The 115,343-nt window shown below is 39.3% G+C and carries 96 protein-coding genes, 17 tRNA genes, 3 rRNA genes and 1 riboswitch (2 of these 117 running past the window's edge); of the genes, 91 read left to right on the forward strand and 25 right to left on the reverse strand.

All coding sequences use genetic code 11. The annotated features are described in order from the left end of the window. The 17 genes from L1999_RS05035 to L1999_RS05115 form a co-directional block, all read left to right on the forward strand. Positions 1–311 carry the end of an ABC transporter ATP-binding protein gene (locus L1999_RS05035; protein WP_235742572.1) on the forward strand. The gene continues 697 nt to the left of window position 1, outside the view, so only the last 311 of its 1,008 coding nucleotides appear in the window; the start codon falls outside the window, past its left edge; it ends in the stop codon at positions 309–311. After that, positions 292–1,260: an ABC transporter ATP-binding protein gene (locus L1999_RS05040; RefSeq protein WP_235742573.1), complete on the forward strand. Its 969-nt coding sequence runs from the start codon at positions 292–294 to the stop codon at positions 1,258–1,260. Before L1999_RS05035 ends, L1999_RS05040 begins: the two co-directional genes overlap by 20 nt. A gap of 49 nt (positions 1,261–1,309) precedes the next feature. After that, on the forward strand, positions 1,310–2,926 hold the full coding sequence (locus L1999_RS05045; protein WP_235742574.1) for an ABC transporter substrate-binding protein: 1,617 nt from the start codon (positions 1,310–1,312) through the stop codon (positions 2,924–2,926). Positions 2,927–2,999: 73 nt separating this feature from the next. Continuing rightward, positions 3,000–4,007: an ABC transporter permease gene (locus tag L1999_RS05050; RefSeq protein WP_235742575.1), complete on the forward strand. Its 1,008-nt coding sequence runs from the start codon at positions 3,000–3,002 to the stop codon at positions 4,005–4,007. 46 nt (positions 4,008–4,053) lie between these two features. Beyond that, a complete protein-coding gene (locus L1999_RS05055) occupies positions 4,054–4,923 on the forward strand; it encodes an ABC transporter permease (RefSeq protein ID WP_235744257.1) in 870 nt (289 codons plus the stop codon). 373 nt (positions 4,924–5,296) lie between these two features. Next, entirely contained in the window at positions 5,297–5,791 is a 495-nt protein-coding gene (locus L1999_RS05060) for a shikimate kinase (protein WP_235744258.1), read from the forward strand. Then, positions 5,788–6,564 carry a type I 3-dehydroquinate dehydratase gene (aroD, locus tag L1999_RS05065; protein ID WP_430540006.1) on the forward strand — a complete coding sequence of 259 codons (777 nt, stop codon included), beginning with the start codon at positions 5,788–5,790 and terminating at the stop codon, positions 6,562–6,564. Before L1999_RS05060 ends, aroD begins: the two co-directional genes overlap by 4 nt. 220 nt (positions 6,565–6,784) lie before the next feature. Then, complete coding sequence (gene argC / locus L1999_RS05070; protein WP_235742576.1) at positions 6,785–7,822, forward strand: N-acetyl-gamma-glutamyl-phosphate reductase; 1,038 nt, start codon at positions 6,785–6,787, stop codon at positions 7,820–7,822. Between the two features lie 69 nt (positions 7,823–7,891). Further along, complete coding sequence (argJ, locus tag L1999_RS05075; protein ID WP_235742577.1) at positions 7,892–9,121, forward strand: bifunctional glutamate N-acetyltransferase/amino-acid acetyltransferase ArgJ; 1,230 nt, start codon at positions 7,892–7,894, stop codon at positions 9,119–9,121. 12 nt (positions 9,122–9,133) lie between these two features. Further along, a complete protein-coding gene (gene argB / locus L1999_RS05080; RefSeq protein ID WP_235742578.1) occupies positions 9,134–9,931 on the forward strand; it encodes an acetylglutamate kinase in 798 nt (265 codons plus the stop codon). Continuing rightward, a complete protein-coding gene (locus L1999_RS05085; protein ID WP_235742579.1) occupies positions 9,931–11,130 on the forward strand; it encodes an acetylornithine transaminase in 1,200 nt (399 codons plus the stop codon). Before argB ends, L1999_RS05085 begins: the two co-directional genes overlap by 1 nt. Positions 11,131–11,135: 5 nt before the next feature. Next, complete coding sequence (locus L1999_RS05090) at positions 11,136–12,212, forward strand: carbamoyl phosphate synthase small subunit (RefSeq protein WP_235742580.1); 1,077 nt, start codon at positions 11,136–11,138, stop codon at positions 12,210–12,212. Beyond that, positions 12,199–15,435 carry a carbamoyl-phosphate synthase (glutamine-hydrolyzing) large subunit gene (gene carB, locus L1999_RS05095; protein ID WP_235742581.1) on the forward strand — a complete coding sequence of 1,079 codons (3,237 nt, stop codon included), beginning with the start codon at positions 12,199–12,201 and terminating at the stop codon, positions 15,433–15,435. Before L1999_RS05090 ends, carB begins: the two co-directional genes overlap by 14 nt. Next, a complete protein-coding gene (argF, locus tag L1999_RS05100; RefSeq protein ID WP_235742582.1) occupies positions 15,419–16,399 on the forward strand; it encodes an ornithine carbamoyltransferase in 981 nt (326 codons plus the stop codon). Before carB ends, argF begins: the two co-directional genes overlap by 17 nt. An 80-nt stretch (positions 16,400–16,479) precedes the next feature. Beyond that, a complete protein-coding gene (locus L1999_RS05105; RefSeq protein ID WP_235742583.1) occupies positions 16,480–17,691 on the forward strand; it encodes an argininosuccinate synthase in 1,212 nt (403 codons plus the stop codon). Positions 17,692–17,751: 60 nt separating this feature from the next. Further along, on the forward strand, positions 17,752–19,128 hold the full coding sequence (gene argH / locus L1999_RS05110; RefSeq protein WP_235742584.1) for an argininosuccinate lyase: 1,377 nt from the start codon (positions 17,752–17,754) through the stop codon (positions 19,126–19,128). Between the two features lie 441 nt (positions 19,129–19,569). Then, positions 19,570–19,681: riboswitch (SAM riboswitch) on the forward strand. Between the two features lie 98 nt (positions 19,682–19,779). Further along, positions 19,780–21,000, forward strand: coding sequence for a homoserine dehydrogenase (locus tag L1999_RS05115; RefSeq protein ID WP_235742585.1), 1,221 nt, complete (start codon positions 19,780–19,782; stop codon positions 20,998–21,000). Between the two features lie 57 nt (positions 21,001–21,057). Here the strand turns inward: L1999_RS05115 and L1999_RS05120 are convergent, their stop codons facing one another. Continuing rightward, entirely contained in the window at positions 21,058–21,234 is a 177-nt protein-coding gene (locus L1999_RS05120; protein WP_235742586.1) for a YfhD family protein, read from the reverse strand. A 122-nt stretch (positions 21,235–21,356) separates the two neighbouring features. Beyond that, the gene (locus L1999_RS05125) at positions 21,357–21,494 is read right to left on the reverse strand and encodes a YfhE family protein (protein ID WP_098527985.1); all 138 of its coding nucleotides are present in this window, start codon (positions 21,492–21,494) and stop codon (positions 21,357–21,359) included. 175 nt (positions 21,495–21,669) lie between these two features. Between L1999_RS05125 and recX the strand changes: the two genes are divergently transcribed. Together recX and L1999_RS05135 are read left to right on the forward strand one after the other, a co-directional pair. Next, a complete protein-coding gene (recX, locus tag L1999_RS05130; protein WP_235742587.1) occupies positions 21,670–22,488 on the forward strand; it encodes a recombination regulator RecX in 819 nt (272 codons plus the stop codon). Positions 22,489–22,516: 28 nt separating this feature from the next. Next, on the forward strand, positions 22,517–22,843 hold the full coding sequence (locus tag L1999_RS05135) for a YfhH family protein (RefSeq protein WP_235742588.1): 327 nt from the start codon (positions 22,517–22,519) through the stop codon (positions 22,841–22,843). Between the two features lie 49 nt (positions 22,844–22,892). Here L1999_RS05135 and L1999_RS05140 read toward each other — a convergent pair whose 3' ends face one another. Continuing rightward, entirely contained in the window at positions 22,893–23,072 is a 180-nt protein-coding gene (locus L1999_RS05140; RefSeq protein ID WP_235742589.1) for a small, acid-soluble spore protein K, read from the reverse strand. 128 nt (positions 23,073–23,200) lie between these two features. Here L1999_RS05140 and L1999_RS05145 point away from each other — a divergent pair, with 128 nt between their 5' ends. Beyond that, on the forward strand, positions 23,201–23,452 hold the full coding sequence (locus L1999_RS05145; RefSeq protein ID WP_235742590.1) for a YfhJ family protein: 252 nt from the start codon (positions 23,201–23,203) through the stop codon (positions 23,450–23,452). Between the two features lie 26 nt (positions 23,453–23,478). Here L1999_RS05145 and L1999_RS05150 read toward each other — a convergent pair whose 3' ends face one another. Further along, positions 23,479–24,459: a metal-dependent hydrolase gene (locus tag L1999_RS05150; RefSeq protein ID WP_235742591.1), complete on the reverse strand. Its 981-nt coding sequence runs from the start codon at positions 24,457–24,459 to the stop codon at positions 23,479–23,481. Positions 24,460–24,708: 249 nt separating this feature from the next. Between L1999_RS05150 and mutY the strand changes: the two genes are divergently transcribed. Then, a complete protein-coding gene (mutY, locus tag L1999_RS05155; protein ID WP_235742592.1) occupies positions 24,709–25,809 on the forward strand; it encodes an A/G-specific adenine glycosylase in 1,101 nt (366 codons plus the stop codon). 37 nt (positions 25,810–25,846) lie between these two features. Here the strand turns inward: mutY and L1999_RS05160 are convergent, their stop codons facing one another. Further along, positions 25,847–26,071: a hypothetical protein gene (locus tag L1999_RS05160; protein WP_215047403.1), complete on the reverse strand. Its 225-nt coding sequence runs from the start codon at positions 26,069–26,071 to the stop codon at positions 25,847–25,849. 140 nt (positions 26,072–26,211) lie between these two features. On the opposite strand from L1999_RS05160, the gene fabL reads away from it, so the two are divergent. The 5 genes from fabL (at position 26,212) to L1999_RS05185 (ending at position 30,379) form a co-directional block, all read left to right on the forward strand. Next, positions 26,212–26,961 carry an enoyl-[acyl-carrier-protein] reductase FabL gene (gene fabL / locus L1999_RS05165; protein ID WP_215047404.1) on the forward strand — a complete coding sequence of 250 codons (750 nt, stop codon included), beginning with the start codon at positions 26,212–26,214 and terminating at the stop codon, positions 26,959–26,961. A gap of 83 nt (positions 26,962–27,044) precedes the next feature. Continuing rightward, positions 27,045–27,344, forward strand: a complete 300-nt coding sequence (locus L1999_RS05170; RefSeq protein WP_235742593.1) for a gamma-type small acid-soluble spore protein — start codon at positions 27,045–27,047, stop codon at positions 27,342–27,344. A gap of 177 nt (positions 27,345–27,521) precedes the next feature. Continuing rightward, positions 27,522–27,779 carry a YgaB family protein gene (locus L1999_RS05175; protein ID WP_235742594.1) on the forward strand — a complete coding sequence of 86 codons (258 nt, stop codon included), beginning with the start codon at positions 27,522–27,524 and terminating at the stop codon, positions 27,777–27,779. A gap of 191 nt (positions 27,780–27,970) precedes the next feature. Beyond that, positions 27,971–28,501, forward strand: a complete 531-nt coding sequence (ntdP, locus tag L1999_RS05180) for a nucleoside tri-diphosphate phosphatase (protein ID WP_101647593.1) — start codon at positions 27,971–27,973, stop codon at positions 28,499–28,501. An 87-nt stretch (positions 28,502–28,588) separates the two neighbouring features. Next, on the forward strand, positions 28,589–30,379 hold the full coding sequence (locus L1999_RS05185; RefSeq protein ID WP_235742595.1) for an ABC transporter ATP-binding protein: 1,791 nt from the start codon (positions 28,589–28,591) through the stop codon (positions 30,377–30,379). Positions 30,380–30,416: 37 nt separating this feature from the next. Here L1999_RS05185 and L1999_RS05190 read toward each other — a convergent pair whose 3' ends face one another. From L1999_RS05190 to L1999_RS05200, 3 genes are all read right to left on the reverse strand, one after another. After that, the gene (locus tag L1999_RS05190; protein ID WP_235742596.1) at positions 30,417–31,490 is read right to left on the reverse strand and encodes an FUSC family protein; all 1,074 of its coding nucleotides are present in this window, start codon (positions 31,488–31,490) and stop codon (positions 30,417–30,419) included. 331 nt (positions 31,491–31,821) lie between these two features. Then, positions 31,822–36,291, reverse strand: a complete 4,470-nt coding sequence (locus L1999_RS05195; protein ID WP_235742597.1) for a glutamate synthase-related protein — start codon at positions 36,289–36,291, stop codon at positions 31,822–31,824. 314 nt (positions 36,292–36,605) lie between these two features. After that, a complete protein-coding gene (locus L1999_RS05200; RefSeq protein ID WP_235742598.1) occupies positions 36,606–37,901 on the reverse strand; it encodes a glutamate-1-semialdehyde 2,1-aminomutase in 1,296 nt (431 codons plus the stop codon). A 162-nt stretch (positions 37,902–38,063) separates the two neighbouring features. Here L1999_RS05200 and L1999_RS05205 point away from each other — a divergent pair, with 162 nt between their 5' ends. The 6 genes from L1999_RS05205 (at position 38,064) to L1999_RS05230 (ending at position 42,795) form a co-directional block, all read left to right on the forward strand. Further along, a complete protein-coding gene (locus L1999_RS05205) occupies positions 38,064–39,080 on the forward strand; it encodes an ABC transporter ATP-binding protein (protein ID WP_235742599.1) in 1,017 nt (338 codons plus the stop codon). Continuing rightward, positions 39,073–39,864, forward strand: a complete 792-nt coding sequence (locus tag L1999_RS05210) for an ABC transporter permease (RefSeq protein ID WP_235742600.1) — start codon at positions 39,073–39,075, stop codon at positions 39,862–39,864. Before L1999_RS05205 ends, L1999_RS05210 begins: the two co-directional genes overlap by 8 nt. A 3-nt stretch (positions 39,865–39,867) precedes the next feature. Beyond that, a complete protein-coding gene (locus tag L1999_RS05215) occupies positions 39,868–40,653 on the forward strand; it encodes an ABC transporter permease (protein ID WP_235742601.1) in 786 nt (261 codons plus the stop codon). Between the two features lie 179 nt (positions 40,654–40,832). Continuing rightward, positions 40,833–41,222 (forward strand): ion channel, encoded by a 390-nt coding sequence (locus L1999_RS05220; protein WP_235742602.1) that lies wholly within the window; start codon positions 40,833–40,835, stop codon positions 41,220–41,222. Positions 41,223–41,336: 114 nt separating this feature from the next. Beyond that, positions 41,337–41,807 carry a thioredoxin-dependent thiol peroxidase gene (gene bcp, locus L1999_RS05225; RefSeq protein WP_235742603.1) on the forward strand — a complete coding sequence of 157 codons (471 nt, stop codon included), beginning with the start codon at positions 41,337–41,339 and terminating at the stop codon, positions 41,805–41,807. Between the two features lie 133 nt (positions 41,808–41,940). Further along, positions 41,941–42,795, forward strand: a complete 855-nt coding sequence (locus L1999_RS05230) for a manganese catalase family protein (protein WP_235742604.1) — start codon at positions 41,941–41,943, stop codon at positions 42,793–42,795. A 48-nt stretch (positions 42,796–42,843) separates the two neighbouring features. Here L1999_RS05230 and L1999_RS05235 read toward each other — a convergent pair whose 3' ends face one another. Further along, positions 42,844–44,517, reverse strand: coding sequence for a ribonuclease J (locus L1999_RS05235; RefSeq protein ID WP_235742605.1), 1,674 nt, complete (start codon positions 44,515–44,517; stop codon positions 42,844–42,846). Between the two features lie 162 nt (positions 44,518–44,679). On the opposite strand from L1999_RS05235, the gene L1999_RS05240 reads away from it, so the two are divergent. The 3 genes from L1999_RS05240 to perR all read left to right on the forward strand — a co-directional run bounded on the left by L1999_RS05240 (position 44,680) and on the right by perR (position 46,676). Further along, positions 44,680–45,312, forward strand: a complete 633-nt coding sequence (locus L1999_RS05240; protein ID WP_235742606.1) for a LysE family transporter — start codon at positions 44,680–44,682, stop codon at positions 45,310–45,312. Between the two features lie 265 nt (positions 45,313–45,577). Next, a complete protein-coding gene (locus L1999_RS05245; protein ID WP_235742607.1) occupies positions 45,578–46,132 on the forward strand; it encodes a cob(I)yrinic acid a,c-diamide adenosyltransferase in 555 nt (184 codons plus the stop codon). A 106-nt stretch (positions 46,133–46,238) separates the two neighbouring features. Beyond that, on the forward strand, positions 46,239–46,676 hold the full coding sequence (gene perR, locus L1999_RS05250; protein ID WP_235742608.1) for a peroxide-responsive transcriptional repressor PerR: 438 nt from the start codon (positions 46,239–46,241) through the stop codon (positions 46,674–46,676). Between the two features lie 86 nt (positions 46,677–46,762). Here the strand turns inward: perR and L1999_RS05255 are convergent, their stop codons facing one another. Then, positions 46,763–47,119 carry a YgzB family protein gene (locus L1999_RS05255; RefSeq protein ID WP_235744260.1) on the reverse strand — a complete coding sequence of 119 codons (357 nt, stop codon included), beginning with the start codon at positions 47,117–47,119 and terminating at the stop codon, positions 46,763–46,765. A 142-nt stretch (positions 47,120–47,261) separates the two neighbouring features. Between L1999_RS05255 and L1999_RS05260 the strand changes: the two genes are divergently transcribed. The 21 genes from L1999_RS05260 to L1999_RS05360 all read left to right on the forward strand — a co-directional run bounded on the left by L1999_RS05260 (position 47,262) and on the right by L1999_RS05360 (position 55,873). Continuing rightward, on the forward strand, positions 47,262–48,125 hold the full coding sequence (locus L1999_RS05260) for a nucleotidyltransferase-like protein (protein ID WP_235742609.1): 864 nt from the start codon (positions 47,262–47,264) through the stop codon (positions 48,123–48,125). Positions 48,126–48,402: 277 nt separating this feature from the next. Beyond that, positions 48,403–49,952, forward strand: a 16S ribosomal RNA gene (locus L1999_RS05265). A 198-nt stretch (positions 49,953–50,150) separates the two neighbouring features. Then, positions 50,151–53,085 (forward strand): 23S ribosomal RNA (locus L1999_RS05270). A gap of 129 nt (positions 53,086–53,214) precedes the next feature. Further along, positions 53,215–53,330, forward strand: a 5S ribosomal RNA gene (rrf, locus tag L1999_RS05275). The 16S, 23S and 5S rRNA genes sit together here with 16 tRNA genes alongside, the layout of an rRNA operon. Before the next feature lie 14 nt (positions 53,331–53,344). After that, positions 53,345–53,419: transfer RNA gene (locus tag L1999_RS05280), tRNA-Asn, on the forward strand. Positions 53,420–53,427: 8 nt separating this feature from the next. Then, positions 53,428–53,519, forward strand: a tRNA-Ser gene (locus L1999_RS05285). A gap of 10 nt (positions 53,520–53,529) precedes the next feature. Beyond that, positions 53,530–53,604 (forward strand) — tRNA-Glu (locus L1999_RS05290). Positions 53,605–53,613: 9 nt separating this feature from the next. Continuing rightward, positions 53,614–53,689: transfer RNA gene (locus L1999_RS05295), tRNA-Val, on the forward strand. 160 nt (positions 53,690–53,849) lie between these two features. After that, positions 53,850–53,923, forward strand: a tRNA-Met gene (locus L1999_RS05300). Between the two features lie 2 nt (positions 53,924–53,925). After that, positions 53,926–54,002, forward strand: a tRNA-Asp gene (locus tag L1999_RS05305). A 6-nt stretch (positions 54,003–54,008) separates the two neighbouring features. Next, positions 54,009–54,081 (forward strand) — tRNA-Phe (locus tag L1999_RS05310). 170 nt (positions 54,082–54,251) lie between these two features. Continuing rightward, a tRNA-Thr gene (locus tag L1999_RS05315) sits at positions 54,252–54,327 on the forward strand. Between the two features lie 28 nt (positions 54,328–54,355). Beyond that, positions 54,356–54,440, forward strand: a tRNA-Tyr gene (locus L1999_RS05320). Positions 54,441–54,445: 5 nt separating this feature from the next. Beyond that, positions 54,446–54,519: transfer RNA gene (locus L1999_RS05325), tRNA-Trp, on the forward strand. An 11-nt stretch (positions 54,520–54,530) separates the two neighbouring features. Then, positions 54,531–54,606, forward strand: a tRNA-His gene (locus L1999_RS05330). A gap of 21 nt (positions 54,607–54,627) precedes the next feature. Further along, positions 54,628–54,702 (forward strand) — tRNA-Gln (locus tag L1999_RS05335). A 4-nt stretch (positions 54,703–54,706) separates the two neighbouring features. After that, positions 54,707–54,781 (forward strand) — tRNA-Gly (locus tag L1999_RS05340). Positions 54,782–54,789: 8 nt separating this feature from the next. Then, positions 54,790–54,863 (forward strand) — tRNA-Cys (locus L1999_RS05345). A 33-nt stretch (positions 54,864–54,896) separates the two neighbouring features. Continuing rightward, positions 54,897–54,982 (forward strand) — tRNA-Leu (locus tag L1999_RS05350). 21 nt (positions 54,983–55,003) lie between these two features. After that, positions 55,004–55,084: transfer RNA gene (locus L1999_RS05355), tRNA-Leu, on the forward strand. Between the two features lie 715 nt (positions 55,085–55,799). Continuing rightward, positions 55,800–55,873, forward strand: a tRNA-Gly gene (locus L1999_RS05360). A 431-nt stretch (positions 55,874–56,304) separates the two neighbouring features. On the opposite strand, the gene L1999_RS05365 is transcribed toward L1999_RS05360, so the two are convergent. Then, on the reverse strand, positions 56,305–56,970 hold the full coding sequence (locus L1999_RS05365) for a B3/B4 domain-containing protein (protein ID WP_235742610.1): 666 nt from the start codon (positions 56,968–56,970) through the stop codon (positions 56,305–56,307). Positions 56,971–57,079: 109 nt separating this feature from the next. On the opposite strand from L1999_RS05365, the gene queG reads away from it, so the two are divergent. The 7 genes from queG (at position 57,080) to L1999_RS05400 (ending at position 65,302) form a co-directional block, all read left to right on the forward strand. Further along, on the forward strand, positions 57,080–58,213 hold the full coding sequence (gene queG / locus L1999_RS05370) for a tRNA epoxyqueuosine(34) reductase QueG (RefSeq protein ID WP_235742611.1): 1,134 nt from the start codon (positions 57,080–57,082) through the stop codon (positions 58,211–58,213). A gap of 83 nt (positions 58,214–58,296) precedes the next feature. Continuing rightward, positions 58,297–59,178, forward strand: coding sequence for an amidase domain-containing protein (locus tag L1999_RS05375; protein ID WP_235742612.1), 882 nt, complete (start codon positions 58,297–58,299; stop codon positions 59,176–59,178). Between the two features lie 63 nt (positions 59,179–59,241). Further along, entirely contained in the window at positions 59,242–59,715 is a 474-nt protein-coding gene (trmL, locus tag L1999_RS05380) for a tRNA (uridine(34)/cytosine(34)/5-carboxymethylaminomethyluridine(34)-2'-O)-methyltransferase TrmL (RefSeq protein WP_235742613.1), read from the forward strand. Between the two features lie 54 nt (positions 59,716–59,769). Continuing rightward, a complete protein-coding gene (gene nfsA / locus L1999_RS05385) occupies positions 59,770–60,519 on the forward strand; it encodes an oxygen-insensitive NADPH nitroreductase (RefSeq protein ID WP_235742614.1) in 750 nt (249 codons plus the stop codon). A gap of 364 nt (positions 60,520–60,883) precedes the next feature. Continuing rightward, on the forward strand, positions 60,884–62,779 hold the full coding sequence (locus L1999_RS05390; protein ID WP_235742615.1) for a PrkA family serine protein kinase: 1,896 nt from the start codon (positions 60,884–60,886) through the stop codon (positions 62,777–62,779). A gap of 261 nt (positions 62,780–63,040) precedes the next feature. Then, positions 63,041–64,210 carry a sporulation protein YhbH gene (gene yhbH, locus L1999_RS05395; protein ID WP_235744261.1) on the forward strand — a complete coding sequence of 390 codons (1,170 nt, stop codon included), beginning with the start codon at positions 63,041–63,043 and terminating at the stop codon, positions 64,208–64,210. Positions 64,211–64,333: 123 nt separating this feature from the next. Further along, positions 64,334–65,302 (forward strand): CAP domain-containing protein, encoded by a 969-nt coding sequence (locus L1999_RS05400; RefSeq protein WP_235742616.1) that lies wholly within the window; start codon positions 64,334–64,336, stop codon positions 65,300–65,302. A gap of 67 nt (positions 65,303–65,369) precedes the next feature. On the opposite strand, the gene L1999_RS05405 is transcribed toward L1999_RS05400, so the two are convergent. The 3 genes from L1999_RS05405 to L1999_RS05415 all read right to left on the reverse strand — a co-directional run bounded on the left by L1999_RS05405 (position 65,370) and on the right by L1999_RS05415 (position 69,107). Then, entirely contained in the window at positions 65,370–66,623 is a 1,254-nt protein-coding gene (locus tag L1999_RS05405) for a sensor histidine kinase (RefSeq protein WP_235742617.1), read from the reverse strand. 126 nt (positions 66,624–66,749) lie between these two features. Continuing rightward, positions 66,750–68,279 (reverse strand): diguanylate cyclase domain-containing protein, encoded by a 1,530-nt coding sequence (locus tag L1999_RS05410; protein WP_235742618.1) that lies wholly within the window; start codon positions 68,277–68,279, stop codon positions 66,750–66,752. A gap of 168 nt (positions 68,280–68,447) precedes the next feature. Continuing rightward, a complete protein-coding gene (locus L1999_RS05415; protein ID WP_235742619.1) occupies positions 68,448–69,107 on the reverse strand; it encodes an FMN-dependent NADH-azoreductase in 660 nt (219 codons plus the stop codon). A gap of 349 nt (positions 69,108–69,456) precedes the next feature. On the opposite strand from L1999_RS05415, the gene L1999_RS05420 reads away from it, so the two are divergent. Beyond that, positions 69,457–70,860 (forward strand): MFS transporter, encoded by a 1,404-nt coding sequence (locus L1999_RS05420; protein WP_235742620.1) that lies wholly within the window; start codon positions 69,457–69,459, stop codon positions 70,858–70,860. A gap of 311 nt (positions 70,861–71,171) precedes the next feature. Beyond that, a complete protein-coding gene (locus L1999_RS05425; RefSeq protein ID WP_235742621.1) occupies positions 71,172–72,548 on the forward strand; it encodes a glycoside-pentoside-hexuronide (GPH):cation symporter in 1,377 nt (458 codons plus the stop codon). Between the two features lie 812 nt (positions 72,549–73,360). Here L1999_RS05425 and L1999_RS05430 read toward each other — a convergent pair. Further along, positions 73,361–74,554 carry an ROK family transcriptional regulator gene (locus L1999_RS05430; protein WP_235742622.1) on the reverse strand — a complete coding sequence of 398 codons (1,194 nt, stop codon included), beginning with the start codon at positions 74,552–74,554 and terminating at the stop codon, positions 73,361–73,363. 274 nt (positions 74,555–74,828) lie between these two features. On the opposite strand from L1999_RS05430, the gene uxaC reads away from it, so the two are divergent. The 7 genes from uxaC to L1999_RS05465 all read left to right on the forward strand — a co-directional run bounded on the left by uxaC (position 74,829) and on the right by L1999_RS05465 (position 82,944). Continuing rightward, on the forward strand, positions 74,829–76,232 hold the full coding sequence (gene uxaC / locus L1999_RS05435; RefSeq protein WP_235742623.1) for a glucuronate isomerase: 1,404 nt from the start codon (positions 74,829–74,831) through the stop codon (positions 76,230–76,232). Positions 76,233–76,375: 143 nt separating this feature from the next. Continuing rightward, on the forward strand, positions 76,376–77,788 hold the full coding sequence (gene gndA / locus L1999_RS05440; RefSeq protein ID WP_235742624.1) for an NADP-dependent phosphogluconate dehydrogenase: 1,413 nt from the start codon (positions 76,376–76,378) through the stop codon (positions 77,786–77,788). A 235-nt stretch (positions 77,789–78,023) separates the two neighbouring features. Further along, positions 78,024–78,923, forward strand: coding sequence for an AraC family transcriptional regulator (locus L1999_RS05445; protein ID WP_235742625.1), 900 nt, complete (start codon positions 78,024–78,026; stop codon positions 78,921–78,923). 30 nt (positions 78,924–78,953) lie between these two features. Further along, positions 78,954–79,841, forward strand: a complete 888-nt coding sequence (locus L1999_RS05450) for a sugar phosphate isomerase/epimerase family protein (protein WP_235742626.1) — start codon at positions 78,954–78,956, stop codon at positions 79,839–79,841. Position 79,842: 1 nt separating this feature from the next. Further along, positions 79,843–81,000, forward strand: coding sequence for a Gfo/Idh/MocA family protein (locus L1999_RS05455; protein WP_235742627.1), 1,158 nt, complete (start codon positions 79,843–79,845; stop codon positions 80,998–81,000). Between the two features lie 80 nt (positions 81,001–81,080). Continuing rightward, complete coding sequence (locus L1999_RS05460) at positions 81,081–82,085, forward strand: Gfo/Idh/MocA family protein (protein WP_235742628.1); 1,005 nt, start codon at positions 81,081–81,083, stop codon at positions 82,083–82,085. 1 nt (position 82,086) lies between these two features. Next, positions 82,087–82,944, forward strand: coding sequence for a sugar phosphate isomerase/epimerase family protein (locus tag L1999_RS05465; RefSeq protein WP_235742629.1), 858 nt, complete (start codon positions 82,087–82,089; stop codon positions 82,942–82,944). Between the two features lie 112 nt (positions 82,945–83,056). Here L1999_RS05465 and L1999_RS05470 read toward each other — a convergent pair whose 3' ends face one another. Then, positions 83,057–84,214, reverse strand: coding sequence for an ROK family transcriptional regulator (locus L1999_RS05470; protein WP_235742630.1), 1,158 nt, complete (start codon positions 84,212–84,214; stop codon positions 83,057–83,059). Positions 84,215–84,535: 321 nt separating this feature from the next. Here L1999_RS05470 and L1999_RS05475 point away from each other — a divergent pair, with 321 nt between their 5' ends. The 6 genes from L1999_RS05475 (at position 84,536) to L1999_RS05500 (ending at position 90,810) form a co-directional block, all read left to right on the forward strand. Further along, entirely contained in the window at positions 84,536–85,804 is a 1,269-nt protein-coding gene (locus L1999_RS05475; protein WP_235742631.1) for a nickel pincer cofactor-dependent isomerase, group 22, read from the forward strand. Between the two features lie 18 nt (positions 85,805–85,822). Next, positions 85,823–86,593 (forward strand): SDR family oxidoreductase, encoded by a 771-nt coding sequence (locus tag L1999_RS05480; RefSeq protein ID WP_235742632.1) that lies wholly within the window; start codon positions 85,823–85,825, stop codon positions 86,591–86,593. Between the two features lie 82 nt (positions 86,594–86,675). Further along, the gene (gene larE, locus L1999_RS05485) at positions 86,676–87,479 is read left to right on the forward strand and encodes an ATP-dependent sacrificial sulfur transferase LarE (protein WP_235742633.1); all 804 of its coding nucleotides are present in this window, start codon (positions 86,676–86,678) and stop codon (positions 87,477–87,479) included. A gap of 95 nt (positions 87,480–87,574) precedes the next feature. Beyond that, positions 87,575–89,050, forward strand: coding sequence for a gluconokinase (locus tag L1999_RS05490; protein ID WP_235742634.1), 1,476 nt, complete (start codon positions 87,575–87,577; stop codon positions 89,048–89,050). Positions 89,051–89,069: 19 nt separating this feature from the next. Then, positions 89,070–89,846 (forward strand): nickel pincer cofactor biosynthesis protein LarB, encoded by a 777-nt coding sequence (gene larB / locus L1999_RS05495; protein ID WP_235742635.1) that lies wholly within the window; start codon positions 89,070–89,072, stop codon positions 89,844–89,846. Further along, entirely contained in the window at positions 89,827–90,810 is a 984-nt protein-coding gene (locus tag L1999_RS05500) for a nickel pincer cofactor biosynthesis protein LarC (RefSeq protein ID WP_235742636.1), read from the forward strand. The genes larB and L1999_RS05500 overlap by 20 nt, the downstream gene beginning before the upstream one ends. 304 nt (positions 90,811–91,114) lie before the next feature. On the opposite strand, the gene L1999_RS05505 is transcribed toward L1999_RS05500, so the two are convergent. The 4 genes from L1999_RS05505 to L1999_RS05520 form a co-directional block, all read right to left on the reverse strand. Next, a complete protein-coding gene (locus L1999_RS05505) occupies positions 91,115–91,393 on the reverse strand; it encodes a hypothetical protein (protein WP_235742637.1) in 279 nt (92 codons plus the stop codon). Between the two features lie 11 nt (positions 91,394–91,404). Then, entirely contained in the window at positions 91,405–92,685 is a 1,281-nt protein-coding gene (locus L1999_RS05510) for an ArsB/NhaD family transporter (RefSeq protein WP_235742638.1), read from the reverse strand. Positions 92,686–92,877: 192 nt separating this feature from the next. Next, positions 92,878–93,981, reverse strand: a complete 1,104-nt coding sequence (locus tag L1999_RS05515; protein ID WP_235742639.1) for a metallophosphoesterase — start codon at positions 93,979–93,981, stop codon at positions 92,878–92,880. Positions 93,982–94,116: 135 nt separating this feature from the next. Beyond that, positions 94,117–96,291, reverse strand: a complete 2,175-nt coding sequence (locus tag L1999_RS05520) for an MMPL family transporter (protein ID WP_235742640.1) — start codon at positions 96,289–96,291, stop codon at positions 94,117–94,119. A 221-nt stretch (positions 96,292–96,512) separates the two neighbouring features. On the opposite strand from L1999_RS05520, the gene L1999_RS05525 reads away from it, so the two are divergent. The 8 genes from L1999_RS05525 to L1999_RS05560 all read left to right on the forward strand — a co-directional run bounded on the left by L1999_RS05525 (position 96,513) and on the right by L1999_RS05560 (position 106,873). Then, positions 96,513–97,451, forward strand: a complete 939-nt coding sequence (locus L1999_RS05525; RefSeq protein WP_235742641.1) for a DNA-binding transcriptional repressor DeoR — start codon at positions 96,513–96,515, stop codon at positions 97,449–97,451. Positions 97,452–97,572: 121 nt separating this feature from the next. Beyond that, positions 97,573–98,247 carry a deoxyribose-phosphate aldolase gene (gene deoC, locus L1999_RS05530; protein ID WP_235742642.1) on the forward strand — a complete coding sequence of 225 codons (675 nt, stop codon included), beginning with the start codon at positions 97,573–97,575 and terminating at the stop codon, positions 98,245–98,247. Positions 98,248–98,262: 15 nt separating this feature from the next. Further along, entirely contained in the window at positions 98,263–98,433 is a 171-nt protein-coding gene (locus tag L1999_RS05535) for a XapX domain-containing protein (RefSeq protein WP_235742643.1), read from the forward strand. A 119-nt stretch (positions 98,434–98,552) separates the two neighbouring features. After that, positions 98,553–99,356 carry a pyrroline-5-carboxylate reductase gene (gene proC / locus L1999_RS05540; protein ID WP_235742644.1) on the forward strand — a complete coding sequence of 268 codons (804 nt, stop codon included), beginning with the start codon at positions 98,553–98,555 and terminating at the stop codon, positions 99,354–99,356. A gap of 211 nt (positions 99,357–99,567) precedes the next feature. Further along, complete coding sequence (locus tag L1999_RS05545; protein ID WP_235742645.1) at positions 99,568–101,187, forward strand: response regulator; 1,620 nt, start codon at positions 99,568–99,570, stop codon at positions 101,185–101,187. Between the two features lies 1 nt (position 101,188). Then, entirely contained in the window at positions 101,189–102,229 is a 1,041-nt protein-coding gene (locus L1999_RS05550) for a HEAT repeat domain-containing protein (protein ID WP_235742646.1), read from the forward strand. A gap of 61 nt (positions 102,230–102,290) precedes the next feature. After that, positions 102,291–103,643 carry a glycosyltransferase family 2 protein gene (locus tag L1999_RS05555; RefSeq protein WP_235744262.1) on the forward strand — a complete coding sequence of 451 codons (1,353 nt, stop codon included), beginning with the start codon at positions 102,291–102,293 and terminating at the stop codon, positions 103,641–103,643. Continuing rightward, positions 103,640–106,873, forward strand: coding sequence for a hypothetical protein (locus tag L1999_RS05560; RefSeq protein WP_235742647.1), 3,234 nt, complete (start codon positions 103,640–103,642; stop codon positions 106,871–106,873). The genes L1999_RS05555 and L1999_RS05560 overlap by 4 nt, the downstream gene beginning before the upstream one ends. Positions 106,874–106,926: 53 nt before the next feature. Here the strand turns inward: L1999_RS05560 and L1999_RS05565 are convergent, their stop codons facing one another. The 3 genes from L1999_RS05565 to L1999_RS05575 all read right to left on the reverse strand — a co-directional run bounded on the left by L1999_RS05565 (position 106,927) and on the right by L1999_RS05575 (position 109,243). Beyond that, positions 106,927–107,502, reverse strand: coding sequence for a YitT family protein (locus tag L1999_RS05565; protein ID WP_235742648.1), 576 nt, complete (start codon positions 107,500–107,502; stop codon positions 106,927–106,929). Between the two features lie 113 nt (positions 107,503–107,615). Beyond that, the gene (locus L1999_RS05570) at positions 107,616–108,617 is read right to left on the reverse strand and encodes an inorganic phosphate transporter (RefSeq protein ID WP_235742649.1); all 1,002 of its coding nucleotides are present in this window, start codon (positions 108,615–108,617) and stop codon (positions 107,616–107,618) included. Between the two features lie 11 nt (positions 108,618–108,628). After that, positions 108,629–109,243: a DUF47 domain-containing protein gene (locus L1999_RS05575; protein WP_235742650.1), complete on the reverse strand. Its 615-nt coding sequence runs from the start codon at positions 109,241–109,243 to the stop codon at positions 108,629–108,631. 356 nt (positions 109,244–109,599) lie between these two features. Between L1999_RS05575 and L1999_RS05580 the strand changes: the two genes are divergently transcribed. Next, positions 109,600–109,854, forward strand: coding sequence for a GlsB/YeaQ/YmgE family stress response membrane protein (locus tag L1999_RS05580; RefSeq protein WP_215039985.1), 255 nt, complete (start codon positions 109,600–109,602; stop codon positions 109,852–109,854). Between the two features lie 48 nt (positions 109,855–109,902). On the opposite strand, the gene L1999_RS05585 is transcribed toward L1999_RS05580, so the two are convergent. Next, positions 109,903–110,826, reverse strand: a complete 924-nt coding sequence (locus L1999_RS05585) for an RluA family pseudouridine synthase (protein ID WP_235742651.1) — start codon at positions 110,824–110,826, stop codon at positions 109,903–109,905. A gap of 326 nt (positions 110,827–111,152) precedes the next feature. Here L1999_RS05585 and L1999_RS05590 point away from each other — a divergent pair, with 326 nt between their 5' ends. Then, entirely contained in the window at positions 111,153–111,539 is a 387-nt protein-coding gene (locus L1999_RS05590) for a YhcU family protein (RefSeq protein WP_235742652.1), read from the forward strand. Between the two features lie 200 nt (positions 111,540–111,739). Then, the gene (locus tag L1999_RS05595) at positions 111,740–113,482 is read left to right on the forward strand and encodes a phospho-sugar mutase (RefSeq protein ID WP_235742653.1); all 1,743 of its coding nucleotides are present in this window, start codon (positions 111,740–111,742) and stop codon (positions 113,480–113,482) included. A gap of 124 nt (positions 113,483–113,606) precedes the next feature. Here the strand turns inward: L1999_RS05595 and L1999_RS05600 are convergent, their stop codons facing one another. Then, positions 113,607–113,861 (reverse strand): YhdB family protein, encoded by a 255-nt coding sequence (locus tag L1999_RS05600; RefSeq protein ID WP_215039991.1) that lies wholly within the window; start codon positions 113,859–113,861, stop codon positions 113,607–113,609. Positions 113,862–114,011: 150 nt separating this feature from the next. On the opposite strand from L1999_RS05600, the gene L1999_RS05605 reads away from it, so the two are divergent. Then, positions 114,012–114,995 carry a M14 family metallopeptidase gene (locus L1999_RS05605; protein ID WP_235742654.1) on the forward strand — a complete coding sequence of 328 codons (984 nt, stop codon included), beginning with the start codon at positions 114,012–114,014 and terminating at the stop codon, positions 114,993–114,995. Positions 114,996–115,124: 129 nt separating this feature from the next. Further along, positions 115,125–115,343, forward strand: partial view of a SpoVR family protein gene (locus L1999_RS05610; protein WP_235742655.1) — the beginning only. The gene runs 1,197 nt beyond the window's last position; the window shows 219 of its 1,416 coding nt (coding positions 1–219); it begins with the start codon at positions 115,125–115,127; its stop codon lies beyond the right edge, outside the window.

The following is a 115,343-nucleotide window of genomic DNA, read 5'->3' on the forward strand; positions in this document are numbered from 1 at the left end:
AAATCGTGGAACAAGGTGATGTGAGAACCATCCTTAAAAATCCACGGCATCCGTATACAAAAGGACTATTAAAATCGGTCCCTGAATTAAGCGGGAAAAAGGAGCGCCTCTATAGCATACCAGGAACCGTCCCTATGCCGGGAACCATACAGCATGGGTGCCGATTCGCACCACGCTGTTCAGAAGCTTTTAGCAGGTGCCAAGAGGAGGAACCAAAACTACGGAAAATGGAAAATGACAAACATGAAGTTCGCTGTTTTCTATATACAGTAAAGGAGGGGAGCGACAAGCATGTCGGAGTTACTTCTTGAGGTAAATGGGTTGAAAAAGTACTTTCCGATTACCGGAGGACTTTTTGGAAGGAAACAAGGTGAAGTGAAAGCAGTAGACGATATTTCTTTTTATGTTAGAAAAGGAGAAACATTAGGAATTGTAGGGGAAAGCGGATGCGGGAAATCGACTACCGGCCGCCTGTTAATGCGTTTGATGGAAGCAAGTGAAGGAAAGATTATATTTGAAGATAAAGAGATTACGAGTATGTCAAAATCTGAATTAAGAAAAACCCGCCGTGATATACAGATGGTATTTCAAGACCCCTATGCATCCTTAAACCCCAGACATTCGATTGAACAAATTCTTGAAGAACCGCTGATTGTCCACGGAATTGGAACCAAAGCGGAGCGCAAAAAGCAAGTGAGAGAAATGCTGGAGGTAGTCGGTTTAAGCAGCAATTATGCCAAGCGATATCCGCACCAATTCAGCGGCGGTCAGCGTCAACGAATTGGAATAGCTAAAGCATTGATGACAAAGCCGAAGCTGATTATAGCGGATGAACCAGTGTCAGCATTGGACGTTTCAATCCAAGCCCAGGTACTTAACTTAATGAAGGATATTCAAAAAGAATTTCAGCTTACCTACATATTTATCGCACATGATTTAGGTGTGGTTCGTCATATTAGTGATCGTGTTGGCGTGATGTATTTAGGAAGATTAATAGAGTTAGCTGAAAGTGAAAATCTATATCAAAGTCCCTTCCATCCATACACCAAGGCACTCCTCTCAGCGGTACCCATCCCAGACCCAGACAGTAAGAAGGAAACTATTTTAATAGAGGGAGAAATTCCAAGTCCCGCCAATCCTCCATCTGGCTGTGCATTCCATACCAGGTGTTCACAAGTGCTCGATATTTGCAAAACAACAAGACCTCGAGAACAAGAGTTGAACGGTCATTTTGTTGCGTGTCATTTATTTAAAAAGTGATGTGCTGCATTGATGATATAAAAAAATGTACAGGGGGTAACAAACTTTTATGAAGAAAAAACCTTTTATACTGTTGTTGATTTCTCTACTAGCCATCAGCATGTTCTTGGCTGGCTGCAACAGTAAAACAAATGAAACTACTGGAGGCAAGGAAGATTCAGCCTCTGGAAGCACCTCGAAAAAGGACACACTAGTCTATGGCCGTGGAGGAGATTCTACTTCACTAGACCCGATCACCTCAACTGAAGGAGAAACATTTAAAGTAACTGAAAACATATTTGAAACATTACTTGAATATGGCGACCAAGATACAACCATACATCCTGGACTTGCTGAATCGTGGGAAGTTACACCTGATGGTTTAACGTATACCTTTAAACTTCGACAAGGAGTTAAATTCCATGATGGGACCGATTTTAATGCAAAAGCAGTTGTATTTAACTTTGACCGCTGGATGAATGGCAATGCCGACAGTTTCCCTTATTATACAATGTTTGGCGGTTATAAGGGGGAAAAAGGGCACGTCATTAAAGAGGTTAAAGCGATTGATGACCATACAGTCCAATTTGTTTTAACAAGACCACAAGCACCATTCCTGAAAAACTTAGCGATGTCTCCATTTGGAATTGCCAGCCCTGAAGCCGTTAAGAAATACGGTGATAAATTTAGACAACATCCTGTTGGTACCGGTCCATTTAAATTCGTCGAGTGGAAAGAAAACGATACGATTACGATTGAGAAAAACCCTGACTATTGGAAAAAGGGCTACCCTAAGTTAAACAAAGTTATTTTCCGTGTCATTCCTGAGAATACAGCACGTCTTAATGCTTTGGCCAATGGTGAGATTGATGTCATGGATGGCCTAAACAATTCAGATGAAGCTGCTGTTAAAGCAAATGCTAATCTCCAAGTCATTGAACGGCCATCAATGAATGTTGGCTATATTGGTTTAACAACCACTCGCAAACCATTTGATAACAAACTCGTTCGTCAAGCCATCAATTATGCCATTGATAAAAAGTCAATCATCGATGCGTTTTATGGCGGAAAGGCACTTGAGGCTGTCAATCCAATGCCGCCTTCCATTGAAGGCTACAACAAGTCGATTGAGCCATACCCATATGATTTAGACAAAGCGAAACAATTACTAAAAGAAGCCGGTTACGAAAAAGGATTTACGATTGACCTATGGGCAATGCCTGTAGCAAGACCATATATGCCGGAAGCACAAAAGGTGGCAGAAGTGATCCAAGAAAGTTTAAGTAAAATTGGAGTTAAAGCCAAGATCCAGTCTGTTGACTGGGCAACTTATTTAGACAAAGCGGGCAAAGGCGAGTTTGATATGTTCATGCTTGGCTGGACAGGCGACAATGGAGACCCTGATAACTTCTTATACACTCTGCTTGATAAAGACAGTATTGGAAGCAATAACTATTCCTATTATAGCAATGACCAATTACACGATATCCTAATTAAGGCTCAAACAGAAACAGATCAAGCTAAGCGTAATGCGCTGTATGAGGAAGCACAGGTTATCATCCATGATGATGCTCCATGGGTTCCACTTGTACATTCCACACCATTATTAGCAGCAGGGAAAGACGTGGTTAACTATTTGCCGCACCCAACAGGCTCAGAGGCTTTGACAAAAGTAGAATTTAAATAATAGCTGTACAAGGGGGAGGGACTTTTCCTCCCTTTTGGTAACTTAAAGTTCATTCTCAAAAGAGGTGAAAAATTTGTTTACTTACACAGTCCGCCGCGTGTTCTCTCTCATACCGGTTTTAATTGGGATGACAATGGTGGTTTTTGCTATTATCCATGCTATTCCTGGTAATCCAGCTCAAGTCATTCTTGGACAAAGAGCAACCGCAGAATCCATTGCGACCTTAACTAAGGAATTAGGATTGGACCGCCCCTGGTACATACAATATATAGAGTATATTAAAGCATTGCTTCATGGAGATTTAGGGATCTCACTAAGGACAAGAGGTCCCATTAATGAAGAAATTTGGTCGTACTTGGCGGCAACAGCGGAATTAACCCTTGTGGCGATGTTTATCGCAGTTATTATTGGTGTAAATGCAGGGATAGTGAGTGCCTGGTTCTCGAGATCATGGTTTGATTATGCCGCGATGGTCCTTGCCTTAATTGGGGTATCACTGCCAATATTTTGGCTTGGTTTAATGGAACAATGGGTGTTTTCCATTCATTTAGGCTGGCTTCCGACCACAGGAAGAGAGAATGTTAGAGATCCCGTTTCCGCCATTACCAATCTATATTTAATCGATACGCTTTTACAAGGAAGATTTGATCAATTTATTGTGGTCCTGAAGCATTTGATATTACCAAGTGTGGCACTTGCTACCATACCTATGGCCATAATCGCCAGAATGACTCGCGCCACCATGCTTGAGGTAATGAAATCAGATTACATCCGTACCGCAAGGGCAAAAGGTCTGAGCATGTTTTGGGTCGTGTATAAGCATTCTTTAAAAAATGCGATTATTCCAGTACTGACCATTATCGGGCTGCAAACAGGCCTTCTTTTGGGTGGAGCTATTTTAACAGAAACCATTTTTGGCTGGCCGGGAATTGGCCGATATTTATATGATGCAATCGGTTATCGGGATTATCCAGTGATTCAATCAGGTATTTTATTAATTGCTGCCATCTTTGTTTTTATTAATTTAATTGTGGATGTATTGTATGTCTTTGTTGATCCAAGAATTAAATATACGAAATAAAGGAGGGGGAATTTAGGTGGCGGAACTTGTAAAAAAAACAGCTAATATTGAGCATGTACCTGTTGAAGATAAGCTGACTCCTCCTTGGAAGGAAGCCTGGATATCCTTTTATAAAAACCGATTAGCCCTAGCTGGCCTGGGGATTGTAGCTTTTTTTATCATCATTGCGATTTTAGCACCGGTTATTTCACCCTATAGTTATAAAGAGCAAGTGCTAACAGATCGAATGCTTCCGCCTTCAGGCGATCATTGGTTTGGAACGGATGATTTTGGCCGTGACATTTTCTCGCGGATTGTTTATGGGGCGAGGATATCCTTGTGGGTCGGATTTTTCTCTGTTCTAGGTTCGGTGGTATTTGGCACCATTTTAGGAATTGTTGCAGGATATTATGGCCGCTGGATTGATTCTGTTATCTCGCGAATTTTTGATATCATGCTTGCCTTCCCTAGTATTCTTTTAGCGATAGCGGTAGTAGCCATCCTTGGACCCTCTTTACAAAACGCTTTAATAGCCATTGCAGTCATTAATATTCCGAACTTTGGCCGGCTTATCCGTTCAAAGGTGCTAAGTGTTAAACAGGAAGAATATATTATGGCAGCCCGCGCGGTGGGGATGAAGGATACCCGAATTCTCTTCCATCATATCTTACCTAACAGTGTTTCACCCGTCATTGTCCAAGCAACATTAGCGATTGCCACATCTATTATTGAAGCCGCGGCCCTCGGCTTTCTTGGAATGGGTGCACAGGCGCCGACACCGGAGTGGGGAAAAATGTTGGCAGATTCGAAGAATTATATTACTCAGGCACCTTGGACACTGTTTTTTCCAGGGGTTGCCATCATGTTGACGGTGTTGGGCTTCAATTTAATGGGTGATGGACTTAGGGATGTCCTTGACCCAAAGATGAAGAATTAGAAACGAAGGTAGCGGAAAAGTAGTTCTATGGATAAGAATGGTTCATAACCCCTAAAGGCAAGGGCGAAAGAGAACTACGACCGATAAGAGTGGTTCATAACCCCTGAAGGCTAAGGCGAAAGAGAACTACGACCGATAAAAGGGGCTCATAACCCCCTAAGCTCAAGGTGAAAGAGAGATTCGACAGATATAAAGGGTTCATAATCCCTTAATGCTAGTTAGACTCCAATAGGGGTCTTTTTCTATTCATTCATAACCCAAGGTTTCTTAATTTTCAATTAAGCATTATAATGATGTAAATAATAGCTCATAGCCTTTAGGGGGATGAAAGGTTTTGAATAATAGTGAAAAAAGTATAATTTTTATTGGTTTTATGGGAGTAGGAAAGACGACAATTGGAAAGCTTGTTGCACAAAAACTTCTTCGTCCATTTGTTGACATTGACGAAGAAATTGAAAAAGAGTATGGAATGCCTGTCTCGCAAATTTTTAAAGAGATTGGTGAAAAAGCATTTAGAGATCGGGAGAAACAGCTGATTGCCGAATTAGCCGAACAAGAGCGAAAAGTAATTTCTCTCGGCGGTGGTGCTTTTTTGCAGGAAGAAATAAGAAAGATCTGTCTATCCTCCTGCATTGTCATTCATCTAGACTTATCCCTGGAAAGCTGGAAAGAACGGCTCAGTTTAATTTTTGACAGCAGGCCGGTGTTACATGGAAAGTCAATTGGTGAAATGGAGGAGCTTTACAATAATCGGCAAGAAATCTATGCACTGCATCATTTGAAAATCAGTACGGACAACCAGAGCGCTGATAACATTGCAGAACAAATCATCAACACATTATCAATGGAATTTGGTGTAAGGCAATGATTAAAAAGAATATAAAAACGATTACAGTCAAAAACGTTATCATCGGTGAAGGTACTCCAAAAATTTGTGTTCCAATGGTAGGGTCTAGTTTTGCACATTTAATAGAGGAAGCAAACTATTTAAAAACACTTGATTTGGATTTAGTAGAGTGGCGTGTTGATTTCTATGAACATGTCGAAGAAATTGAAAAGGTAAAAGAGGTTTTAAGAGGGATTAGAGCGATCCTTCCCCAGACTCCACTTGTTTTCACATTTCGAAGTGCTAAGGAAGGCGGGGAAAAAGAGGTTAGTACCTCTTTCTACTTTGAGTTAAATAAAGCTATTGCTGAAACCGGTCTGGTTGATATCGTCGATGTGGAGTTATTTAATGAGGAAAACGATGTTAAAGCATTAATAGAAGCTGCTCATTCTCAAAATGTTTATGTCATTATTTCTAACCATGATTTTCATGCGACTCCTTCAAAAGATGAAATTATCTCCCGGCTATGTAGAGCCCAGGAATTAGGTGGAGATCTCCCGAAGATTGCTGTAATGCCTGCAAGTACAGCTGATGTCCTAACATTACTGGATGCCACAACAACCATGAATGAACAATACGCTGACAGACCGATTATTACTATGTCCATGGCCGGAAAGGGAGTTATAAGCCGTTTAGCTGGAGAATTATTTGGCTCGGCCATTACTTTTGGAGCTGCTAAGAAGGCCTCCGCTCCGGGACAGGTATCAGTTAAGGAACTGCGAAACGTACTGAATTTGCTCCATACCAGTCTATAAAAAATTCTCGTTGTGTGAACTATTTTGAAGTTCCAGCATCCGCTGGAACTTATTTTTTTGCATATAAAATGTATAATCTTACAAACTAAAATGAAAGCGTTTACAAATAAAAGTGCGGTAATTTTCAGTAAAAATAAAAAATAATGCTATTTACTTGTTGAATAATTATATATATAAATGTATAATAATTCATTATGAAAGTGACTTGGGAGTTGAAGAAATGAAAGCTGCGATTATCGGCGGAACTGGTTATGGTTCAATTGAATTAGTCAGGTTAATTAATAAGCACCCATACTTGGAGATTGGTTCAGTGGTATCTAACTCCCAAGCTGGGGTTAATTTTAGCGATGTGTATCCACATCTTTCCGATGTGGTTGTTCAACCTCTAGAAACATTTAATACAAAGCGATTAAGTGAAGAAAATGACATTGTTTTCCTCGCTACCCCTTCAGGTGTAAGCAGCAAACTTGTACCACAGCTGCTGGATGAGGGAATAAAGTGTATTGACCTTTCCGGAGATTTCCGGCTTCGGTCTGCTGAAGATTATGAAACCTGGTATCAGCACTCCTCACCAGAGGAGGAGTACTTAAAACAGGCAGTCTACGGTTTAAGTGAGATCTATAAAGAGGAAATCAAGGAGGCAACCTTAATTGCTAATCCGGGGTGCTATCCCACTGCAACCAATCTTGGACTTTTACCAATCATGAAGTCCAAATTAGCTGATGAAAATTCAATTATTATAGATGCAAAATCTGGAGTTTCTGGTGCCGGAAGAGGACTCTCGTTAACTTCCCATTACTCAGAGATTAATGAAAACACTAAAGCTTATAAACTAGGAAAACATCAACATATCCCTGAAATAGAACAAGTTCTTACGGATGAAAGTGGCAATCCAATTACAGTTACCTTCACAACACATCTTGTTCCAATGACAAGGGGAATAATGTCCACGATGTACGTGAATCTAAAAGAAAAAATTTCAACCCAAAAAGTTATTGATTTATATAAACAATTTTATCAAGAATGTCATTTTATAAGAGTACGGCCGGAAGGGAATATACCTGCAACAAAAGAAGTAATGGGATCAAATTTTTGTGATATTGGTTTGCATGTGGATGAACGGACCAATCGGTTAACAATCATCTCAGTCATTGACAATCTAGTAAAAGGGGCAGCTGGTCAAGCGATTCAGAACGCCAATCTTATGAATGGCTGGGATGAACAAACTGGGCTCACCGATATACCAATATATCCATAATTTAAAACTAATAATTTACTAGTTAAATAGCCCTGTTAAATGCAAGGGATTACTAAGGGGGAAAACAAATTGACACAAGCCACATCAACCAACAAAATTGTTGTAATTGAAGATGCAAGTATAACCTTACCAGAGGGATATAAAGCAGGCGGTATGCATTGCGGGATTAAGAAGAAGCGGTTGGATTTGGGATATATCGTCTCGGATGTGCCAGCGGCTGTAGCGGGTGTATATACGACCAATGTTTTCCAAGCCGCACCGCTAATTCTAACGCAAGAAAGTATCGCAAAAGAAAATAAAATTCAAGCAATCCTTGTTAACTCCGGAAATGCCAATGCCTGTACAGGCGAGCAGGGTTTACTTGATGCAGCGGAGATGCAAAAAAGATTCGCAGACGAGTTAGGGATCCAACCACATCTTGTTGCCGTTACCTCAACTGGAGTAATAGGCGAACTGCTGCCAATGGAATGTATTAATGCAGGAATTGAACAAATCCTGCAATCCGAATTTGAACAAGAGGAAAATTTTAAACATTCCATTTTAACAACTGATACATGTATCAAACAAATCGGTGTTCAAATAAAAATAGATGAGCATACCATTTCAATCGGCGGTGCTGCGAAAGGTTCAGGGATGATCCATCCGAATATGGCAACCATGCTCGGCTTTGTGACAACCGATGCAAATATAGCCCAAGAGGACCTGTTAGCAGCTCTTAAGGATGTAACAAACCAAACCTTTAACATGATCACGGTTGATGGGGATACAAGTACCAATGACATGGTGCTGGTAATGGCAAATGGATTAGCGGGCAATGAACAGCTTACAAAAGAACATCCTGACTGGGGAAGTTTTGTCACCGCATTAGGGATTGTTTGTAAAGAACTTGCCAAAAAAATTGCTAGAGACGGTGAAGGAGCAACCAAGCTTGTTGAAGTCCAAGTAAGTGGAGCCTTCAGCACAAATGATGCTAAAGCGGTCGGTAAATCCATCATTTCTTCAAATCTTGTCAAAACGGCTATATATGGAACCGATCCTAACTGGGGGCGTATTGTCACTGCAGCGGGATACAGCGGGGTACCGATTGAACCCCAATTATTAGAGGTCTCCATCGGTCAATATAAAGTGTTTGAAAAAGGTTTACCGTGTCCATTTGTTGAAGAGGAAGTAAAAAGCTACTTAGAACAAGAGAATGTTGTGATTTATGTCGATTTAAATCAAGGTGAAAACAGTGCAACGGCCTGGGGATGCGATCTTACTTACGACTATGTAAAAATCAATGCATCTTACCGCACTTAAGGGAGGACAACAATGAAATATTTAGTCATTAAGTGTGGCGGAAGTGTGTTAGAAAATCTGCCAAGATCCTTTTATGAAGACATCGTAAAAATGCATGCCTCCGGTGAGTGGACACCGATTATCGTTCATGGCGGAGGCCCGCTGATTACTTCATTATTAAAAAGCTTAAATGTAGAAACCAAATTCGTAAATGGACTTAGAGTAACCGACCATCAAGTGTTAGACGTAGTGGAAATGGTTTTAAGCGGATCAGTTAATAAACAAGTAGTTAGGAATCTTGTCGAAGTTGGAGGAAATGCGGTCGGTATTAGCGGTGTTGATGGCGGCCTGCTAAAGGCAGCCCCGACAACTAATGCGAAAACTTTAGGTTTTGTTGGAGAAGTAGTCGAAGTTAATAACAGTATCATCGAGAGTATCATCGACCAAGGGTTTATCCCGGTTATTTCTCCGGTTGGTATTGATGCAAGTGGGCAGCGTTATAACATAAATGGTGATATTGCTGCCTCTGCCATTGCAAAATCATTAGAAGCCAACCTGTGTTTCATCAGTGATATTCCTGGTATCTTGGTAAATCATGATGGAGTAAAAACTAAGCTTGATAAGGTCTCAAAGGCCATTATTGAACAGATGATCGAAGACGAAACCATTTATGGAGGAATGATTCCAAAGGTTCAAGCTGCAATTGACGGCCTTGTTCATAACATACCAGAGGTTGGAATCATTAACGGTTTTGAAAAAAATAGTCTGCTGGATTATTCAAACGGCAAATGCGTTGGGACAAAAATAGTCCTAGAAGAGGAGATTGCGTAATGGTAAACGATACTTCCATCTCCCTGACCACACCAGTAATGGCAACATACAGCCGATTCCCTGTCACATTAGTTAAGGGGAAAGGAAGTTACGTGTGGGACGATCAAGGGAACCAATTTTTAGATTTCACTTCAGGTATTGCTACTTGTAACTTAGGGCATGTTCCTGACCCAGTTAAAGAAAAGCTGGAGGAACAATTACAAAACTTGTGGCATTGCTCCAATTTATATAACATTCCGAATCAGCAGCAGCTTGCTGCAGCGCTAACCGCTAATAGCTGCGGTGATCAGGTTTTTTTCTGCAATAGTGGCGCTGAAGCGAATGAAGCCGCTATTAAACTGGCAAGAAGATATGCAAATAAAGTAAAAGGAAGCAGTTCTTCTGAGGTTGTCACCTTTGGACAGTCCTTCCACGGGAGAACCTTAGCTACCTTGACAGCAACAGGACAAGAGAAAATCCAGCAGGGCTTTGCGCCGCTTATGCCAGGATTCAGTTACCTTCCATACAATGACGAGACAGCATTAGAACAGCTTGTTGCCATTAAGCCTGCAGCTGTATTACTCGAGCTTGTCCAAGGTGAAGGCGGGGTTATTCCAGCCAATCAGCAATGGGTAACAAAATTAGCACAAATTTGTAAGGAAAACGATATCCTGCTGATGGTGGATGAAATTCAAACAGGTATCGGCCGAACAGGAACATTTTTTGCCTATGAGCAATATTCGATCGAACCAGATGTCATAAGTATTGCCAAAGGATTGGGATCAGGATTTCCAATCGGAGCGATCATTGCCAAAGAAGAGGCAGCAAAAGGGTTTGAACCGGGCAGCCATGGCAGTACCTTTGGCGGAAACCCACTGGCAACAGCAGCTGGGCTTGCGACTGTGACCCATATTATTGAAAGTAATTTGCTTGAACAGACAAAGGAAGCGATAGATTATTTAGATCAGCAGCTGACCCTTTTAAAGCAGAAATACTCTTTTATAAAAGAAATTCGCGGTAAAGGGCTGTTAAAAGGATTAGTCGTCGAAACGAATGCATTAGAAATTGTTCAAGAAGCAATTTCCAATCAACTCCTTATTTTAACTGCCGGACCTAATGTCGTCCGTATTTTACCTCCATTAACCGTAACGAAAGAAGAAATAAATGAATTTACAGAAGCATTGGAAAAAACATTCCAAAGTATCGAGAAAGGCGAGTGACTATTTTGGAAAAGGGTTATCTTACTTTGGAAACAGGAGAAATATTTGAAGGCGTCCTAATTGGGGCAGATAAGGACTCTCTTGGCGAAGTCGTTTTTAATACAAGTATGACTGGGTATCAGGAAATTATCACCGACCCATCTTACGCCGGGCAAATTATTACCTTCTGCTATCCGATTATTGGAAACTATGGAATCAATGCATTGGATGATGAAAGCATTTCTCCAGCATTAGCAGGTGTTGTTATTAGTGATTTATGTGAAGAGCCAAGTCATTATCAATCTATTAATAAATTTTCAGAAAAGTTAAAGTCTGCAGGAGTTTCCGGGCTTGCCGGAGTGGATACAAGACGACTTGTCAAAACCATTCGAAGCCGTGGTACGGTAAAAGGGTATTTAGGAAAAGAAAAGAAAAATATTGTTCCGAACGATCCAAAAACGACTATGTGGGTGGATAAAGTATCTACCAAGAAAATTCAATATTTCAAAAATAATGGTCCACACGTAGTCCTAATGGATTTCGGCTATAAAAAGTCGATTCTTCATGCTCTTTTAGAAGAGAACTGTTCGGTAACAATTGTTCCTTATACCACCACATTTGAAAAAATAAAATCTTTAAATCCAGATGGGATTTTATTGAGTAATGGCCCTGGAGATCCAATGCAGTTAAAAGCATGGTTTCCAGAAATAAAAAAAATAACACAGGCCTATCCAACGCTCGGAATTTGCCTGGGTCATCAGTTAATTGCCCTGTCATATGGAGCAAAAACGACTAAACTTGCCTACGGACATAGAGGCGGAAACCATCCAGTTAAAGAATTGACGACTGGAAAGGTAAAAATAACTGCACAAAATCATAGCTATGTTGTGTTAGATGAGAGTATTGATCAAAAGGTATTTAATGTTACCTACCGAAATATAAATGACAAATCAATTGAAGGGCTGCAACATAAATTGTACCCAATTCAAACCGTTCAATTTCATCCGGAAGCACATCCCGGACCAAGCGACACGGAATATATTTTTAAAGATTTTGTGAGTCAGATTGCATCATTGGGAGAGAACATTTATGCCGTTAAATAAAAATCTAAAAAAAGTACTTGTTATTGGTTCAGGACCAATTGTGATCGGGCAGGCAGCAGAATTTGATTATGCCGGCACACAGGCGTGTATCGCCTTAAAAGAAGAGGGAATTGAAGTTGTTCTCATTAATAACAACCCTGCCACGATTATGACTGATGAAGCGGTGGCGGATAAGGTATATATTGAACCATTAAATGTAGAAACGATAGAGAAGATTATCCAGAAGGAGAGACCTGATGGGGTAATTGGTACCCTTGGCGGTCAAACTGGATTAAATTTAACCGTTCAGCTATTTGAGCAGAAAATTCTAGAGAAATACAATGTTGAACTTTTAGGGACTTCGGTAGCGTCCATTAAAAATGGAGAGGACCGCGAGAAGTTCCGTAATTTAATGATAGAAATTGGTGAACCAATCCCTGAATCTGAAATCATTCATAGTTACGAAGAAGGAGTTCAGTTTGTTCAAAAAATCGGGTTCCCTGTCATCATCCGCCCTGCCTATACATTAGGAGGAGAGGGTGGAGGTTTCGCCTATAATGATGAGGAACTTGAAATTGTGCTAAAAAAAGGGTTAGCAGCGAGCCCTATTCATCAAGTCTTAGTGGAAAAGAGCATTAAAGGCTGGAAGGAAATTGAATATGAAGTAATGAGAGATGCAAATGATACGTGCATCATTGTTTGTAATATGGAAAATATGGACCCAGTAGGTGTTCATACAGGCGATTCCATTGTTGTGGCTCCATCACAAACATTAACAGATGTTCAATATCAAATGCTTCGTGACGTTTCAATAAAAGTAATAAGAGAATTAGAGATTATTGGTGGATGTAATATTCAGTTAGCTTTGCATCCTGAATCAAATCAATACTATATTATCGAAGTAAATCCAAGGGTAAGCCGTTCATCGGCACTTGCTTCAAAAGCAACCGGATATCCGATCGCAAGGATGGCGGCAAAGTGTGCGATTGGTTACCATCTTGATGAGATTGTGAACCCGATAACAGGTAATACCTTTGCTTCTTTTGAGCCAGCGATTGATTATATTGTGGTGAAACTGCCTCGTTTTCCATTTGACAAATTCCCTGAAGCAGACAGAACCTTAGGGACACAAATGAAAGCAACCGGGGAAGTTATGGCAATTGACCGAACGTTTGAAGGAGCTTTAAACAAAGCGATTCGTTCCATGGAAATGAATGTTTACGGTCTCTGCCAAACAGCTTATGAGTCATTAGAAGAGTCTACCTTGTTTGATTTGCTTAAAGTAGCAAATGACAAGCGCCTATTTGTGATTGCCGAAGGATTTAGAAGAGGCCTCACTCTTCAGAAAGTACAACAACTTACTGAAATTGACCCGTGGTTTTTACACAAAATTAGTTCAATCGTTGCGTTAGAAAAGGAATTAGCTTCCTTCCAATGGGATACTGTTCCAATCGACTTGCTTAAAAGGGCCAAACGAAACAATGTCTCTGACAAGTTATTAGCGCAAATGTATCAAATCCCGGAAAAACAAGTAAGACTCAAGTGGAAAGAGCAACAAATGCTTCCAGGCTACAAAATGGTAGATACGTGTTCTGCTGAATTCGATGCCGTTACCCCTTACTACTATTCCACTTGGCATGGCAGTGATGAAGTTGAAATCACCGACAAGAAAAAGATTCTAGTAATCGGTTCAGGTCCGATTCGAATTGGGCAAGGAATAGAATTTGATTATTGCTCGGTCCACGCTGCTAAAGCAATCAAGAAAAAAGGCTATGAAGCAGTAGTAATCAATAATAATCCGGAAACAGTGAGTACAGACTATTCGGTTGCTGACCGCTTGTATTTTGAACCACTCGCTGCTGAAGATGTGATCCATGTCATTGAGAAAGAAAAAGTGGATGGCGTGTTAATCCAGTTTGGAGGGCAAACAGCCATTAATCTTGCCCATGAGTTAGAAGAAGAAGGAATTAAAATTTTAGGGACAACAGTTCAAAATGTTGACCGCCTAGAGGACCGAAAGGAATTTTATCAACTCCTGGATGATTTAGCTATTCCGCATATTGAAGGAAAAACAGCTTCACAGCCAGAAGAATTAATGGAAGCAGCTGCATCTTTGGGTTATCCGGTACTTGTTCGTCCGTCCTATGTAATCGGCGGGCAATCCATGTTTACGATTTTTTCCGAGTACGAGCTAGCTCAGTACATTACCCAGCTTGAAGAAAATTCAAATGCCGAGATGTGGCCATTATTAGTAGATAAGTTTTTACCAGGCCAGGAATGTGAAATTGATGTCATTTGTGATGGAGAAAATATTGTCGTACCTGGAATCTTTGAACATATTGAAAAAGCTGGTGTTCACTCCGGAGACAGCATCACAGTGTTTCCGCCAATCTCTTTATCAAACAAAATAAAAGAAACATTAATTGATTATGCGGGCAGGATTGCTAAGTCAGCACCTGTTGTTGGCATTATGAATATCCAATTTGTTTGTTATGATGATACGGTTTATGTGTTAGAAGTTAATCCGCGCTCTTCACGAACCGTGCCGATTATTAGTAAGGTCACCGGCGTTCCAATGATTGAATGGGCAACAAATGTTCAATTAGGGAATTCTTTAACAGAATTGAGCCAAGATTTAGGGTTGCTATCTGAACCTAGTTACTATTCAGTAAAAACACCTGTTTTCTCGTCCAGTAAGCTTAAGGGAGTCGATCATGTACTTGGGCCGGAAATGAAGTCAACCGGGGAAGTACTTGGGATTGGAACTAACTTTCAGCAAGCCCTTCAAAAATCCATTCCTTTAATTAATGGAAACAAGGAAGAAAATTATATTCTTTGTTCGATTTCTGACAGAGAAAAAACAGAAAGTCTTGCCATTTTACAGGAAATAGTAAAAGAAAATTACAAACTGGCTGCAACAGAAGGAACCGCTTTGTTCTTAACATCCAATGGCTTTACCGTAGACCTAGTCGTAAAGGATGAAAACGACTTAAATAATATCTTTCGTAATAAGCCGATTCAGGCTGTTATAAATATACCAAACCAAGGCCGGAACAAAAACAAGTTTGGTTTCCAGATGCGCGAGTATGCAGTCCGCTATAAGGTACCGGTATTCACACATCTTGATACAATTGAAACCACATTAAGCGTCGAAAAGAAGCTCGGAGCTAATTCTGAGGTAAGGACGGTTAGCGAGTATTACAAACTTGAGAAAGAAGGGGCTACTCATGTTAGAAGCAATTAATACGGACGATAAAAGCATCGGGGAGAACCTGCAATTTAAGGGACTGGATTTTTTACAGCTGGCTGATTTTAGTTCTGACCAAATCTTATATTTACTTAATGAAGCCGTCGAATTAAAAAAACAGCAAAAAGAAGGTAAACCGTATCCTTACTTAAACGGAAAGGTATTAGGAATGATCTTTGAAAAATCTTCGACCCGTACAAGGGTTTCCTTTGAAGTGGGAATGCTGCAGTTAGGGGGACATGCAATCTTTTTAAGCTCAAGGGATATTCAGCTAGGACGTGGCGAGAGCATTTCGGACACCGCGAAGGTTTTGTCGCGCTATGTTGATGGAATGATGATACGCACATTTTCACATGAATCGGTTGAGGAGTTAGCCGCACATGCAACAGTACCGGTCATTAATGGGTTAACAGACCTGCAGCACCCGACCCAGGTACTGGCTGATCTATTAACCATCCTAGAACATAAAGGAAAGCTGGCCGGATTAAAGCTTTGCTATATTGGTGATGGTTACAATAATATGGCCCATTCCTTAATGGAAGGTGCCGTGAAGGTCGGTATGAATATCAGTATTGCCAGCCCTCCGGGATATCTGCCCGATGGGGAAATTACCGAAAGGGCTATCCAAGCAGGAAAACAAACAGGGGCTTCCGTTATGATTACGAATAATCCTTATGAAGCCATAAAAGATGCTGATGTAGTGGTTACGGATGTATGGACCAGTATGGGGCAGGAAGAAGAAACTGCGATTCGCTTAAAGGCATTTCAAGCTTTCCAAGTTAATAAGGAATTATGCAGTCATGCGAATAAAGACTTTATTTTCTTACACTGTTTACCAGCTCACCGCGGCGAAGAAGTAACAGGTGAGATTATTGACGGTCCTCATTCAGTTGTATTTGATGAAGCGGAGAACCGTCTGCATGCGCAAAAAGCAATTTTGAAACTTTTACTATCAAAATAGTTTCATTTTCTATGAGACATGTTGTATAATAATTCTATCAGATGAATAAAAATCCACAATGAAGTACAAGGAGAATAAAAATGACAAAGGAAAAAATTGTTTTAGCATACTCAGGTGGTTTAGATACATCGGTATCAGTGAAATGGATCCAAGAAAAGTACGGTTATGATGTAATTGCCTTGGGGTTGGATGTTGGAGAAGGGAAAGACCTAGAGGCTATTAAAAATAAAGCATTAAAAGTTGGCGCCATCAAGGCCTATATGATAGATGCAAAAGAAATGTTGGCAAAAGAATATATTTTACCAGCTTTAAAGGCTAATTGTTTATATGAAGGTAAGTATCCATTATCCTCAGCCCTATCAAGACCGCTTATTTCTAAATTATTGGTGGAGGTTGCGGAAAAAGAGGGAGCAAGCGCTGTTGCTCATGGCTGTACAGGTAAAGGAAACGACCAAGTTCGCTTTGAAGTATCAATCCAAGCATTGAATCCTAGTTTAAAGGTTGTTGCACCTGTTCGTGAGTGGGGAATGACTCGCGATGAAGAAATTAAATATGCGGAAGAAAACGGGATTCCTATACCGGTTGATTTAGATAATCCATTTTCAATTGATGCTAATATCTGGGGACGTGCTTGTGAGGCAGGAGTTCTTGAGGATCCATGGGCAGAGGCGCCAGAGGCAGCGTTTGACTGGACGAATCCGATTGAATTGACACCGGATGTTCCTGAATATCTTGAAATCGAATTCGAACAAGGGGTTCCTGTTGCCCTTAATGGTGAACAACTGCCACTTGTTCAATTGATTGAGACACTTAATACACTTGGCGGCAAGCATGGGGTTGGCCGCATCGACCATATTGAAAATAGATTAGTAGGGATCAAATCAAGAGAAGTGTATGAAAACCCTGCTGCGTTAATTTTGATTAATGCTCATAGAGAACTAGAGTTTTTAACGCTAACCCGTGAGGTTACCCAATTTAAGACACAGGTTGAACAGCAAATGGCGAAGATTATTTATGAAGGTCTTTGGTATTCTCCAATTAAACCTGCTCTTGATGCATTTATCAATGAGACCCAAAAGGTAGTTTCTGGAACAATTCGTGTTAAGCTTTTTAAAGGAAATCACACGGTTGTAGGCCGAAAATCACCACACAGCCTTTACAATGAAGAACTAGCTACCTATGCAAAAGGTGATGCCTTTGATCATAACGCAGCGGTTGGCTTTATTAAACTTTGGGGACTTCCAACAAAGGTTTATTCTGAAGTTAATAACAAAGAGACGATTTTAAAATAAATCCGGATTGCCCTCGAATCCAATTCGGGGGCTGTCTTCTTTATCTAGGGAGGAACAGCAATGTCGAAGTTATGGGGCGGTCGTTTTACAAAGGAAACCAACAAGCTGGTAGAGGAGTTTACAGCATCGATTTCTTTTGATCAAAAGTTAGCAAAAGAGGATATTGCCGGAAGTATGGCCCATGTCCAAATGTTGGGAGAATGCGGCATTATTCCGATCGAGGATGCCATTAAAATTAAGGACGGTCTTTTAGCAATTAGGAAATTGGTGGATGCCGGCGAGGTTGAGTTTTTAGTTGAAGATGAAGATATTCATATGAATATTGAAAAGCTCTTGATTGAAAAAATCGGACCAGTTGGCGGCAAACTTCATACTGGCCGAAGCCGCAATGACCAAGTGGCTACCGATATGCATTTATATTTACGAACTAAAACAACTGAGCTGATTAAGTTAATTGAAGATGTCCAGCAGGCATTAATTGAGCAGGCAAAAGCGAACATTCATACTTTGATTCCCGGATACACTCATTTGCAGCGAGCCCAGCCCGTTTCTTTTGCCCATCACCTTATGGCCTATTTTTGGATGTTTGAACGTGATAAAGAGAGACTAATGGATTCACTCAAACGGATCAATTGGCTTCCACTTGGTTCCGGTGCATTAGCAGGGACAACATTTCCCATCAATCGTGAACGAGTCGCGGAATTATTAGGATTTGAAACGATTTACCCTAATAGTATGGATGCGGTGAGTGATCGCGATTTTATAGTAGAATTCTTATCAATCGGGTCGATTATTATGACACATATCTCTAGATTTTCTGAGGAGTTGGTCATTTGGTCAAGTCAGGAGTTTCAGTTTGTAGAACTTGACGATTCTTTCTGTACCGGTTCAAGTATTATGCCACAAAAGAAAAACCCGGATGTCCCTGAAGTGCTGAGAGGTAAGACTGGACGGACATATGGTAACCTGATGGGCTTGTTAACCGTACTAAAGGGTCTGCCGCTTGCTTATAATAAAGATCTACAAGAAGACAAAGAAGGCATGTTTGATACAGTAGAGACGCTTGAAGGCTCATTAAAGCTGTTAGCCCCAATGGTTGAAACCATGACAATCAATAAAGATGTGATGCGAAAGGCAATTAATAATGATTTTTCTAATGCAACAGATATTGCTGATTACTTGGTTAGAAAAGGTTTGCCATTCCGTGAGGCCCATGAAGTGATCGGAAAAATCGTTCTATATGCCATTCAATCAAATAAGTTTTTATTGGATTTAAGTTTTGAAGAATATCAGGGCTTCAGTCCTCTATTTGAAGAGGATATATACGGGGTATTAGCTCCTGAACAAGTAGTCGCGGTCAGAAACAGCTTTGGAGGTACCGCTCCAGCACAGGTAGAGCATCAAATCGTGCTTGCAGAGGGGAAACTTCATCGATAATAGTAATCTCATGGCTCGCTTAACGGCGGGTCTTGTTTAAGATTAAGAAAGTATAAAAATAAGACTTTGAAAATTGTCCAGCGCAAGCGCCCTAGCGGCTAGTGTCCTTCGCGCTCCGCCCTACGATAAGTCAACATCGAATCGCTGCCGCTCTTCGTGTTGTCTAGCTCCAGCGTCTAGGGGCTCGGGGTCATAAGCCAATCCGTCAAGAAGGCTAAAGAGCAGCCTTCTCGCCGGCTCGTCTTATGCCAGTCGCCCCTGATCAAGACGCTTCCGCTTTCGCCTTTCCTTTATCTCAGTTGGAGCACTCCAGGCCTTACGCCGCTGACCAGGGCGCTTGCGTTTTTTGTATGAATTGAAAGAAAATATTGACATTTATAAATAATTAAACTAGAATACTTTTTATAACTTAACTCAGCAATTAATAAAAATAAAATATGACTCTTATCCAGAGAGGCGGAGGGACTAGGCCCGATGAAGCCCGGCAACCTTCAAGGTATTCCTTGAAAAGGTGCTAATTCCTGCAGGTTATATATAACCTGACAGATAAGAGGAGGAATTCGCCCTCTTCTTATTAAGAGGGCTTTTCTTTATTTATTTAGAAAAAACTGACAAGAATCATGCAATAAAAGTAGAAGGGTGGATATCAACATGTCTGTAATTAAAGTGGCAATCCTTGGATTTGGCACGGTTGGTGAAGGATTCTATCGGACGATTCAATCTCATGCAGAAGAACTGACAGCCGTTTTAGGTAAGAAGGTAGAGGTGGCTGCCATTCTAATTAAAAACCAGAAGAAGAAAAGGGAGATTAGTAAGGATGTCCTTGTTACAACAGATTTTGCAGATATCCTAAATCTTCCGCAGCTTGATGTTGTTGTCGAGGCCATTGTTGATAAGGATCCAACCTACATATATTTAAAGAAGGCCATTGAGCGGGGATGTCATATTATTACAGCCAATAAGGAGATGTTTGCTCACTATGGAACAGAGCTGCTTGAACTTGCCCAAGCGCATCATGTCTCGGTTGGATATGAAGCAACTGTAGCTGGAGGAATACCAGTGATTCAAACCTTAAGACAATTATTAAATGTAAATCGTGTTCAGCAAGTTCAGGGGATTTTAAATGGAACATCGAATTTCATTTTAACGGAGATGAGGGAGAAAAAGCTCTCCTTTGCCCAAGCTTTACGTACAGCACAGGAAAACGGCTTCGCTGAGGCCGACCCGACAAATGATGTGGAAGGCTTTGATGCCTTTTACAAAGCCATGATACTAAGCAGGCTGGCTTTCGGTGAAGAACCAAATTGGCATGCTGTTGAACGGACAGGGATAACTTCCATTACAAGTGAATTAATCGACACTGCTGATAGGCTGGGATTAAGGTTTAAACATATTGCCAGTATAAAGAAATCAGTTAATCAACTTAAGGTATCTGTTGGACCAGTTCTTGTTGGAAATGAACATCCGCTATATCATGTAGAAGGGGTCCAGAATGCTGTAAATATTTTTTCGGATATTGTGGGTCAAATAACCCTTCAAGGACCAGGGGCTGGGATGCTGCCAACTGCAAGTGCAGTCATCGAAGATTTAGTCTACGTTTGTCAGAACCGACCTGAAAGACAAGGATTCACAACAACAAGTGAAATTAATTCTGGACGACAGGAACAAGGGGAGATAGAAGAAACTTGGCTAATAGCCGGGTATTATAATGTAACGAATCATTCTGTTCAACTGATTGATCAGGTTACAGATGGAATATGGATTGCCAAGGCAAAAAGGGAAGAAATAGACGCGCTCTCAAAACTAAATGAAGAACTAGTGTATTTCCCTGTAATAGGGGAATATGAAAGGGAGCATGTCTTGGCACGATAGCAAAAAATTTTTTAGTAAGAAGCAGGGTAAGAGCTGCCCTGCTTCATTATTAAGTTATTAACTGTTTCTATTTTTCACACGTTGGTTAGCAGCATTAGCACGTGCCTGTGCTTCTAGATCAGCATGATCTGCAAACTCTGAAGAATACTCAACATCTTTTCCATCTGTTTTTAGATTTTTAGGCACTTGTGGAAGTGATCCTTTATTGTGCTTTTGTCCTTGTGCGCGGCCCATGAAAAAACCCCTTTCAAATTTAAACTAAAGTGAGTAGCAATCATTGCTCTCAAGGATAGTTTTTACTGTCTGAAAGGAGTCCATTAATGGAAAAATTTATTTTTCACTCTCTGTATGTTTTTCTAAATACGAGTCTTTTTATCCGTGAAGCCAGCAGCACGGTCGGCCATCTTAAAATCACGCTGATAGCGTACCTCTTGCATGCTTGTTAAAGAATATTTTCCTCCGCCTCTGCTGTCCTTCTTTTTCTTTTCACCCATTTTGCTCATTCCTTTCGACATTTCGTGAAATTTTTAAAGCCTAAGTGCAAATGCATATTACTAAATATGTACTTATTTCCATTTTTACCTGTTCGAAAAAAAAGATACGGTTTTTTGAAAGATATTTTTAAAAAAAGGTCCTTCCGTATGGTAAAGTAATTTTGAGGTGAAGGATATGCCCATTATTACAAAAATCACCACACAACAGAAAAACCAAGATCGCTTTAATGTGTTTATGGATTATGGAAAAGGCAAAGGTGAGGAATTTGCCTTTAGTGTCGACAGTGACGTATTAATTAAATTTCAACTTAAAAAGGGAATGGAGCTTGATGATTTTTCCTTTTTAGAAATTCAATACCAAGATGATATCCGCAAGGCTTATAATCGGGCTATAAATTATTTGGCTAGAAGAATGAGATCGGAAAAAGAAATTGTGGAATACCTGGGTCAAAAAGAAGTGGACGAGCCGGTGATTAATGAGGTTATTCATAGATTAACTGCACAACATTATATTAATGATCAGGAATATGCTGTAGCCTTCGTAAGGACCCAAGCAAATACCACCGATAAAGGTCCTAATGTGATTAAAATGGATTTGAAGGAGAAAGGAATAGCAGAGGCTTTCCTCTTAAAGGCGCTTGAAGAATTTCCTTTGGAGCAGCAGGTTGAAAAGGCAATAAAAATTTCGGTGAAGTTTTATCAAAAAAATACTAAGGAATCTCTTAAAGTCCAAAAGCAAAAGCTTGAGCAGTTACTGCTGAGAAAAGGTTATTCTTATGAAGTTATAAATATTGCTGTTAATGAAGCAGAGGTACCAAAAGAAATGGATGAGGAAATGGAAGCTGTTCGATTTCAAGGCGAGAAGCTTCACAGAAAGTATTCTCATCTTAGAGGATTTGAGTATCAGCAAAAGATAAAGCAAGCACTGTATCGTAAAGGTTTCACGATGGAGTTAATTGAGCGTTTCTTAGCAGAAAAAGACGAACATGAATGAATATGAACCGACCAAGGGAGTGAAGTAAATGCACCAGCAGGAGCAACGCTACAGTGAAATGAATGAGCATGAACTAAGACAAGAAATTGCCGATCTCAAGGAAAAGGCGAGAAAAGCGGAGCAAATGGGTATGGTTAATGAATTTGCTGTTCTTGAAAGAAAAGTACAAATGGCGCGAGCTTATATGATGGACCCCACAGCGTTTTTACCTGGAGAAATTTATCAAATTGAAGGGGACCCTGGACAGTACTTTAAAATTGACTATATGAACGGTGTTTTTGCCTGGGGCTACCGTTTAAAGGGGGATGGTAAAGAAGAAGCTTTGCCCATCTCGGTGCTAACGCCTTTAAAGTAAAACAACAAACCAGAGTAACTTCTGGTTTGTTTGTTTTACATTGGTTTAGCTATTTCCAGACTGCTTGCGGTGATTCGTCATCGCGCTCCCCGGAAGCACGCATACGTTCTTGCGGGTGAGTATTAATGCTGCCGTCAGCTCTTGTGGAAGCAAATTCCGCTTTAGCGCGCGGTTCTCCCTCAAGTTTGTTATTACTTTGATTTGGGAAATTCGTTGCCTTATTTCTCATGATTTACCTCCAATTAGGGAATGAGAAAAACGTGAAAAGCATCATATTCAAAATGCTAACCACGTAACGTTAGTATGGCTTATTGCTTGAAGGATATGTTATAAGAAAATGGTAATGAGGTGTTGTTGATGAATGAATACCATGGAAGACTTATTAAGTTGTTAATGGATAAAAACGGACAGTTAAGTTATGACCAGGCCCGAACATGGGTAGAGTTATTATGGGATGATTTTGAAACCACTTACGCGAAGGCTGGCCGGGAATACAAGGGCAGTGAAATGGCGGACCGGATTGTTACCCAATGGATTCAAAATTATGGTGACAAACTACATGAGTTTGTCGCAACAAATCCTAAGTATAAAAAATTTCTTACACAATAAAAAGAAGGGCATAAAGTCAGCCCTTCTTAACTGGGAATGATACTCAACTTCTTTCGTAATTTCTTCTCACTAAACACCCAGCCCGTATAAGAGCTAATTGGTTTTAAATCAAAGTCTAATTGAACAACCGCTACAAACGGGTAGTGACCATTGCTTCGATAACGCAAATCAATAAACCGGACTTCATAAAAATCGCTATACTCATCAACCTCCCAGCGATAGACAGGGGAGAACGATAAGAAGGCTGACAGGTTTTTATCTTTCTTCGCTGCTTCAATTACAGGGGTATTAGGAACAGGGACTCGGATAAACCGGTCAAGGATCTCGACATGTTGATTAACAGATCTCCCTACAAAAAATTCTTTCTCATTCATTGCTGCAATTCTCCATTGATGAAATCTCATCGTTGGTGCAATAATCACTTCTGTCGCGTCTGGAATTATCCGTTTTACTTCCTGCAAGACTTTCAGCTTCGCTAAATATCTCCGAACATAATATGCAATGATGACCCCATACATAATTAAAAAGGTAACTCCTGGATTTGCTCCTACTATCCAGATAAATATACCGATCACATGAATAGCAAAAATAATCGGATCAAATGTATTAATGACCCCGAGCGCTACCCATTTAGAAGAGAAGGGTCTAAGGGCCTGGGTCCCATAGGCATTAAATATATCAACAAAAACATGGATAAACACTGCTGCAAAAGTCCAAGCCCATAAATGCAATAAATTTGCACTTGTGAAAAATGGATAGATAACCGCTGTAATAAGGAGCGGCCATAAAATAACTGCGGGAATGGAGTGGGTAACTCCGCGATGATTTCGGATATAGATTGCATTGTTTCTAAGTTTTAATACAGTGTCAATATCTGGTATTTGCGAGCCTGCTATTGTCCCAATTAATACACTTACTGCCGTAGCATGACTGCCGGCAACCACTGGGTCAAGCGTTGCAAGACCACCTAAAGCAATACCCATGACTACATGAGTTCCAGTATCCAACAGGAAATTCCCCCTTTAAAATAATCTTGTCAAAAAAGGTAATTTAGCTTATCGTTAATAATTGTACGTTAGAAATGTCCAGCTGCAGCGCCTAGGGGATCTTAGGTCTAAGCCGATCCGTCAAGAAGGTTAAAGAACAACCTTCTCGCCGGCCCGTCTTATGCCTGTCGCCCCTGGTCAAGGCGCTTCCGCTTTTCTTTTTATTTTCCCTTTTTTCGAGGTGTTTAACAATCTGGAGGAACAAAAGTTATGATTATTGAACATGAAAATTCTGAAAAAATCAATATAAATGCATTTCAAAATGATTTAATTACCTGGTTTAAAAGGGAACAACGCGATCTGCCGTGGCGAAAGGATCAGGATCCTTATAAAGTTTGGGTTTCAGAAATAATGCTTCAGCAGACAAGAGTTGATACGGTAATCCCTTATTTCAATCGATTTATCGAATGGTTTCCGACAATTGATGCATTGGCAGATGCGGATGAAGACAAAGTGCTTAAAGCATGGGAAGGTCTTGGCTATTATTCTCGAGTGCGAAATCTTCAATCTGCGGTAAAAGAAGTAAGAGAAAGATATAATGGCGAAGTGCCAAGTAGTCCAAAGGAAATTGCTGAACTAAAGGGAGTAGGACCTTACACGGCTGGTGCAATTTTAAGTATTGCTTATGGTATCCCTGAGCCTGCTGTCGATGGAAATGTGATGAGGGTACTGTCTCGAATCCTTTCAATTTGGGATGATATTGCAAAACCATCTTCGAGGAAAATTTTTGAACAGGCAGTCCGTACATTAATTTCACATGATGATCCATCAGCATTTAACCAAGCCTTGATGGAGCTTGGTGCATTAATTTGCACCCCTACATCGCCTTCATGTCTTTTATGCCCTGTCCGAGAACATTGCCAGGCTTTTTCCGAAGGAGTACATGAAGAGCTTCCTGTTAAAACCAAAAAAACAAAATCACGGAATGTTCAACTTGCTTCTGCAGTTCTAGCCAACACCCAAGGAAAAATCCTTATCCATAAGCGTCCAACTAGCGGATTGCTTGCAAATTTGTGGGAATTTCCAAGTGTTGAGCTGCATCATAGCCTGCAAAATGAACGTGATCAGATCGTTCAGCTTTTTAACTCAGAGCTGCAGTTAGAGCCATATCTCGAAAAGATTATTGGTCAAATCGATCATGTTTTTTCCCATTTGGTATGGAACATCATGGTTTATACAGGGACACTTTCTGCAGATTTTCAGGAAAGTGAGGATTGGAGGCTTGTCTCCATTAAACAAATGGAGGAATATGCCTTTCCAGTGTCCTATCAAAAAATCTTCCAAATGTATCTAAATTCCTTAGAGGAATAAACGCTGTTGCTATGCGTTTATTCCTCTTTTAAGTATATTAATCGTATACTGTTTTTGTTCCATGGGTATAATCAGCTTCTTGCCGTTTCATCCCCCCGCGATTTTCAATTTCTTCAATAATTTCTCGATGAATCGTCTGCCCCTCACTATTAAGATATGGTGCAATTTGTTGAAATGAATGATGATAAAAGGCTAATTCGCTATCCTTCCAATCCGTTTTTGCCATCATTGAAAGTTCTGTCATATCCCGTCCTACATACATATCCTTAAAATTCCCCCTAACTTGTCTTTCATTTTAGTGTTTTATATTAATTGTCTTCTATTCATGGAAAAGATAAAATGAATAGAAAAGTGAAGCGTTTCAAGCTTTCTAAAAAAATTACATAGAAGGGATTTTTTAATATGACACAAAAAGTTGCACTTATTACAGGAAGCAGTAGAGGGATTGGAAAGGCCACGGCCCTTCGCTTAGCAGAAGCGGGTTACGATATTGTAATTAACTATGCACGTAGTAAAAAGTCTGCCTTAGAGGTTGCGGAAAAGATTGAAGCATTGGGCAGGAAGGTATTGGTGGTTAAGGCCAATGTAGGTGACGTGGCTAAAATAAAAGATATGTTTGCTCAAATCGACCAAGAATTTGGCCGTTTAGATATCTTTGTAAATAATGCAGCTTCGGGTGTTCAGCGTCCAGTAATGGAATTGGAAGAATCTCACTGGGATTGGACGTTAAATATCAATAGTAAAGCTCTCTTATTTTGTGCCCAGGAAGCAGCAAAATTAATGGAAAGAAACGGCGGCGGGAAAATTGTCAGCATTAGCTCACTTGGATCCATTCGTTATTTAGAAAATTATACAGTCGTAGGTGTGTCTAAGGCAGCCCTCGAAGCGTTAACCCGCTATTTAGCAGTAGAATTAGCGCAAAAAAATATCATTGTTAATGCCGTATCCGGCGGTGCAGTGGATACCGAAGCATTAAAACACTTTCCTAATCGCGAGGAGCTTCTTCAAGAGGCTAGGGAAAAGACGCCCGCAGGAAAAATGGTGGAAATTGATGACATCGTTAACAGTGTAATGTTTCTTTTATCAGATGATGCCAGCATGATCAGGGGGCAAACAATTATTGTGGATGGTGGAATTTCCTTACTCGTTTAAAAAGTAACAAAATTATTTTTCAATAATTTTTTTGGATATTCTCCACGGAGCCGGGACATATTAATTTCGTGGAGGTGATATCAATGGCAAACTTCAATCAACAGCCAAACAAAACATCTGCTGGAACTAACATCCAGGAAGTAAGACAACAAAACGCTCAATCAGCTGGTGCTGGTTCAGCAGGTACTTTTGGAACTGAATTTGCAAGCGAAACTAATGCTGCAGAAGTAAGAAAGCAAAACCAACAGTCTGCACAAGGCGGTTCTCAAGGTTCTTTCGGAACTGAATTTGCAAGCGAAACTAATGCTCAAGAAGTAAGACAACAAAATCAACAAGCTGAATCTCGTAAGAACCAAAATAGCGGTCAATTCGGCCAAAGCTAATAGGCATACTTAATAAGAAGGCACTCTTCATTCGTAAGAGTGTCTTCTTTCCTGTTCAAGGCGCTTCCGCTTTTCTTTTTTCGACAAAACTTCCTGTATGTTTACAGAAGTAGTCAAAGGGAAAAAGGAGTTTTTCCAGAATACATATAATAGCTAAAAAATAAGGCGGTGAGGGAAATGGATCATTTTAACCGATTAGTTTCCGAACAAATGGCGACCATGGAAAAATTGTTATATCTGCAAGCAGAACTTGAGCGATGCCAGGAAATAGAGGAAGAGCTGCAGACATTACAAAATGCAACCAATCTGGAGAGCGTTCAGAACGATATTCAGGCCATGAAAAAAGAGCTGAGAGAGATACAAATTATTTTTGAAAAGCAAACAGAAGAAGTTATCAATTCCTATCGGGAAATGAATTTAACTCCATCCCTGTAGTTTTTGAACCAAAAACAAGGAAAAATTACACATTTTTTACAAAGAGCCAGTGAATTCTGGCTCTTTTGTTTTAAATTCTTGTCTTAACCGTTATAATAATAGAAAATAGGAATTTTACTTTGTAACCTTTTGTCGAGTGTAAATGGTAAGAGTAGGTTTCAAAGCGTTCAGAAATGAAGGTAGGGGAGAAAATGGTCGTACCCATCGAAGGTGAACCAATGCAAATACATAGCTATAAACACAATGGGCACATCCATCGCGTCTGGGAAGAAACAACCGTTTTAAAAGGGTCACAAAATTTGGTTATTGGTGGAAATGACCGGACACTTGTAACAGAGTCGGACGGGAGAACATGGATTACGAGAGAGCCAGCAATCTGTTATTTCCATTCACAATACTGGTTTAACGTAATTGGAATGATCCGTGAAGACGGTATTTACTATTATTGTAATATTAGTTCACCTTTTATTTTTGATGGTGAAGCACTAAAGTATATTGATTATGACCTCGATATCAAAGTGTATCCTGATATGACCTTTAACTTACTAGACGAAGATGAGTATGAACGGCATCGTCGTGAAATGAACTATCCTGATGTCATTGATAAAATTCTAAAAAGAAATGTCGATAAACTAATACAATGGATTCGGCAGCGTAATGGCCCTTTTGCACCGGATTTTATTGATATTTGGTATGAACGTTATTTAACTTACAGACGGTAAATGACACAACTGTAAAAGAGCCTGTTGTTCCGAGAGCAACAGGTTCTTATCTGTTTAAATATTTTAGCTGAAATGGAGGGGAATTGTTTGAGCAGTATACGCAGATACCTGCAATTTGTTAAGCCGTATCGTTTACAAATTTTATGGACGATCATTATCGGTCTTGTGAAATTTTCCATTCCGCTGATTATTCCTATGCTAATCAAATACGTGGTCGATGATATTATTGGGAATCACAGGCTGTCCCATGACGAAAAGCTTAATAAACTAATGCTCATTTTGGGCGTTATGGTTGTGGTTTTTGTCATACTAAGACCACCGATTGAATATTACCGTCAGTACTTTGCTCAATGGACCTCAAGTAAAATTTTATATGATATTCGTGATCAGATGTACACCCATATTCAAAAGCTTAGTTTTCGGTATTTTTCAAATAACCGTGCTGGAGAAATCATTTCCCGTGTGATTAATGATGTTGAGCAGACGAAGACTTTCGTTATTTCAGGATTAATGAATCTTTGGCTTGATATTGCCACGATTGTTATTGCCATTATTTTTATGTTTTATATGAACGTTAAATTAACCGTGGCATCCATTCTGTTATTTCCGTTTTATGCCTTTTCAGTAAGGTATTTTTTTGGAAACCTTCGGAAATTAACAAGGAATCGCTCGCAAGCCTTAGCCGAAGTACAGAGTTATTTACATGAAAGAGTTCAGGGAATGCCAGTGATTAAGAGCTTTGCAATCGAAAAGTTTGAACAAACTCAATTTGATAAGCGGAATAAAAACTTTTTAGAAAAAGCCTTACAGCACACAAGCTGGAACGCCAAGTCATTTGCAGTAGTTAATACGATTACTGATATCGCACCATTACTTGTAATTGGATACTCGGCCTATCTAGTAATTGAACATCAATTGTCACTTGGAACAATGGTTGCTTTTTTTGCCTATATTGATAAATTATATAGTCCCTTAAGAAGACTTGTGAATTCATCGACTACGATCACTCAATCATTTGCCTCAATGGACCGGGTATTTGAATTTCTGGACGAGAAATATGACATAGTCGATAAGCCTGGAGCACGAGACTGCGCTAACGTAAAAGGTGATATATCTTTCGAACATGTTTTCTTTTCTTACGATAAAGAGGATGAGATGGTATTAAAGGACATTCACTTAAATGTTAAAAAAGGGGAGACCATTGCCCTAGTAGGGATGAGCGGGGGAGGAAAGTCAACGCTCGTTAGTCTCATTCCTCGTTTCTATGATGTAACAAAAGGGAGAATCACTCTAGATGGAGTGGATATCGGCGAATTTAAGGTTCAAACTCTTAGAGACAACATAGGCGTTGTTTTTCAAGATAATATCTTATTTAGTGAATCCGTTAAAGATAATATTTTATTAGGGAAGCCTGGTGCTTCCGATGAAGAAGTATATCAAGCAGCTATCGCCGCAAACGCTCATGAGTTTATCTTAAACCTATCAGAAGGGTACAACACTAAAGTTGGGGAACGGGGAGTAAAGCTTTCAGGCGGTCAAAAACAGCGGGTTGCAATAGCCAGGGTTTTCTTAAAAAATCCTCCTATCTTAATTTTAGATGAAGCTACGTCAGCCTTAGACCTAGAAAGTGAACATCTCATTCAGGGAGCCTTAGAGGAGCTTGCAAAAGATAGGACCACCTTTATTGTCGCCCACCGCTTATCGACTATAACCCATGCTAATCGGATCGTCCTAATCGAGCATGGTCAAATTGTCGAGATTGGTACTCATGAAGAATTAATGACTAAACAAGGAAATTATTATAAGTTATTTCAGGTCCAACAGCTTGAAAATAAAGAAAACTCGCTAAGTGAAGAACTTCAAGGACAAACTAATTAAAAAAGAACCCAAGCAGAAAATGCTTGGGTTCTTCGATTTAATCGTGTGTCTCTTCAACTGACACTTCGTTTTTATGGTAGGAATGAAAGCTGGTTATTAAGGTGTCCAGATGCTCAACCTGTTCTCCGTAATCGATTATGGTGGCGATTATTTGCATGGAATGATATAAGTGCGGACTTTCATAATCATCATTTTCTCTTACATGACGTAAATAGAAATCGAATAACTCTTTTTTATCGATGCAATTTGTTTCTTTGTCACATGAGGAAGGTATAGGGACTTTACCAATAAAGCGAAGTATAACTTGTTCATGATGATAGATTAAACTGTCTAACTGATCCTGAATGCTCTGTTTAAAGTTCTCAGGAAGCTGTAAAAGTTCATTTTCAAAGCGATGCAGTCTTTTTAAAGTATCCAAGGCTTTTTTGGCTGTCAAATTTAATTGTCGGTAAATAACCAGCTTTCGAGACCTTTCAAGCTTCACTTTTTTAAAATAACTGCGCTCCTCTTTATACATCGTATACAGCTGCTCCATGGACTGGATGCTGTCTTTAAAAGTCTTAATATCTGCTTTAAGTAATTGGTGATCATAGTCATGTCTGGTGCTTAATCGGATCCATTTAATAATTTCCTCAGTGGTATTGACAATTTTAGAGTAAAGTTTATTTTCATACTTGGGCGGCATAAAGATTAAGTTGACCAAAAATGATGAAAATACCCCTATCATAATCGTAGAGAAACGGATACCGGCAAACTGAATAAAATTACCGCTTTGCAATTCCATGATGGAAATTAAGGTAACCAGTGACAAGCCAATCGTATTCTCTAATTTAAGTTTAAGAATTAATAGGATGACGATAATAGCGGCTAATCCAACCACAATAAAGTGATTCCCTAAAAGTAGAACAAAAATGACAGCACACAAAGCACCGATAATATTTCCTTGAATTTGTTCAATAATGGTTAAATAGGAACGATATATGGTCGGCTGAATCGCAAAGATTGCAGAAATCCCGGCTAAGACAGGGGATGGTGAATGCAGCAGCTGGCCGATGAATAGGGATAATGCAATGGCTATTCCCGTTTTTAAGATGCGGGCACCTAACTTCATTTAATTAGTTCCTTTCAAATGTTCGTTTGTCTGCTCAATTGATAACAAATATGTACTATACAATGTTTACCCTATATTTTCAAGAGATATTATATCAATTTATATATTCAGTTTATATTAAAAAAATGTAAAAAAACGTCCACTGGGAATCAGCGGACGTTTTTTCTTAATAGACAGATTGTCTAGCTCCAGCACCCAGCGGCTAGTGTCCTTCGTGCTTCTCCCTACGATAAGTCAACATCGAATCGACTCGAGCTCCGTGTTTCCTTTATCTCAGTCGAAGCACTCCAGGCCATACGCCGCTAAACGGGTGCTTACGCTTTTCTAATCATCATTCTGTAGAAACAGATGGATCTGCCTGCTCTTTTACAGGAAGAATTTGTACAAAGTGATTTTCTGGATTTACTAGTAGGTTTCTAAGCTGTTCTGCCTCTTCAGTTTGACCATTTTGAGCCAGTAGAGCAGTATATTGACCTAATAGTTCATTAATATCTTTTTTGCCATTTTCGTCTAAATTAACTACAGAAACTTTAGCACCTTTTGCAACACGGCGTTGAATAGCCTCTTTGGTTAGACCCATTTCAGGCTGCTGACGGACATATACAACTCCACCAGTCATACCTGCGCAAATCCATGGTCCTGGATCACCGAGAACAAGGCCGCGGCCATTTGTCATATATTCAAAGGCAAAACCTTTGATATTTGCATTTGCTCCAATATTTCCAGCTTCTTTCTCTGGGAGAGGCTTGTTTAGAGCACCACCAATAATTAAATCAGCCCCAGAAAGACGGATTCCTGCACGAGCATCAGCATTTCCTTGAGCAACAAGAAGACCTTTTTGAGCACCGTAACCGAACCCTTTACCAACTGAACCATTGAGATAACGGCCATTTTTACCTTTAGACTTAAGGACATGAATATTACCGCCGAAGGAAGTTTTTCCTACGCCATCTTGACCTCCGCCATTAACAGTAATTTCAATTCCTTCACTGTTATAAGCACCTAGTCCATTACCAGGGATAGAGCCTTCCTTATATTTGAGCTGAACAGGTGCCAGCTGCTTATAGGAACCATCTAATCTGCCGCGGACGCGGTGGCAGGATACCCGGCTGCCTAATACTCTTTGTTCAGATGTTACACTTAGGAACTCACGTGATGAATGAAGTTGATCTACACTTGCATCAAGATATTCCGCACCTGCAGCCACCTGCATTTGAACTTCTTCCATTGATTTTGAAGCTTCAACTTTTGCAAATTGACCAATTTCAAGCGATTTTAACAGGTAAGAAAGGTCTAGTTGATTATCTCCCTTAATCTGTTCTAGTAGTTCAGAATGGCCAACTGCATCTTGTAAATTTTTAATCCCCAATGAAGCAGCAAGGGCTTTTAATTCGGAACCAAATGCAGTAAAGAGATTCATAATTCCTTGAACAGCTAAATCGAATTGTCTAGGAACAAAACGACGTAGTCCATGGTCTTTTGCCTGAGCTTCTGTTTCGATCTGGGTAGCAATACCAACATGGCAAGTATCCAAATGACAGCCGCGGCAAGTTGTACAACCAATTGAAAGCATCGCTAATGTACCGAATCCAACACGGTTAGCGCCTAAAAGCATAATTTTGATAACATCATTTGCACTCTTCATACCGCCATCTGCCCAAATTTCTACTTTTTGGCGAAGTCCGCTTTCTAGTAGGGCATTGTGAGCTGCTTTAACCCCGATTTCAACAGGTAAACCAACATATTGAAGGGCATGGATTCTAGCCGCACCTGTACCGCCATCAAAGCCGCTTAGTGTGATGATATCTGCACCAGCTTTAGCAATACCGACTGCAATAGTACCGATATTAGGTACGACAGGTACTTTAACCGCAATTTTAGCTTGGTCATTGGCTGTTTTTAATTCTAAAATCATTTGTGCCAAATCTTCAATTGAATAGATATCATGGTTATTAGATGGTGAGATTAAATCAGATCCGAGTGTTGCGTTACGTGCGGCTGCAACCTTCGCTGTAACCTTAGATCCAGGTAAGTGTCCGCCTTCACCAGGTTTTGCACCCTGACCAATTTTAATTTCTAATAGGTTTGAAGAATTTAACAGTTCCGCATTTACTCCAAAACGGCCGGAAGCAATTTGCTGTCCTCTTGTTTTAGGATATTTGCCTAGCATATCCTTAATTTCTCCGCCTTCACCATTCAAACTCACCATATTCAACCGATCAGCACCCTCGGCATATGCTCTAAAGGCAATTTCGTTTTGCGAGCCAAATGACATGGAAGAAATTAAGAATGGTAAATCATGTTCTCCGACACGAAGATCCACTTCTTCTGGTGATACTTGTTTGCTACTCTTTTTAAGTGATACCAGATGACGAATTGTAGTCGGATTTTGCTCTTCCTGCTCAGTAATTTTATCCCGATATGCATTGTAGTCACCGGTAGAAGCAACTTCACCAATGGCTTTCCAAATACGAGGGAAGAGGTGGAACGTTTTGCCGACTCTTTCTTTATCATTCTGGTAATCTGCTGCTCTTTTGATAGAATCCTGCTTCATTGCTTCGAAATCCATTTTGATTTCATTTGAACCAAAGAAGTTTACGATGTTTAATACTTTGGCAACTTCATCATGTAACCCAATACTTGAATACAGTCTGCCGTATCCGCGCAGCTCGTGAATTCCAATCGTAGATATGACCTTTTCTAACCCTTTTGTTAAAGCGCCATATAGGTTTATTAACGGCTTAGTTGTTTCATCTTGAACCGTTAAGAACATGTAATATGGGCTAATCAAATCTGCTCCTAAACCGAATACTGTAATAACGTCATGAAGCGAACGAATCGATGCTGAACGTAATAGTAAAGAACATTCTCTTCTTAACTCAGCTTTTACTAATGCTTGATCAATCGCAGAAGTTGCTAAATGTGAATCAATCCAGTAGGAATCTTCTTGATGTGCTTTCGCATCATCAAGGATCAGCAGTGTTTTACCAGCTTGAACCGCTTGAACTGCTTCATTTGCCAGTCTTTCTAATGCCTCATTTAATTTTTCGTTTGCAGCAAAAGTAGTAGAAATAAAGGCAGCTAATTTCTGCTCTTGGAAATATTGGACTAACTGATCAAAGCTAGGCTGTCCGATGTCTTCTGCACAGTTGAAACCAGCTTTTCCTTCTAATAATAGCGGAGTTGTAAGCTCAATAACCGCATTTGCCTTCTCATCAGAAAACAAAACTGGCCGTTTCCCAATGATAACACGGGTAGAGAAGTGCTCTGTTTCACGGTCACGGTCAATAGCAGGATTCGTTACCACGGCAACACTTTCTTTAATATAGTCAGCGATATTAACACGTTCAGGGTTTAGTGCTGCAAGCGGTGCGTCATGACCTAGTGAACGAATAGGCTCTATACCTTTTTCGGCCATCTGTTCAATTAGTTGAATATGATCACGTTCCCAGCCGAATGCTTTATATTGTCCATTGTGAATTTTATCTGGATAACTCATTGTAACGGTTTTATTTAAGGTTGGAGGCTGAAGTCTTACTCTTGATCCACTTAAGCTTAAGCGGTTATTGAAACGATTGTATACTTCATTTTGGTAACGATTTTGCTCATAAACGTCCAATGTATCACCATTCCATTTAAACCCAACCTTCTCACCAGGGGCTAATGGTTTTGGATCATTGACATATTCACTTGAAGGAATAATTCCAGGTTCAGAGGAGAAAAGATAAGAGCTTTCGGTTTCAAGCATCCATAGTGGACGTAAACCTAATGCATCCACACTAAATACTGCCTCATCACCATAGCGGGAGATAATTCCTGCTGGTCCTTGAGCAAAATGTCCCCATGCCTCACGAAGATACGTATATAAATCCTGAAGATGTTCAGGGTATGCCTTGATTTCATTTATGATTGGCGGGAACAAAAGATCCATTGTTTCAAATAAAGAATATCCGTGACGAGAGATTAGTGTCTCCATTGTACGGCTTAAATCTTGGGAATCACTTCCGTCTTTCACTAAAGGTACTCCGATCATCCGTGCTTCGTCACGAAGTTTTGCAATTGTATTAATCTCGCCATTGTGACCTAGTACACTAAATGGCTGTACGCGGAAAAAGCTTGATAGAGTATTAGTTGAATAACGATTATGTCCTAGTGTCATAGTTGAAGCGACAAGTGGATTCGCTAAGTCATGATAGTAACGAGGCAAAATATCTCCTGCACCCATTACTTTATAAACGACATGATTTTGACTAAGTGATGCGACATGAACCTGCTCGTTTGTCTCAAAGTCAATAAGAGCTTCAAATAGGTTCTTGGTCAGTTCCTGGCCTTCTTTTGTCGAAACACAGGCGAATTGCCAGAACACTGGGTTTTCTTGGATGGCAATTGGACCTAGTGCTGAAGAATCTGTAACTTTATCTGTTTCAAAAACTAAGGTAAGCTCGTATTTTTCAAGCTTTTTTTGTAGTTCTAGTTTGGTAGACTCCCAGTTAACTTGTTGGCTGATGAAAACATGACCAACAGCAAAATTCTTTTGGTCTACAAGGTTTGCCTCAATGTCTGCTGCGGAGAGTTTTTGTTTCCAAAGTTTCGTTGGAATATCCATATGGATCCCAACACCATCACCTTCACCGTTAATAAAACCAGCACGATGGTTCATTGTAACAAGGGCTTCTATACAGTCAAAAATATTTTTTCTTGTTGGGATTTTGCTTTTTTCAAGACAAGCAACAATTCCACAGGCATCATGTTCTTGCTTATGGAAATCTTTAAATAGGGAAGGGGTCCAGTTTTGTGACATTATATTTGGCTTCATCGGGTCACCGTTAAAGCCGTTTCACCTCCTAGAAACTTTTGGATTATGAGTCTACTTGCAGAATGAATTTATTAACTTTTTATTTAGGTGAAAGTTAAAGATTCAAGAAAAGAAATAATAAGCTTATATTATCACAAGAATTTTCAGAAATCAAATAAATATACATTATTTTGGATAAAAAAGTGCACTAAAAATTATGCAAATTCAGGAAGAAACATGTTGATGTAAACGTTTTCATCAGTATTCAAAAAATAAAAGGGAGTGTTTACCACTCCCTTTGGTGCATAAAAAATGCATAATTATTCGGATTTTAGTGAAGAAAATGCATTTCTAACCGCGTGTAGTGTAGCTTCAATGTCTTCTTTTGTATGAGCAATGGTTAAAAACCAAGCTTCATATTTTGATGGAGCAAGATTAATACCTTGATGAAGCATAAGCTTAAAAAATTTCCCAAACATTTCTCCATCCGTTTTTTCAGCCTGTTCATAGTTTTCAATTACTTCATTTGTAAAATAAACAGTTAGAGCTCCTTTCAAACGGTTAATGGTTATCTCAATTCCATTCTCCCTAGCAGCATCGATGATTCCTTCTTCGAGCATAGCTCCTAACTGGTCCAAATACTCATAAACTCCGTCTTGCTTTAATACTTCAAGGCAGGCAATTCCAGAAAGCATAGAAGCAGGGTTCCCAGCCATCGTCCCAGCCTGGTAGGCTGTTCCTAATGGTGCAACCTTTTCCATAATTTCTTTGCGGCCTCCATATGCCCCGATTGGCAGTCCGCCGCCAATAATTTTACCTAACGCGGTTAAATCCGGCTGAACCCCTAATAAATCCTGAGCACCACCATACATAAAACGAAAGGCTGTTATGACTTCATCATAGATAACCAATGCACCGGCTTCATGGGTGAGGTCATTCACCTGCTGTAAGAAGCCTGGTTTCGGTTCCACAATCCCGAAGTTTCCAACGATTGGTTCTACTAATACAGCGGCAACCTGATCGCCCCATTTTTCTAATGCTTGTTTAAATGGTTCGATATCATTGAATGGAACAGTGATAACTTCTTGGGCAATGCTCTTTGGCACACCTGCTGAATCAGGGGTCCCAAGCGTTGATGGGCCTGAACCTGCGGCAACTAGAACAAGGTCCGAATGTCCGTGATAACAACCGGCAAATTTAATGATTTTATCACGACCGGTATGGGCACGGGCAACACGAATGGTGGACATTACCGCTTCTGTCCCAGAGTTAACAAATCGAACTTTATCTAAGGATGGAATGGCTTCCTTTAGCATTTTAGCGAATTTTACTTCATGAGGGGTTGGAGTGCCGTAGAGGACTCCGGTCTCAGCGGCACGTTTAATCGCTTCGGTAATATGTGGATGGGCATGTCCTGTAATAATTGGACCATAAGCAGCGAGAAAATCGATATATTGGTTTCCGTCGACGTCCCAAAAATAAGCTCCCTGTCCACGTTCCATAACCACAGGGGAACCGCCGCCAACTGCCTTGAAAGACCTTGAGGGGCTGTTAACTCCGCCTACAATGTGTTCTAATGCTTCATTATGTAATCTTTCTGAATTAATAAATCGCACAATCTTTCCTCCTTATTTACTTATCTCTTTATTTTAACACTTTTTAAGGGGACTTCTATCTGTTTTATATTTTCGGAAATTTGTTGTAATTAAGGATAGTTGTTTAAATGAATTTATTTGGCTAAACTTATTATTTAGGGCAATGTGTCAGGAGGAAAAATAATGGAAAATGTAATCCAAGTTAAAAATTTACGAAAAGAGTTTAAAGCCTATTCCAGCCGTTCTGGTTTGAAAGGTGCGTTCCGGGATTTATTTACTCGTAATTATAAAGTGGTCCCCGCTGTAAATGATATTAATTTTTCAGTTAAAAAAGGAGAGATGGTGGGATACATTGGCGAAAATGGTGCGGGGAAATCGACCACAATTAAAATGCTGACCGGAATTCTAACGCCAACATCCGGAGAGATCGTAGTGAACGGGATGAATCCTCATAAGGAGCGGGAACGATTTGTACAAACGATTGGCGTTGTTTTTGGGCAGCGCTCGCAATTATGGTGGGATATTGCTGTGCAAGAGTCGTTCCGCTTGTTGAAAAAAGTTTATAAAGTATCTGACGAACAATATGATCAGCATATGAATCATGTCATTAAAACATTGGATATTGAACCACTTTTGGACAAGCCGGTTCGAAAGTTGTCATTGGGGCAAAGAATGCGCTGTGAGCTTGCAGCTGCTTTAATTCATAATCCGCCTTTGCTATTTCTAGATGAACCGACCATCGGGTTAGATGTGCTGGTAAAGTTAAAAATCAGAGAATTCTTAAAGGAAATCAATGAAAAGTATAATACTACAATTCTACTGACAACTCATGATCTATCTGATATCGAGGCATTGTGCGAGCGCGTTGTCATGCTTGATGAAGGAAAAGTAATATATGATGGCGCTTTGAGGGAACTGAAGGAAAAATGGGGCGATCAGAAAGAATTGCAATTCCAATTTCTTGAGGCGGTCGACATGCCTGCTGTACAAAAAATCACAAGGGGCCTGCCGGTGGTATGGGAGTTCAATCAAAAAGACCAAATCTTTACTGCTGCAGTAGAGGATCGAGAAGAATTAATTTCACAGGTAATCGCCCAAGTCGTTGCTTCATTTCAAATTAAAGATGTAAAAATAAACGAAACTTCAACAGAAGAAATCATTCGGAAAATCTATGAAAAGGGTGCTGTAGAAGTTGGATAAATACTTAGAAATGATTAGAATCAGGTTTTTAATGATGCTGGCATACCGGTCAGATTATTACACGGGGATTTTGATTTATAGTATTAATATTGGGGTTTATTATTTTCTATGGTCGGCAATTTATGGCGGGAAAGAACAGATCCAAGGACTTTCGGTTGTCCAAATGACTACGTATGTAGCTGTTTCTTGGATGGCTAGGGCCTTTTATTTTAATAATCTTGATCGCGAAATGGCTCAGGAAATCATGGAAGGGAAAGTCGCGATTGAACTAATCAGACCCTACAACTATTTAGGGATGAAAACGATGCAGGGCTTGGGAGAAGGAATTTTTAGGCTGTTCTTCTTTTCAGCTCCGGGACTTATTATCGTTTATTTTATTTTCCCGATTCATTTCACTTGGGATTTAAGTGTTTGGGGATTATTCGCGATTTCTATTATATTGAGCTTTTTTATAAATACGGAACTTAATTTATTAACGGGAATAACCACTTTCTTCTTATATAATAACTCCGGACTAATTCGCGCAAAACGAGTTGTGATTGATTTATTTTCAGGACTACTTCTGCCGATTAGTTTTTTTCCAGGATGGGCACAAACAATAATGGGCTTTTTGCCATTTCAGGGAATTAGTTATACGCCGAGTATGATTTTTACTAAAGGTTTTTCTCATGATCAGGCGATATCCGCTATCGGCCAGCAATTTATTTGGGTAATCATCTTACTGCTGCCAATTTATTTACTTTGGCATCTAGCGAAAAAACAGTTGATTATTCAAGGGGGTTAATCTGTGTTTTATCTATCCATGTTTTTTCAATACCTATCACAATATCTAAAAACAAGGTTCCAATACCGCGCAGATGTGTTGGTAGAATTTTTCTCCGATTTACTTTCGCAAGCCATTAATCTTGTTTTCATCTTAGTTGTCTTTGGTCATACTCAATTACTGCATGGATGGACAAGGGATGAAATTATTTTTATCTATGGCTTTTTCTTAGTCCCATATGCGGTTTTTTCAGCCTTTTTTAATATTTGGGACTTTAACGAGCGCTACATTGTAAAGGGAGAATTGGACCGAATTTTAACAAGGCCTATCCACAGCCTCTTTCAAATTATTCTGGAACGACTTGAACTTGAATCGCTGTTAGGGGCAATAACAGGACTTGTCATCATGTTTTATGCCGGCAGCAGGCTTCATTTAGATATAGATTGGTATGACCCAATCTTGTTTATCATTTTTGTCATAGGTGGTGCACTTGTATATGGGGGCATCTTTATCTTGCTTGCCTGTATTAGCTTTTGGGCTGATGCAAGGACGTCCTTGATGCCTATGATGTATAATATCAGCAGTTACGGCAGATATCCGGTCAATATTTATAATCAATTAATTCGCTTTGTTTTAACGTGGATATTACCGTTTGCGTTTGTGGGTGTGTACCCTGCGGCTTTTTTTCTTGGAAAACAAGAATGGTACTGGTATTCATTTTTCACCCCAGTCATTGGAGTTATTTTCTTTATTCTTTCCATTATCCTTTGGAATCAAGGGGTAAAAAAATATCGAGGTGCGGGAAATTAGAATAAGCATCCAACACTGATAATTGTCCAGCTCCAGCTTCTAGGGGCTAGGGGTCATAAGCCCCTGGTCAAGGCGCTTCCGCTTTTCTATTAACCGGGCCTATGCCCGGTTTTTGATATTTTATTGTCCAAGCCTGCATAGGAATAGAATAACGCGTATTTCTATTAGGGGTGGTTTCTGTGTTCTATTTCTTGCTCCCGATTGTCATATTTTGCATTTTCATGAGTCTGCGTACCCTATTTATTCCGAACACGCTTAGAGGAAAATTTGCTTCGGTTGAGAATTTTTTATATTTAGGAGCTGTCTATTTAACAATCATCCTAGGTTTTGGTATGATCTACATCCTGTTTAATTTAATCGGTATTACTCTGCTTCGTGAGGTCAATCATCCTGATCATAATATTTTTGAAACAAGTTTTTATTTTAGTGCGATGACGCTTTTTTCAGTTGGAAACGGTGATGTGCTTCCGCAAGGTTTAGGAAGAATGATTGCTGTTATTGAGGCGTTAATTGGCTATACCTTACCCGCGGCATTTGTTGCTAGAGTTGTGCTAAATAGTGAAAAGTAACCGCTCTGTTAGCCATATAATTGTGTTATTGGTTGAGTTTGGTTACGCTATGGATAAGCAATAGTACTAAACGGTAAACGAACAATCGATAACTAAGCAAAGGAAGAGATAAAAATGACGATTGAAATGGACAAACTAGCACCAGATTTTGAATTAAAAGATCCAAATGGAGAAAAAGTGAGCTTAGCAGATTTTAGAGGGAAAAACATAGTCTTGTATTTCTATCCGAAAGATATGACACCGGGTTGCACCACACAAGCATGCGACTTTCGCGATTACCATCAAAGCTTTTCTGAGTTAAATTGCGTGATTATTGGAATTAGCCCAGACCCTCAAGAGAAGCATGAGAAATTTATTGAAAAATATAATCTGCCGTTTCTGCTTTTAGTGGATGAAGAACATAAAGCAGCAGAAATGTATGAAGTTTGGAAACTAAAGAAAAACTTTGGAAAAGAATATATGGGAATTGAACGGTCGACATTTGTTATTGATAAGGAAGGTAAGCTAGTTAAAGAGTGGCGCAAGGTAAAGGTAAAGGGACATGTAGAAGAAGCCTTGCAGTATGTAAAAGAAAATTTAATTTAATTCATTTAATTTTCCCCCTAAAAGTTTGATTCGTTTCAGCATTTTTCGCAAAATCACCTTAATGTTTGGTTAAGCGGTAATGGTTTGGAAATGCTAAACAGGTATTTAAATCAAGTTATTAGGGGGTATTATTTTGTACTTTTATAAAGAGGATTTAATTAACATGATCGTCCCAGATAAACCAGATCCATCCGCAGCAAAGGTACTTCAAGAAACTTTGGGCGGAAGATTTGGAGAGATGCGGACGATGATGCAATTCTTTTTTCAAAGTTCCAATTTCCGTGGAAACCAAAAACAATATCGTGATTTAATTAGAGGTATTTTCCTAGAGGAAATCAGCCACGTCGAGCTTGTTCAAACAACCATCAACCAACTCTTAAATGGTTCTGGAGAAGAAGCTGTAGGGGCGGGAGGAAGTACTGGCGCTCCACTTGAGGAAGCTATTAAGCATGCGAACCCACATCACTTTATAATGGGGGCACAAAGCTCCTTGCCAGTAGATGCTGCTGGTATTCCTTGGAGTGGAAGTTATGTCTACAGTCATGGAAACCTTGTGAGTGATTTATTGGACAATCTAGTGTTAGAGTCGACAGGGGTCTTGCAAAAATCACGTATATATGAGATGAGTTCTAATAAGACATTTAGAGAAACTTTAGCTTTCTTGATTGTCAGAGATAACGCACACCAAAATGCATTTGCGAAAGCATTAGAAACACTAGGGGTCGATTGGGCGAAAATCTTCCCTGTGCCAAATTATGATATTAATAAGTATCCTGAATGTCGTAAATATGTTGAAATGGGCTTCCATAATGCTCAATTCAATTTTAGATTAGATGACACTCTCATAGGCCAAATCTTCCAAGGGCAGTCTCCAAGTCGAGATGATGGCACACTACAAGTTGTCCCGCCGCCAAATGGGTATCCGGTTCCAGTCATGCCAGAAATGCCAAATGAACATAGCCCAGGTTTAAAGGATTTAAATAATTAAATGAAAAAAGGATGCGTCACAGCTGTGACCATCCTTTTTTGCGCCTCACTAAATTTCAATAATAATCGGAAGAATCATTGGCTTTCGTTTGGTTTGGGCAAATAAATACTGTCCAACCGACTTTTTAATGTTTTGTTTCATTACATTCCATTGGCGAATATTCTCGGCTTGCATATCATTCACTGTCTTTTTAACAAGACGGTTGACTTCTTTAAGGAGCTCATCCGAGTCTCTTGCATAAACAAACCCTCGAGTAATCGTATCCGGTCCAGAAATAATTTTCCGGTCTCCCTTGCTAATCGAAATGACAATAACGAGCATCCCATCTTCAGACAACTGTTTTCTATCCCGTAACACAATGTCGCCAACATCGCCAACACCAATGCCATCCACGTATGTATCCCCAGCTGGAACAGATTGGGTCTGCCGGGCAGCACCATTTTTGAACTCGACAACCTCTCCATTTTTAATAATAAAGGTATTGGCTTTTTCCACTCCAACTGATTCAGCTAACATACGGTGATGATGCAGCATACGATATTCACCATGAATAGGAATGAAATAGGTCGGTTTCATTAAAGTGAGCATCAGCTTGAGGTCTTCTTGATATCCATGTCCCGAAACATGCATTCCGGTCGTGCTGCCAGAACCGTAGATGACCTTAGCTCCAAGCAGAAATAAATTATCGATAATTTTTGAAACATCCTTTTCGTTTCCTGGAATTGGGGAAGCTGCTAAAACCACCGTATCTCCGGGGTAAATCGCGACATCACGGAAGTTCCCACTTGCTAATCGGGATAAGGCTGCCATTGGTTCCCCTTGACTGCCTGTACAAAGAATAGCTACCTTTTCAGCCGGAAGTTTATCTACTTCACTAGCGTCTATTAACATCCCTTCTGGCACATTTAAATAACCGCGTTCAATGGCAACATCCACAACGTTCACCATACTGCGGCCTAGCAATGCCAGTTTACGATTGGTCCTCAACGCTGACTCAACCACTTGCTGAACCCGATTGACATTCGATGCAAATGTCGAGATAAAGATTTTCCCTTTAGCCTTTATGAAGGCTTCGTCCATGTGGGAACCAACCATCTGCTCAGAAGGTGTTAGCCCTTTTCGTTCTGCATTAGTACTCTCCGATATTAAAACTAAGACCCCTTGCTGGCCTATTTCAGCCATTTTATGTATATCGGCATATTGGTTGTTGGCCGGTGTTAAATCAAATTTGAAATCACCTGTGTGAACCACATTCCCTTCAGGTGTATGAAAGACAATTCCGAGGCAGTCGGGTATGCTATGGCTTACTTTAAAAAAGGAAATCTCAATCTTGTCGAATTCCAATCTGGAATTGGAGTCGATCGTAATAAGTTTGGAATCCCCTCTTAGTCTATGTTCATCAATTTTTAATTCAATTAATCCAAGTGTAAAGCGGGTTGCATAAATAGGTACATTTAACTTTCTTAAGAAATAGGGAATCCCGCCAATATGGTCTTCGTGTCCATGAGTTACAATTAAGGCTCTAATTTTGTCCTGATTCTCCTCTAAATAGGTCATATCAGGAATAATTAAATCAATCCCCAGTAAGCTTTCATCAGGGAATTTACCACCACAATCAATAATAAAAATATCGTCTCCATACTGAACAACATACATGTTTTTTCCGATTTCATTAATACCGCCAAGAGCAAAAATGGATAATGCGTTTTCGGTGGATACCATCTTTTTTCCTCCAATCCTAACTAAATATTTTTATTATTCCTTTCTCTGTTATTTTGATGCAGGCTCAGAAGTCCATCTATCTTTATTTTTTGCAAACTATTTGGACATGACTTAGCGATTTTTTTCATAGGGTTTATAAAACAAGAGGGTGGTGTTGTTTTATTGAGCATTAGCATACTAATCAGTTATATCATTCTAGGCTTTACCTTAGCGGCTCCAATCGGCCCGGTTAATTCAGCACGCCTAGATAAAGGGATAAAAAATGGATTTTGGCATGCTTGGATTGTTGGGGTTGGCTCGATGATGGCAGATGGAATTTTCATGCTTTTGGTATACCTAGGGATGGTTCAGTTTCTCGGCATCTCTATCGTGCAAATTTTCCTATGGCTGTTTGGTGGTTTTGTTCTTATTTACTCTGGATTTGAAAGTATAAAAAACGCCAATACGATTACACTGTCATATAGCCGGAATAAAGAGCCTTTATACAAATGTTTCTTGACTGGGTTTATGTTATCGATTACAAGTCCCTTATCGATCCTATTTTGGCTTGGGATTTATGGATCTGTTCTTGCAAAAACAGCCCAAACAAACGGTACGGAGTCACTTTTAATCTATAGCAGTATGATCTTTCTTGGTTTAACTTTTTGGGATCTATTTGTGGCGGCTCTAACAACAGGGTTCCGAAAAATTCTCAATTCTAAAAGCTTAATAGCCATATCCATTATATCTGGTGCATCGCTAGTTGTTTTTGGAATTTATTTCGGATATCAAGGAATTGATGCTCTTTGGGGATAGTCATTTACATACTTGAAAGATAGCCTATTTTCTCAAGAAAAGGCATTTGTCCAATGCAAGATAAGTGTAATTGAATATCATTCTATTAGGGCATACCTCCTCAGATAAAATTATTTGGGTCCATAGTGACCCTTTTTTTATGCCAATGAATATCATTATTATTATTTTTCTAAATATAAGTATAGGTGTTAAGATGAAGAAAATGGCACCACATCTAATTTACATAAGGAAATAGTAATTAACTATTGATAATGGAGGTAAGCAAATGAAAATCTATACCAAAACAGGTGATAAAGGCACGACTTCCTTGATTTATGGGCAAAGGGTAGCAAAAAATGATATACGGGTCGAAGCATATGGAACATGTGATGAAACAAACTCTATGATTGGTCTAGCCTTAAGTTACTTAAAAAATGAAAATTTTCAAGGGAAAGAAATAATTGAAAATGTATATCATAAAATACAAACAAACCTTTTCCATGTCGGGGCTGAATTGGCTACACCTCAAGGTAAGGAAGTAAAATGGAAGCTTGCACCTTCCGATCTTGCACAATTAGAAAAACAAATTGATGATTGGGATATAACACTGCCAGGACTGACTAATTTTATTCTTCCTGGAGGACATCCCGCAGGTGCTGCCTTCCATGTAGCGCGAACAATCGGACGGAGAGCTGAACGGTGTGCAGTTTCGTTAGGTGAAGAAGTAAATCCGTTGGTCTTAGCTTATTTAAACCGGCTTTCAGACCTCTTGTTTGTAACAGCTAGATATGTTAATTATCAATTAGGCCAGAATGAACAAACTTTACATGGTGATAGTTAGTAACAAGTAGTGTTTATTAGATTACAATATTGACAAACGTACAAAAGACCTAGTAAAATTAATTATAACAATTATAATCTAATAATATCTTTTAGAAAGAAGGTGCATGGCGATGAATCAGTTAAAAGAAGCGTTGGATACCCTGAAGGATACAGGTGTGCGAATTACTCCGCAACGTCATGCGATACTTGAATATTTAATAAACTCAATGTCACATCCTACAGCAGATGAAATTTATAAAGCCCTTGAAGGGAAATTCCCTAATATGAGCGTGGCAACAGTTTACAATAATTTACGGGTATTTCGTGAAGTAGGACTTGTTAAAGAATTAACCTATGGGGATGCATCGGCTCGTTTTGATTTTGTTACTTCCCATCATTACCACGTAATTTGTCAAAACTGTGGTAAAATCGTTGATTTTCATTATCCAGGTCTCGACGAGGTCGAGCATCTAGCCTCGCATGTAACAGGCTTTAAAGTGGATACTCATCGTATGGAGATTTACGGGTCTTGTCCTGAATGTGCTAGTAAAGAAGTGCATTGATAATTAATGAAATGGTTACATTATCTAAAAAAGAGGATGACTTAAACCTTTTGGTTAAAAACCAATAGGCTTTAGTCATCCTCTTTTTATTCATTTTCTTTTTTATGGTTATAGGATTCATCAAATTGTTTACCTTCGAGACTTTGATCTAATGTTAATGGTTCACGGCAGTGCATACACATATCTACCCGGCCAAGCATTTTGGTAGGCTTGCCGCAGCTCGGGCACTTAACTTGAATGGTTTTTGTTGAAAGCATCCCGATCCAAAAATAAACGACCGTACTTGCGATAATAAAAAGCAGCCCTAAAAGCATAAAGATGGTCATAATAACAGGTGAAGTCCGAAAATAAATTCCAATATACATCACAATGAACCCAATAAAGATTAAAGATAATGCAAAAGTACGTATTTTATTTATTTTACTCGAATATTTTGCCATGATTCTCCCTCCTAGACAAACTATACCATAATTATTTTCGAAGAAAAAATACAAAGAATGTCGAAAATTGTCTTTTAAGAAAGAAGGAAATTAGATTCCACTGTCGAACATATAATGCTACCTGAATAAAATGGAGGAATGATGAATGGAAGACATCCTTCGGCCTATTTATCAAGAAAGGGCGAGTCAATCCAATACACTAGGAGTTTTGGTGGTCGAAAAAAAGCATAAATCAAGTCATATTACGGATACGTTTGATGTTATTTTGTTGATAATCGTAAAAGAGGCAGACCAGTCATTATTTATTAAACATTATACCTATGATGACAAAAAGGCTGCTATGCATATCGTGTCAGAATCACAGCTTCAGGAATGGCTTCTTTTGGGGACGAATCGAAAGGTATTTGAATGGATCCATGAAGCAAAAATTTTGTTTGATCGAAATGAGTATGTATTGAATTTAAAAACAGAGCTCCGAGACTTTCCTTTTAACGGAAGAAAAATAAAAATGGGCTTAGAATTTGCTAAATTAATTCGCCGTTATGTAGATGGTAAAGCGTTGTTTGAAAGCGGCCAATTTCTTGATGCGTATAACTATGTTGTACATTCCTTGCATCATTTAGCTCGATTAGCTGTAATAGAGAATGGTCTTCATCCGGAACTTACGGTTTGGCACCAGGTAAAACAAATAGAGCCAGAAATTTATAAATTGTATGTAGAACTAGTCAATAGCGAGGAGACATTAGAAAAAAGACTGGAGCTATTATTCTTGGCTAGTGAGTTTCTGATTCACTCCAGAACAAATATTGGAACTGCTCACTTATTGGATGTATTACGGGGGAAAGAATACTGGCTGTTTAATGAAATTATGAACGAGAAAGAATTAATTCCTTATTCAGTAGATTTAGCTGTACTGATCGAATATTTAATCGAAAAACATTTAATTGAAGTAGTCAATATAGAGACCAAAGGTCATGGCATCTTTCATAGATGCTATCGCATCTCATAATTATTTTAAAAAAACAATAAAAGGTATTGACCTAAATAAAAATACTTGGTATATTAATAACCGTCGCTGCGAAACATTCCTGAAAAGCTTTCGTAAGTGATGGTTATTATTTTTTTAAAAAACGTTGACATCATAAGTGCAGATGTGTTAAATTAATAAAGTCGCTTGTGAGTGACAATGATTGTTCTTTGAAAACTAAACAAACAAAAACGTCAACAAACAATAATATTCATTTCTTATGAAATGAAGCCAACGTAACAAAATGAGCTAATCAACTTTCATGGAGAGTTTGATCCTGGCTCAGGACGAACGCTGGCGGCGTGCCTAATACATGCAAGTCGAGCGAACCAACAGGAGCTTGCTCCTGTTGGTTAGCGGCGGACGGGTGAGTAACACGTGGGCAACCTGCCTGTAAGACTGGGATAACACCGGGAAACCGGTGCTAATACCGGATAATCCTTTTCCTTTCATGAGGAAAAGCTGAAAGTCGGTTTCGGCTGACACTTACAGATGGGCCCGCGGCGCATTAGCTAGTTGGTGAGGTAACGGCTCACCAAGGCGACGATGCGTAGCCGACCTGAGAGGGTGATCGGCCACACTGGGACTGAGACACGGCCCAGACTCCTACGGGAGGCAGCAGTAGGGAATCTTCCACAATGGACGAAAGTCTGATGGAGCAACGCCGCGTGAGCGATGAAGGCCTTCGGGTCGTAAAGCTCTGTTGTTAGGGAAGAACAAGTACCGGAGTAACTGCCGGTACCTTGACGGTACCTAACCAGAAAGCCACGGCTAACTACGTGCCAGCAGCCGCGGTAATACGTAGGTGGCAAGCGTTGTCCGGAATTATTGGGCGTAAAGCGCGCGCAGGCGGTCCTTTAAGTCTGATGTGAAAGCCCACGGCTCAACCGTGGAGGGTCATTGGAAACTGGGGGACTTGAGTGCAGAAGAGGAAAGCGGAATTCCACGTGTAGCGGTGAAATGCGTAGAGATGTGGAGGAACACCAGTGGCGAAGGCGGCTTTCTGGTCTGTAACTGACGCTGAGGCGCGAAAGCGTGGGGAGCAAACAGGATTAGATACCCTGGTAGTCCACGCCGTAAACGATGAGTGCTAAGTGTTAGGGGGTTTCCGCCCCTTAGTGCTGCAGCTAACGCATTAAGCACTCCGCCTGGGGAGTACGGCCGCAAGGCTGAAACTCAAAGGAATTGACGGGGGCCCGCACAAGCGGTGGAGCATGTGGTTTAATTCGAAGCAACGCGAAGAACCTTACCAGGTCTTGACATCCTCTGACACTCCTAGAGATAGGACTTTCCCCTTCGGGGGACAGAGTGACAGGTGGTGCATGGTTGTCGTCAGCTCGTGTCGTGAGATGTTGGGTTAAGTCCCGCAACGAGCGCAACCCTTGTTCTTAGTTGCCAGCATTCAGTTGGGCACTCTAAGGAGACTGCCGGTGACAAACCGGAGGAAGGTGGGGATGACGTCAAATCATCATGCCCCTTATGACCTGGGCTACACACGTGCTACAATGGATGGTACAAAGGGCAGCAAAGCCGCGAGGCCTAGCCAATCCCATAAAACCATTCTCAGTTCGGATTGTAGGCTGCAACTCGCCTACATGAAGCCGGAATCGCTAGTAATCGCGGATCAGCATGCCGCGGTGAATACGTTCCCGGGCCTTGTACACACCGCCCGTCACACCACGAGAGTTTGTAACACCCGAAGTCGGTGGGGTAACCGTAAGGAGCCAGCCGCCTAAGGTGGGACAGATGATTGGGGTGAAGTCGTAACAAGGTAGCCGTATCGGAAGGTGCGGCTGGATCACCTCCTTTCTAAGGATATAAGCTGGACATATGAGCCAGACAAAAACGTTTGTTTGATGGTTTTCTGTTTGTTTAGTTTTGAGAGTACAATCTCTCAAGAAATTTCGTTCTTTGAAAACTAGATAATCGTATAGAAGAAACCAAGTAAAAACCGAGTAAAATCGCCATTTTAGTTTTTCTCTCTATTAAATAGAGTAAAACCTTTTAGGTTAAGTTAGAAAGGGCGCACGGTGAATGCCTTGGCACTAGGAGCCGATGAAGGACGGGACTAACACCGATATGCTTCGGGGAGCTGTAAGTAAGCTTTGATCCGGAGATTTCCGAATGGGGGAACCCACTGTTCGTAATGGAACAGTATCTTTACCTGAATACATAGGGTATTGATGGCAGACCCGGGGAACTGAAACATCTAAGTACCCGGAGGAAGAGAAAGCAAACGCGATTCCCTAAGTAGCGGCGAGCGAAACGGGATTAGCCCAAACCAAGAGGCTTGCCTCTTGGGGTTGTAGGACACTCAACATGGAGTTACAAAGGAACGGGGTAGATGAAGCGGTCTGGAAAGACCCGTCATAGAAGGTAAAAGCCCTGTAGTCGAAACTCCGTTCCCTCCTGAGTGGATCCTGAGTACGGCCGGACACGTGAAATCCGGTCGGAAGCAGGGAGGACCATCTCCCAAGGCTAAATACTCCCTAGTGACCGATAGTGAACCAGTACCGTGAGGGAAAGGTGAAAAGCACCCCGGAAGGGGAGTGAAATAGTTCCTGAAACCGTGTGCCTACAAGTAGTTAGAGCCCGTTAATGGGTGATAGCGTGCCTTTTGTAGAATGAACCGGCGAGTTACGATTACATGCAAGGTTAAGTTGAAGAGACGGAGCCGCAGCGAAAGCGAGTCTGAATAGGGCGTATTAGTATGTGGTCGTAGACCCGAAACCAGGTGATCTACCCATGTCCAGGGTGAAGTCCAGGTAACACTGGATGGAGGCCCGAACCCACGCACGTTGAAAAGTGCGGGGATGAGGTGTGGGTAGCGGAGAAATTCCAATCGAACTTGGAGATAGCTGGTTCTCTCCGAAATAGCTTTAGGGCTAGCCTCACGTAGTTAGAGTCTTGGAGGTAGAGCACTGTTTGGACTAGGGGCCCTCATCGGGTTACCGAATTCAGACAAACTCCGAATGCCAAAGACTTATCCGTGGGAGTCAGACTGCGAGTGATAAGATCCGTAGTCAAAAGGGAAACAGCCCAGACCACCAGCTAAGGTCCCAAAGTATACGTTAAGTGGAAAAGGATGTGGAGTTGCTTAGACAACCAGGATGTTGGCTTAGAAGCAGCCACCATTTAAAGAGTGCGTAATAGCTCACTGGTCGAGTGACTCTGCGCCGAAAATGTACCGGGGCTAAACGTATCACCGAAGCTGTGGATTGACATCTTTGATGTCAGTGGTAGGAGAGCGTTCTAAGGGCGTTGAAGCTAGACCGTAAGGACTGGTGGAGCGCTTAGAAGTGAGAATGCCGGTATGAGTAGCGAAAGATGAGTGAGAATCTCATCCACCGAATGCCTAAGGTTTCCTGAGGAAGGCTCGTCCGCTCAGGGTTAGTCGGGACCTAAGCCGAGGCCGAAAGGCGTAGGCGATGGACAACAGGTTGATATTCCTGTACCACCAAAGAATCGTTTGAGTGATGGGGGGACGCAGGAGGATAGGGTAAGCGCGCTGTTGGATATGCGCGTCTAAGCAGTTAGGCTGAGAAGCAGGAAAATCCGCTTCTCGTGAAGGCTGAGCTGTGACAGCGAGGGAAATTTAGTACCGAAGTTCCTGATTCCACACTGCCAAGAAAAGCCTCTAGCGAGATTCAAGGTGCCCGTACCGCAAACCGACACAGGTAGGCGAGGAGAGAATCCTAAGGTGAGCGAGAGAACTCTCGTTAAGGAACTCGGCAAAATGACCCCGTAACTTCGGGAGAAGGGGTGCTCTTTGGGGTTCATAGCCTCGAAGAGCCGCAGTGAATAGGCCCAGGCGACTGTTTAGCAAAAACACAGGTCTCTGCGAAGCCGCAAGGCGAAGTATAGGGGCTGACGCCTGCCCGGTGCTGGAAGGTTAAGAGGAGGGGTTAGCGCAAGCGAAGCTCTGAATCGAAGCCCCAGTAAACGGCGGCCGTAACTATAACGGTCCTAAGGTAGCGAAATTCCTTGTCGGGTAAGTTCCGACCCGCACGAAAGGCGTAACGATCTGGGCACTGTCTCAACGAGAGACTCGGTGAAATTATAGTACCTGTGAAGATGCAGGTTACCCGCGACAGGACGGAAAGACCCCGTGGAGCTTTACTGTAGCCTGATATTGAATTTTGGTACAGCTTGTACAGGATAGGTAGGAGCCTGAGAAGCCGGAGCGCCAGCTTCGGTGGAGGCGTCGGTGGGATACTACCCTGGCTGTATTGAAATTCTAACCCGCACCCCTGATCGGGGTGGGAGACAGTGTCAGGTGGGCAGTTTGACTGGGGCGGTCGCCTCCTAAAGAGTAACGGAGGCGCCCAAAGGTTCCCTCAGAATGGTTGGAAATCATTCGTAGAGTGTAAAGGCACAAGGGAGCTTGACTGCGAGACCTACAAGTCGAGCAGGGACGAAAGTCGGGCTTAGTGATCCGGTGGTTCCGCATGGAAGGGCCATCGCTCAACGGATAAAAGCTACCCCGGGGATAACAGGCTTATCTCCCCCAAGAGTCCACATCGACGGGGAGGTTTGGCACCTCGATGTCGGCTCATCGCATCCTGGGGCTGTAGTCGGTCCCAAGGGTTGGGCTGTTCGCCCATTAAAGCGGTACGCGAGCTGGGTTCAGAACGTCGTGAGACAGTTCGGTCCCTATCCGTCGTGGGCGCAGGAAATTTGAGAGGAGCTGTCCTTAGTACGAGAGGACCGGGATGGACGCACCGCTGGTGTACCAGTTGTCTTGCCAAAGGCATCGCTGGGTAGCTATGTGCGGACGGGATAAGTGCTGAAAGCATCTAAGCATGAAGCCCCCCTCAAGATGAGATTTCCCATAGCGTCAAGCTAGTAAGATCCCTGAAAGATGATCAGGTTGATAGGTCAGAGGTGGAAGCGTGGCGACATGTGGAGCTGACTGATACTAATCGATCGAGGACTTAACCATAGTTATTAGCGAACTCGTTTTTACAAAATTTCTTCTACATTATCTAGTTTTGAGAGAATGAAAAAAGTTTAAAATTTCTCTTGCAAAAATAAAAAAAGATACTATAATAAAATAGTGTCAAATAAATAGTCTGGTAATTAAGGCGAGAAGGTCACACCCGTTCCCATACCGAACACGGAAGTTAAGCTTCTCAGCGCCGATGGTAGTTGGGACTTTGTCCCTGTGAGAGTAGGACGTTGCCAGGCTGTAATACTATTATTCCGCAGTAGCTCAGTGGTAGAGCTATCGGCTGTTAACCGATCGGTCGTAGGTTCGAGTCCTACCTGCGGAGCCATTTTTTATGGAGAGCTGTCCGAGTGGCCGAAGGAGCACGATTGGAAATCGTGTAGGCGGGTAACCCTGTCTCAAGGGTTCAAATCCCTTGCTCTCCGCCATAAAATATATGGCCCCTTGGTCAAGCGGTTAAGACACCTCCCTTTCACGGAGGTAACACGGGTTCGAGTCCCGTAGGGGTCACCATCTTAATATGGAGGATTAGCTCAGCTGGGAGAGCATCTGCCTTACAAGCAGAGGGTCGGCGGTTCGATCCCGTCATCCTCCACCATAACAATATATTTTCTATTATCGCGGGGTGGAGCAACGAGCGTTGCTTCGATGAATAATCTGCGAGTTGTATCAATCGAGTTGCTGCTTGAATAAGCTTTCTGAGATTGATACAGTCCATGTAAACTATGAGCATGGATGAACAATATACTTTCTATTATCGCGGGGTGGAGCAGTCCGGTAGCTCGTCGGGCTCATAACCCGAAGGTCGCAGGTTCAAATCCTGTCCCCGCAATTGGTCTGGTAGTTCAGTTGGTTAGAATGCCTGCCTGTCACGCAGGAGGTCGCGGGTTCGAGTCCCGTCCAGACCGCCATTTAGTGGCTCAGTAGCTCAGTCGGTAGAGCAAAGGACTGAAAATCCTTGTGTCGGCGGTTCGATTCCGTCCTGAGCCACCTTTTATTTTGATTTTACCGGTGTAGCTCAACTGGTAGAGCACGAACGAATATGCTTCCTTGAGTGAACATCAGCATACCGATTGAATTGCTGCTTGAATAAGCTTACTGAGATCGGGATGACGTTAACCTAACGTTGAGTATGATACTATTATAGATTTATGAATTATGCCGGTGTAGCTCAACTGGTAGAGCAACTGAATCGTAATCAGTAGGTTGGGGGTTCAAGTCCTCTCGCCGGCACCAGAAGCTGGCAATATTAATTCTTATATGTGGAGGGGTAGCGAAGTGGCTAAACGCGGCGGACTGTAAATCCGCTCCCTCCGGGTTCGGCGGTTCGAATCCGTCCCCCTCCACCATTTATAGGGGTATAGTTTAAAGGTAGAACGAAGGTCTCCAAAACCTTTGGTGTGGGTTCGATTCCTACTACCCCTGCCAATTATATTGTGGCGATTGTGGCGAAGTGGTTAACGCACCTGATTGTGGTTCAGGCATTCGTGGGTTCGATTCCCATCAGTCGCCCCATAATATTATTTATGAAAGCATTGGGCTATAGCCAAGCGGTAAGGCATCGCACTTTGACTGCGACATGCGTTGGTTCAAATCCAGCTAGCCCAGCCATTTCGCGGAAGTAGTTCAGTGGTAGAACACCACCTTGCCAAGGTGGGGGTCGCGGGTTCGAATCCCGTCTTCCGCTCCAATTATATCGGCGGCATAGCCAAGTGGTAAGGCAGAGGTCTGCAAAACCTTTACCACCGGTTCGAATCCGGTTGCCGCCTCCAAAGATTTTTAATAAGCAAATGCTATTATATTATGCCGGGGTGGCGGAACTGGCAGACGCACAGGACTTAAAATCCTGCGGTAGGTGACTACCGTACCGGTTCGATTCCGGTCCTCGGCATTGCTTAAAACAACTTAATACGCCGGTGTGGCGGAATTGGCAGACGCGCACGACTCAAAATCGTGTTCCTCTGGAGTGTCGGTTCGACCCCGACCACCGGTATCTGAAACGTTGAAAAGAAGCGATTTCCCTTCATTGGGAAATCGCTTCTTTTATTTTTTACCGTGATTTTTATCGTGCGAACTACAAAAAGAGTGAAGGAAGTCGGCTATTTTTCGGATCTCAATCAGTTAGCGAAGAAGCGATAATAGAAATTGTCATTCTTTTAAGATGAAAAAAGTAATCGCATGTATTCAGATTAACTAGCAAAAGTAAAATAAGCGGAGAATTTTCGGTTAAATATAGAATGGAGCATGTTTCGGGGTAAATAAGGGGAGCTTTTCCGCTTATGCACAGCAAAATCCCTCATTTTGAATTTTTTGAGTAAATAGTCGGTATCTCTCCGTCTATTTCGGCCTTTTTTAATAATAATTACTAATTAAGCGGAATTTTTCCGTCTATTTATCAGCTCGCAGCTTGTGTGCTTAACCTATCCCCCAACCGATAAGTGCGGACCCTCTTGATCCTGGGTACGGAATCAGCATCTTTTTATCGACCAGCATTTAAAAATCAATAAAATTGGTACTTTGACTACAACTAGTAATATTAATTTGATATATAGAATAGACTAGCAAATAAGTAAAGAGATAAATTATGTATATCCTCCTAGATAACAAATTAAGAAAAAAATCGACAAAATTTGCGGAATTGACTTGACTCCTTTAAAGAATATGTGTAGTATTTATTAAGTCAGATTGTTCAGTCCTTTTTCATAAATGCGGGTGTAGTTTACTGGTAAAACCTCAGCCTTCCAAGCTGATGTAGTGGGTTCGATTCCCATCACCCGCTCCATACATATTAACTAACGCAGTGTATCGTTACATTAGGAGAACGATGCATTGCGTTTTTTTATTTTGACTAATAACTATTGTCTTAATAAATTTTCCATTAGGACCTATCTAGCAAAAAATACTTTGCTAAAGGACAATTTTCTAAAATGCACAGGGAGATTGTCCGATAGAAAGATTCCAATGGACAATTTTATTAATGAAACACATACTTTTGTCTATTAGAGATGTTCTATTAGACAGTTTTCTAAGTTACCCGACGATTTTGTCTAATAGGTGGCTGCTAATGGACATTTTTTTAAATACTTAATACTTTTGTCCATTAGAACCACTTCAATTTTATAATCGTAGACTTTTGAAAAAAATTCAAAAAGGATGAAGGACATCTTGCTATAATTTGATCGGGTAGCTGCCCATCATTACTGTATAAAGCAGTCATTCAACAATGAAATATGATGCTTCGCCTCCATGTATCTGGGTAAACATGTTCATTAATGATTTAGTAAGCTTATGCGCAGCCTCTACCTCTGTAGATGGACGGAGATAAATGATTTGCAAAGCATTTTTTGTATGAATGGTCACTGGGGCCTTATCTGAATCAACAAAAGGGCTTCCAAATGGTCCATTTTCATCGGAAGAAAGAATTAAATGCTCCAAGGAATTGCTCCTTCCATTCAATCCGTTGTATGTCTCGTTCTCCCTTCCAAACCTAATCACTACAGGAGCTTTTAACAGATCTTGGTCATAAACACCGATGGGAACTTGATATTGTAGGGAGAAAAAATTATTAATATCGATCGCACTATGGACTGAAGATAGATAATTTTGTTTCTGTATTCTTCTAAATAATGCTTCAGCTGAATGTCGATATCGATTCGGATCCTTTCCTGTCTTCTTAAAAATATTTCTCCATTCCTTTATACCAGGAAAGTCCGAAATCTGTTTGTTTTCCAGTTCAAAAAAGATCGACTCTTGGAAAAGCTGTAGTCTGCCTTTCACCATTTGTGGTGAATCCCCAACCGTTATATTTTTATATTCAATAACCCCAATTTTAAAATCGGGAATTAGTTCGCAAATTTCTGCTGAAACTTTAATTTCCAACCATTCCACCTCCAAAATTTGTTGAAAATAGTTTATCATAAATAGATATGTAACTAATAACTTTAACAACTTATATAAATTTAAGTCGTCGTTGAGAGGAGGAGAATCTATGGATGTTCAAGTATTACAAAAAGAATTGATTGCTTATAGTAAAGAAATCGGTATAGATAAAATTGGATTTACTACCGCGGACCCGTTTACAGAATTAAAAACACGTTTGCTGAGACAACAGGAACTGGGCTATCAATCCGGTTTCGAAGAACCTGATATAAATAAACGGGTTACTCCGTCATTACTGCTCGAAGGCGCACAGTCGATTATTTCCATTGCACTTGCGTATCCTGCGAAAATGACAACCCGTGTCGAGAGTAAAATGGGAGAAAGAAGAGGGATCTTTAGCAGGGCTTCATGGGGGCTGGATTATCATCATATACTTCGCGACCGTCTCAACAAACTTGAAGAATTTATCTTACGTAAACTTCCTGATGCTAAGGTAAAATCAATGGTTGATACAGGAGAACTTTCGGACCGGGCTGTAGCAGAGCGTGCGGGTATCGGCTGGAGCGGGAAGAATTGCTCCATTATAACCCCTGAATTTGGCTCATACGTATATTTGGGCGAAATGCTTACCAATATCCCTTTTGAACCGGATACACCGATAGAAGACCAGTGTGGCTCTTGTAGTAAATGCATAGATGCCTGTCCAACAGGGGCATTAATCCAAGGCGGTCAGATTAATGCCAATCGCTGTATTTCCTTTTTAACACAAACAAAGGAGCTTATCCCTGATGAGTTTAGAGATAAAATAGGGAATCGTGTTTATGGGTGTGACTCTTGTCAAACCGCCTGTCCGATTAACAAAGGAGTTAATTTTCACTTCCATGAAGAAATGACACCTGATCCAGAAGTGGCAAAACCTTTATTAAAACCGATTCTAAAATTAAGCAATCGTGAATTTAAAAAAAGGTTTGGCTCTGTATCTGGGGCTTGGAGAGGAAAAAAACCAATTCAACGGAATGCTATTATTGCCTTAGCTCATTTTAAGGATGAAAGTGCGGTTCCTGAATTGATTGAAGTATTAGAGACTGAAGCAAGTTCAGTCTCAAGAGGAACTGCTGCTTGGGCGCTTGGGAAAATTGGCGGTGAATCAGCTTTTGCAGCATTAAGAAGAGCCCAGGAACTCGAGACAGACATGGAGGTCCAAGCAGAAATAGAAAAAGGCTTAAATTTTTATAACAACTAGCGGGCAAACCAAATGGTTTGCTCTTTTTTTATAGTTAAATGCCACCTGCTATCATATGTATGAAGGGAAAGGGGTGGATAGGTTTGCGACAACTACTTCAAGACTTATTTGATAAAAGGGTAAATCAATTTGTTTCTGATAAACGTAGCAAAAAGTTATTTTTTCCAAAGGCAGAGACTAAACAAGCTTGTTTAGCCAATCGCTCAGCAGAGATAGTAAAAGTAAAAGCGGCAGGAAAGATTATAGAAGAGTCCGTGGAGGATGAGTTTCAAACAATCAAATACCAAGCCCATTATCAATATTTAATCAAACAAAATGGAATTCTTTATATGGAAGAGGAAATGGAAGATAGGTTAGCCAAGTTTTACAAAAATGCGTTAGTAATGGATGAGGAAATTAGACCAATTCTTGAATCGGAAAATGACCCGGAAACGGAACTTAATCATTTGGACTTAGAGGATCATACTGAAAGGCTAAGCTATGCATACGATCGATTAAAAGCAGTTCAATACGCAGAACGCTGGTGGAATAGCTATAATCCTGCTTATAAAAAGTTTCAGAATGATTGTACCAACTTTATCTCTCAATGTCTTAAAGCCGGGGGAGCACCCATGAGAGGTTATCCAAAGCGGGATGCGGGCTGGTGGCTGCAATCTAATAATTGGAGTTATAGCTGGGCTGTAGCTCATTCATTGAGGCTATATTTATCCAATTCTAAAATCGGTCTTCGGGCAAAAGAAGTCAGCAGCCCGGATCTGTTAAAATTGGGAGATGTCATTTGTTATGATTTTGAAGGGGATGGAAGATTCAATCACAACACTCTTGTTACAGGAAAGGACGCTAACGGAATGCCTTTAGTGAATGCCCATACTTATAATAGCCGGATGCGTTACTGGGCCTATGAGGATTCATCTGCCTATACGCCAAATATCAAATATAAGTTTTATTCGATCATTGATGAATGATTCTTGAAAGCATAGGTCAGAATGGTATAATTGCCCTTATAGTTTTGATATGAGGTGAATTTTTTGGCTATACACGTTGTTCTTTATCAACCACAAATACCTTCTAATACAGGAAATATCGCTAGGACTTGTGCAGGTACGGGTACTCATTTACATTTAATCCGCCCTTTAGGATTTTCCACAGATGATAAAATGTTAAAAAGGGCAGGTTTAGATTATTGGGAACATGTAAATATCACTTATTATGAGTCGCTGGATGATTTTTACGAAAAGAATGCTGGTGGTGCCTTTTTTTATTTAACGGAATTGGGAAAAAAGGATTTTACTGGTTTTGATTATAGTGATCTGTCTAAAGATTATTATTTTATTTTTGGCCGAGAAACAACAGGACTTCCTACGGATGTTATTCAACAAAATCTCGATACAGCTTTAAGGATTCCAATGAATGAAAAGATTCGTTCCTTAAATTTATCCAATACAGCAGCAATTCTGATTTATGAAGCTTTACGCCAGCAGGATTATCCAAAACTAAAATAAGCATGGGGCCAACATAAGGCCTCCTGCTTGTTAAAACGGGAGGAAGAATTTGTTATGAATGATGTCATCGCAACCATCCTAAATCATCGCTCGATCCGTCAGTTTGAGGACAGGCCATTATCCGACGAGCAAATTAACACGATCGTTTCCTGTGCACAAGCCGCAGCTACATCGAGTTTCATTCAGGCATACTCCATTATTGGTGTGAAGGATAAAGAAAAAAAACGGAAACTAGCCGAACTGACAGGAAACCAAGAATATGTGGAGAAAAATGGCCACTTTTTTGTTTTTTGTTCCGATCTTTTCCGTCATACGGTAGTTGGTAAGAGGGAACAAAAGCAGGTAACAGCCACTCTAGAAAGTACAGAAAAATTCATGGTAGCATTGATTGATACATCCTTGGCTGCACAAAATGCTGCCGTAGCTGCAGAATCTCTTGGATTAGGAATTTGTTACATAGGTGGAATTCGTAATCACTTAGAGGAAGTAAAAAGGCTTTTAAACATACCAGATCGAGTTATTCCATTGTTTGGCCTTGCCGTGGGCTACCCGGCACATCTTACCGATAAAAAGCCAAGACTGCCTTTTGCACATGTTTATCATGAGGATGAATATGAGCAGGATATGGAGAGATTTAATCATCAGCTCGATGATTATGACCAGTTAATTTCAAATTACTATCAGACTAGAACAAATGGGCAAAGAAAGGATAGATGGACTGAACAAATTGCCAATATGCTCTCCAAACCAACCAGAATGTATATGAAAGAGTTTATTCAAAAAAATAAACTTGATTTACACTAAAAAAGACTGCCGGCATGGCAGTCTTTTTTAGTCGTTAAACATTACTTATTAGTCCCCGGCTTGTCGTTATACCCCGCTGTGAAGATGGCTGCCAAAAACGCAACCATAACTAAAATAACAATGAAAGTATGCATGTTATGTACTGCCCCCTTTGTCCCGTTTTTAATTAGGTAGAATCCGCTAAACGGACGCATTTCTGACACATACAATTTTATTATAGCCTAAGATTTTAAAATGAAAAAGCAATATTCCTTTTATTGAAATAAAAAAGATAGACAATATCTCGAAATGGTTACGCATGTTCAAGTCTTTTAGTGCATAGAGTATATTAATCGTCTCTGATAACCTACAGGGGGAGGGCCATATGGATATTTTAAAAAAAATCGAGAGCTTTCGTGAAGAAGAGGAAAAACTGCGCTGGGAAGGTTCATTCGCTGACTATTTATTGTTGTTGAAGGAAAAGCCGTGGGTAGCACAATCTGCACATTCTCGAGTTTACAATATGATTAGGGATGCAGGAATTGAAGAAGTTAAAGGGACGAAGCAGTACAATTTCTTTAGTAATCAATTATTTGGCTTAGAAGAGTCACTTGAAAGACTTGTTGAAGAATACTTCCATCCGGCTGCCAAAAGGCTGGACGTTAGGAAGAGGATTTTACTTTTAATGGGCCCGGTGAGCGGTGGTAAATCAACCCTAGTTACCATGTTAAAAAGAGGGTTAGAAAATTACTCACGTGCAGACAGAGGCTCCGTTTTTGCCATCAAAGGCTGCCCGATGCATGAAGATCCATTGCACCTTATTCCACATCATTTACGAGCTGACTTCTTTGAGGAGTACGGCATCCGGATTGAAGGTAACTTGTCACCATTGAATATGATGCGCCTAGAACAGGAATATGGCGGTAGAATTGAAGATGTTTTAGTCGAAAGAATATTCTTCTCTGAAGATAAGCGGACTGGGATAGGAACCTTTAGCCCATCTGATCCAAAATCTCAGGATATAGCTGATTTAACAGGAAGTATTGATTTCTCAACCATTGCAGAATATGGCTCTGAATCAGATCCGAGAGCGTATCGCTTTGACGGGGAATTAAACAAGGCAAACCGTGGGATGATGGAGTTCCAAGAGATGTTAAAATGTGACGAAAAGTTCCTCTGGCATTTATTATCACTAACCCAAGAGGGGAATTTTAAAGCAGGAAGGTTTGCGCTCATTAGTGCAGATGAACTGATAGTTGCTCACACCAATGAAACTGAATACCGCTCCTTTATTTCCAATAAGAAAAATGAAGCTCTTCATTCGAGGATTATTGTAATGCCGATTCCTTACAATTTAAAGGTTTCGCAAGAAGAAAGAATTTATGAAAAAATGATTAATGAGAGTGATGTTTCGGACGTTCACATTGCACCGCATACATTAAAGGTTGCAGCAATGTTCACGATTTTAACCCGCTTGAAGGAGCCTAAAAAAGGGGATATCGATCTTCTGAAAAAAATGCGTCTCTACGACGGGGAGAATGTAGAAGGATTCAATTTGGCCGATGTTGAAGAACTGAAACGCGAGTATCCAGATGAAGGCATGAGCGGCATAGACCCTCGTTATGTCATCAATCGCATATCCTCAACGATTATACGTAAAGAGGTACCAGCCATTAATGCCTTGGATGTATTAAGATCGTTAAAAGACGGACTCGACCAGCATCCATCTATTACAGCTGAACTTCGTGATCGTTATATGAATTATATTTCATTAGCGCGAAAAGAGTATGATAATATTGCGAAAAATGAAGTGCAGAAGGCATTTGTGTACTCTTACGAAGAATCAGCTAAAACATTAATGGATAATTACCTTGATAATGTGGAGGCCTATTGCAATAAAGCAAAACTGCGTGATCCATTAACAGGGGAAGAGATTAATCCAGATGAAAAGCTTATGCGTTCGATTGAAGAGCAGATTGGCATCTCCGAAAATGCTAAAAAGGCCTTTAGGGAGGAAATATTAATCCGGATTTCAGCCTTTGCCCGAAAAGGGAAGCGATTTGATTACAATTCTCATGACAGGCTCAGAGAAGCAATCCAAAAGAAATTATTTGCGGATCTTAAGGACGTTGTTAAGATTACAACTTCCTCCAAGACCCCAGATGAGCAGCAATTGAAGAAGATTAATGATGTTGTCGCTCGTTTAATTGACGAACATGGTTATAATTCGACATCAGCAAATGAATTACTACGTTATGTTGGAAGCTTGTTAAACAGATAATCTGGGTTAAAATAGCACGGACTGGCAGAGAAAAAACTGTCAGTCTCTTTTTTTCCAATAAATAGATTACCCATGTGATAATCTTGTCCAATTAGTAGGCTATCAACCAATTGTCAAAATTATTTGTAAATTATTCGCTGCTTCTGCATAGGATAAAGTAATCCATCATTTAATTGAATTTTTTCATTCGCGTTATTCTATGTATTAGCTAAAAAAATTGTGCAGTATGGAGTAAATTTTTAATTTAATAAGGAGGGGTTTATAGTGACTGTCGATAACCATCAATTTGTGATTTCTAGAGAAGATTGGTCCCTCCACCGTAAAGGCCACGATGACCAGCAGCGCCATCAAGAAAAAGTCCAGGAGGCAATTCGCAACAATCTTCCCGAATTAATTACAGAAGAGAGTATTATAATGTCTAATGGTCGCGATGTGGTAAAAATTCCAATTCGTTCATTAGACGAATACAAAATTCGTTATAATTATGACAAAAACAAACACGTGGGCCAAGGTGACGGTGAGAGTCAAGTCGGTGACGTTGTAGCGCGGGACGGTTCCAGCGGGCAAAAGGCACCAGGCAAGGGTCAAGGTGCAGGGGATCAAGCAGGTGAAGACTATTTTGAAGCAGAAGTATCTTTAATGGAGCTAGAAGAAGCACTATTTAAGCAATTAGAACTGCCAAACCTAAAGAAGAAAGAAGAACAAGAACATCTCGTTGAAAATATTGAGTTCAATGATATCCGGAAAACAGGATTAATGGGGAACATCGATAAAAAACGGACGATGATGTCTGCTTTTAAACGAAATGCGATGAGTGGGAAACCTGCCTTCCATCCAATTTATAAGGATGATTTAAAGTTTAAGACTTGGAATGAAGTCGTAAAACCTGATTCTAAAGCTGTTGTCATTGCAATGATGGATACAAGCGGTTCTATGGGAATATGGGAAAAATATATGGCACGAAGCTTTTTCTTCTGGATGACACGTTTCTTGCGAACAAAATATGAAACGGTTGAAATTGAATTTATTGCACATCATACTGAGGCAAAAGTGGTCACAGAAGAAGACTTCTTCTCGAAAGGTGAAAGCGGTGGGACCATTTGTTCATCCGCCTATCGAAAAGCCTTAGAAATTATTGACGCTAAGTATAATCCACGGAAGTTCAACATCTATCCATTCCACTTTTCTGACGGTGATAATTTAACATCCGATAATGCCCGGTGCGTGAAGTTAGTTGAAGAGTTAATGAAAGTATCGAACATGTTCGGTTACGGAGAAGTAAATCAATATAACCGCCATTCCACATTAATGTCAGCCTATAAAAACATCAAAGACGAACAGTTCCGCTATTATATACTCAAACAAAAAGCAGATGTTTTCCATGCGATGAAAAGCTTTTTCCAAAAAGAAGAATCAAAATTATATGCTTGAAAAAATTGACAGGAGGAAACTCCTGTCAATTTTTTTGTTTCTTTTCAGACTTTACCAAATATAATTTTCCTGAAAAAATCAACACTAAAAAAGCAAGAACATCTTAAAAAGGGGGTATTACCAGTGATAAAAAAACCGGTTGGATTACTGTTAACGGCTATTCTTACAATGGGACTGGCCGCTTGTACTAATAATGACCGAAATGATATAAATGATCGGACCACGAATCGAGTAGGAATGGATACAAATGATCGGGATTATCGAAATTTAAATGTTCGTAATGGCCGGGACAATGGAATTGATCATAACGGGCCACTAACAGAGGATTATTCAAACCGTAACAATAATGAGCCTGATTTAGATACAAATCTGTTCAATGATAAGCGAAAAGTTAAACGAAATAACGATGACATGATTTCCGCATATCAAACAAACTTAAATAGCAGTCAATATCCACATACACAAGCGGTTTTAATTAGGGATGCCAAATATCAGTATATTACCATCGATCCTAGACAAAGAAACTGGTTTCAATTTGGATTTATTCAACCAGGACAAACGAATACAGTACCAGCACCTGCGCAGCAGCAAACCACACGGCAGGCACCAAACCAAGCACCTGCCCAGCAGGCAACGCCTGTACCTAGACAGCAGCAGACACAGGCACCAAGTGGTGCTGCACAAAATCAAAATAATACGGCAACCTCGGGTACCGTTAGTCAGTATGTTCAACAAGTCATTTCTCTTACCAATCAACAAAGAACTAAGAATGGTCTGCCAGCGTTAAAAGCAGATACGCAGCTTAGTGGTGTAGCTCAGAAGAAGGCAGTGGATATGCAGCAAAACCATTACTTTTCACATACCAGTCCGACTTACGGTTCTCCATTTGACATGATGAGAGATTTTGGTGTTACCTATAAGTCTGCAGGTGAAAACATTGCCCAAGGACAACGAACACCACAAGAAGTTGTAACTGCTTGGATGAACAGTGAAGGTCACCGTAAAAATATTTTAAGTGCCAATTTCACCCATATTGGCGTAGGATTTGAGCAAACAGGAAAAAACTGGTCGCAAATGTTTATTGGAAAGTAAGAAAAGCGCAAGTACCTGTTTAGCGTAGAAAGAATAAACCGACAGATTCTAAATTCTGTCGGTTTGTTCATTTTCCGTTGATTGGCAGGGTTGGGAATTCAAAGTGAAAAATAGTTCCTTTGCCAACTTCACTTTCCACCCATATCGATCCATCCATGGCTCTGACAATGCTATAAACCACCATCATGCCTAAGCCAGTGCCATTTTTTCCTTTGGTGGAATAAAACGGTTCCCCGAGCCGGTCTAGCTGCTGGGAATTCATCCCTACTCCTGTATCCTGTACTTTGATGGTTACCTCATCTTGGCTATATTCAGTTGAAACATATAAATATCCACCATGCGGCATTGATTCAATGGCATTTTTCAATACGTTTACAAAGCATTGTCTAAATTTTTGCCCGTCTCCTTTGATATATCCAATGATGGAAAAATCAGTTACGATTTCGACTGAATTTTGGTTGGCTAACGGCTGTAGAATACTGATAATTTGCCGAAGTTCGCTTTTTACATTTAATTCTTCAAGAGATTCAAGTGAGGGTTTTGCGAACGTCAAGTAATCCTGAATGACCTTTTCAGCTGAAAATAACTCTTCCTTAACAATTGCCAGATATTCTTTTCTTTTTTGCCTAGATAAATAATCGTCTTGCAGCAACTGAACAAATCCGCTCGCAGCTGTTAATGGATTTCTAATTTCATGGGAAATGGCAGCTCCCATTTGCTCTACAGCCTTTAATTTTTCCGTTCTAATAAGCTCCTGCTGCATCTCGTTCGTTTTTCGTATAAATTCAACCCCATATGAAATAATCGCAATACCTAAGGAAGGAATGACAAGATATGCAAACCAGGCATCCACAAGATTAAGCGGTTCATCATCAAAGCTCATTCCTAACACTGTCAGGATCCCAAGGATCATTCCCAAACATACGGTACATACTATTCTCCGGGCAGGTGCTTGTTTATAAAACCAAGGGTGTAGCCGCCATAGGATCAATCCAACTGGAATATAAAGCGCCAGCGTTTGCCAAAAGCCAATATTAATCCCATAAAAGCTGCGGATAATAATCATGGCTGCCATTAGAATGGGACCAATACCGACATATAAACCGCCAACAACAAGCGGGATCATTCGTAAATCAAATCTTGCGTATGAAATGGGTGTATAGGAAAATTGGATACATAACCAAATCGTTACTATAAATAAAATTATAAAAGAAGGCTTCGATAGCGAGAATTTTTTGCTTTTTTCAAGATATATTAAACCGAAAAATAGTAAAATTATCATAAGAGAAAGATTGAAGAAAAGGTGTTTCGTGATTTCCATTTTCTCACCATCCATAATGAGCTCATAGGAAAATTTTACATTTTATTTTGGCAAGTTACAACAAAATTCGCAAAATATTTTGATAAAACAAATATTAAAGTTGTTTATATTAAAAAAACTGAAAGGTCAGCTAAAATCCTTCCAGGAAAGTTCGTTGATTGAGATGGTATTTCTGCCTCTTGTTTTAGAAAGATATAGGGATGAATCAGCTGCTTTAATTAATGAATCGGGATGATTTATTTTAGTAGGATACATCGATGCAATCCCAATGCTTAAAGTGACAATATCCGCTATTTCTGAACTTTTATGCGGGACTTTCAGGGACTGAACCGTTTCTTTAATTTGCTGTGCTATTTCTAAACCGTTCTCACCATTACTATATGGCAGAATTAAGGCAAATTCTTCGCCGCCGTACCGGCAAAATGTGCAGTTTGAAGGTTCTGGAAACAAATCGTTAATGGCTTGGGCAATCTTTTGTAAACAAAAATCTCCTTTTAAATGACCATATGTATCATTGTATTTTTTAAAATAATCAATATCAAACATAACCAAAGTAATGGGTGTTTGAAGGTTAAGCGCTTTGGCCCATTCCCTAAGAAGGGTTTCATCAAAATATCGACGATTCGCTATCCCTGTTAACCCATCCATATAAGATAATCGGTTAAGAAGCTCATTTGCTTCTTGGAGTTTTTGCTCAGTCAGTTTTCGGTTCGTAATATTTCTTGAAACAATAATGACCTTCTTCTCACCTTCTTCTTGATAAGGCACACTTTTTAAAGTGGATTCTATCCAAATATAATCACCAAATTTTGAACGGTAACGGTGAGTAGATTCAGCAGAACCTTCTTGTAGAGCCCTTTGAAACATACTATTTGTTCGTTCGACATCGTCTGGATGAATAAAGGTCTCCAATGTTTTTCCTAAAAGCTCAGGATATTCGAAATGAATGACCTCTCTTACAGCAGGGGAGATGTATATATACTCTGCTTGATCATTATGCATGGTAATCATGTCACTTGAATACTCTGCCAGTAAGCGGAACCGTTCTTCGGTTTCTTTTACCTTGAAAAGGCTATGTTTTAATTGGTGTTGAGTCTCATTCGAATCGACGACAAACACAAAAAAATGATAGCCAAACAACCCTCCTGCTAATGAGATGAGATAATGCAGGGATAACACATTTTTCAGGACCGCTGCATCTTCAATGCGTATGATAAAAACAATCGATATAATTAGTAACCCGCATAGATTCATGGTAAAAGCTTTTAATGTACGATGAATGTTTAATTTTGAGATCACACCGCAAACAACTCCAGTCACTAATGCTCCAACAGCAGGTAGGAGAGCGGAATTGTTAAAGCCAAATAAACAAATTCTTCCTATAGAGATTAATGCTGCGGCAATAAGTGCCGGTATGTACCCGCCAAAAGCACCGGCAATAACGATTGCTAAGTGGCGCAAATCTGCATAAATGTCAGGACCTACTTGGAATGAAAACGACATTAAAACATTACCAAGAATGCCAAAACAGATCCCCCAGGAGAGTTTTGTGGAGAATGGTGATGTGGGATATAATGGCTTATCTTTAAATAAAACACCCATAAGAGAAAAAGAAGCAATTAAGAGTGCTGCATTTGAGATGAATTCTTTAAGCATATGGAATCTCCTAAAATGAAATAAACTTGAATGCTTTTGCCACTATAGTTAGATAAATGACAAAGCATTCCAATTATACTATAAAGTTGATATCTATAACTAAACAGTTAGGAAAACAATCTGTGAATAAAAAAAGCCCCCTCAAAAAGGAAGCTATCTTGGTCGTAATTATGCTTGAACCAATTCTTTCACAAATTCTCTGGCTGCCATTCGGGCATGAACTTTGCCTTGTTCAAGAAGTTCAGGTACTTTTTGTGGATTTAAATCAAAACCTTCTGCGACAACTGACCCACTTACCTCAATTCCTAAAAAGCGAAGAGCGATTTTTAAATATCGATCACCCGACTCCAATTCCTCCATTGGTGTCCCGGTATACTGGCCGCCTCTTGTTTGAATATGAATCGCTTTCTTGTTAGATAAAAGACCTTTAGGACCATTGGCAGTATGGGCAAAAGTTTTTCCCGAAATAAATAAATTGTCAATATAAGCTTTGAGAACAGCAGGGGAATTTAAATTCCACATAGGGGAAACAAACACATAATAATCATACGTAATAAACTCATCTGCAAGAGCGTGCATCTTCATTATTTTTTCTCTTTCTGGAGCTGAAAGCTGATCGAGGGTATAACCATAACCGGCCAACTTTCCTCGTGCTGACACCAAATCAGCATCCATTTGCGGAAAATCATAGGCAAACAAATCGATTCTGTTGATTTCTATATCTGGACGTTCCTCAAGAACTGCTTCTAGAAACGCTTCTCCAATTTTAAGCCCTTTTGATTTCTCTAAACCTTTCGGGTTGGCTGTTACATATAGTAATTCTTTCATGCAAGATCACGACCTTTGTAGTTAATATTACTTATCACTTCAATTATAGTAAAAATATCTTTCGGCAAGATTGAACAATTGGTGACGTTCATGAACATTAAGTGAAATGGAGAAGCCAGTGAACTAATGAGCCATTGTAAAATTGGAAAAAAGTAATCAATCAAACGCTTACAAAAATGTGTTGACGCGCATAATTGAGGATGATAAGATAAGGGTACATTAATTAGTTAGTTCATTAAACTAATTAATGGAATCTCGAGATGCAATTATATTTTTTTCGGTTGTTTTGGAAAGGGTTACAAGTCAAAAAATTCAATATTAAAGAATAGTTATTTTGGAGGGGAAAAAAATGGGTCAAGCGATGCGAAAAGTAGAGACAAATCAAACTACTTCATTTAGAAAGTTTGGTATGAAGGATAAAATTGGTTATATGTTTGGTGACTGGGGAAATGATTTCTTCTTTATTCTAGTAGCGTCTTTCTTAATGGTTTTCTATACGGATATTTATCATTTGAATCCGGCTACAGTCGGTGGACTATTCCTAGTCGCACGTTTGTGGGATGCAGTAGCAGACGTTTCTTGGGGACGATTCATTGATACAAGAAAAGCTGGGATAAATGGAAAATTTAAACCATGGATTTTAAGAATGTCATTTCCACTCGTTATTGTCGGTGTGTTAATGTTTGTACACATCCCTGGTATGTCTAATGGATTTTATCTGGCTTACGCCTATGTAACGTATATTTTATGGGGAACTTTGTATAGTACTGTTAATATTCCTTATGGATCAATGGCATCTGTTATCACAGGTGATCCGGTTGAACGGACAACCCTATCAAGCTGGAGAGCAATGGGTGGGAACTTAGCAGGTTTAATCATTAACGTAGTTGGTCCTATGATTTTGTTTGTTAACAATAAAGCAGATGCTAATCACTTCTTACTAGGCGCAATTATTTTTGCTGTACTTGCACTTGCTTGTTATATTGCTTGTTATAAATTATCAATTGAGCGCATTATGATGGATGAAACAACAAAACCAAAGATGAACTTTGGAGTAACAATGAAAGGCCTTGTCAAAAACAGACCGTTAATTTGGTTCCTTATTGCTTCCTTATTGTTTATGGTTTGTTTCATGTTGATTGGTACTGTAAACGTTTACCTATTTAAAGATTACTTTGGTGAAGCGAAAGCATTAAGTATGGTTGGACTTATTCAATCGGTTGCTGTATTTATTGGTATGCCAATGGTAAAACCATTAGTTGCAAAATTCGGTAAAAAAGAAGTGGCTTCAGGTGGTTTATTACTTGCAACTTTAGTATATGCTCTCTTATATTTACTTCCAAATTTAACAGCAACACAATTTATCGGAGTATTATCAATTGCCATGTTTGGTTATGGTATCTTCAACCTTGTTATTTGGGCTTTCGTTACAGACGTAATTGATTATCATGAGTATTTAACTGGTCTCCGTGAAGATGGAACCGTTTACTCCATCTACTCAATGGCACGTAAAATTGGACAAGCTGTTGCTGGAGGCTTAGGTGGTGCTGTGATTGCAGCAGTAGGATATAATGCCACTCTTCAACACCAAACATCTGGAACTCTTCAAGGAATTCACACACTAGCAACTTTAGTACCTGCCATCACATTGGCTATTGTGTTCTTAATTATAGTGTTCTGTTATCCTTTAAACAAAAAACGTACAGCACAGCTTACAGTTGATTTAGCTGAGAAAAGAAAAGGTAGACATTAAGTTTTAGATAAATAATCAGAGAGAAGATAGCTAAGATCCTTTAGCTATCTTTTTTTTGTTTATAAAAAACAATAAATAGGTTTAATAGTAAACGACAACATTCAAATTTTGATAATCTATTAAAAAACGCTTACAAATTTTTATTGACGAAATGTGTCGACAGGTGTATTCTAACAATGTAATTAATTAGTTTAGTAAACTAACTAATAGAAATGTTGATATTCACAAAAAATTTATGGTTTATTTTTGCTGGTTTTGAAAAGGGTTACAGGTTAGACAATTATTTAACTTCTAGAGGGAGAGTGGACACGATGGGGAATAATAGCTCAAAAAAATTGACCTTAAAAGAGAAAGTTTCATATGGATTAGGCGATGTCGGAAATGGATTTATGTTTGACATGGGCCAAATTTATTTGCTTAAGTTTTATACCGATGTGTTAGGGATTTCGGCTTACTGGGGAGGATTAGTATTTTTAATTTCGAAAATTTTTGATGCGTTTGCAGATTCCACTGTTGGAGCCTTTGTAGATAAACGAAAGGTTGGGAAACGAGGTAAGTTCCGGCCGTTCATCTTATTTGGATCAATTCCGCTTGCCGTTATGACGGTCATTTCCTTCATGGCACCGGATTTCTCAGGCACCGGAAAAATTGTTTATGCGTTTATCACCTATATGGCATTTGGGTTATCTTATTCTATTGTTAATATTCCTTATGGTTCACTCGCGGCCTCTATGACACAAGATTCTGTGGACCGTGCATCTCTTGGATCTTTTAGAGCTATTGGCAGCCAGTTTGCAATGCTTATATCTGGAATGGTTGTAATCCCAATTGTTCTCTATTTTCCAAACCAAAAATTAGGATACACTGTGGGAATCGCATCTATGGCATTAGTTGGGGTCATCTTCCACTATATTTGCTACCGCAATACCAATGAGAATGTAATAAGGGAACCTAAAATTGAAAAAGAAAAAGTTCCGATGTCAAAACTATTCAAATTATTGCTTAGTAACAGACCATTAATTGCTCTTTGTTTCGTTTGCTTGTTTATGGTAGCCGCAAGTAACCTGCGTACGGCTGTTCAGTTATATTACTTGCAGTATAATTTAAAGAACACAGGTCTTATGTCATTGCTTTCTTTTACTAGTATTGGAATCGCCGTCATCGGTTCGTTTTTTATTCCAGCACTTGTTAAAAGGTTAGGAAAGAAGAATACATTCATCATGGGTCTTTTAATTGGAATTGTCGCAGATGCCTTGAACTTTCTATTACCAGCAAGTGTACCGGCTTTCCTTGCATTACTTTCAATTGGAAGTTTAGGTCTAAGCTTCGCTATGGGATTACCATGGGTAATGGTTGCAGATGCCGTTGATTATCATGAATGGAAAACAGGACAACGGACGGAAGGGATCGTCTATTCAAGTTACAGCTTTTTCCGTAAATTAGCACAAGCTCTAGCTGGTTTTATTCCTGGTGTTGCCCTTGGCTTAATCGGTTACGTTCCGAATGCAGAGCAAACTGCCGGAACATTACTTGGAATCAAAGGGCTTATGTTCCTTGTTCCAGCCGGATTAAATTTAATAGCAGCTGTTGTTTTAATTGTTGTTTATAATTTAACAGAGGATCTTTATAAAAGAATTATTAATGAACTTAAAAATAAACCAAAAACTAACGATAGTTTAAGCGCTTAATAAAATGATTAAACAGAAAACCCCTTTCCTGCTGTAGCTGGAAGGGGGTTTTATTAAAGTGCTTTTTTTAAAATACGTGCCGAAATGACAATTCTATTGGCATCGTTATCGGTAACGGTATATAAAAAAGGAAAACTGCTAGTAATTGAACTGCACTCATGTTAGACACAAACTCGGCTTCGGACAGCATCATGCCTTTATAGCTTTCCCATGTCCAAAGTTCACTTGGCTTCGGACACTATCATGCCTTTATAGCTTTACAGTGTCCAAAGTTCACACGACTTCGGACACCATCAAGCTTTTTTAGTTTTCCCATGTCCTAAGTTCACACGACTTCGGACACCATCAAGCTTTTTTAGCTTTCTCATGTCCAAAGTTCACTTGGCTTTGGACATCATCATGCCTTTATAGCTTTACGTTGTCCAAAGTTCACACGACTTCAGACACCATCAAGCTTTATTAGCTTTCCCATGTCCGAAGTTCACTTGGCTTCGGACACTATCATGCCTTTATAGCTTTCCGGTGTCCAAAGTACACTTGGCTTCAGACACCAACATGCCTTTTTAGTTTTTCCATGTCCAAAGTTCACTTGGCTTCGGACACAGTCATGCCTTTTTAGTTTTTCCATGTCCAAAGTTCACACGACTTCGGACACCGCTACATCACTTTGGTACTGCCTTGTCTAAAGTTGAGCAGAAATAAAAAAGCTGCCTCTATTATGGTACGGTTCACCATAATGCATCACAAAGATAAATAAAGAAAAGACGTATGCAAATTCATACGTCTTTTCTTGTGTCTTTCTAAGGATTATATCAAATGACGGCGCTTTCATCTTTTACTGTTTTCAAAAGAAAAGGTAAATTTAACATTGGAACCTCGAGAAATTGCTTGATTGCAAGGGCGCAGGCTCCAAGAATGCTTGACTTCCTGCCAATGGATGAGATCCTTAATTCACGGTAATGGCTGATAGATGAGTTCAGATTATCACTTATTTTCTTGAGAGAATCCGGATAAATACTCAGAAGTTTACTATCAAGCACAATTACATCGGGATTATACATGTTAATCATATTATTCAAACCAATGGATAAATAGAAAACAAATTGCTCCATTACATCAAGTACTTCTTCATCGCCTTCATTTATCCAATCTTCGATTTGTTCATAAGTTAAATTCTCAATTTGTCTAATTTCGGACAGATGTCGAAAAATCATTGATTCTGAGGCATATTTTTCCCAGCATCCTTTATTTCCACAATTACACTGTTTACCTCCAGGAACGACAATCATATGACCAATTTCACCTGCATACCCTTCATGTCCTCGGAAAAAATCATTATTCATCATCATGCCAAGACCGATTCCTGAATAGAGGGTTGCGCATAATAAATTGTCTGTTTCATGATGTACAAATACACGCTCTGCAAATGAGCTGAGATTGGCGTTGTTTTCAAGATGAATTGGAATATCGATTTCTCTTTCCAGGTCACTTTTTAAGTCCATCTCATGCCATTTCAAACGTGGAACATAGTGGATGATCTCTTCTTTTGATACCAAACCATGAATCGCAATAACAATACCAACAATCCCATAGCGGCTTTCATTAAAATCAGCTTTGAATTTTTTGATTTGTTCAATAAGCAGCAAAAGAATCTCTTTATAGTCTGTAGTATTTATTTTGACACTATTTGATGAGATTGGACAACCAAGAAGATCTGATATGGTAAATGATATTTCTTCATAATCAAGATCAATTCCAAGTGCATAACCAGCCTGTCCGTTTAAAGAAAGCATAATCGGTTTTCTGCCAACGGTATAGTGCTCAAGATGCGTTTCTATAATGAGCCCTTCTTCTAATAGATCTGCCACTTGGGCAGAGATGGTTGCTCTCGTCAGGTTAGTGGCCTTGGATAAATCTGCTCTTGATATCATTCCTTCTTTAATTATTTCTCTTATAATGAGAGAACGATTAATTTTCTTTATATATGCCGCATCACCGGTAACCATTTATATCCTCCATTTCGGGCATTTGCCTTTATGTATATTTCTATTATATCAGTTATAGGTAACAAATGACTGTTATTATTCAATTAATTCCTAAATAGTTAATTGACTAAACATATTAAACGTGATAAATTATGAATGTAGTTAATTTGTTTATTAAACAAATTAAAGAAGTATGTGAGTAATTATTACTAAGAAAAGATTTATTAGTAATTCTGTAAGGGGTTACAGTGGGCAAGCTAACAATATAAATTTAATTTAAAGGAGAGGACTTTGATTGAAAAGTTTTATGGACCAACACTTCTTATTAAATACAAAGACGGCTGTTAAGCTTTACGAAAATGCTGCAGCTGAGGCGCCTATTTTTGATTTTCATTGTCACTTAGATCCTAAGGAAGTATGGGAAAATAAGTCTTATGAAAATATAACACAAATATGGCTAGGCGGAGACCATTACAAGTGGAGAACGATGCGTATGCACGGCATTGGCGAGCGCTACATTACCGGTGATGCTAGTGACTGGGAAAAGTTTGAAAAGTGGGCAGAAACCGTTCCTCATTTAATTGGCAACCCTGTTTATCATTGGACACACTTAGAATTAAAAATGTTCTTTGGAATTGATAAAGTTTTAAGTCCTGAAACCGCTCGTGAAATTTGGGAAGAATGTAATGAAAAATTACAGAAGCCTGAATTCAGTGCAAGAGGGTTAATTGAGAGATCGAACGTAAAGTTTATCGGAACTACTGACGATCCAATTTCCACTTTAGAATATCATCAATTACTAAAAAATGATGAAACTTTTAATACAATGATTGCTCCAACATTCCGTCCTGATGGTGCACTCTTTATTGAACGTCCAACTTTCAAAAGCTGGATTGAAAAATTGGCGGCTGTTTCAGGCGTGAAGACGGATTCCTTAGATGGATTTTTAGCAGCATTAAAACAACGAGTAGAGTATTTTCATGAAAATGGAGGCCGTGCCTCTGACCATGATATTCAAAAAATGGAATATGTAGAATCAACCAAAGAAGAAGTTGAAGTCATTTTCAATAAACGTGTAAGCGGTGAAGAACTTTCAAATCAAGAATTGGTTGCATATCGCATTTTCCTCTTAAAAGAACTTGGCAAAATGTATGCTGAAAAGCAGTGGGTTATGCAGCTTCATATGGGGGCTATGCGGAATAATAACACAAGAATGAAAGAGCTGCTCGGAACGGATGTAGGATTTGATTCAGTTGGAGAAGCTAATATGGCGGAGGGATTATCTCGTTTCCTTGATTCCCTTGATCAAATAAATGCACTTCCAAGGACTGTTTTATTTAACTTGAACCAAAAAGATAATGTTGTTTTAGCAGGAATGATGGGGAACTTCTATGAAGAGGGTATTCCTGGAAAGGTCCAACTAGGTTCGGGCTGGTGGTTTGTTGACCATATCGATGGTATGGAAAGACAAATGAAGGATTTTGCGAATGTTGGTTTATTAAGCCACTTTATTGGTATGTTAACAGATTCTCGCAGCTTCCTGTCCTATGCACGTCATGATTATTTCCGTAGAATTCTATGTAACATCCTTGGTGATTGGGTTGAAAAGGGCTTAGCGCCAAATGATCTGAAACATATGGAAAAATTGGTTCGGAATATTTGCTATGATAATGCCGAACACTTCTTTTTGGAGCGCTAGGATATAGAAAGGGATGACACGCTTAGGGCCATCCCTAATTAGACTGAAAAACCTGATAATATTTTAAAAAAAGCACTTTTTTATTGTCATTAGGGTAAGAATATGGTTATCTATAAAGAATACAATAATGAAAGAGGGATAGTATGTCAAAACAACAAATTGGTGTAGTTGGATTAGCAGTTATGGGTAAAAACTTGGCACTAAATATTGAAAGCCGTGGCTATTCTGTTGCTGTTTTTAACCGCTCCTATGATAAAACAGAGAGCTTTTTAAAGAACGAAGCCGAAGGAAAGAATTTTGTTGGGGCTAAAACAGTGGAGGAATTTGTGAATTCCTTAGAAAAACCGCGCAAGATTTTACTAATGGTTAAAGCTGGTGCTGGAACTGATGCAACAATCGACTCTTTAAAACCATTCCTAGAGGAAGGAGACATCCTAATCGACGGTGGTAATACATTCTTCCAAGATACAATTAGACGTAACAAAGAATTAGCTAATGCTGGTTTCCATTTTATTGGAACAGGTGTTTCCGGGGGAGAAGAAGGAGCACTTAAAGGACCATCCATTATGCCTGGCGGGAATAAAGAAGCATATGAATTAGTCCAGCCTATTTTAGAAGCGATCTCAGCTAAAGTTGGGGGCGATCCATGTTGTACTTATATTGGACCCAACGGTGCAGGTCATTATGTGAAAATGGTTCATAATGGAATTGAGTATGGAGATATGCAATTAATCTGTGAAGCGTATTTCATTTTGAAAAATATTCTTGGCTTAAGTGCTGAAGAACTTCATAATGTATTTTCTGAATGGAATAAAGGCGAATTAGACAGCTACTTGATCGAAATTACTGCAGATATCTTTACAAAGGTAGACGAAGATACAGGTAAACCAATGGTCGATGTCATCCTAGATACTGCTGGTCAAAAAGGTACTGGTAAGTGGACAAGCCAAAATGCCTTAGATTTAGGTGTACCTCTTCCAATTATCACAGAATCAGTATTCGCTCGCTTTATTTCGGCAATGAAAGAAGAGCGTGTTAAAGCAAGTAAAGTATTAACAGGACCAGAGGTTAAATCATTTGATGGCGGCAAGGAAGAATTAATTGAAGCGGTTCGTAAAGCATTATATATGAGTAAAATTTGCTCGTATGCACAAGGCTTCGCTCAAATGCGTGCTGCATCTGAAGAATATGACTGGAACCTTCGTTATGGAAATATTGCGATGATTTTCCGTGGCGGCTGTATCATCCGTGCTCAATTCTTACAGAAAATCAAAGATGCTTACGACCGTGATTCCGAACTAGCGAATCTTTTATTAGATCCATACTTCAAGGATATTGTAGAGAACTATCAACAGGCGTTACGTCAAGTCATTGCAGTGGCGATTGAGCGTGGTATTCCTGTACCATCATTTGCAAGTGCAATTGCTTACTATGACAGCTACCGTACTGAAACACTTCCAGCAAATCTGTTGCAAGCTCAGCGCGACTATTTTGGTGCTCACACGTATCAACGTGTTGATAAAGAAGGCGTATTCCATACAAATTGGATGGAATAAGGACTTCCTTTGTTAAGTGATTTATAGAGACATACTGGCCCATAAGGGTTGGTTAGTCTCTATTTTTTTACATTTCTTTTTGACTGGAAACTTTTTATAAAAAGCAACCTGAGACAAAAAAGAGGTATATTTGAGCACTTTTAGAGAATGATTTTTACTATGAAGTGCAATAAAATATAAATATGGTTCGTTAACGAATTAGTTGTTAACGCTTACTTTTGAGGGTGTGGAACTAATGGATAAAGTGAGTTCATCTAACTATAGTAAAAAAATTATGGATGAATGGATAACAGCTTTTTATCGGGTACAAGGTTTGGACAACTCATTTACATTTCACTCCCACCAAGAATATGAGATTTATTTTTTTCATTCAGGTGATTGTAAGTACTTAATTAACAATCGAATTTATGAATTACAGCCTGGTGATATTATCTTGTTGGATGGGATGACCTTGCATAAACCAAATCCGGGTACTGGCAGCACCTACACAAGAAGTATGCTTCATTTTTCACCTACTTGGCTTCGTGAATTGTTGGGCATTCTTGGAATTCCTAATTTATTAGATCCCTTTAAAAAACTTAATAATTGCTTATTGCGAACGGGATACGATGAATCAGGACAAATAGTAGATGGAATGATGAAGGAAATAGCAGCTTCGTTGGAACTAATTGATCTAGACTTCCAAAAAACTCATAAGAAAAATGAGCTATTAGAAGCAGAACTGAAACTTGAATTAATTCAAATATTGTTACGAATTTATAAAATGAGCCAAAAGGAATTATCTCAAGTAACAAGTAAAAAAACTGAAAAAGAAGCTCATGCAGAGTCTATTGCTTCCTGGATTAATGACCACTATATGGAAAAGGTAAGTTTGGAACGTATTGCAGGAGAATTAAATCTCAGTAAGTACTATGCCTCACATGTTTTTAAGGAGGTTACTGGTTTTACAGTAATGGAATATGTAATGGGGTGCCGTCTCAACCAGGTGAAGTATCTGTTGGAGATGGAACCGAATCTCACTTTAACAGAGGTCTCGCAATCAGTTGGATTTGAGAGCGTTGCCCATTTTAGCCGGTATTTTAAAGAAAAAATGGGCAAAACACCGTCCCAATATCGTAAGGAAAAACGAAAGTAGAATTCGTGTAAAGAAGGAGGAACAGGGAAAATGGATAATGATTTATTGATTTCCGGTTTTTCGGATGAAATCTCTTCTGATTTTGATACCCAGCTTGAAGTTGTATCAAAATTAGGGATGCGTTATATATCCTTGCGGGGTGTAGATGGGAAAAATATCGGTGATTTTACTGTGGAAGAGATTAAAGAAAGTGTCCAGCCGCGGCTTCAAAGAGCAGGTATTGGTGTTTCTTCAATTGGATCGCCAATCGGTAAGGTATTCATCAATGACGAAGAGGGATTTGCCAAACAAAAGACCATGTTAGATACACTTTGCCAGATTGCTAATTTATTAGAATGTAAATACATCCGTATTTTTAGCTTTTATATTCCAAAGGAAGAAGATGCTGACAAATACAGAGTTGAAGTAATTAGTAAAATAAAAGAGTTTGCAGCAATAGCAAATAAATATGATGTTATTTTATTACACGAAAATGAAAAGGACATTTATGGGGACATTGCTAGACGCTGTCACGAGATATTAAAAGAGGTTGGTTCTGATCATTTTAAAGCAATCTTTGATTTTGCTAACTTTGTTCAGTGTGGCGAGGATGCCCAGGAATGCTACGATCTGTTAAAAGATGAAATAGTCTATATACACATCAAAGATGCTGTCACAACCGATAGTCAAAACGTGGTCTGTGGTACGGGGGAAGGTAAAATACCTGAAATTTTAGCACAAGCTATTCAAAGCGGATACAAGGGCTTCCTAACTCTCGAACCTCATCTTGTTCGTTTTGATTCTTTAAAGGATTTAGAACTTGAAGATGCTGATAAGATTATTAAAGATAACAAAGAACTTGATGGTGCAGGCGGATACAAACTTCAATATGAGTCACTAGTAAACATTCTTGAAAAAATAGAAAGCAGGGAAAAATAAGATGGCAAATGTTAGATTGGGAGTTATTGGCTTAGGAGCACAAGGCGGGTCTTACGCAGGATTTTTAGCAGACGGAAAAGTAAAAAACATGGTACTTGGAGCTATCTGTGATAATGATCCAGCGAAAAAGGAATTGGCAGCAGAAAAGTATCCTGAAGTTCCATTCTATGATAACTATATTGATATGCTTGAAAGCGGTAAAGTGGACGCTGTAGTTACCTGTGTACCACATTACCTTCACCCTGAAATGGGAATTGAAGCACTAAAAAGAGATATCCATGCATTGGTAGAAAAACCAGCAGGTGTATATACCAAACAAGTAAGAGAATTAAATGAATTTGCAGCAACAAAGCCAGAATTAACCTTTGGAATTATGTTTAATCAACGGACAAATCCACTCTATCAAAAGGTGAAAGAGATTATTGACAATGGTGAAATTGGCGAAATTCGCCGTACAAACTGGATCATTACGACTTGGTGGAGACCACAAGGCTATTATGACCAAAGCGCATGGAGAGCAACATGGGGCGGCGAAGGCGGCGGTGTCCTTGTTAATCAGGCACCACACCAAATTGATTTGCTTCAGTGGATCTGTGGTATGCCTAAAAAGGTCTATTCTAATGTTAAATATGGCTACCAAAGAAATATTGCTGTAGAAGATGAAGTAACGACAATCTTAGACTATGGTAATGGCGCAACAGGTGTGTTTATTACATGTACACATGATGTAATGGGTACAGACCGTTTTGAAATTTTAGGTGATAAAGGAAAAATTGTTGTCGATGATAGCAAAAAAATAACGATTAAACGTCTAAAAAAATCTGAATCCGAAATGAGCGCAACCATGAGCTGGGCAGATGTAACAAAAATTTTCATGGGTCAGGGCTTATCTGAAATTTATACAGAAGAGGTAATTGAATTTGAAAGTGTTTGGGGCGGTCAGCATATTGCTGTAATGGAAAACTTTGCAGCGAATATTGTGGAAGGAACTCCATTACTTGCACCTGGCAGTGACGGAATCAATGGTGTTGCTCTCGCAAATGCAATCCACCTATCGAGCTGGTTAGGTAAAGAAGTAGAACTTCCAATTGATGAAGAGCTATACTTCGCTGAGTTGAGTAAGAAAGTGGCAGAGGAAAAAGAGAATCCAATTAAATAAATTATTTTATAATCTATAAATCTAAACGAACTCGGGGAGTCTTGTTTCCTCCTCGAATTTATTTTAAAGGGGAATAGCTAATGCTCAAAATAGCAGTTATAGGACTTGGAGATATCTCAAAAATTCATATTCCAGCTATACAAGCAAACCCTCATGCCGTGTTAACGGCAGTATGTGATCTTGATGAATCATTTAGGAATACCGTACCTGATGTAAACTTCTATACGGACTATCAAGAAATGCTGAACAAAGAATCATTGGATTGTGTACATGTTTGTTTGCCGCACTATCTTCACTATCCAGTAACAAAGTTCTGTGTTGAAAATGGTGTTCATGTTTTTCTGGAAAAACCCTTGTCTTTGAATACAGAAGAGGGTTTGGCTTTAGTAAAGCTAGAGGAAGAGCTGCAGGCTAAAATCTGTATATGCTTTCAAAATCGTTATAATGAGTCCTTTGAATTGCTGCAAGAAATAATTGCAAGCGGTGAATTTGGCAAGATGATTGGAATAAAAGGATTAGTCCCTTGGTTTCGGCCAAAAGAATACTACGATGTGAAACCATGGCGGGGAAAGATGGAGCTTGCCGGCGGTGGAGTGATGATTAACCAGGCTCTGCATACCCTTGATTTAATGCAGCTGCTTGGTGGTGAGATTGATTCAATTAGAGGATCTATCGATCAATTATTAGATTATGGGATTGAGGTTGAAGATACTGCATCTGCTCATATTCACTTTAAAAATGGCGCAAAGGGATTATTTTTTGCGACAAATGCCAATGCAGAAAATTCAAGTGTCGAGCTAGAGGTTTCCTTTGAAAAAGGTAAATTCAACATCAAAGATAGTATCTTAACAAAAATCGATATAGATGGAAAGAAAGAATATTTGATTGAGGATGCCAAGATGCCAGGCACAAAATTCTATTATGGGGCAAGCCATAATAAACTAATCAATCAATTTTATACCGCCATCATAAATAACTCTCAGAATTATGTAAAGGTAAAAGATGCCCTTACATCGATTAAAATGATTGACGCAATCCGCCAATCCTCAGAAGAAAAAAGAATCATAAAAATGGAGGAATTATAACATGCAAACAGCTAAAATTGGCGTTCAAATGTTTAATTTTAAAGAAAAAATCATAGAACTAGGCGCATATGAAACATTAAGAAAGATAAGTGAACTAGGCTATCATTATGTTGAGGTAACTCAAATTCAAATGATTGAAGAAAATGTAGCTGAATTAAGAAGAGCAAGTGTTGATTTTGGAATCAAGATTGCTTCCATTTCAGCTCCACTAGATACCATGCCAGGCATGCCGGGTGAGTCACTGACAAAAGACTTTGATAAAATTGTAAATGATTGCAAAACATTAGATTGTAACTTTATTCGCATTGGTATGATGCCAATCCAATTAATGGGCCATAAAGACCAAGTTATGGAGTATATAAGTAATGCAGAAGCGATGGCAGAAAGACTAGCGGAGCATGGAATTGAATTATATTACCATAACCATCACATTGAATTTGAGAAATATGATGGAAAATCTTTATTGGACATTATGAAAGACAATACTTCTAAACTCGGCTTTGAGTTAGACGTTCACTGGGCTCAACGAGGTGGCGAGAATCCGATTAATGTGATTAATAGATTTGCAGGAAGGGTTTCATTAATCCACTTAAAAGATTATCGAATTGGAAATATGAATGTAAGTGAAGAAGATTTTAAAGATATGTCTAAGTTCATGCAGAAGTTCACAAATATAATCGAGTTTGCGGAACTTGGTCAAGGCAACTTGGACATTAAGGGTATAATAGAAGCTGGTGTCAAGAGTGGTGTACAATATTTCCTAATTGAGCAAGATGATACGTATGGCCGCGATCCATTTGATACGTTAAAGGATTCCGGAGACTATTTAAGAGAGTTAGGTTATGGTGATTGGTTCTAATTAGTAATTGTAAATAGTTTAACAGGGGAGTGTCCGGCATAAACGTGCCGGGCACTTTTTTTTTATTGCTATAGAAAAAGCCTCCAGTGCCGGAGGCCAAAATGAGTGATAGTTATAGAGTTAAACTAAGCTCAGAAACGTCTAAAAACTTTTGAATTCCCATTGCACATGCGCCCATGATACAAGCTTTTTTTCCGAATTCGGATAGTAGCAGCTCAGAATAATGGCTGATTCTAGAAGTGAAATGTGCTTTAAGTTCTTCAATGGCATTCGGTGTTAAACGAAGTAATTCACTATTTACGACTAGAATTTCTGGGTTATAAAGATTAATCAGATTATTTAGCCCAATGGACAGATACATAATAAATTGTTCCATTTCTTTACAAATTGTAGGTTCTTTGTCGTTAAGACCATTCTGGATATCTTCAAAACTTAGATCAAGTTTTTGGAGGTCATGAGAAATTCGGCGTGTAAGACTATTTTCTGAAGCATACTGTTCCCAACAGCCTAAATTACCGCACCTGCAAGGCAAGCCATTGGGCACAATGATCATATGGCCTATTTCACCGGCATATCCATGAAATCCCTTCACTAATTCACCGTTTATCATAAATCCAAGTCCAATCCCGGAATATAAGGTTACGGAGAGTAAATTCTTACTATGATGATGTTTGTAGACCTTTTCCGCAAGTGAACACAAATTTGCATTATTTTCAATGTAGATTTTGATGCCAACTTGACTTTCTAAGTCTTTTTTTAAGGTTTTGTTTTTCCACCCATGTTGAGGAACAAAATAAATGACTTCATCGGTATCGACAATTCCATGAATCCCAATAACGACTCCAATCAGGCCATAATGAGTTTTTTCACATTTGGATTGGTATTCTTTAATCTGCCGGCTTAGTATATCAAGAATGACTTCGTAGGTAGAATCCTGCAGGTCAACTATATCCGTGTGAACGGGACAGCCACTCAAATCTGCCAGTGTAAAGGTAATCATAGTCTTATCCAAATCAATCCCTAAGGCGAAACCGGCATTATTGTTAATGGAGAGCATAATGGGTCTTCTGCCTAAACTCGTGTGTTCTAGCTGTGTTTCGATTATTAATTCATTTTCCAAAAGTTCGGAAACCTGGACAGAAATCGTCGCTTTATTGAGGCCGGTAACTTTAGCAATTTCTGCCCTCGAGATCCCTTTATGCTCAACGATCGTACTCAATATTAACGCTCTGTTCATATTTTTTATAAGTGATGCATCACCAGTGAGCATAAAAAACCTCCTTGTCTTATTAAAAGGGTTTGTAATAACGATAAACTTGTTTATGAAACACTATTCGGAGTGAAGATCAACAGCAATTAAACGGAGCTTTTTATACGAAATATCCGTATTTATTTATTGACGTAAGCACCCCATAATGATATATTATACAGGTAATTAGTTTGTTTGGTAAACAAATTAAATGAAGATTTTAATAATATTTTAAAAAGGTTGATTTGAAAGGGATTACAGGAGAGAATTCTTCCTCTCTGTTAATACATTGAATAGATTCCTAAGTGGTAAACTTAAATTAAACAAAGGAGTGAAATAAATATGGGAATTCTTCAAGAACTCTTAAAAGATATTCCAGTGCCAAAAATGGCCAAAGTAAGGGTGAATTTTGAAAATAATAAGATTGATGACCTCGGATCAGAATTAAAGATCAAATTAAACCAGGTACATATTCAAGAAAAAATACAGCCTGGGATGGAAATTGCCATTGCAGTTGGAAGCAGGGGGCTGGACAGGCTTGTAGAATTAACAGCTGTAACGGTTCAATTCTTAAAGGAACAAGGAGCGAAACCGTTCATTGTTCCAAGTATGGGAAGCCACGGCGGTGCAACAGCCGAGGGACAGCGTGAGGTATTAGCCCATCTAGGCGTAACAGAAGAAACTGTAGGATGTGAAATTCGCTCATCGATGGAGGTGGTTAAAGTTGGGGAATTACCTAACGGTTTACCAATCTATGTTGATAAGTTTGCATCAAAAGCAGATGGAATTGTAGTCATTAATCGTGTAAAACCTCATACAGCGTTCCGAGGTCCAGTCGAAAGCGGCATTATGAAAATGATTAGTATTGGACTAGGGAAGCAAAAAGGGGCAGAAGCATGTCACCAAATGGGTTTTAAATATATGGCTGAGAATGTTCCCGCAATGGCTAAGGTCATTATGGAAAAAACTCCTTTTCTCTTCGGAGTTGCAACAAGTGAGAATGCTTTTGATAAAGTGGCAGTGCTCGAAGTTCTTACCCCTAAAGAAATTGTGGAAAAAGAACCTGCCCTACAACAGCAAGCAAAGGAGCTATTGCCGAAGCTTTTCTTTGATCAGTTGGATGTTCTTCTGATTGATGAGATTGGTAAAAATATTAGCGGGGATGGTATGGACCCCAATATTACCGGGCGTTATCCAACTCCATATGCCTCAGGCGGCCCTGATGTGAACAAGATGGTCGTGCTTGATGTAACGGTCCAATCAGAGGGGAATGCCAATGGTGTAGGAACAGCTGATTTTACTACCCAGCGGCTGGTAGATAAGATGGATAAAGAAGGCACTTATGCAAATGGGTTGACTTCAACCGTTTGTGCACCTACAAAAATTGCTACGACCTTGCCAAACGATAAAATGGCGATTCAGGCAGCGGTTAAAACCTGCAATATCTTAGATTTTACAAAAGTTAAATTAGTAAGGATTAAAAATACATTAGTGCTTAGTGAGATTGAAGTTTCTGAGCCATTGCTTCCTTACATTGCACAGCATCCAAATATGGAGCAAATTTCAGATTTGTATGATTTCCAATTTGATGATAAAGGGAATTTATTTTAAACAAGAGGAGAGATAGATATGGCAAATTTATTTGATTTAACAGGAAAAACAGCAGTAGCAATCGGGGGAAATGGTGTATTAGGTTCAGCCATGGCAAAGGGCTTAGCCGAACATGGAGCAAGAGTGGCCATTGTCGGCCGTAATTTGGAAAAGGCAGAAGCGGTTGTAAAAGAAATTATCGATAATGGCGGCGAGGCAAAGGCATTTCAAGCGGATGTCAGTTCTCGTGACTCCTTAATTAAAGCAGCAGATGAAATTGACCAATGGTCAGGCGGCTGTGATATTCTCTTAAATGCACCTGGAACGAATAGTTCAACCCCATTTCTTGAACTTGAAATGGATGAGTATGATAAAATTATGGAAATTAACCTAAAAGGAATTGTGTTAGCTTGTCAGATCTTTGCGAAAAGGATGATTGAGCAGGATAGAAAGGGAAGTATTATTAATATTTCCTCTGTATCTTCAACCACACCGCTTTCTCGGGTATTTACGTATTCTGTTTCAAAAGCAGGACTTAATAGTGTCACCCAATTTTTAGCTCGTGAGTTTGCACCAAATGGGATTCGCGTAAATGCCATTATTCCTGGGTTTTTCCCTGCCGAGCAAAATCGTAAAATATTAGATGCAGAAAGAATTGAAAATATTATGAGACATACACCAATGAACCGTTTTGGGGAAGCGGAGGAGCTTCAAGGTGCGACAGTATGGCTTGCATCAGATAAAGCTTCAAGCTTTGTGACTGGTGCCTTGATAAGAGTAGATGGCGGATTTGGAAGTATGACCATTTAGTTTTGAATTCACATAAAGTAGCTTTTCTAAAAATATGTTAAAAGAGGACAGAAATTAAAGAAATGGTAAGGGAGTTGGGGAAATGCTAACAGAGAAATATAAAAAATTACAATCCATTCTCCGTGAAATGAAATCAGTTGTTGTTGCATTCTCAGGAGGGGTAGATAGTACGTTTTTGTTAAAAGCTGCGGTTGACACGTTAGGTACAGAACAAGTACTAGCAGTTACAGCAGACTCTGAAAGCTATCCCTCAAGTGAATTGGACGAGGCAAAGAAGTTAGCAGAAGTAATTGGTGCTAAACACCAAGTCATCGAAACATCAGAACTAGCAATCCCGGGATATGCAGAGAATGATAAAAATAGATGCTATTTTTGTAAAAGCAGTCTGTTCGATCACTTAATCCCTGTGATGGATGAAAAGGGATTCCAAAATGTTATTTATGGTGTTATCGCAGACGATATGAATGAATTTCGCCCCGGTATGAAGGCTGCGAAAGAAAAGGGAATCCGGGGTCCGCTTCAAGAGGCGGAATTGTATAAAGAAGAAATTAGAGAACTTTCCAAGGCGTTTAATTTGCCTACCTGGAATAAACCATCCTTAGCCTGCCTCTCATCCAGAATAGCCTATGGGGAGTTTATTACCAAAGAGAAATTAACCAAGGTTGAAAGAGCCGAGGATTATTTAAGATCCCTTAAAATTCACCAAGTACGGGTAAGGACACACCAGGAGATTGCAAGAATAGAGGTAGAACCAAGCGATATGGCGATTATTTTAAATCAGCATGAGCAAATCGTTAAACAACTTCGAGAATTTGGATACAAATACATTACACTAGACTTAGTTGGTTATCAGAGTGGAAGTATGAACAAAGTTCTCTCTAAATAATATTTGCCTAATGTGTTATAAGGAAAAAAGAAAAGGCTTTGGTAGAATCCAAAGCTTTTTCTTTTAAATATGTTATAAATAAAGGAAGATGAATTATGTCAAGTGAATATGTAATGGGGCTTGATATTGGAACAACAAGTGTAAAAGCTTGTGTGTTTACGTTAGAGGGAAAATTAGTAGCCGAAGTAGAGAAAATGAACACTTCCTCATATCCCCATCAAGGCTGGGTGGAGCAAGATCCTATTGAAATTGAACAAGCTTCCATTCAAGCTATAAGAGAAGTAATTGAAAAAGCGGCTATCGAGAAAAATGAGTTAGTTTCCATTGGCTTTTCTGCTGCAATGCATTCACTAGTTTGTATGGATGAAGAAGGAAGCCCAATATCTCCAGCCCTTATTTGGGCGGATGGCAGGAGTTATGAACAAGCTGAAAATATAATGAAAACCCTGGGAGATCAGGTATATTCCCAAACTGGAACTCCGATTCATCCAATGACACCTTTTGTAAAACTAGTCTGGATGAAAGAAACAGAATATGAACCTTATAAAAGAGCCCAATACTTTATGTCCATTAAGGAATACTTACTGCAATGCTGGTTTGGTAAAAGGGTAATCGACTACTCTATGGCATCAGCAACAGGATTATTCAACCCAAAAACACATAAATGGGTACAGGAATTATTAGAACTTGCTGGTATTAAAGAAGACCAGCTTTCCGAAATTGTTCCTCCGACGAAAACCCTAACAGGTATTTATCAAGCAAAGGCTAAAGAAATGGGAATAAACCCGCAGATGCCATTTGTTGTAGGGGCTGCAGACGGCCAATTGGCAAATCTCGGCATTGGAGCTATTTTACCTGGTGAAGTGGCTGTATCTGTAGGAACGAGCGGTGCAATCAGGCAGCTTACAAGAGGAGTAAGGATTGGTGAAAATCAAGAAACTTTCTGTTATTCCTTTACAGAAGATACCTCTATTATTGGTGGTCCAACTAACAATGGCGGGGTAGTTCTGCAATGGCTTAAGGATCTTTTACAAGATGATCGAAGTTTTACAGACTTTTTAGCTGATGCAAAAAAGGTTGGACCAGGGGCAGATGGAATCCTCTTTCTTCCTTATCTAAATGGTGAACGAGCTCCTCTCTGGAATCAACGGGCAAAAGGGAATTTCTATGGAGTTTCCATAACTCATAAAAAAGAGCATTTTATTCGAGCTGTGCTTGAAGGGATTACGTTTAATCTTTATCAAATTGGTAAAGCCCTGGAAAGATTAGCCGGAGAGCCGAAAAAGATTTATGTTAACGGTGGTTTAGCCAGATCTCCATTATGGCTGCAAATGATGGCGGATATTTTTGAAGCAGAGATTTATGTTTCGGAAAGCCACCACAGTGCTGCCTGGGGCGCTGCATGGACAGCCCTTGTCGGGATTCATAAAGTAGAATCTTTTGAAGATATTAAAAAGAATATACCGATGGGAGAAGCGACCTTACCAAATAAAGATACAAGCGAAATTTATAAGGAAATTTATCACAATTATATCGAATTGGCTACAGATATGAAAAAGTATTTTAAATAGGAAATTAAGGGGGAAGCTTATGCTTGAGGAGATATTAAAACAAGTTCAAACAGGAACCCTTAGTATTACAGAGGCGAAAGAAAGATTAGCGACCTTTGAAAATTTAGGCTTTGCTAAAGTGGATCATCACCGAAAGAAACGTCAAGGCTTTGCTGAGGTCATTTATGGAGAAGGAAAAACAGTTGAGCAAATCATCTCAATTGTTCAAGCTTTACGGGCACGGAATAACGAAATCCTTGTCACAAGGGTATCTAAAGAAAAAGCAGAAGCCATCCTGCATACTTGTCCGGAACTTACTTATAATGAAACAGCGCATATTCTTTTTTGGAAAGATGAAACAAGGCCAATAAAAAACAATGAAGGATACATTGCTGTAGTAGCAGCAGGTACCTCTGATTTAAGAGTGGCTGAGGAAGCTGCCGTTACTGCAGAGGTTTTAGGCAGTCCAGTTCATCGCATTTATGATGTTGGGGTTGCAGGAATACATCGTCTTTTGAACCATGCGGAAGAAATTCAACAGGCAACGGTATCTGTTGTAGTGGCTGGAATGGAAGGAGCCCTTCCAAGTGTGGTTGGAGGACTTGTCTCACACCCTGTTATTGCTGTTCCGACTAGCATCGGGTATGGAGCTAATTTTCATGGATTATCTGCCCTTTTAACGATGCTAAATTCTTGCGCCTCGGGAATTAGTGTGGTTAATATTGATAATGGGTTTGGCGGCGGCTATAATGCAGTCTTAATTCATCAACTAGCACAAAAAGGGGAAACCGTAAAAAATGAAGACACTTTACTTTGATTGTTTTTCAGGAATTAGCGGGGATATGGTCATCGGTGCACTAATCAATGCAGGAGCAGACCCGGAACTTTTAGAGGCAGAATTGAAGAAGCTTAAATTAGACGGCGAATATAATTTAAAGTGGAAAAAGATCGTCAAGAATGGGATCACGAGCACTAAGTTTGATGTAATTTTACAAAATACGTCTAGTCAAATTGAGATATCTGCTGAACGAGGTAAAGAGCATACGCATAACCATGTTCATGAAACCCAAGACCATCATCATGAGCACCATGACCATGAACATAGTCACGACCATGGGCATAGTCATGATCATGAGCATAGTCACGATCATGAGCATAGTCACGACCATGAACATAGCCATGATTATGAACATAGTCACGATCATAAACATAGTCACGACCATGGGCATAATCACATTCATGATCATGGCCACCACCACCACCATCATCACGAACACCGTGCCTATAAAGATATTGTAGAGTTAATAGATGCGACTAATTTTGCTAGTCCAGTGAAAGAAACTGCTTTAAGGATATTTAAACGGATTGGTGAAGCGGAAGGGCTTATCCATGGGATTCCTTTAGAAAAGGTTCATTTTCATGAGGTGGGTGCCATTGATTCCATTATTGATATAATAGGCGCAGCGATATTAATTCATCAATTAAATGTTGACTCAATAAAGTCATCCCCTATCCCAGTGGGAACGGGAAGAATCCGTATTGACCATGGAATTTATCCAGTTCCGGCTCCTGCCACACTTGAAATTCTGAAAGGAGTTCCAATTGAACAGTCAGATATAAGGGCAGAGTTAACCACACCCACTGGAGCGGCCATTATAGCGGTACTAGCTGAGGAATTCGGGCCAATCCCTTCAATGAAAATTTCTTCCATTGGCTATGGAGCAGGAACAAAAACCTTTAAAGAGCATCCCAATGTACTTAGAGTAATTATTGGTAATTAAAAAAGGCTGACCCAAAAGGTGGTTGTTGAATAGTTTTTTCACACTCTGTTGATTGGAGCGGAAGGCGGCGAAGACTCCTCGAAAATGCTATCGCATTTCCTTCGTGCGTGGGCGGATTCGAGGATGCAAATTCAAAGTCCTGCGGGAGTACGGGACAGGGGAGACCCCGCAGGCGCTAAAGCGCCGAGGAGGCTCCCCGGCACGCCCGCGGAAAGCGAAGCCGCCTGGAGCGGAAATCAACAGACTAGTTTAATGGATAAAAAAGTGGGTGCCCCCAAAATATACTTTTGGGACACCCACTTTTTTAAGTCCATTTAATCTCTTTTAAAAGTTGCTGCCTGAATAACTGAATGATAAATTCATTGTAAAAGTCATTCCTCACAATCACTTGATAGTTGTTATTCGGATGAATGTAATAATGAATATCTGTTAATACCTTATTATCATCAAAATACTGCCGAACTTTCATAAGATTTTTCTTAAACTCAGAATTCCATAATGTAATGAAAAATTCAATATCGTTACCGTTCGCCGTTTCTTTTAGTTCGATATGCTTTTTGTCATACGTGTACTCGACTCTCATTCCCAATCCCCCTATAGTAAGTATCTTAAATAGATGTAGAAGGTACAAATTACAATTGAAAGAATCATTAACGGAAAAGCGATTAATAGGAACTTCCCAAAGGTAATCTGATGTCCTTCTTTTGCAGCCAGACCAGCTACAATCACGTTGGCACTTGCGCCAATCAATGTACCATTCCCCCCAAGACATGCTCCCAGAGACAGGCTCCACCAGAGTGGTTCCAAATTGTGAATCCCCAGTTCACCCATATCCTTGATCATCGGAATCATCGTGGCGACAAAGGGAATGTTATCGATAAAGGCAGAGGCAATCGCACTAACCCAGAGAATTAAGATCGATGTAGAGGCAACATCTCCGCCGGTCAAATGGACGGAGTAATTGGCTAATAAAGATATGACCCCTGTTTCAATCAAGCCCGAAACAAGTACAAACAACCCAATAAAGAAGAAAATGGTTGTCCACTCCACCTTTGAAAAAGACTTATCCAAATATTCTTCTCCTGTTAATAAAAGTAAGAGAAAGGCGCCTGCTAGGGCCACTGTTGCTGATTCAATATGCAGCAGTTGATGCAGGAAAAATCCTAAAATTGTTAAGAAGAGGGCTGTTAATGACTTAATTAATAGTTTTTTATCGGTGATTTCTTCTTTTTCATCTAGGTCCATTAAATTAGCCTTCAAATCAGTTGATGTTCGGAGCTGCTTCCGATAGAGGAAGGCTAAAATACCGATATTTACAAATAAAATGAAAAAAGATATGGCAGTAAGATTGTTAATAAAGGCCATGAACGTTAGTTCCTTTACAGCACTACCCAGCATGATATTTGGGGGATCGCCAATTAAGGTAGAAGTTCCGCCGATATTAGAGGCGATAATCTCAGTAATTAAAAACGGAATTGGATTAACACGCAATTGTCTTGTGATACTAAATGTCACAGGAACCATTAAGAGAACCGTGGTGACATTATCTAAAAAAGCGGAGCCTAATGCTGTAATCACTCCTAGGGCGAGTAATATCCTCAATGGTTCGCCTTTCACCTTTTTAGCTGCCCAAATGGCGATATATTTGAATAACCCCGTCTCAGTTGTAATAGCAACAATAATCATCATCCCTGTCAACAACCCGAGTGTATTAAAATCAATGTGATGTAAGGCTGTTTCTTGACCAACAATCCCTAAAAGGACCATCATAATTCCACCAGCCATTGCGATAATGGTGCGGTGAATCTTTTCTGTGACGATAAAAGCATAGGTGATTAAAAATACACCTATTGCCATGATTGCTTGTATTGACATGTATGAACCACTTCCCCCTCTGTAGTTTTACATTTATTGAAAAATGCAAAAAGGAGCCTGTTTTGACAGACTCCACCAAAAAATTCAATATATGTATTATATCTTCTATTGTAATAAACTATCCAAGGCATGTAAAGGGAATATATTCTTAGGAATCAGTCAGCCTTGTTTCTTTCCAAATCTCAGTGGTTTTTATAATCCCAACTTCTTAATAAAATCAACAGTCTCCTCATGTTCCTCTTTGACCAGTTTATACAATCCTATATCAGTTTTGACGAGGGACTTTCCATTTTCATCTGCAATGGGTTTTGTGTATGATTTTTGGGCAACTATCTGCCATTTCCCTGATCGATTGCTTAATTCAAGATCAATGATACCAAGGCGGCTCCCAAAGGCTGCAGCCATCACGACAGGTTTTCCGTTAATTTCTCCTGTCTCCAAATTAGTATTTGGCAGCGCTTGATAGACAGGGCCAGGAAAGACGCTGTGTGAATGCCCCGCCAGAACGACATCAATTTCCGGAATTTGCGTTAAATAATAAACGGCATTTTCGGTATCGGCATGATAGGGTTCACTGCTAATCCCTGTGTGGGCAAGGGCGATAATTAAATCAGCTCCCTCTGCCTTGAGAATTGGTACAAACTCCTTAGCCGTTTCAACCATAGGTTTCGCAAACACTTTTCCTTCGAGATTGGCTTTGTCCCACTTCATAATATGCGTAGGCATTAAAGCAATAAGGCCAATTTTTAGTTCGTGTGATCTGCCGCTTTGATCCACTACTTTTCTATTTAGTATCGTATAGGGTTTAAAGTATGGTTGATTTGTCTTTACTGAGAACACATTTGTATTAAGGACAGGCATCCTTGCCCCTTTTAATGCAGTCTTTAAAAAGCCTAATCCGTAATTAAATTCATGATTTCCAATTGCGATTGCATCATATTTTAAATAATTAAATGCCCGGTAGACGGGATGTATTTTTCCTTTATGCATTCCTCTAATTCTAGCCAAATATTCACCGAGTGGATTGCCTTTTAAATGATCTCCATCATCAAATAACAAAGTGTTTTTACTTTCCTTCCGAGCTAGACGGATGAGTGTCGCCGTCTTAACCAATCCAACTCGATTGTCCATTTTTGTTTGATAGTAATCATAATTTATCAAATCTGCATGTAAATCAGTGGTTTCTAATATCCGCAAATTCACCAATGCCTGACTCTCTGTTCTCGGCTCGGCTGCAAGAGTATTAGATGTAAAAATAAAAAATAATATGAGTAAAGCTATCATTCTTTTTTTCAATATGATTACCTCCTACATATCATGGTGTAGAGTAATCTTAGTATGGTATTTTTTTAAAAATTTATCCTCACACAGGGCTTCCATGCATGAAATATTAGGAAGTGGCTGCACTGGGAATAGGAGCCCGTCAACTAGTTAGGCTGGATTTTTTGTTCGATTCCGCTGTCGTTTAAAGTGAGTGCCAAAAAACCACCAATTCCAGTCACCGAACAGTCTCATTAAAGCGGGAACTAGGACCATTCTGACAATTGTTGCATCAATAAAAATGGCCATCGCAATCCCCACACCAAGCTGCTTTACCGGCATAACCCCTGTAAAAGCAAACGCCCCAGTTACGACAATCATGATCGCAGCGGCGGAGGTAATGATTTTACTAGTGAGGGTTAACCCGGATATGGTGGCTAAGGTATTGTCTCCTGTTTGATCGTAAAATTCCTGTATCCTTGAGATCAGGAAGACCTCATAATCCATAGAAAGCCCAAAGACAAGAGTGAAAACAAATACTGGTAAGATTAATGCAATATCAACAGGTTCTATTCCAAAATGTCCCTGCTGGAAAATCCAAACAACCATACCGAAAGTGCAGCCCAAGCTCAACATATTCATTAAGATAGCCTTAAGTGGAATCAATATGGAACGAAAAGCAGCCATTAGAATCATAAGAGTTGATAGGAAAATTAATAAAAGCCCATAAGGTGCCTTTTTATAAATCTCTGCAAAAATCTCTTGTTCAAATTTGATAGGACCGCCAAAAAAGGCTTGAACACCAAGTTCTTTTTGTGACCAATCTTTTACCCAATCCCTCGCTTTTGAAGAATGTTCCCCGGTATTTAAATAAACCTCAACCAGCATTTTATTGTTTCTGATAAAGTAATTCTTTAATGGCGCAAGCTGTGCTGGATCGCCCTTCTTGAGAAACTGATATAGCTGCTCATCATCCCGTATTCCTGTTGCAGTAAAAGGAGAATTAACCGTATTAACGAGCTTATCTTTCTCAAGTGTATGAATGATTGTACTAATTTTTTTGAAATTATTACTCTCCGTAACCGAACCATCTGTTTTTAGAACAATGGTTACTTTTTTCTCATCTTGTTTCTCTTTTGCAATAAATTGCTTTTGAAATGTTTCCAGTGCCAACCGAGAAGGGTAATTGGCAGGCAGGGAATCCGTACCGGGAATGGCCAAAACCATGTGCTTTACTGGTACTAGACCAGCTAAAAGAATAGCGAGTGCGAGGACGGCCATTATAATCGGATGTTTCATCACTAGTTTGGCAAATCTGTGCCAAATGCTATTTTCCTGTTTGATCACACCAATAAAACTTAATTGATTAATACGCTGTCCTAAGAGTGAAAGTAATGCCGGAAGAAAGGTCAAAGCAGAAAGAACAGAAATTAGGACGACCAGCATCCCCCCAAGGGCAACATTTTGAAAAATGTCAATTTTAATAAACCAAAGTCCAGAAAGCCCTATAAATACACAAAGTCCCGAAAAGATAATCGATCGTCCAGCTGTTCTAACAGTTACCACAACAGAGTCTTGAATGGAATTGATTTGCAATTCCTCTTTATAGCGGTTAATGAACAATAAAGCAAAATCAATACTTAGGGCAAGACCTATCATGGGAACAATATTTAGAATAAAGATTGTAAGATCAACACGATAACTAAAAAGATAAACAGTTCCCATCGTGATTAAGATGGAAACCACTCCAATCACAATGGGAAGGGCTGCAGCAACAAGACCCCCGAAAGCAAGGATAAGCACTACTAATGCAATTGGAAGACCAATCATCTCTGCTTTTGCTAAATCCTCTTGGCTGGCGACATTTAAGTCTTGGACAATAATAGGTTCTCCAGTCATGGTGACCTTTAAGCCAGGCTGGTCCTTCAGAATCTTTTTTAATTTCGTGATTTCTGCTCCAAGACTTTCTGCCTCTTTGTCAAAGGTCAGCAATCCATAAGCATAATCGCTTTTAAGCATCCCTTTTCGATCGAACGGAGAGGTAATATCTCTGACGGAGTCGAAGGTATTAAGTCTATTAAATGTATCTTGTATAAACTGATGAAATTCATCAGAACTGATGGTTTTTCCTCTTTCAAAAACAAGGATAATCGAGGATTTGGGCTGCCCAAACCCTTCTTCCAAGAGTTTCCTTGTTTGATTATATTCTCCATTGAATTGAAAGCCATTTCCTCTTAAAACACTAGGCAATTTCTGGGCAAAAAGGCCAAATAGAAGTATGGCTGCTAACCAAAATAGCAATACCCATTTTCGATTTCTATAGATCAAACACCCTAATTTATCCAAAATCTTGGCCTCCTTTACGAAACTATTTCCTTAGGTGTAACATAAGACACTATCCGTGCACTTTTGCTTTCAGTAAATTTTTCCCTAATTTTAGTTGAACATTCACGTGAAAATTATGTTGAGAAAATGTTCAAAATAACTGATACAAATGTAAAAGAACATGTGAAATTTGATCAGTTATTGGTACAATAAAGAAAATCGATAGTGTATAGGTGATACTTTTGGAGCAAGATAAATTAAGCAAAGTGATTGAAGCAGCAAAGTTATATTATTTACTGGATTATAACCAAAATGAGATTGCTAAGATATTGGGGGTTTCCCGCCCGACAGTATCGCGATTGTTACAGCAGGCAAAGAGCGAAGGCATTGTCCAAATTACCATAATGGACCCAACAGAAAATGTTGAAAGTTTAGCTGCTCAACTAGAAAAAAAGTTTCATCTAAAAAAGGCGATTGTCGCCTCTATACCACAATATGAAGACCATATTATCAAAAATTACCTAGGTGAAAAGGCCGCAGCTTATTTGGATAGCATTGTTAAAGAAAACGACATTATTGGGGTTACATGGGGAACAACGCTTTATCATATTGCGATTGAGCTAAAACAAAAGTTTGCAAAAAACGTCAAGGTAGTCCAATTAAAAGGCGGAGTGAGTCATGCGGAAACCAATACGTACGCTTCGGAAATTCTATATCTTTTCGGTAAGGCCTACAATACGACTCCTTTGAATCTTCCCTTACCTGCCATCGTAGATCACGTAGTGGTAAAGCAGGCAATGGAGGCAGACAGGCATATCCGCAGAATTTTGGAATTGGGAAAACAGGCTAACATCGCCATATTTACAATAGGTTCAATTAAGACAGATTCATTATTATTTCAATTAGGATATTTTACAGACAGTGATTTGGACTCACTATATGGCAAGGCAGTTGGTGATATTTGTTCACGATTCTTCGATAAGAATGGCCAAATTTGCAATGAAAGTTTGAATGAAAGAACCCTGGGTGTGAATCTTGATGTGCTAAGCCAGAAAGAATATTCTATTGTTGTAGCTGGAGGGCCTAACAAAATAGAGGGAATCTATGGTGCCTTAACAGGAAAATATGCAAATGTTTTAATTACCGATCAATTTACTGCAAGATTCCTGCTTGATAAATAGGATAAACACTTTTACATTTGTTCATATTATTGTTTACAAATGTTCACTCTCTTTGTTATAGTTAGGTTGTCGTAAAAAAGAATGTAGTCCGAATAACTTAAATTATTAGGGGGAAATTAAAATGACTCAAAATATTGTTAAAATAATTGATCATACATTATTAAAAGCGGATGCAACGCGCGAAGAAATCATTAAAATTATTGATGAGGCAAAAGAGTATTTATTTGCATCGGTTTGTATTAATCCAACTTGGGTTAAAACCGCAGCTGAACTGCTTGCTGATACTCCTGAGGTTAAAGTATGTACGGTAATCGGATTTCCATTAGGAGCATCAACTTCGGATACAAAAGCATTTGAAACCAAAAATGCTATCGAAAATGGTGCGGATGAGGTAGATATGGTTATCAACATAGCTGCACTTAAAGACCAACAAGATGAAGTAGTCGAACAAGATATTCGTGCAGTCGTCGAGGCGGCAAAAGGTAAGGCACTAGTGAAGGTAATTATTGAAACATGCTTACTGACCAATGAAGAAAAGGTCAGAGCTTGTGAGCTTGCTGTAAAAGCAGGGGCTGATTTTGTAAAAACTTCAACAGGATTTTCTACAGGTGGTGCAACCGTCGAAGATATCCGTTTAATGCGTCAAACTGTGGGACCTGATATAGGTGTAAAGGCTTCCGGAGGAGTTAGAAGCCGTGAAGATGCCTTAGCGATGGTAGAGGCGGGGGCTACACGCATTGGCGCAAGTTCGGGTGTTTCGATTGCAAAAGGGGAATTTTCTAATAACAACTATTAATGTGAGGGTAATAGGATGAAAGAAGTCGTAATGGCCTTAATTGCTGGTCTGATTGTAGGAATGTTATTTAGGTTCTTAAAATTACCGTTACCGGCTCCACCTGTATTTTCAGCTGTTGTGGGTGTTTTCGGTGTTTATTTTGGCGGCGTAGTTCTAGATTGGATTTTAAAGGTCATTCGGCATTAATAGGTAGGGAAAAGAATGTTCTTAATCGGTGAGAAGCTATTTCTATGGAATATCTTCTCTTTTTTTATTTATTTAAAGTAGTAAAATGGAGTTAATTTTGAAATTAAGGAATGAAGCGCATGATAAAAAAGATTGGGTTCATCGGGGCCGGAAAAATGGCCCAAGCAATGATTGGTGGAATCTTACAAGCAAATGGAGTTAGTAAGGAGAATATAATGGCCAGTGCTTCTACTGAAAGAACGATACAGGCTATTTCTGAAAAGTATAGGATTCTCGTATCGTTGAACAACAAAGATGTGGCAAGGTTTGCCGACATCCTTATTCTAGCAGTGAAACCTGACCAGCATGCAGGGATTATTGAGGAAATGAAAAATGAAATAAAACAAAGCACCATTATCGTTACAATTGCAGCGGGTATTACCTTAGCGGATATCGAACAGTTATTTGGTTTAGCAGTTAAGACCGTACGGACCATGCCTAATACTCCTTCGTTGGTAGGTGAGGGCATGACCGCACTCTGTGCAAATAGTTATATTAAGGAGGAAGAGCTAGCAGCGGTTGAGCAATTGCTGCAATGCTTTGGTCAAACTGAGCGCCTGGATGAGAAATTAATGGATGCAATACCGTCTATCAGTGGGTCGTCACCGGCCTATGTTTATATGTTAATAGAAGCAATGGCCGATGGCGGAGTACGTCAAGGTATCCCGAGAGATCAAGCCTACCGCCTGGCTGCACAGGCTGTACTGGGAGCAGCTAAAATGGTTCTGGAAACTGACCGGCACCCTGGAGAGTTGAAAGATCAAGTTTGTACACCTGGCGGCGCAACCATAGAGGCAGTGGCAACCCTTGAGAGAGAACAGTTCCGCGGTTCAATCATAGCCGCCATGGAGAGCTGTACAAGTAAGGTGAAAAAATTAGGCTAAATTAGTTTAGGATTCCGTAAAGGGATCCTTCTTTTTTTTAGCATATGTATGTGAATTTGGTACACTTCCGAAAATTTTCGCCTTTTTTCGACTTTTTTTCATGGTATTTCTAATCAATTCATAATACACTCAAGATAATCACAAACTTATCACATATGGTATGTTACGATTGTCATTATTTTCTCATAGAAAATTGGGGTGCAGGCAGTTTATGGACTTAAATAAATATAAAAATTTGCTTATTCAGAAGGTGAAAAATCAACTATCAATGTGGTTTGATAGTAACGAAGCAATCAAACATTCAGAAGTTTATCGATTTCTGCATTCCCTTCATGGAAGTGCAGGAACATTACAATTAGTGGGTCTTCATCAGCTTTCTGGATTTTTACTGAACCAGATTAAGGCAGAAGATGAAAGGTTATGGGATAAAGTAGAACTACAAAAGTTTTTAGAAGAAATCATTAGCCTGACAGATAAATATGAAACGTACTCTGAAAAGGGGTCGATAACACCCAACGAGCGCCGATATGATGAAAAATTACCGCTTATTCAAATCATTGATGATGATATTTCCATGCTTATTCTCCTTAAAGATACCCTCGAGGAAAAGGGATGGATGGTTGCTGCCAATACCGATTCTAAAAAGGCTATTTCACAATATTATGATTTAAATCCTGACTGTGTAATCATTGATATAAACTTACCCGGAATTAATGGTATTGAATTGTTAAAGGATATTGAGCAGCATACACATCAACATTTTGTTCCCACAATCATGATTAGTCTCATGAATGACCGGGAAACAAGAATAAGAGCTTATGAATTAGGTGCTGATGATTTCATTGAAAAACCAATTGATTTAGAAGAATTGACTGTTCGAATATCCCGTCATATAAAGAGAAAAAAATTATTAAATCAACTTGTACTAGTAGACGAACTTACACAGTTATATAATCGAAAGTTTTTATTCGACGTCTATAATCGTTGCCTTAGGGATATTAAGCGAACTAAACAACCCTTCAGTATAGCCATCTTAGACCTTGATCATTTCAAACAAATTAATGATTCCTTTGGGCACGTGAATGGAGACAAAATCCTTGCAGCTTTTGCCTCTTTTTTAAAAGAACATACAAGAAGCTCTGATACCGTTTTTAGATATGGCGGTGAGGAGTTCATCATTATCTTTGAGAATGCCCATCAAATAGAAGTGGCTGAGATTGTTTCAAGATTACTAACCAAATTTTCAACAATCCCCTTCCCTTTAAAGGAGGAGACACATTATGTTACTTTTACAGCCGGTATTTATACGATCCATCATTCTGATGTTTCTATGGAAACAGCTATCATGGCTGCAGATCAAGCCTTATATTCAGCAAAAGCAAACGGCAGGGCACGGGTGGAGAGTGCCAATGAGTCTATGATGGATGTTCCAAAAAGGAAATTATTTGTTTCCATTATTGATGACGACCCAATTATTCGAACGATGTTAATGAGAATTCTAAATGTCATGGATTTTTCTAATTTTGAATTAAACTTAGCGGAATATGGAGATGGAGTACAGTTTTTTCATTCAAATCGACTAGAAGAAAAAGGAGAGCATTTTTTAATAATAGATGGTGTGATGCCGGTAATGGATGGGATTGAAGTTCTTCAAAAGGTACAAAAAATAAAATATAGCCATAATATTCATGTCCTTATGCTGACTGGAAGGAAAAATGAAGCCGATATCGAAAAGGCTTTAGCACTTGGTGCCGATGATTATGTAACAAAGCCCTTTAGCATTAAGGAACTGCAGGCGCGAATACAAAGGTTAATTAAAAGGATGAAATAAATTGTTTACAAATGAGTTACTGTTCCTTTCCATTCTAACTCTCTCCTTACTAGTGCTGCTTGTCATTTTACTAGGATATTTAACGATTAGAAAAACAGTTGAGATTCGAAAGAGAAAAAAAGTAGAACGATACCGTGAGATCTACAATCCCCTTATTTCTTCAAACCTAATAGAAGGTGTGATCTCAAGGAAACTCACACCTGAAACGATTCTTCAGCAAAAGGCTATCGAACAACTGCTGAGCAGGTATACGAAGGTAATTGAGGGAGAAGAGGAAAAAGCCCGTTTAGCGAGACTAGCTTCGATGTATCTATCGAATTATTATCAAAAACAGCTCCAGAGCCACAAGTGGAGTACAAGAATGAATACCCTTTATCATATTGAAGATTTTAATATGATAGACCTCACTGACGATGTCTTCAGGTTATTAAATAGGAAACGGCTTTCACACCAAGAAATTATTTATATCTTAAGAATTCTGGCTTTATTCCAATGTAATCAGCTATTCGATTTGTTAACTACAAAATATCAAGACCTAACCGAATTTGATTACCGCCATGTACTAATTCCTTTAGAGCAAAAGAAATTTGACCAGTATGTGCTTCATTTTCACCATGCTGGCTTGCCGCTTCAAAAAGCAATTATTGATGTGATTGCAAGTAAACGTGAGGTCTCCTATAACCATTTCCTTGAAAAAATCTTCTCAAGCTATTCCGGTGAAATAAGGTTAAGGGCTTTAAAAGCTTTGGCCGAAATTGGTTATGTAAAAGATAGTGCCCCATACTTAGAACTTCTCTATTCAGATAAATGGGAAGAAAGACTAGTAGCAGCCAAATTAATCGGATCACTAAAAGAAGGAAAAGCTATACCGCGATTGATTGAGCTTCTGCATGACCGCACTTGGTGGGTTCGCTCACAGGCTGGGGAGGCCATCAGCCAATTTACTCAGGGAAAAGCCATCTTACAAACTGTATTAGAAACATCAACCGATCCATTTGCAAAAGATATGGCCTGGGAATGGCTGCATAAAGGGGGAGAATAAGCTGGCATTTATACAATGGGGAGATATTGTTACGTCTTTTGCTTGGTTTATTGCATTTTATATGGTAATTGTCATTGTTTTTTATACCGCGATTCTCATAACATCATTTTTTCAGTTACGAAAGGAATATCAGCTTGATCGGATTCAGGCCTATGAAGATTATTTGGATGAAATTTATACCAAACCGGTTTCGATCATCGTTCCTGCCTATAACGAAGAGGCCGGAATTATTCAAAGCGTCCGTTCACTTTTAAGTATAAACTACCCAACCTATGAAGTAATTGTCGTAAACGATGGCTCTAAAGACAGCACCTTGCAGAAAATGATCGATTTTTATGATATGAAGGAAATAAAAAAAGTGGTTAGAATTCAGGTGAATGCTAAACCAATTAAAAAGATATATCAATCATCGATACTTTCTAACCTTTTTCTGATTGACAAGGAAAATGGAGGAAAAGCGGATGCCCTTAATGTCGGTCTAAACTTCTCTCATTATCCGTATTTCTGTTCTTTGGATGGTGATTCTGTTTTAGAGGAAGATGCTTTTTTAAAGGTAATGAAGCCAATTGTGGACTCGAATGAGGAAGTAATTGCTTCTGGCGGCAGTGTGAGGATTGCCAATGGATGTGAAATTCAGAATGGTCATATCCAAAATATTGGCCTATCAGATAAGCCCTTGGTGGTTATGCAAATAATTGAATATTTACGAGCATTTTTAATGGGGAGGATAGGTTTAAGCAGACACAATCTTCTCCTTATTATTTCTGGTGCATTTGGTGTTTTTTCAAAACATTGGGTCATTGAAGCAGGCGGCTATCGAACCGATACCGTAGGTGAAGATATGGAACTTGTTGTACGAATGCACCGCCTCTTAAAAGAAAAGGGACTTAAAAAGAAAATCGTATATGTACCGGATCCTGTTTGTTGGACAGAAGTACCGGAGGACATAACATTTTTGCGGAGGCAGCGGAGACGCTGGCATAGGGGGCTTTTTGAAAGTTTATGGACTCATCGTAAATTAACCTTTAATCCTAAGTACGGGTCCATCGGATTACTTGCATTTCCTTACTTTTGGATTGTAGAATTTTTTGGTCCGATTATTGAACTATCAGGGTATATTTTTATGATTTTATGTTTGCTCCTTGGAGGAACCTACATCGAATTTTCAATTTTATTATTTTTACTTTCTTGTTTGTATGGTTCCATATTTTCGATGGCTGCTGTTCTTTTAGAGGAGTGGAGCTTAACCAAATATCCAAAAGTTACAGATATCTTCAAGCTTTTTTTCTATTCGTTAACAGAAACCATCTGGTACCGGCCAATGACTGTTTTTTGGCGTTGTGAAGGAGTTTGGCAAATCATAAAAGGAGAGACAAGCTGGGGAGAAATGAAAAGAAAAGGTGTATCAAAATGAAAAAGTCAATCTACTTATTTTTCTATGCTATGATTTTTCTAGCATTAGTAACAAGTCCATTTTGGCTATGGAGACTTCAGCCGGAGAAGAATTTGAATGTACTAATTATGGATAAAACAGTACCAAATTCATCTTATCGGGAGCATAAGGGATTGGTTTGGATCTTAAACAATTCTAAGTATTTTAAAAATGGTCAACCTTATTCTGCAGAAAAGGATTATAAGGGGTTTGAGCCAAAAAGTAATCAAGACTATTCGATTGTCCCACTTCCCAAAGATTTAACTAAATATGATGTTTTTTATCTGACAGATCAATACGGTGTCTATAAGAAGGAGTTTTATGGACAGAATTCCAGTGGAAAAAGGTCTGCAAAAATTTATGGCGGTCTAACACTAAGTGAAGTTAATCAATTGAAGAAGACACTTATTCAATCAAAACCTAAAACATTAATTGCAGAATTTAATACCTTTGCCAGTCCAACCTCAGATCCTGCAAAAGAGGGAATATCAAACCTATTGAATGTAGAGTGGTCGGGATGGATTGGCAGATATTTTTCAGATTTAAATAACGAAGAGGTACCTGAATGGGTAAAACAGAATTATCAAAAGCAGCATGAAAAATGGACTTTCAGTGGAGAAGGTTTTGTCTTTGTTAGTAAAAGTAATTATGTGGTGGTCATAGGAAAAGAAGATATTAACGATCACGGACTCAAATTTACATTAACAAATAAAGGCCAACAACACTTTTCGGAAAAGATAAATGGTACCTATCAGTATTGGTTTGATATTATTCAAGCCAAAAATAATAATGAGATCTTAGCTAATTATCAGCTGCCTGTTTCAAAAAAGGCTAGTGAAAAGTTAGATGGGTTTGGAATACCGAACAAGTTTCCTGCGGTCATTTATCATCAGAATGCTAGATACTCCTCCTATTATTTTTCTGGTGATTATGCTGATGAAGCAGATGTACCAGGCATTTACCAGACAAAAGGTTTGGATAAATGGAAAAAGACATTCGGTTCAAACCATTCTTTTTATTGGTCAGCATATGTCCCGATGATGAAAGATATCCTGAAAAATGGGATAAAAAAGGTAGAGCCGCAAGAGAAAGTGGCATTAGTTGACAAGAACGGGATTCAGACCAATAGTCAAACAAATGATTCCTATATTCAAATTCAAAAGAATGGAAAGTGGCAGAACCTTTTAATTAAGGGAGTGAATATGGGGATTGGCAAACCAGGCTACTTCCCTGGGGAAACAGCTATTACAAAAGAAGAATATTTTCGATGGTTTCAAGAAATCGGAGCAATGAATGCTAATGCCATTAGGGTTTATACCCTACATCCTCCCCAGTTTTATGACGCTTTTTATGAATATAATCAAATTGCTAAAAAGCCTTTATTCTTATTTCATGGAACGTGGGTAAATGAAGAAAATTTAATCAAAACCCAGGATGCATTCGCAAAAGTAAATGTGGATGATGCGAAATTAGAAATAAAAAATATGGTGGACATTATTCATGGTAATGCTGCTCTTGCCGAACGGCCAGGTCATGCATCGGGTGTGTATAAACATGATATTTCAAAGTTTATAATTGGCACCATTATTGGAACTGAATGGGATCCGGCAATGGTTCAAAATACAAATAAAAAGCATTCCGGTTTGAGCCAATTTAAAGGAAATTATTTTGAAACAGATCATGCCAGTCCTTTTGAAATTTGGCTCGCTGAGTTGATGGATTATGCAGCAAGTTATGAGGCAGCCCAATACAAGTGGCAGCATTCGATGAGCTTTACGAATTGGGTCACTACGGATTTGCTCAAGCATCCATCTGAACCATTGGAAAATGAGGATATGGTGTCGGTAGATCCCACTCATATTAAAGCATCAAACTCCTTTAAAGCTGGCTTATTTGCTTCTTATCATATCTATCCCTACTATCCAGATTTTCTCAATTACGAGAAGAAATATCTAAACTATACCGATGCTAGTGGGAAGAAAAATAATTATGCAGGATATCTAAATGAGCTGCGCTCTGCCCATCATATGCCAGTCTTAGTAGCAGAATTTGGCGTACCTTCTTCAAGAGGCTTAACGCATAAAAATCCTTACGGGATGAATCAGGGATTTCATTCTGAGAAGGAACAAGGACAAATTGATCAACATTTGTTTCAATCAATTGTTTCAGAAAAGTACGCGGGTGGACTTGTGTTTACTTGGCAGGATGAATGGTTTAAGCGGACTTGGAACACAATGGACTTCGATGACCCGGACCGCCGCCCGTATTGGAATAACCAGCAAACAAATGAACAGCATTTTGGCTTGCTTGGATTTGAACCAGGTAAGAAGGAAACAGCCATAATTGTCGATGGAGCGGCAGAAGATTGGGACATAGCAGCTGCAAAAGCAGCCTATCAATCTGACAATAAACAGGATTTAAAGGAAGTACGGTTCGCCTCTGATAGTGGCTATTTGTATTTCTTACTAAAATATAATCAACCCGTTGATTTTAAAAACGAAGGTACCTATCTATTACTCGACACAATTGGGAATCAAGGCCAAACAACCATTCCAATTAACCAACAAGTAAAGATTAATACTGATTATGGAATTGACTTTCTTATTAAGCTGCAGGGTCCAAATAACTCGCGAATATTGGTTGATAGTTATTATGACACGTTCTATTATCAGTATGGAAAACTCTTGAGAATGATTCCTGAAGAGCCATATGCCTCTCAAAAGAATAATGGCATATTTAATCCCATCCGCTTGGCACTAAATAAGCAACAAACGATTCCTTCTACCAAGGTTGTCATTCCATTTCAGGATTACGAAACAGGGGTATTACAGTATGGCAGCGCTAATCCAGCCAGTAAGAATTTCAATTCCTTAACTGACATAAGTATGAGCAGCGATAAAAAGATAATAGAAGGAAGGATTCCTTGGCAGCTTTTAAATGTGAAAGACCCCAGCTTGAAAGAAATAATGGGAGATGTGTGGAAACAAGGATTGTCAGGTAGTGAAAAGGCCAGTGGAATCAGGACAGCAATTGTAACAACTGCGAAAGGCAGTTTAGAACAAACGGTTCCAAAGACGGTGAATGGGCAGCTTCAGCAAAAAGGTTCACTTGTATACAACTGGAATTCATGGGATCAACCACCATTCTATGAACGCTTGAAGACCTCATATGAAATCATGAAAAAAACATTTGGATCTGTTGAGGCAAAATAACTAATTAATTGATTAAATAATAGTAAAGCCACCTGCAAAAGCTGCTGGTGGCTTTACTGTGTGAGTGGCTTTGTGGAAACCGTAACGGTTGTCATTAAGCCTACGCAAATAATCGTAAGAAGAGAATAAAAGAACTTTTCCAGCCCAACGACTTGTATGCCGCTTGTAATGATTAAACCATCAATTAAAAATATAATGATCCCAATATTAATAGAGGTAAATTTGGTAAGCAACTGGGCAAGTAAGTCTGTTCCACCCGTACTTGTTTCATAGCGAAGCATGAGGCCAATCCCAATACCAACAAGCACTCCACCGATTATGGTGCTTGGCAAAATTCCTATTTGTATTTTACCGTTGATAAAGGAAAATACATCAATGCAAAAGGAAGAAATAATTAAACCATGCAGGCTATAGAAAAAATATCGTCTCTCGAAAAACCAAGCTAAGATATATAAGGGAAGACTAAAAAATATAATACTAAGACCTGTGGGCAGACCGTAAAAATAATGAATAATTAGTCCCAAGCCTATAACACCGCCATCTAGTAGATGGTAAGGAATTAGAAACCCATTAATTCCTAGACTTACTAGCAATGAACCAATCAGCATGGCGAATATTTTTTCTTTCACTATTATTCCCACCTCAATACTTGTCCTTATCCATAAAATATGAGAAGAAATGACATTTAGAAGTGCAGAAATGAAAGAAATAAAAAAACCAGAGAAGTCTCTGGTTAAAGTAATTAAAAGAATAAATTTAGAATATAGAAAACAATGGCAGCAATAATGGCTGTAATTGGCAGGGTAATAACCCAAGTAATCAACATCCGTTTAGCCGTATCCCATTTTACACCTTTAAGACGGTGAGAAGCACCAACTCCGAGAATACCAGAAGAAATTACATGCGTAGTACTTACTGGTAGATGAATATAGGTAGCACCAAAGATAATCGCTGCTCCAGTAATATCAGCAGCAACACCATTAACTGGACGTATTTTCATAATTTTTCCGCCGACTGTTTTGATAATCTTCCAGCCGCCAATAGAGGTGCCTAGACCCATTGCAACAGCACAGGAAAGTTGTACCCAAAAAGGGATTCCTGCATCAGGGGAAAGATACTTACTGGATACAAGTGCTAAAGTAATGATCCCCATGGATTTTTGCGCATCATTTGTTCCGTGTGAATAAGATTGTAAAGCAGCTGTTGCGATTTGAATATAACGGAATCTTTTGTTCGTTTTTGCTAAATTTAAATTCTTGAAGGCCACTTTAAATATACTATAGACAATATATCCCACAACAAAGGCAAGAATTGGTGATAAAATCAGTGCTTCAATGATTTTGATAAAACCAGTGTAGTTCAAAGCATTAAATCCTTCTGCTGCAATTGCAGCCCCGGCAATTGACCCAATGATAGCGTGAGAAGAACTGCTAGGAATTCCGTAATACCAAGTCAGTAAGTTCCAAAAGATTGCTGAAATTAGTGCAGCCAAAATAACAACCGATCCATTATGTAAGGTAAACGGATCAACAATATCCTTTGAAACGGTTTTGGCTACGCCCGTAAAAGTTAAGGCACCAACTAAATTCATTACTGCAGCCAACAAAATGGCTTGACGAGGTTTTAAAGCTTTTGTTGAAACGGACGTGGCGATTGCATTTGCTGTATCGTGAAAACCGTTAATAAAATCAAATGCAAGAGCACCAATGACAATTAAGATTGTTAAAATTAGGACAAGACTCATTTTTTTGCTCCTTAAGCATTTTTCATAATAATGGATTCTAGCGTATTAGCTACAGTCTGACAGTAGTCAGCAATATCCTCAAGATCTTCGTAAATCTCCTTATATTGAATAATGCGGATAGGATCTTTCTCGACAGTAAATAAATGCTTGATCGATTGTCTTAAAATATTATCGCATTTTGATTCATAATCCTTAATTTTAATAGCATGTTCTCTAATTTGAGCTAACTTTTTGTTGGATAGTAATTCAACAGCCTTTTGAATCTCGTGAACACTGCCTTGAATGGCGTCGACAAACTTTAACATAAACTCATCTGCATCCGTAATGGAATACATTTCGAATAGGGCAGCACATGCTTCAAGACCATCTAATACATCGTCCATGCTCATTGCAAGCTGGAGGATGTCCTCACGTTCGATGGGAGTTATAAATGCATCGTTTAATTCTTTAATAACTTCATGAACGAAGGTATCACCTTTGGATTCATATTCTTTCATTTTCTCAGAGAAGATTTTCAAATCACTGATATTTTTTAGTTTATATTCAGTGAAAAAATCAACACTTTCATCAAGATTGGTTGAGATATTACTTAATAATGCTGAGAATTTATCTACTTTTTTAGCCATTGATTATACCTCCAATATTTCACCAATAATATGTTTATGGCGCACCTAAATATTTTATCTAAAATTTGTCGAAAAAAGAAAGAATTTACGTTAAATTTACAAAAACTTAACATTAGAATTTTCTGAATACTATTCCGTTTGTCTTAAAGTTTCTTTATAGCCTAGTATTTTTCATTTATGTCTTGTTCATGTATTTTTAGGTGAATTTCAAATTAATTATTTTTAAATGAGTATAAATAAAAAAATGGGGTATTTTATAGGTACAGGCAGTAAACATTCAACTTTTCAAAAGCAGTCAGCTGTCTGAGTAAAAATACAAAAAGTGAAATGAAGAATACTAAAAAGGAGTGTTCTAAATGAGTTTCATTTGGTCATTAATTGTTGGTGGAATTATCGGCTGGTTAGCCGGATTGATTGTCGGGAGAAATATTCCTGGAGGCATTATTGGTAATATCATCGCAGGTTTTATTGGTGCATGGTTAGGAACAGCAGTATTAGGTAACTGGGGTCCAAATGTAGCAGACTTTGCGATTATCCCGGCCATTATAGGTGCGGCAGTATTAGTGCTTCTTTTAAGCTTTATCATGCGTGCTTTTAGAAAAGCCGATTAACAATAAGATGGCAAAGAAAAGGATGTCTCCCAATAGAGACATCCTTTTCTATATTTTATGTACATCAATGCTGTTAAAAATTTCAGGTAAATCTGTAAAGGGGGCATAGCAAAGAATGGTTTCCTTTGTAAATGGATGGGGAAATTCGAGCTTTGCCGCATGGAGAGCCTGCCGATTCGTAAGCGGTTGTCCTCCGTATAAACTATCTCCAATTAAAGGATGACCATAATGACTGAAATGAACTCTGATTTGGTGAGTCCTCCCCGTTTCCAGCCAGCATTTAATGTAAGAAAACTCTTTTTGCTTATTATATTCTAAGACTTGATAGTGAGTAATAGCAGCTTGTCCAGTTGGTGACACCCTGCGTCTAGTTGCATGATGACGATCCCGCCCAATCGGCAGATTCAGGGTACCCTTCCTCTGTTTTAACAGGCCATGAACAGCTGCGATATAGGTTCTTTTGATAAGACGTTTTTCAAGCATTTGATCTAAAATGGCACCTGCTAAAGCATGTTTAGCAAAAAGAATGGCTCCAGATGTATCACGGTCCAGTCGATGCACTTGCCGAACATTTGCTGATTCTCCTTTTGACAGGAGGTAAAAGGCAGCGGCATTCATCAAGGTATCGGTTTCCTTATCAGGGTTATTTGGATGTGTATTCATAAAGGGGGATTTATTGATAATTAAAACATGTTCATCTTCAAATAATATATTTATCTCATGGTAAGATGGGATGACTTGTGACGCTTCTTCCTCAAATAGTTGAAGCTGTATTTTTGCCCCTGCAGGTAGTGGAGTGTTCCAATTGGCCCGATTACCCTCGAGTAAGACTTTATTATCGGTTCGGAATTGATGGGTTAATTTTTTGGGGGCTTGCCATACCTCTCGGAAAAGGTCAGTAATCGTAATCCCTTCCCATTCACTTGGTATAATGATTTGCAGCCATTCACCAGTACGTTTAGTTATAATCATATTGTCTCCTTTGTTAAATTATCCAGCTCCAGGCCATACGCCGCTGACCAGGGCGCTTTCGCTTTTGTTCAAAGATTAAGTATAAGAACTGACTTTGAAGATTGTCTAGCTCCAGCGCCTAGGGGCTCGGGTCATAAGCCAATCCGGTCAAGAAGGCTAAAGAGCAGCCTTCCCGCCGGCTCGTCTTATGCCTGTCGCCCCTTAACAAGGCGCCTCCGCTTTTCTTTCTGTGGTGATAATTACCACCGAAATTCCACTTCGAATTATGTTATTCTTATGATATATATTACGACAGAAATAAGCGATGGCAAAGGTGGGTTAAATAAGTGAAAATAGTTTTTGCCTCGACACCAAGTCAAGAAGAAGAGATTAATGAACTGGTGAGGTACGTTTACTCCAATATTTTTCCTCAGTTTTTTAATGATGAAGAAATTAGTCAATTTGAGGAATTAAAAATCCTCGACACGTCCTTGGATTTTAATACATTAAAAGATGCATTTCAAGTTATGACATGTATTCAGACAATCATCTCCATTCTAGAATCATCACCTTTAGATGAGCAATACGAAATGGTTTTCAACAAAAATGTTGCTACCCTAAATGAATTTGGACTGTTTTTTCCCTTTGATTTTGAACAATTTATTGAAGGTAGAAGTCTAAAAAATTCAATTCTTAGTATCTATACCAAAGCAGATAATGAACTAATTATATAAGCAGTTAATCCCTTAGCCTGTGATTTTTTACAGGCTTTTTTTTAATTCCTTCTCTTTTTGTCATATTTTTGAGGTATTATAATATGAGTAGCTTCCACGTACCCTGCAAAAATTGTCGGTTTTTATCCTGTCATTTTTAGAGGAAAAACAGAGTTAAACTTCGAATTATTGGATGTACTTAAATAGGAGGGATCACATCTATGGAATGGAAAGCAATCGCGAAAAGTTGGCTGGAATATGAAGGGTTAGACAATGAATTAAAAAATGAATTAGAAGCTTTAAAGGGAAATGAAAAACAGTTAGAAGAAATTTTTTATAAGAATCTTGAGTTTGGTACAGGTGGAATGCGCGGGGAAATAGGAGCAGGGACAAATCGCATGAACCTTTATACTGTCCGTAAAGCTTCCGCAGGATTGGCAGCTTACATAGAAGAACATGGTGAAGAAGCGAAAAAACGCGGCGTAGTAATTGCTTATGATTCACGCCATAAATCACCCGAGTTTGCATTGGAGGCTGCTAAGACGCTTGCCTCTAGAGGAATTCAAACATATGTATTTGACGAATTACGCCCTACACCAGAATTATCGTTTGCATTAAGAACGTTAAATGCCTTTTCTGGAATTGTGGTTACAGCGAGCCATAATCCCCCGGAATATAACGGTTATAAAGTTTACGGGTCAGACGGTGGTCAGCTGCCACCTGAAGCTGCCGATATTGTGATTGAAAAGGTAAATGAAATTGAAAATGAATTACTCATCCAAGTCAGCAGTGAGGAAGAATTACGTCAGGCTGGTTTGATCAAAACGATTGGTTCTGAAATTGACCAAGCCTATATTGAAAAATTAAAGACCATATCAGAAAATCCAACTCTTGCTGAAGAGACTGATATTAAAGTCGTATTTACGCCATTACATGGGACAGCCAATAAATTAGTCCGAGCTGGCCTTGCGGCATTAGGTTATAAAAATGTTTCGGTTGTTAAGGAACAAGAACTTCCCGATGCTGAATTTTCAACTGTAAAAAGCCCGAATCCTGAAGAGCATGCTGCCTTTGAATTAGCGATTCGTGATGGAAAGAAGGTCGGAGCTGATATTTTAATTGCAACTGACCCTGATGCGGACCGTCTTGGGATTGCTGTTCTAAATAATGAGGGAGAATATATTGTCTTAACCGGTAATCAAACAGGTGCATTATTAGTAGATTATCTTCTTTCTCAGAAACAAGCGAAAGGAACATTGCCGGAAAATGGTGTGGTTTTAAAGACCATTGTCACATCTGAATTAGGACGGAGAATTGCTTCCGCATTCCATTTAGAAACAGTTGATGTTTTAACGGGATTTAAATTTATTGCAGAAAAGATCAAGGAATATGAAACAACGGGAGAGCATTCTTTCCTATTTGGCTATGAAGAGTCTTACGGCTACTTAATTGGGGACTTTGCACGTGATAAGGATGCCGTTCAAGCTGCCCTGCTTGCTACGGAGGTCTGTGCCTATTATAAAAAACAAGGATTAACCCTATATGAAGGAATGCTTGGTGTTTTTGAAAAATACGGTTTCTATCAAGAGGGACTTCGTTCTTTAACATTGAAAGGAAAAGAAGGGGCAGAGATGATTCAACGCCTGTTAGCCTCATTCCGTAATGAACCATTAACAGACTTAGGAACAGTTAAGACTCTTGCGAGCGAAGATTATTTGACAAGTATCCGGGCAACGAAGGATGGCGAAGAAAAGATTTTATTACCTAAATCCAACGTATTAAAATATATTTTTGAAGATGGATCTTGGGTATGTCTTCGTCCTTCAGGAACTGAGCCTAAAGTTAAATTTTATTTTGGTGTGAATAGTTCCAGTCTTGAAGAAAGCAAACAAAAGCTTCAAACGATTGAGAAGGACTTTATGGCATTAGTAGACAAGAAAGTAAAAATGGTTCAAGCTATTTAAGCCTTAAAAAAGAACTGAATCATACTAAAGAACGGCCTCCATCATTGGAAGCCGTTTTTTTTGGTGGAATTCTTTTTTCCCGGTAGAAAAAATTTTCTCAACAATTTGGTATCCACTCTAGTTTTCAGGAAAGACTATACATCGGTAAGCCATTTTCATCAGGATCCAGTGATTCATTCGCATGGTCAATGTAACGAAGCAGATTATATAATTTTGTTTCAATCACGGTGTAGTCACGTTCAAAATTATAAGCGTGCAGGAATTGTTCAATCTTTTTCGATAAAAATTGGTCTTTTGTCCGAACCATTAAGATCAGCAAATTGTCCCATTCAGATCTGTGCGTATAATATAACGCTCGGTCGTAATCCATCTTATTCATTTTTATTTGCCTCCTCCTTAATTAGGAGTTGACTTTATTTTATGACATTCCTCAAATAACTTTCACAGAAAATGTTGGACACCTATTGTTTACGCTGTTTTCAACATTTACCAGTATAAAATAGTTTTCTAATGAAGAGTGGTGCTTTAATTGTTTAGGATTATTTTTGTGCTTTTCGCTCTATTTACCCTGCCATTTACCTCGGCAGATGCAAAAATTGTCCAAGTGGATAAACCTTACACATATGAACGTCTTCAACAGGATTTAGAAAAAATGACTGATAATTATCGCAGTCATATTGAAATAAAATCAATTGGAACAACCCATTTTGGAAAAGAAATTTGGGGAGTTAAGCTGGGAAGTGGAAAAACTAATATCGTTTTAATAGGTGCCCATCATGGACGAGAATGGCTGACAAGCGCCCTATTGATGAACATGCTTGAGAATTATGCCGAGGCCTATCAGAACGGTAAGAGAATGGGCTTAAGGTCAACAGATATCCTAAATCAAGTTTCGATTTGGTTTATCCCTATGCTAAATCCAGACGGTGTTTACATTCAACAAACTAACCTCAAGTCATTTCCTGCTAATCGTCAAAGACAATTGTTACGAATGAATGAAGGATCAAATAATTTCAAACGATGGAAAGCGAATGGGATGGGCGTGGATTTAAACAGACAATACCCAGCAGGCTGGAAACAGCTTAATCATCAACCCTCAAACCCAAGCTATGCATTTTATAAAGGTAAACGACCTTTAGAAGCTAAGGAAGTGATCGCTTTAACCGAATTTATTAAGGAGATAAAACCCTCGATTGCGGTTGCATATCATACGGCAGGAAGGGAGATTTTTTGGAATTATAAAAATGGAAAAAATCTGGACCGTGATTATAAGATTGCAAAAAGGGTTTCTAGACTAACCAGCTATAAACTAGCGAACCCTGACCCCGAGGCATTCGGCGGGGGATTTACAGATTGGTTTATTACAACTTATCACAAACCAGCACTGACCATAGAAATCAGTTACTTAGTTGGGGATACTAGTCCACCCCTGTCCGTTTTTAAAAAGGAATGGAGAAGGAACAAATATGTCGGTCTGCTTCTTGCAAGGGAGGCAAAAAAGATGGACCAATAATTTTATACGGTTAAAATTCGAGTAAAGTCACAAAAAACAATAAGGCTTGCAATTGTTTTTTGGCCATCTTCCTCATCAATCCCGCCTTTTCTTCATACATTGTGTTAAGAGGAAAAGGGGGAGTGAGGAATGAACATAGAAGATCGGAAGAAGCTTGAAAGAGCCATAAGTGAAATTACTGAAATAGCCACTGGTTTTGGACTGGATTTTTATCCAATGCGCTATGAAATTTGTCCTGCTGAAATTATTTATACATTTGGTGCTTATGGTATGCCAACACGATTTTCTCATTGGAGCTTTGGAAAGCAATTCCACAAAATGAAACTGCACTATGACTTAGGGCTAAGT

This window comes from Neobacillus drentensis (genome assembly GCF_021560175.1).
GTDB classification, from domain to species: domain Bacteria; phylum Bacillota; class Bacilli; order Bacillales; family Cytobacillaceae; genus Neobacillus; species Neobacillus drentensis_A.

Coding starts and splice junctions, on each gene's coding strand:
- L1999_RS05510 (WP_235742638.1), bottom strand. CDS start 92,685: ATGTCAATACAAGCAATCATGGCAATAGGTGTATTTTTAATCACCTAT.
- L1999_RS05415 (WP_235742619.1), bottom strand. CDS start 69,107: ATGAAAGAATTACTATATGTAACAGCCAACCCGAAAGGTTTAGAGAAA.
- L1999_RS05575 (WP_235742650.1), bottom strand. CDS start 109,243: ATGGCTAAAAAAGTAGATAAATTCTCAGCATTATTAAGTAATATCTCA.
- L1999_RS05040 (WP_235742573.1), top strand. CDS start 292: ATGTCGGAGTTACTTCTTGAGGTAAATGGGTTGAAAAAGTACTTTCCG.
- larB (WP_235742635.1), top strand. CDS start 89,070: ATGCTTGAGGAGATATTAAAACAAGTTCAAACAGGAACCCTTAGTATT.
- L1999_RS05115 (WP_235742585.1), top strand. CDS start 19,780: ATGTCTGTAATTAAAGTGGCAATCCTTGGATTTGGCACGGTTGGTGAA.
- deoC (WP_235742642.1), top strand. CDS start 97,573: ATGACTCAAAATATTGTTAAAATAATTGATCATACATTATTAAAAGCG.
- L1999_RS05120 (WP_235742586.1), bottom strand. CDS start 21,234: ATGGGCCGCGCACAAGGACAAAAGCACAATAAAGGATCACTTCCACAA.
- L1999_RS05430 (WP_235742622.1), bottom strand. CDS start 74,554: ATGGTTACCGGTGATGCGGCATATATAAAGAAAATTAATCGTTCTCTC.
- L1999_RS05505 (WP_235742637.1), bottom strand. CDS start 91,393: ATGAGAGTCGAGTACACGTATGACAAAAAGCATATCGAACTAAAAGAA.
- L1999_RS05535 (WP_235742643.1), top strand. CDS start 98,263: ATGAAAGAAGTCGTAATGGCCTTAATTGCTGGTCTGATTGTAGGAATG.
- L1999_RS05160 (WP_215047403.1), bottom strand. CDS start 26,071: ATGTATGTAGGACGGGATATGACAGAACTTTCAATGATGGCAAAAACG.
- L1999_RS05480 (WP_235742632.1), top strand. CDS start 85,823: ATGGCAAATTTATTTGATTTAACAGGAAAAACAGCAGTAGCAATCGGG.
- L1999_RS05045 (WP_235742574.1), top strand. CDS start 1,310: ATGAAGAAAAAACCTTTTATACTGTTGTTGATTTCTCTACTAGCCATC.
- L1999_RS05245 (WP_235742607.1), top strand. CDS start 45,578: ATGAAAATCTATACCAAAACAGGTGATAAAGGCACGACTTCCTTGATT.
- L1999_RS05390 (WP_235742615.1), top strand. CDS start 60,884: ATGGATATTTTAAAAAAAATCGAGAGCTTTCGTGAAGAAGAGGAAAAA.
- argB (WP_235742578.1), top strand. CDS start 9,134: ATGAAATATTTAGTCATTAAGTGTGGCGGAAGTGTGTTAGAAAATCTG.
- L1999_RS05410 (WP_235742618.1), bottom strand. CDS start 68,279: ATGCTTAAAGAATTCATCTCAAATGCAGCACTCTTAATTGCTTCTTTT.
- gndA (WP_235742624.1), top strand. CDS start 76,376: ATGTCAAAACAACAAATTGGTGTAGTTGGATTAGCAGTTATGGGTAAA.
- L1999_RS05560 (WP_235742647.1), top strand. CDS start 103,640: ATGAAAAAGTCAATCTACTTATTTTTCTATGCTATGATTTTTCTAGCA.
- L1999_RS05460 (WP_235742628.1), top strand. CDS start 81,081: ATGCTCAAAATAGCAGTTATAGGACTTGGAGATATCTCAAAAATTCAT.
- L1999_RS05420 (WP_235742620.1), top strand. CDS start 69,457: ATGGGTCAAGCGATGCGAAAAGTAGAGACAAATCAAACTACTTCATTT.
- carB (WP_235742581.1), top strand. CDS start 12,199: ATGCCGTTAAATAAAAATCTAAAAAAAGTACTTGTTATTGGTTCAGGA.
- L1999_RS05600 (WP_215039991.1), bottom strand. CDS start 113,861: ATGAATAAGATGGATTACGACCGAGCGTTATATTATACGCACAGATCT.
- L1999_RS05140 (WP_235742589.1), bottom strand. CDS start 23,072: ATGAGAAATAAGGCAACGAATTTCCCAAATCAAAGTAATAACAAACTT.
- L1999_RS05145 (WP_235742590.1), top strand. CDS start 23,201: ATGAATGAATACCATGGAAGACTTATTAAGTTGTTAATGGATAAAAAC.
- perR (WP_235742608.1), top strand. CDS start 46,239: ATGGCGATGAATCAGTTAAAAGAAGCGTTGGATACCCTGAAGGATACA.
- L1999_RS05465 (WP_235742629.1), top strand. CDS start 82,087: ATGCAAACAGCTAAAATTGGCGTTCAAATGTTTAATTTTAAAGAAAAA.
- queG (WP_235742611.1), top strand. CDS start 57,080: ATGGATGTTCAAGTATTACAAAAAGAATTGATTGCTTATAGTAAAGAA.
- argC (WP_235742576.1), top strand. CDS start 6,785: ATGAAAGCTGCGATTATCGGCGGAACTGGTTATGGTTCAATTGAATTA.
- L1999_RS05470 (WP_235742630.1), bottom strand. CDS start 84,214: ATGCTCACTGGTGATGCATCACTTATAAAAAATATGAACAGAGCGTTA.
- argH (WP_235742584.1), top strand. CDS start 17,752: ATGTCGAAGTTATGGGGCGGTCGTTTTACAAAGGAAACCAACAAGCTG.
- L1999_RS05170 (WP_235742593.1), top strand. CDS start 27,045: ATGGCAAACTTCAATCAACAGCCAAACAAAACATCTGCTGGAACTAAC.
- mutY (WP_235742592.1), top strand. CDS start 24,709: ATGATTATTGAACATGAAAATTCTGAAAAAATCAATATAAATGCATTT.
- larE (WP_235742633.1), top strand. CDS start 86,676: ATGCTAACAGAGAAATATAAAAAATTACAATCCATTCTCCGTGAAATG.
- L1999_RS05260 (WP_235742609.1), top strand. CDS start 47,262: ATGGAAGACATCCTTCGGCCTATTTATCAAGAAAGGGCGAGTCAATCC.
- L1999_RS05455 (WP_235742627.1), top strand. CDS start 79,843: ATGGCAAATGTTAGATTGGGAGTTATTGGCTTAGGAGCACAAGGCGGG.
- aroD (WP_430540006.1), top strand. CDS start 5,788: ATGATTAAAAAGAATATAAAAACGATTACAGTCAAAAACGTTATCATC.
- L1999_RS05475 (WP_235742631.1), top strand. CDS start 84,536: ATGGGAATTCTTCAAGAACTCTTAAAAGATATTCCAGTGCCAAAAATG.
- ntdP (WP_101647593.1), top strand. CDS start 27,971: ATGGTCGTACCCATCGAAGGTGAACCAATGCAAATACATAGCTATAAA.
- argF (WP_235742582.1), top strand. CDS start 15,419: ATGTTAGAAGCAATTAATACGGACGATAAAAGCATCGGGGAGAACCTG.
- L1999_RS05405 (WP_235742617.1), bottom strand. CDS start 66,623: ATGGAAATCACGAAACACCTTTTCTTCAATCTTTCTCTTATGATAATT.
- L1999_RS05175 (WP_235742594.1), top strand. CDS start 27,522: ATGGATCATTTTAACCGATTAGTTTCCGAACAAATGGCGACCATGGAA.
- L1999_RS05135 (WP_235742588.1), top strand. CDS start 22,517: ATGCACCAGCAGGAGCAACGCTACAGTGAAATGAATGAGCATGAACTA.
- L1999_RS05580 (WP_215039985.1), top strand. CDS start 109,600: ATGAGTTTCATTTGGTCATTAATTGTTGGTGGAATTATCGGCTGGTTA.
- L1999_RS05500 (WP_235742636.1), top strand. CDS start 89,827: ATGAAGACACTTTACTTTGATTGTTTTTCAGGAATTAGCGGGGATATG.
- L1999_RS05425 (WP_235742621.1), top strand. CDS start 71,172: ATGGGGAATAATAGCTCAAAAAAATTGACCTTAAAAGAGAAAGTTTCA.
- nfsA (WP_235742614.1), top strand. CDS start 59,770: ATGAATGATGTCATCGCAACCATCCTAAATCATCGCTCGATCCGTCAG.
- L1999_RS05190 (WP_235742596.1), bottom strand. CDS start 31,490: ATGAAGTTAGGTGCCCGCATCTTAAAAACGGGAATAGCCATTGCATTA.
- proC (WP_235742644.1), top strand. CDS start 98,553: ATGATAAAAAAGATTGGGTTCATCGGGGCCGGAAAAATGGCCCAAGCA.
- L1999_RS05125 (WP_098527985.1), bottom strand. CDS start 21,494: ATGGGTGAAAAGAAAAAGAAGGACAGCAGAGGCGGAGGAAAATATTCT.
- L1999_RS05060 (WP_235744258.1), top strand. CDS start 5,297: ATGGGAGTAGGAAAGACGACAATTGGAAAGCTTGTTGCACAAAAACTT.
- L1999_RS05545 (WP_235742645.1), top strand. CDS start 99,568: ATGGACTTAAATAAATATAAAAATTTGCTTATTCAGAAGGTGAAAAAT.
- L1999_RS05445 (WP_235742625.1), top strand. CDS start 78,024: ATGGATAAAGTGAGTTCATCTAACTATAGTAAAAAAATTATGGATGAA.
- L1999_RS05105 (WP_235742583.1), top strand. CDS start 16,480: ATGACAAAGGAAAAAATTGTTTTAGCATACTCAGGTGGTTTAGATACA.
- L1999_RS05595 (WP_235742653.1), top strand. CDS start 111,740: ATGGAATGGAAAGCAATCGCGAAAAGTTGGCTGGAATATGAAGGGTTA.
- recX (WP_235742587.1), top strand. CDS start 21,670: ATGCCCATTATTACAAAAATCACCACACAACAGAAAAACCAAGATCGC.
- L1999_RS05195 (WP_235742597.1), bottom strand. CDS start 36,291: ATGTCACAAAACTGGACCCCTTCCCTATTTAAAGATTTCCATAAGCAA.
- L1999_RS05555 (WP_235744262.1), top strand. CDS start 102,291: ATGGTAATTGTCATTGTTTTTTATACCGCGATTCTCATAACATCATTT.
- L1999_RS05450 (WP_235742626.1), top strand. CDS start 78,954: ATGGATAATGATTTATTGATTTCCGGTTTTTCGGATGAAATCTCTTCT.
- L1999_RS05235 (WP_235742605.1), bottom strand. CDS start 44,517: ATGGTATCCACCGAAAACGCATTATCCATTTTTGCTCTTGGCGGTATT.
- bcp (WP_235742603.1), top strand. CDS start 41,337: ATGACGATTGAAATGGACAAACTAGCACCAGATTTTGAATTAAAAGAT.
- L1999_RS05585 (WP_235742651.1), bottom strand. CDS start 110,826: ATGATTATAACTAAACGTACTGGTGAATGGCTGCAAATCATTATACCA.
- L1999_RS05085 (WP_235742579.1), top strand. CDS start 9,931: ATGGTAAACGATACTTCCATCTCCCTGACCACACCAGTAATGGCAACA.
- L1999_RS05490 (WP_235742634.1), top strand. CDS start 87,575: ATGTCAAGTGAATATGTAATGGGGCTTGATATTGGAACAACAAGTGTA.
- L1999_RS05570 (WP_235742649.1), bottom strand. CDS start 108,617: ATGAGTCTTGTCCTAATTTTAACAATCTTAATTGTCATTGGTGCTCTT.
- L1999_RS05205 (WP_235742599.1), top strand. CDS start 38,064: ATGGAAAATGTAATCCAAGTTAAAAATTTACGAAAAGAGTTTAAAGCC.
- fabL (WP_215047404.1), top strand. CDS start 26,212: ATGACACAAAAAGTTGCACTTATTACAGGAAGCAGTAGAGGGATTGGA.